Raw genomic sequence first — 114,273 nt, forward strand, 5'->3', positions numbered from 1 at the left:
AGCAAATTAAAAAAGTGGGTTGGTACAACCTGCATATAGGGCAAGAGGATAATCAAGCTGCTTTCTCATTTAGCATTGGTCATTTTCAACAACATAATCACCCTGAGTTAATTCTAGTTGGCTTGCCTGCCGAAGTCGCAAATCAGTTATTAAATATTGCGGTTGTTAAAATTGTCGGTGCAAAAGAAAGGCTTGAGCCTTATAAAAAATATGATGACTTTACTGAAGGTCTTGCTGTTGCTTTTATTCCTGTTGAATTAGATTTCTATCGGAACTATCTAGGCTACGCAAACTGGTATTATGGTGACTTACCAAAACCTTACCCTGTCTTGCAAATGGTGTGGCCTGACCGAGAGGGCAACTTTCCATGGGATACAGAATTTGATACGAGTTTTAAACAAACTCAGCCTCTATTAAGTTTTGGGCCAAACAAACCCTAATTAAGTTAGGATTAGTCTGTATTAAGACTAATCCTATGGCTTCTGATTATCTTTCTACCTAATTATCTAGCGTATTAACCGCATCTTCTAAGTTAGTTTCTAATAGGCCAGTATTTGACCCAATTTCTTGAGCTAACGCTTCTAAGGCCTGATTAAGCTCTGTTATGGCGGTATTAATATCTCTTTCAAATCCTGTCATAGCCGCTTTCGTTTCCTGCTCAAAACTAATCGCAGTGTTCTCAATACTTGTTATAAGTACAAGCTTGTTGCTTAAATCATTTGATAGGCTTTTTAATAAGCTATCAATTGTTGTTGATAAACTATTTACTTGTCCCTCTAGCTGATTACTTAAGTCATGAATAGCATTTTCAGATTGATTTGAAAAATTTGTTGCTTGATATTTAACTTGGTCGATTAGCTCATCGTATTCAGAAATAAAGTCATCTATGTCTGATTCCACCTCTTCAAAGGCATGATTAATATCTTCCTGAATGGCGTCTTTTTCTGCTTCGTAGTCATTGATGACATCTTCTGTATCTATGCCCTCTTCAAGAACTTGAACAAGATCATCTCCTAGTAAGTTTTCGACATTGCGCTCTATGGCAAACTTAAGTTTGTCATCGGCAAATTGACTGATAAGCGAACCCACACATTCGTCCTTAATTAAGCTTTGCAAACTAAAGGAGGTTGCCATTTGTTTGTGGGCTAAATACATTTGACTTAAATTGTTTACTTCAGTGCTGACTGTGTTTGTAAGATAAACCACTTGTTCATCTAATACGCTTTCTAAACTTTTTAATTGGCTACTAAAGGCAGTGGCAAACTGTGTGAGATCATCAGTAATAGGAAGCAAGATAAGGTTTTTAATTTCAGTAAGCTTAGTTTCATAGTCATTAAGCTTAGTTGTCAGGCTCGTTTGATAGGCTAGTAGCTGAGTTTCTGTACTGCTTATGTTTTCCATAAGGTTTTCTTGATACTCATCTAGACTCGCTTTATAGCTTGCTAGACTTAAATCGAGTTCTTCTTCATATTTGGCTGTGCTAACGGCAATGCTGGCTTCATATGCATTCACTTCATCTTGATATTTGTCTAAACGGCTATCTAGATTTTCTAAATATTCATCCTTACTTTTTTCGACTTGCGTTTGGAAATCTTCTAAGCTTTTTACCTGGTTTTCCTGATAGCTAGTTAAACTTTCTTCTACCGTTTTCTCGAACTGAATTAAATCATTCTTAACGGTATCGAGTGTCTTCTCAACATCTTCAATCTCTTTTTCAAGTCGGCTTAACTCGGTTTCCAGTGTTTTAAGGTCAGTTTTCAGTTCATTAACTTCGTTATTAAGGCCATCTTCTAGATGAGTTAGTTCGGCTTCAAGGCTATCTATATTTTGCTCTAAAAAATCTAAGCCTTGTTCGAAATTAATCATAAGATCATAAGTAGCATTTAAGTTTGAATCTGCAACCCCTGCTAAGGTGCCTGCAAGGCTATTAATGTTAGTGCAGGATGTTGGCAGTTCAGTGAGATAAGAGTCGACTTCTTTAATCGCTGCTGCAACTTGCATATCCTCTAAAAAACCACTGATACGAGATTCAATATGCAGTTGTAAACTTAGTACGCCATCTTGATAGCCTAATAAACTTGCTTGGGCTATTAATAAATCGTCGGTATAACTGGCACTCAAATTTGGGGTAAGTTCGTCTGATATTTTCGCTAAAGTAGTTTGTATTTTTGTTTCTACTTGTGCTGCCTTTTCTTTTACTTTGGCACTAATCGCGGTGGTACTGCTTTTAAAATTAGCCCCTTGTTCAAAGGCGTTAAAAATATCCTTATTAAAATTAAGACCCATGTCTTTTTCCTTTTTTATGAATGTGTTGCCAGCTGCAAGGTTACTTATTTAGCCATGCTTTATGCGCTGACAAGGGCATATTACCTATCAAAAAACGTATAAATAACGCTTTTTAGGACAGTGTTTTGTGATACCTGAAAAATCGCAATTTAGTGGATTTTAGTCGCTGGAAGCCAGTCTCTGGCTGGCTTATTCTGCATCTATCGACAAGGCAAGGATGTCTTAAGGGGCCAATAGGATGGCCCAGGGAAGCAAGGATCTTCTCGTCGATCACTCTTAGGAGTAAGAGGGCAAAAGCCCAATCTATAAAGCAGTAAAAGAGAAGCGAGTTTATGGAAAAGCTTGAAGCACTAAAAAGTTACTTGATTGCAAAATCAAACTTATCGGCAGGCGCTATCAGTGCACAAGTGCAAAGTATGGTGCTAAAGCCAAAAGGTGTGGATGAAGGGAATCAAGTCTTGCTGCATAACCTGAGCTACCGCGCAGTCATTAACCTAATTGGCTTCCCTTATCAGGTGCAAGAGATTGCTAGCTTTAATGCTCATCTGATGACCTGGCTGGCAGACAATGATGACAGGGAAGAATTGGAAGACGCTTACCCAAGTATCTCAGTCGATCTGCAAGATGCTCAAACCGCTAATTTAGAAGTGAGTTTAGGGTTTGAAGAGCCAGTTTATATCTCTTCAAGTCTTGGTGGTGAGATTGAGTTTGCTGATCAAACTTGGGTCTTGGGTAGCGCAGAAATAGATTGGGCTTTGAGTGCTGAGGTAACAGGGAATCTAGTGAACTTAGCAAATTAAAGGAATAAGAGGTTAGGTCAGGAAGACCAATATCCAGAATGTTATCTGCTTATTTAAGGATAAATAGACAAAGGCAATGTGGATAGAAGGAGAAATGAAAGGGCCCAAGGATGATGGCCTGACATTTCTAAAACGTCAGCGCTAGGGCTGGAGTAGCCCTAGCGTTATGACTAAAAAGTTAAACAAAACAGGAAGTTAAAATGGCTTTAGGACAAGTTAGCGTAAGTGACGTAGATTCAGGGCAGGGAGACTTTTCCTCTCCAGAGCGTCAGTTCTTATTTATTGGTAAGGCAAGCGCGAATCTAGATAGCATTCTGTATCTAGATCAAAGCTCAGATTTAGATGTGCTTTTGGGCGCATCGGCAAGTGGCTTAAAAACAAGCTTAGCGGCCGCTAAGGCAAATGCCTCAGCAAATTGGACCGCCGTTGTGATGCCAAGAACCAATGAAGGTGAATGGCAAACAGCATTTGATATTGCCATGGGGCAAAACATTGTATGTGAAGCCGTTGTGGTGGCTGATGCGATTACGGCTCAAAGTGAGCTAGATCTTATTGCGACTGCGATTGCAGAAACTGAAAACAACTATGGTCGTTCTCTTTTCTTTGTGGCAGCGACAGCAGCACCAGCGGCTTCAGACAAATGGGATGCTTTCATTAGTGCTTTTGATACTTTGCAAGATGGTGTGGCGTCAACTGGCATTATGCTGATTCCAGAAGTGTTTGCGGGTTGGATGGGGACTGTCTGTGGCCGTCTATGTAATGAGGCTGTGACTATTGCTGATACACCCATGCGTACTCAAACCGGTGCCATTGTTGGCTTATCAACACTTCCTTCTGATGTGGATGGTACGGTTTTTAATATGGCTCATGCCAAAGCGCTGAATGATGCCAGAGGGACAGTGCCGCAAGTTTATCCTGATTATGATGGTATCTATTGCAGTGACGGTATGACACTTGCGCCAGAGGCCAGTGATTATGCTGTGATTGAAAACCTGCGTGTCGTGAATAAGGCCAAGCGTCAGGTGCGTATTCTGGGCATTAAAAAAGTCGGTAACCGTGAGCTAAACAGCACTCCTTTGTCGATTGCCGCCCATGAAACTTACTTCATGCGCCCGATCATAGATATGAGCAAAAGCTTAACCTCCAATGGCATTTATAAGCCAGGTGAAGTGAAACCACCTCTAGATGGGGATATCACAATTAGTTGGGCATCACGAACCAAGGTGCAAATCGCACTTTTAGTTCGCCCTTACAACTGCCCTAAAGCGATTCAAGCTTATATCGCCCTTAATCTAACTAGCGAGGTTTAGCATGCAACATATTTCGGGATCAGATATCAATATTTCCATTGGTACTCAGATTATTAACGTTAAGCAATACACCCTAAATGTGGAAGACGGCATTAAGCCAACTACGACTCGCGGTGTGCCTGATGGCTTTGTTCGTGGTGCTGTCTCTGCCAGTGGTGAAATCACATTGGATACTCAAAGTTATAACAAGCTGGTGGAAGCGGCTAGAACGGCAGGCTCATGGCAGCAACTTGGCGTGTTCGACATTGTCGGTTTGGGTAAAACCCTAGATCAAGAATTTAAAACGGCGGCTTATGGTTGCAAGTTGCGCCTGAGCAAGGTGCTAGATGCCAGTGGTGAAGGTGGTGACAAGCTGGAGCATACCATTGCTTATGATGTGACTGATAGCCGTTTTATCGAAATCAATGGCGTGCCTTATTTGGATAAAAGTTTCATTGAGACCCTAGGCTAATGGAGCAAATAGATTACCTAGTGGTGCACTGCTCAGATACACCTAACGGCCGAGAAACTCACGCTCAAGACATCCATAGATGGCATTTAGAACAGGGTTGGGACGGCATAGGTTATCACGCAGTAATCACCTTAAAAGGCGAGGTGCAATGGGGCCGACCAAGGTATTGGCAAGGTGCTCATGCTGACCCTTTTAATGCTAAGTCTTTAGGTGTCTGTCTTATTGGAAGGGATGAATTTACTAACGCACAGATGAGAGCGCTAGAGGGGCTTTTACTGTCGCTTAAGTTGGATTATCCCAAGGCAAATGTGGTGGGACATAGGGATCTGAACTCTCATAAAACCTGTCCAAATTTTGATGTCAAAACCTGGTGGTCAGGTGTTGAACAAAAAGGGATAGATTAAATGCTGGGATTAATCAGTGGCCTACAAAGTCTTTTGGGTGCCTTAGCGGCACCCATTTCTAAGGCTTATCAGGCAAAGCAGACAAGGAAAGCAGCGGCAGAATCTGCACAAGCCAAACTTAAGCTGGTGGGCCAAGAAAAGCGTTTTGATTTGGACTTAAAGGAAGCCGAATGGGAAGCGTTGGCCAAGCAGCAAGAGTCTGCTTCTTGGAAAGATGAATACGTGACTTTGATTATTACTTCGCCTTTTGTGCTGCTTTTTCTTGCTGCTATGGCCAGTGGTTATAGCGGGGACATGCGCTATCTAGATGCAGTCAATCTGGGTTTAGAAAGCTTGAAGTCCTTAGGGGTTGAGCTAGGTGAGTTATTAAAAATAGTCGTACTGGCGGCTGTCAGTATTAAGGGCATGGGATTGTTAAGGAAATAGGGAGGCACACATGGAGAAATCCACAGTAGCCACCGCATATGGGGCGTCGATAACTACGACGCTTGCAGGTTTTTCAATGAATGAATGGGTTGCCATGGGTGGCTTGATCATTGGTATCGCAACATTTTTAACCAATTTTTGGTTTAAACGAGAGCACTTAAAACTGGCTCAGAAACAAGTACAAGGAGAGTAACAATGGCACAACTCATTGAGATCACCATAGGTGATACAGATTTTGAATTTAAGGTAACAGACAAAGAGTACAACAAGTTTGTTGATGCCATGGCCAAAGGCCAAACAGTCTTACCTGCATACAACCTTTTGTCGTCAACGGTTAAAAGTGAGCAGCATGCAAGCTTGAAAGCCTTGATGGTGAATGAAGATTCACAGCCAAAAGCTAAATTGGTCATGGATGTGATGGGCATTCTAACCGACGAATTCTCCAGTGATCTGCCTACGGTGGTAAAGCTGCGCAGGCGTTCCGGGACAGCATCGACAAAAATGGCTTCGAGCAACTCGTAACCTTGAGAATGCGCTGGCTTCCTCATGAAGATGATGAACCGGAAAGCCTAGGACGGGCGCTTTGGTTAGAAGAAAGAGAAATAAACAGGGAAACGGCAGCCATTGCCAATGGTATTGCCAAGGCCTTTGCAGGGAAGTAGCTAGGGGCAAAAAATGGAAACACTGGAAAAATTACAGCTGAGCCTTGGCAAGCTAAATCAGTTTACGAATGCTTTTGATGGGATGCAAAACAGTGTTCAAAAGCTGGCAAATGTTATGAAGAGTGCTTTTGAAGCGCCATTAAAGGCCGTTTCAAGTTTACAGGCAAGTTTGCCAAAGGTTACCCAAGCTGTCGCAGACATCAATATTGCTTCAGCAGGCAATATGCCTCTAAACCCAACCCAAGGGGTGGGAGCAAATGCGAATCTAGCTGCTGTGGCCAATAGCCCAGCAGAAGAGGTTGTTATGGATGTGGCGGAGCCGGTTTCTAGGTTGCAGCTTTTGCACGACTCATTAGGGAAAGTGAAGGGGCAAGTTGCCAGTTTAAAAACCTTAAGTGGCGACAACATCATGGGGCGTGTGTTTGGGGATGCCAATATCTCTGCCTACACGGATTCTTTTGCCACATTGAAACAAGGTTTGAATGAGCAACTAGCGCTTTGGCCTGAATTGAATACCAAGGTTCAGGCGCTTTCTGGCAACCTAATGTCGCAGCTCTCACCCATGTTAGGTCCTTATATTGATGAGGTAAAAGCCATGGGGAAAAGCCTAGATAACTGGACTGAGAAGTATCCAAATCTTGCAAATGCGGTTAATACGGCAGAACAAGCTTTAGGGTCCATGATGGAAGTGATCAATATGGTGGGTGTCGCTCAGGAAATGCTGAACTTGGCCAAAAGCCATGCCATAACGCTGTCGCAAAATTGGTTAGTAAAGAATTTGGTTATTACGCCTCTGCTCAAATTACAGGCAGCGGCAGTTTGGATATTGAATGGCGCAATGAAAGCCATGGTAGCAACAGGGCCTTTATTGATGGGGATATTTACCTCTTTAAAAGCCGGTGTACTCACAAGCTTGCCGGCGATTTGGAGTTTTACTGCGGCTTTATTGGCAAATCCGATTACTTGGATTGTGGTGGGTATCACGGCCTTGATCGGTGCCCTTGTCGCCATGGTGGTTTACTGGGATGAGGTGAGTGCCGCTATAGGCCGCTTTACGGATTGGGTCTTCTCTTCGTTAAGCCAGGGCTTTAGCTTTATCAAGGGCTTGTTCGCTGACAATGAGTGGCTCAAATTAGCCTTCTTTCCTCTCTATGCTGTGATTGAAACAGTCGATTTATTGATAGGAACATTTGAGCAAATTCCCCAGTGGTGGGGAGAGTTTCAAGTCTGGCTGGGTGAGCTATCCCTTATGCCTAACATGAGCTTTGATTTTGCCTTTATTGAAACCATCAAAGCTGCTTGGAGTGAACTAAAAAACTGGCTTGCGAGTTTGAACCCTTTTGCTTTTGTCGGAGAGTCGGCTGACTGGATTAAAAGTAAATTGAGCTGGCTGCCGGGTATGGGTGCGAGCTCAGATATCAAAGCAAATCAGGGCTTGTCACAAAAAGTTGCTGAGCAGGGTATGGCGCAAGGTGCAAACCTCACCTTACCAGGAGCAGAGGCATCTCAGAATGGTGAGCAGGGCGGCTTATTTCAGACCTTCAGTAATTTATTTGCCAGTACCAGTAAGCAAAGCCATGTGGAAAAAATTGAAGTGAATAATTATGGCCAAGGGGTGCGTGGTGATGAATTGGCCCATGAAATGGAAATGCAGGTGGGCTAATGGACAGCATAGATTTAAGCATCATAGATGATGACTTGGTATTAAACCAATTGGGAGAACCTGAGCTTAGGGCAGAGGCAGATTGTATTGCACAAGACCTAAGACACATGCTTAGAGAAAAAGGTTATGCCTTTAGCATGATAGGTGAGAGGAGTCAGGTAAAACTGGCCACTCTCACCACTCAGGTAGAAATTGAAATGGAAAACGATACACGTATTTACCCAGGGACGGCCAAGGTGGCGCTAATAGGGGAAGCACTTAACTGTAGTGCACGTACGTTAAATAACGAAGCGATAGAGGTAACCCTATGAAGGAATTTGAAAGCCTATTAAAGGATGAAGGTGTACCCATTACCGAAGCTGAGATTAAGGCGGCATTTAAGCAAACCGTGACAGATTCTGGCTCTAAAATCAGTAATGATTCTGCCTATAGCCCGTTTTGGCGCTTGATCTCAGCGATCGCGGTTCAACCTGTGATCTGGCTGGTGAATGCTCTGGTGCAAAGTGTTATGCCACAGTTTTTCTTAAAGACAGTTGGAGAGGGTTTTATTGACCTGTGGGGTAACAACTATGGGGTAGAGCGAAAAAAAGCTCAACGGCTAGAAGGCCGGCTGCAATTTACTCGAGCAGATCAAGAAGGGGATATTGAGATTCCGCTTGGTACACGGATTCGTACCGAGCCCTTGAATGACATTGTCTATGAACTGGAATCAACTTATCCAATCGTGCTGGGTAAAGAGGATAACTCAATTAGTGTGCCGGTTCGTGCTGTGGCAGAGGGCAAGGCCTATAACTTGGAAACGGGTCAATATGTGAACTGTGATATCCAAGGCGTCACTGTGACAAATCCTGATGGTTGGATTCAAGTAGTAGGGGACGATGATGAAGACATTGAAGCTTATCGCCTGCGTATTCGTAATGCTTTTAACTCCTTAAGTCATTATCACACGGATGGGGTATATCGACATTTGATTGCGAAGTTTGCCGGTGTCTCCACTGACATGATTTGGTTTGAACATGGTGTGAAAAGAGGTGGAACTAGCGTGGTGCCAGGCGCGGCTGATGCTTATGTTTTGTTCGAGCTTGATGCCCCAGCTGACAGTTATCTAGAGATTATTAATCGCATGATAAGGGATGAAGGCTACCACGGGCATGGTGATGATTTACTGGTTAAAAAAGTGCCCGATTTACTGGTAGACCTTGGTGTCACTGTTTATTTTCCTGTGGCATTAACAGCGGAAGAAAAGACAGCTAGTTTGACAGGTATTGAGCAGGCGATTGAAGCGGCTTTTAGGTCAAATTCGGCTTATGTGATGACACAAACTCAGCCCTATTCTCGCTTTTCATTTACTCGGTTAGCCAGTGAGGTTTATCAAAACTTTCCTGAGATAGAGAGTATTGATTTTAAGGCCATTACTGATGGGGAAGAGGTGATTGGAAGCCACATAAACGCTGAACTTGAAATCCCACGTTTGGCATCACTCAGTATACAAGAGGGTTAGTGATGGTTGCTAAATTTGAGTTGCCTGTATGGATTCGAGAAGGCAAAGAAATTAACAAGCTAGCGGATGCTTTTGCGACCTTTTGGGATAAAACGGAAGATTGGATAAAAACACCACTTAACCAGCTAGATGCCGAGACCTGCCATGTGTATGTGCTTAAGCTTTTGGCGTATCAAAATGATATTGACCGATTTGCTGATGAGCCAGATGAGCTCTTTCGAAAACGAGTAAAACACGGGGTAAAAAATGCCATAGATGCGGGCAGTAAAGGCGGCTTTAAAGAGGTTCTAGCACGCTTTGATGTGCCCTTGTATGGGCAGATAGAAAGAGACAGTGAAAGTGACTGGGATGTTATTACCCTTTGGCTAGCTGACTCTAGTTTGACCCAAAATCCAGAGCTTGCTCACCATATTATTCGCCAATATGGCCGAACCTGTCGCCGTTATGAATTTTTGATGGTGGATGCTATTGAATCCATCGCCGTAGAGGGATTTAGCTTTGGTATTGATAGAGGGGTAGAGCAAATAAGTGGACGAACGGAATATGTATTTGCTGATACGACAGAGCCTGCTAAGGCAAGTATCGCTCAGCACTTTATTGAACGAAGTGAAGATAGGATAAAAGTAATTTAAGGACGAATTATGACAGACATAATAAGTGGAACAGTAACAGATGCAGGGGCGCGCTACATTGCCCAAAAAGCTGCGAGTTTAGAACCTGTGGTGGTCACCCACTTTATCTTGGCTAATGTACCTGGTGTGGATGAAACCACACCAGCAGACCCGAGCATGGGGATACCAACAGAATATTTGATAGATGATTTTGTTGCAGTTCAAGACCCCCATTATAACGATGACAATGCGGTGACTTACTCACTGGTACTAGACAGTAGTGTGGGTGATTATGACTTCAATTATTACGGCATAGTCACTGACTCGGGCGAGTTATTAGCCTATTCCTATATCCCACTGAATAAAAAGCGAAAAGATATAGGTCAGGTGATTAACCGTAATCTGGTTGTGCCCTTTAGTAATGCTAAACAGCTTACGGGTGCAGATCTGCCATTGGAATCTTGGCAGTTTGATTACGAAGCCGAAATGCTCGCCATGCAGACCTGCATAATGCAAAACAGTGCAGCGACCATATCTGCTTTATCAAGCGCCATTAAAAATCATGAAAGATTATTAACTTTGGAAGGGAAGCTATGAGTGAACTAAGCACAGCGACGGCAGCTTTAACGCTAGCTGCGTCTGAAATGAAGGAAGCGAAAGAGTCGTTTGAGTTAGTCAGGCAAGACGCGGATGCAGCCATTGATCAAGTACAACAAGAGATGCTGCCTACAAAAGCAGAAGTGCAAGTACATTCTGAAGTATTTGCAACCCATGGTCGTAAGAATCTATTAATCAATGGTAAACCGCTTGTTTGGCAAGCTGGCGAGTCATTTACTGAGACAGGTTATTGTGCTGATCAATGGTTCGCCAATTTATCTGGTGCGGTTTGTACAAAAGATGCTGATCCTGCAAAAGGTATTTTAATCAGCATTAATCAAGATCAAGGTTCTGGTCAGCTTCATCAATTGATTGAAGAGGGTGTTGTTCAGCAGCTAAGGAATAAAGAACTGACTTTTTCTGCTGAGTATGAAGTGAATAATCAATTTGATGGTGACTTGGTGCTAGAGGTTTTTTATTCCAATGAGGGGGATGCCGAATCTGAGGTGACAAACTCACTCATTACTAAAAGGTTTACTCCAACGAAAAGTGTAGTCGGTGTTGAATCTCTGACTTTTACTGTTCCAAGTGATGCGCTAGGGCTCAGAGTCGCTATTTTACCTGCGATTGGTCAGCCAGTTAACTCGCAAATGGGGCTTTACAATGCCCAGTTAGAGACTGGTGCTTCAAATACGGTATTTGAAGTCACGCCGTATCAAGAAGAGCTTCTGAAGTGTTGTCGCTTTTTTTATGTATCAAAAAATTATCATTTTACACGTAATTACGCCAACGTGAATTTTAACGCAGATGTTTATCATCTAGTGCCTATGCGTACTTTACCGTCAATTACACCGGTGTTTCCAGCAAGTAGTTTTGATGTGGCCATATGGCCGAATTATCTTGATTCGAACGAAAAATTTCATATGAACTCTAGTAGTGGTGGTAGTTGTATTAGTGGTTATATGGCAGATGCGAGGCTTTAAAAAATGAAGATTGATACGGTTAAAAAAGTGGGTGATAGCTATTTGGTCAATGAAAAAATGGTTGTGCCTAATGTTAGTGAAAATGCTATGTGTCGCAAAGTTAAGGCTTGGCTAGAGGCAGGAAATACCCTTATTCCTGAGTTTACAGACACTGAATTAATGGCGTTAAAGCTTGCTGAAGTGGATGCTGAATGTACTCGTCGTATTGAGCTTTATTGGAATCAAGTCGGGCAACTTAATGCAGCCCTTGGGGTGTACTCTGATGAAAATGCAGCCGCATGCAAACACTGGATTACTGCAAATCTCAATGCTCGAGAAACGCTACTAGAAAGAGCCGATATTATAAATATTGATGTGACAGAAAATGAGTATTGGCCTGAACTGCCATAACGATTTGATACTTCAAATTTCTGTTTTTCTGGCTTGTTCCTAGCGGTTTCTAGCGATTCCTAGTGATTAAGTGATCCATAGAAATAGGGTGAGTCTAGCTAGGTAAATGCAGAGAGTTTTTATCAGTATTAGAGAGATATAGAGAAACACTTTTAGCGTGTTTTGTGTTGAATCAGCGATATAGCGCTGATAATAAAAGGAATTAATAATGAGTGATTTTACAGATTCTTTGGTGGCTATGAAGGATGCAACCGAAGAGCTAGTACAAGCAAAAGAAGTGTTTGAATCCATCTATGAGGGTTATCAAGGTGCCTTGGATGATTCAATTCAAACCTTACGTGATCTAGAGCGTTATGCCCAAGCTACGGGTAAAAATACCTTAGCTGTGGCCTCAGCGGCGATTGTCTCTGATTTAGCTCTTGGGGATGAGCTTTATCTCTTGATTACTGAAACCAATGATACAGCCTTAGTCTCACTTGATGTAAATGGCCAAGGGGCAAAAAGTATTGTCAATGTCACTGCCGCTAATCAGTTGTTTGCTGGTGCACTGGTCAAAGTACGTTATGACGGCACGGCGTTTTATGTGATTGAGCAGGTGAACCCAAAAACAGGAAATGCTATTTCAGATATCGGCAAGTTAGTCATAGATACCACGGATATGCTTAGCATAGGGGAAGTTGCATTAAATGGTGCTGAAATTAGTCGAGAAGAATATTCGATTACCTGGGCCAAAATTAAAAATACCTCAAACTTAATTGATCAAGTCACTAAGGATGCTGATCCGATTAGTTACGGTGGCTTTTGGGGCGAAGGAGATGGTTCAACCACTTTTACTTTGCCTATAGTGGGGGGGGAATTTATCCGTATGTTTGACGATGGGCGCGGTGTTGATGATGAGCGTGGTTTTGCCAGTTATCAAGAGGATGCTATTAGAAATATTATTGGTGACTTTGGAAATGTTTTGTATCAAGTAGAACAAGGTGGGGGGGTTGCTAGTGGTGCTTTTTTAGCTGGAACTGGAGCGTATGGGGCTGCAGTGATACCAACTTCAGGAGTAACAGAAAATAATTTAGATGGTATTGAGTTTGATGCATCAAGAGTGGTTCCTGTTGCAAATGAAAATCGACCTCGCTCTATCGCTTATTACGGTAAAACCCGCTTATAAAACTTTATAAGTTTCTATTACATATACCTAGGTCTTTTGAGCCTAGGTGAATTCAAGGATGAATTATTATGAGTGAAATACTCGATGCCATTAGTGCATTAGGTGATGCAACAGCGGATATGACATTGGCCAAAGAGTCATTTGAAACCGTGCGCCAAGATGCTGAACAGGCCATTTCAGATCATTTATCTGAAGCAGATGCCCACAACCAATATGTTAAAACCGACACCTTTGAGCAAGTTAAAAAACTGCCAATCTACCCTGAAGTTATGTCGGATGATAACAGGTTAGCGATGACGTTAGACAGCTCGGTATTAACTATCGAAGCGAATCAAATCATCAGGCTTTATGGCTGGTTAGAAATCAATACTTCTGATTATGCGGTGCGAACCTTTTCTATCAATGATACGAAAACCTACCATCTGAGATTTAACCTAACGGATGGTTTTTATCTTAAAGATTTGTCGGACATTGGCTACAACCCTGATTCCTTTGACGAATCGGATCGTCTATTTGATACCAACTACGATGATATGAACTTGGCGCTTATCTTTGACGGGTTTTTAATGAGGTGTATTCATACCAATCAATTATCAAAAACGGCGTTGTTCAGCGGCGATGGTAGTATTGTGGTTCCTCTATGTCCAAGATTAAGGAGAGTCTGCTTATTATTTTCTAACCTTGAAGCAAGTGCTGGAGCTCAAAAGGTAAGTATTCCCGCAGAAGTTGATAAAGGTGGGCATGGCTATTTTTATTCAACGAATTCAAATGCAAATAATAATGTTTGGTCAAATAGCGGTGATATTAGGCTTGACACAAACAATGTTGGTAGTGATACCACAATATCAATAAACCATATTATTTTTAGTCCTAGATTGCAGAGGTTTCAAACAAGTCACTATATTACAGAATTGGATGAATCAAATGTTCATGAGTTTCTTCTTAGAGGTGATAAGGGAGAGTGTTTAGCAATTTGGAAAGAAGCAGGAATGACGTTGAATTATGTTGAAATAGCCTCAGCAAATATAACAGTGGAGTATTTAAGATGAAAATATTAAAAGATGTTTTTGTTTCTCATACTGGTGAGCAGTTTTCAAAAGATCTAACCGAGTTTTATGTGGATCTTAGTGGTATTAAGCATGTCTCTCGCCAACATGCTTCCGATCAAGTAATGTCATGTCATTTCAACGATGCTTTAGTTAAGGATAATGGTGTTTGGCGTGTTAGGAATGCTGATGATGACTACCAAGATGCTTATCAGGCTGTTGATGATGCGAGACAAGCGGCTTATACCGCTAGAGTGCGTCCGCTTCTTGAAGAGGCAGAGATTAAAGCGCATCTTGGTGAGAGTGATGAATATGCTCGTTTAATGGATTTAGCCGTCACAGAGCGGATGGATATTCAAGCAGAGCTCCCTTGGCCAGAAGTATTGGTAAATGTGGCTACTGAGGCGTCAGTGGATGAGTCCCCATGATTACCCTCATTCTCAACAACACTAAAATCTCTGGTTATGGGGTGAAGGTGACGTGTGAGTTGGCTTTGCCGGAGGAGGACTTGTCTGGCCAAAGTTCTTCTTCGGCTACGGCTGAGAAGGGCTTTAAACCTAAGCGTCTTCGTGTGGCGATGAAGGTGAAATATGACGATGCATCTGAGCTTGCCAATATCGTTAGTTTGAGTACGGCTTTGGATGAAGATAAAGGTACTCGTTTGGTTTACAACATAGAAAACCAAACGGCGAGAGCCTTTGCTGTTCGACAAGTACGTTTCAGCGACAAAGTGTCGGCGCAAGAGTTGGATGATGATCAAGCCTGGTCTGTGTCTTTTGTCTTAGTCGAACACCTTTCTATCCCTGAAAAAGTGGAAGCCATGAAGCTTAAGCAGAATGAGCCTAAGGTGGCGACAGCGGATACCAGTGTTGCCTCTGAAGCTGAGAGTGGCGAAACCAGTAATTGGCTGGATAATGTGCTTAAGTACTTGGATTCAGCCCTAGCCGATGAGGGGGCAAAGAATGAAATATAACTTTGTACTCAAGGTAAATGGCGAGCGGGTGAATCTGGTTTCTCATGATGTTGCATTGGATGCGATGGCCGCTGGCCGTGCATCCTTTGTGGTGCAGTCTGAGAAAACCTTAACAGGGTCTGTCTATTTCAGTTTTGGGATTAATAACGGACAAGAGCATGGTCATTTTTATGGCTATATAGAGCGTTCGACGCCTGCTTCAAATCAGTCTCAAACCCTATTTTGTCGAGAAAAGTCTAATGTGTTGAGCATGCGTGTGCCCTTGGCATTACGTAATAAAACACTCAAGGATTTACTGACAGAGGTGAAAGCGATAACGGGCTGTGGCTTTAGCTTACCTCAGTCCAGTTATGCATCTACCCCTGTGCCTTATTTTGTTAATACGGGTTCTGGCTTTCATCTGCTAAATAAAATCGCCCAAGTATTTGGCATAGAGGATTTTACTTGGCAGCAAAAGCGAGATGGTCTTATTTATATTGGTGCTTGGCCTGATAGTCATTGGATCGATGCCCCTGTAGAGGTGCCAACAGCTGTGCTGGATAAACAGTTATCAACTCAAAGCGCTGAATTAATGGCGATTCCGGGTTTAAGGCCGGGTTACCTGCTTAATGGGAATCGTCTTTATAGCGTGAGATTGCAGGAAGCAAAAATGGTGGTGTCATGGAAAAAGCCTTAACGCGACTAATGCAAAAGAAATATCCCGAGTTAGCCTCAGGTTGGCATTTGCCTATGTGGGCGAAAGTAACGGATATTTTAACCCCTTTGGCAGGTGAGGTTGTGACAGAAGAAGCTCCTGTTTATTCTGTTTCAGTACAGCTTTTAGATGTAAATGGTGAGGAAGATACTGAGCTGCCGATTCTGGAAGATGTGCTTTTACCTGTGAATGCAGGTGGAGAACAGAGAGGTTTCTGGTCAAAGCCGAGTCTTGGTACCTTGGTTGAAATTGCCTTTATGTATGGCTCCCCCGCTCATCCTTTTGTTCGTTCTGTTTTCCCCCATGGTTTGAAGTTGCCTAACATGGCAGAGACTGATCAAAGGTGGCAGCAGTCTGAGCAGGCTTATATTCAAGTCAATCAAGATAATGAGTGGGAAGCGAAAGGCAAAAGTAGCAAGCTCACCATAGAGGAAGACTTAACTGAGCAAATTGGCAAACTACGTGAAATTATTGCGACTAAGCATCATGTGGGAGATGAGTCGACAAATATCTATAGTCTGCTGCATGATTTAATGAATACAGTGGCTGATCTTGCGAATGTGGCAAGCTCTCATAATCATTCGTATTCATGGAGTGATCCAGGTGGTGCAGGGACTACTTCCCCGCCGATGCAATCCTCAAGTTACAGCCAAGCGAGTAGCCAAGCCAGTGAGCAAGCAGGTAAACTCGCGCCATTGCTAAAGTAGCCTTTTTTAAGTAATAAGCGGCTGGTATTTGATTATGCCAGCCTTTTCTTTTTTACCTTCTTCTCAAGATTAGCCCCCTTTTTGTTTAATTATTCTTAAAGCGTTACAAGCACTGCTATACAGGTGTTGTTGGATTTTTTGATAAATGAATGTCGTTTTAAAAGAGGGAGTTTATTTTAGTCTTAGCAGCTATATTGAAATACAAATCTAGTGTTAGAGTTACAGTGATAAATAAGATAAAATCCGCGCCAATACGTCATTATTTATCTGTATTCAAGTGTTTGAAAGGGGTGATAATAGGGGTAATTCAAACATATTATTTAAATAAAACCTTTAGTTTCAATGGCTTGAAATATTTATGTTACTAATGATCGATAATTACGATTCCTTTACTTATAACCTAGTACAATACTTTAGAGAACTAGGTGCTGAGGTAGGAGTTTATCGTAATGATGAAATTACCTTAGAGAAAATTGAAGCACTAAATCCCTCTCATTTAGTGATTTCCCCCGGACCTTGCACACCGAATGAAGCCGGTGTGTCTTTGGCTGCGATTGAATACTTTGCCGGAAAAATACCTATTTTAGGTATTTGTTTGGGACATCAGAGCATTGGACAAGTGTTTGGTGGTAAAGTAGTTCGTGCCAAACAAGTAATGCATGGAAAAACATCATCGGTACATCATACGGATTCGTCATTGTTCCAATCGTTACCTAATCCTCAACTTGTTACCCGTTATCATTCTTTAGTGGTAGAGCAAGATTCGTTGCCTGCGTGTTTAGAAGTGACCGCATGGACTGAAGGATGTGAGGGTGAGCTAGATGAAATTATGGGACTCAAACATAAAACCCTTCCGATTGAAGGCGTTCAGTTCCATCCAGAATCAATATTAACGGAAGCAGGTCATGATCTGCTTGCTAACTTTTTAAAGCGATAGGAGACATAATGGATATTCAAAGCGCCATTGCCACTGTTATTGAGCAGCAGCATTTAAGTGCAGAAGAAATGCATGAAGTCATGCATTCAATTATGACTGGAGAAGCGACACCATCACAAATTGGTGGCTTTTTGGTAGGCCTTCGCATGAAAGGTGAAACAGTTGCTGAAATTGCCGCTGCTGCAAGTGTAATGCGTGAGCTGTCTTCTAAAGTCGAATTATCAAATATTGATAATATTATCGATACCTGTGGTACAGGTGGCGATGGTGGAAAGCTATTTAATGTTTCTACCGCATCATCTTTTGTTGTTGCCGCAGCAGGCGGCAAGGTTGCTAAGCATGGTAACCGTTCGGTTTCGTCAAAATCGGGTAGTGCTGACTTATTAGAAAAAGCGGGTGTAAACCTAGCATTGTCTGCTGAGCAGGTAAAAACCTGTGTTGAAGAAGTGGGTTTAGGCTTTATGTTCGCCCCCAATCATCACTCTGCAATGAAGCACGCTATAGTACCTCGTAAGGATATGGCTGTTCGTACTATTTTCAACTTGCTTGGGCCACTGACAAACCCTGCTGGTACAAAACGCCAAGTAATGGGGGTGTTTGATAAAAAATGGGTTCGTCCTATGGCGGAAGTGTTGCAGCGTCTAGGTAGCGAACACGTAATGGTTGTTCACTCTCAGGATGGTTTAGATGAAATCAGTTTAGCTGCACCCACTTTTGTCGCTGAACTGAAAGACAATGAGATTCGTGAATATAGTATTCAACCAGAAGATTTTAATATCGAAACTCAATCAATCGCGCCACTTCAGGCAGAAAATGTAGAAGAAAGCTTAGAGCTTGTACATGGTGCGCTAGAAGGCAAAGGTGCGGTGAATCCTGCTCGTGATATTGTTGCTCTAAACGCGGGTGCAGCAATTTATGTCGCTGGCATTGCTGATAACCTTGCTGAAGGTGTTGCTATTGCTGAAGATGTGATTGGCGGTGGCTTAGCGCGAGTGAAATTAACTGAACTAGCAGCATTTACGCAATGCTATCTAGATAACTAAATTTTAGGAATTGTGGTTAATATGCAAATTGAAACGCCAACAATATTAAAGAAGATTGTTGCTAGAAAGCATGAAGAAATTGCTGAACGAAAAAATCATACTCCTTTAGAAAAGTTGAAAGTGGCTGTTATCGCGGCGAACTCACATAACCGTGTTCGTGGTTTTGCTGCTTCTTTAAAGGCGAAAGTTGCTCAAGGTGATTCAGCCGTTATTGCTGAGATAAAAAAGGCATCACCGAGTAAAGGTGTATTGAGAGAGATTTTTGTTCCGGCCGAAATCGCTAAGTCTTATGAGAAAGGCGGGGCAGCTTGTCTTTCTGTTTTGACCGATAGAGATTTCTTTCAAGGCCATGAGGACTATTTGGAAGAAGCTAGAAATGCCTGCTCCTTACCTGTGATTCGCAAAGACTTTATCGTCGATGAGTATCAGGTTTATGAAGCAAGAGCGATTGGTGCAGACTGTATTCTTCTGATTGCGGCTTGCTTGTCTGGAGATAAGTTAAGAGAGCTTGACCAATTAGCTCGTGAACTAGGTATGGATGTATTGGTTGAAGTACATAATAAAGCAGAGCTAGATCTAGCTTTAGAGTTTACTGAAACAGAGTTGTTAGGTATCAATAACCGAGATTTACATACCTTTGAGTTGAGCTTAGAAAATACATTCGAACTCTTATCTTATATACCGGCAGATCGCTTTATCGTGACCGAAAGCGGAATACACACGAGTGATGATGTGGCAGCGATGAGAGACAAAGATATTAATGCCTTTTTAGTAGGGGAAGCCTTTATGAAGGCGAATGAACCTGGGGCAAAATTAGCAGAATTATTTGAAGGGTAGACAATGAAAACGACGGTTGAGTGGAATCAAGATGTACATTTTACAGCTAAAACTGGCTCTGGCTTTACTATTGAAATGGATGGTAGCCAAGAAAAAGGTTCAAGACCAATGGAGCTATTGTTAGCTGGTCTTGGTGGATGTACTTCTTATGATGTAGTCAATATTCTTAAGAAAGCACGTCAAGATGTTGTCTCTTGTGTGGCTGAAATTGATGCAGATAGAGCTGATACAGTGCCATCTGTTTTTACTGAGATTCGCGTTAAATTTATTGTGACAGGCAGTAAACTAAAAGAATCTGCTGTGGCTAAAGCGGTAAAACTATCTGCAGAGCAGTATTGCTCTGCTTCTTTGATGCTAGAAAAAGGTGGCGTTAAGATAGTACATAGCTTTGAGATTAAAGAAGCTTAATTAGCCGTTTTAATCATACTAATAAAAAAAGGCCATTAGGCCTTTTTTTATGTCTTAAATTTATTCAGCAATCTTTCTGCTAAAAGTTTGCTCTTAACATCATGCTGTTTCTGACATCAGACTAATTCTGTCTAAGCTAATAGAGGAAGTTTGAGCATTCTTTTGGCAAGGCGAGCCGTCAATATAGTGAAAGCTGCTGCTAAATTCTTGAATGGACATATGGCTAAAACTGACTGTACAAGCATCTTCTCTATGCATACATACAGACCATTTCGACTTTTCTGGGTAATGGGATGCATGATATGACTTTAGTTGATCAATACAGGCAGTTCTACCTTGAAAATATTGTCTAAAGGTTTCTTGCCTTGCTTGCGACACTTGAGGGAATTCCACACCAGACGAGGTGTAAGGGGATTCAATAATAAGGTCAGTTAATTGAATGCCATCCCAACACACACTAATAGGATGAGCTTGGTCTGGTATAAAGATGACTAAAGTGAAAGGGGCATAATGCTGGCAGTTTAAATGTTTTATATGGTCTAACACCTTATCTGCCTTACTAAGCGCTAAAAGATCTTTAACTAACAAACCACGACTTATTAGTTCTGTCTTAGGTGTAATACCTTGATAGAAGTTTAATAAGCATATTCCAACACCAGAATCTGTTACACCTATCCAGCTACCACCGGAATTACGATCGGTTGGCATAATATACTGGTTACCAGAAGCGGTTTTATAACGCTCAGGTAACGAAGCAATTAATCGTGTTCTTTGTTCATCACGATTAAAAAAGACTTCGTATCCAGTATTGGTTTTAAGCCAGCTAAGTGTGCACATTGAGTTATCCTGAAATTATTGGTCTTGTTGACGTAAAAAGGTTGCTGTTGCAGGTGCTAAACCATAATGTTCAGGCACTTCTATTTCTTGCAAACGCATATTCATACTAATAATGGCAATATGATGAATGCTATGGCTTGCCACAAAAATTAGCTCTCTATGTAAATTAGATTGAGCAAAATCCGATTTCGTTTCAGCTAAGCAAACTTCAGACACTAGACTGAGCTTTTGCTCAATATCCTTCTCATCTAGGTTGATTAGCCAGTTGCTTAGCTCATCTAATTCTGCGAGAGCTGTTTGTCTTGATTGCTCTACTAGAGCACCTCTACGTCGCCAATTATAGTCAATGTGACTATTTTCTAAGCCGTGAATCAAAGTAAAGTAGTTATCAATAATATGTCTTAAGTGCTGACCTATGCTGCTTTGTAAATAGGGTGTATACACTTGGGTATAGGCGCTATCAGATAAGCGTTCAACGATTTCTTTGGCTTGTTTAAGGCCTTCTAGATTACCTTTAATAACTGGAAGCATCTGATCTACTCGCTTTTCTCGTAATGACATAAATAACGTTTTGCTTGTTCATTGCCCATGTATTTGCCCAACATGCGTTCAGGCACGTCCGGTAAATTTACTAGAATTAATCCATCAACCGTTTGATTGAAGTCTGGATCAACATTGAAACTGACGAATCGTCCTTTTAAAGCAAGGTATTGTCTGATTAAAACGGGTAGACCTTTACCTTTTTCCAAGCGAGAGACAAGGTTGGACAGTAATTGCAAATCGCCTAAGCCACTAAGCAAACTTAGGGACCAGAAAGGTTTTTTACTAGGTAATAGAGGGTTCGTTGCTTTGACTAAATTTGCCGATTCAGAATCGTAATAATGCGCTGTTAAACATTGCACAATAAGCTGATGAGTAAGTGTCTGATATTCACCACTAATGCTAACTGGGCCAAATAGAGTCTGATAGCTAGGGTTTCTGGCAACAAAGGTGCCTATACCTTTCCATAAGAGTAATAAGGCCGACAGGCTGCGTTGATAAGGAGCGTCAATGACTGATCGGCCCATCTCAATCGACTTGCCTTGCAAGTTAAGGAAGTTGTCATCAAAGTCGAATAAAGTACGGCTATAAAGCCCTTTAATTCCTTTTTTATCTAGTATTTGATCAACTAAGCCTAAGCGATATGCACCAGCGATGACTTTCTCGTCTGTATCCCAAATGAAGAGGTGCATGTAATCTTGATCGAATTCATCAAGGTCAATCGATTTGCCAGTGCCTTCTCCCACTACCCGGAAATTACGCTCACGCATAATACCAATTTGTTGCAGTATCGGACCCATATGCTCAGAACTACTGATGAAAACACTAAACTGTTTTTGTTCAAGTAGCAGGCTGTCTTCAGGTAGTGCTGTAATGGCCCTTTGTAATACATTAGCACCAATATCTGCTTCGATTTCTAATGGATTCTCAAGTGCGTTTAGTGGGCTGTTTTCACTAAGATTACTTTGCTCAATAACATAAGTGTTAAGGCGAAGGTAGTTGGTGATGTCATCCACATTATTGAGTTTTGAAAACTCAGAGTTAGGGATAAGGTTCCCCCCGTAAATAGGGATCTCTTTGCCTTTTTTATTGAGTAACTCACGTCCTAAAAGTAGGGTACGTAAACGTGGGTGTACTTTTCCTGCTAGGTAAAATGCCTTGGAATTTTGACCGCCAATAAATACAGGAAGACAAGCCGCTTTATGCTTTTGAGCTAGCTTACCGACAAGCCTATTCCACTCTTTATCTTGCAGTTGGTTTGTCTCATTATCATAAGTAGATACCTCACCTGCAGGGAAAATTAACAATGCACCTTGGTTAGCTAGGTGTTTATGGGCCTGCTTAATCGCTTTTAAGTTAGCTTTCATTGCTTCTGGGCCTTCAAATACATCAACGCCAATAAACAAGGAAGAAAGCTCTGGAATGCGTTTTAGGAAGTGATTAGCCATTACCAGTAGATCTGATCGATAAGCGAGTAAGATCTTAGCCAGAATAACACCTTCAACTCCACCAAGAGGGTGGTTCGCGACGATCAATAGAGGGCCAGAAGCTGGGATGTTATCCTGATCAAGCCTGTGGGTCTGATAGCTAATACCTAGTGCATCTAGAGTATGAGTTAAAAAAGACTCTGTACTGGCGTTAGAAGGACGATCCAAATAGTGTTTATGTAAGCTTTTTAGGCCTGTCATGCTTTCTATCGCTGGGGCGAACCATTTTAAGGTTTTCGACCTAGGTAGCAAAAATGGGCTTGTTTCAATCTCAGTACTTATTTCGTTGCTAGTTGCCATACATGTATCTCAAATTAATTGCGCAGCTAAGTATCTTGCTTATGTTACTTTTCATTTGGTTAGTCGGTTGAAGGATAGTCCTTAACCCAACGTTTTTCTTCTTGCCAAGCCTTATAAAGCTGTAAAAGAGAAGGAGGCTTATGTCCTTCTTTTCGTTGTAAATAACCAATTTTAAATAGAATTTGATATTGCTTTAATAAGGTTTTGAAGGCTTCTGCAAGACTTGTTCGACTGTCCCAAATATGAGTTGCTTCACTACTTGCACCATTCATTTCTAAGATCTGGTAGTTCTTACCAGCCATAAGATCATCAATATTTTTAAATTTGAGATCTAAGCGTCCAAAGTGATAGCCAGGAACGCCATCAAAGAAAGTATCTAAAGATTGTGTCAAAGCATCGGTTATATATTCATTACCGTTGCGGAAAATGCTGCCGCGGCTATGGCTACCTGCAAAAGCAAGGCGGAAGGCTTCATCCTTAGCTAATATTGTCTCTAGCTTATCCGCATGACGATCTAGATAGATATGAGATAGCTTTCCTGCTCTTTTATCTGCCATGATTAATTGCTTTAAGGTACTTACGCCATCACCGATTACCCAAGGCGTATATTTCAAGGTGATAGAAATGATCTTGCCTTGTTTTTGACCTGGGTAACGAATATAAAAAATACCCGCTTCAGCTTGGTATTGTGATCTCTCTTGTAAGAGTAGCTTAGCACCCAGTGGAAAAGCCTTAAGATAATCCACTAGTTGTTCTTCTTGGTTAATTAGCCTTACGCCAGCACCACGACACCCTAAGTCTGGTTTGGCAACCAGAGGAAGGAAAAGGCCTTTTTGATAGTATTTATCTAAAGCTTGACTCGCATCAGCTTCAGCTGTCTCCGCCTCACCTCTATGATAGGTGGTGAATTGGCAAATAGACTTTGAAGAGGCGTCCGATGCCAGATCTAAAATATCCGACTTTGATTCACCAACCATACCTGATAGAGGAATACTTGGGTTGGCAATCAGTGGAAGGCTTAAGCTTCTGTATCTCGCGCTTAATAATAGCCATTGGATAATCACGGGGGTGTACATGGCCCATGCGGGCCAAAACTCAAAAAATGAGGTGATGTTATCGCTCACCTCAAGAGGAGGCATACCTTCATTTATACCTTTTGGTAATGGGATGCTGTGTGTTTTCAAACTGAAGGCTCCTTAGTGATGGCCTGGCTAACTTGTCTATTAGCAAAATAAATAATTAAAAGTAGAACTGGGGCAAGCGCCCAACGCCAAGCTGAATCAGTTAGCCATAGGGCATCACCAATGAAGAAGATGGCGCTGTAGATAAAGATACACCATAGCGCAGTGGCACTCATGACAGAAAGGAAAAAGACTTTCAGGTCGACTTTTAATGCACCACAGGCTAAGTAGCTGATACTTCTTAACCCTGGAATGAAACGAATGATGAAGATTGACCAAAAAGCAGTCTTTTGTAATCGTTTACTAATCTCGATACCTGTCTTTGATTCCAGTCGTTTTTTAGCCCACTGAATTCTGTGGCTTGATTTGCCTAAGTAGTAAAGAATTAAGTCACCACTGGCGATACCAATAAAAATAGATATTAGACCTGCTGTGTATGAGAGGCTGCCTTCAACCCCTAAAAGAGCAGCGCTAATAATCGCAGCATCTTCTAGAAGATATGACATCAAAATGATGCCTATAAAGAGCAAAGCTGGGTTTTGAGTCCAGTTAATGAGCATTTCTATCATTAGCTTGTCCAGGGATATTAAATAACTTCAGTTAGGACATTCTGGTATATAAAAAGTTCAGTTGATTGTAAAGAAAGTGAAAGGATTAGATTTACATTAGGAAAAACGAAAGTGGGATGGTGTCCTCACCAGGACTCGAACCTGGAATAGCCGCTTAGGAGGCGGCAGGTATATCCTGTTTACCTATGAGGACTTAATATGTGTGCGATTTTATACCTTAATTTTGTGCTTATTTCAATTATTAGTCATTGATTATAAACAGTTAATTAGGCACTTCCGATAATGTGTTTACTGCTGATAGGTCGACTATCTCCCGTAGCAGTGTAAACCCTATGTTTCTTGTTTTGGCCTTTAAGGATTTCTAGCATAGCTTGATTGCGGCGACGAACAGAACTTAATACTCTTTCGTTAGCAAAATTTTTGCCTTTGCATTGAACCAGTAACTCTTCACACTCTTCAACTAGTAGTCGGGTTTCATCATCGGGCGACTGTTGAGATAGCCAGTTTTTAAATGCACCTGGCTCAGGCTTTCTAGGGTTGATAACCCCAAATTTGCAGAGGATCTTGTGTTGCTTCTCTCCAAGCGAGTCTAATTCGTCAATGGCAGACTGTTTAGCATCAGATATTTCTTGGATACGAGCAGTGTTTAAAGAGCCAAAAGCAACTCTTTCTTGCGTCAGAAGATCAAGAAGAATATTTAATAATTCTATATTTCGCTTAAGGACAGGGATGAGAGGCAGCATGGTAATAAGTGTGTCTTAGGCCTAAAACATTGAGTCCATAGCAACCATATTGCTCGCCAATTTCTCTGAGTCAACTTTATATTGACCAGATGAGATAGCTAGCTTAATTTGCTCGACCTTAGCCATATCCATATCTGGCATGCTATTGATCTTGCTTTGATGGCTTTGCATCGATTGAGCTGCACCACTTAGCTTTACTGTGTCGTCAGCAAGTGTGCCACTTTTTTCTGCTTGAACAGATTTACTTGACTCTTGTTCTTCGTTAGATTTTTGTAATCTATCGTTCTTTGTTACGCTGGGTTGATTGCCATACCCATTGATATTAAATGCCATTTTGTTTCGCCTCTAAGTTTTTGCCTAAAACTTTTTACCTGCCTAACATTTTAATCGGCATATTGACCTATAACTTTAGGTATTTAATGAATAAATACAAAGTTATTTTAATCTCTTCACTGATTTCCTAATAGTTTACTCGAATCTCGGCTTCAGAAACAACTTTACCGTACACAAAACGACCAGAACTTACATTTTTAACTTTAATTTGTTGTCCGAGTGTACCGTCTTCGGCCGCAACTCCATTCATTTTGACGTTAATTAAGCCGCTTTGAGCTGAAATGAGTACGTTTTGACCTCGTTTAACAATAATTGGGAGTTCAGTTAATTCTTTGGTTATAAAGGTATTTATATTTATGTTACGTTTTGCAATGAGGCCGTAAGGCGGTGAAGAGGGCGAGTAAACTTGCCCTCTAACTTGCGTTAAATCAACCTTATCTAACACAGTATTGCTTGCGTCAATTGTTTGCTTTCTTCTGATTGGAGCGATTGCTTTTACTGCTTCAACAAGAATTTTTTGGGATACGGGAATAAAAGATTTCCACTCAGGTTGTTGGCAAGATATTGCGTAAGTTGTTCTTTTCTTTGAGTTTACTCTTTGGTTTTCGACTGATATCGCCTGATCACATGCCGGAAGGTAATTTAACCCACCTCTATTTTCTAAGCTGATAATAATTTCTGCATTGGGGTAACTAGAAGCGAGTCTAGGTAGTTCAATGTTTTTAATAAAATAGTTAATTTGTTCTTCTGTTGTTGCTGCAAAAACATTGTTGCACAACAACGCAAATATGATTGAAATTAACTTGTATTGCTTCATAGAGCAGTTATTTCCATAAAAAATTAAAAGTGGGCGTTAAAGGGATTAGTAAAATAACAGAATTCACTCTATCATTGGACGATATATTCTATTTAAGAGTTTAATCTCAAATCGTGTCATCACAAGTAGGAGGCATTTATGGCCGGAGTTCTCGAAAGCGTTAATCAGCGTACCCAATTAGTTGGGGAGAACCGCCTTGAGTTATTGCTATTTCGCTTGAATGGAAAGCAAGTGTATGGAATCAATGTTTTTAAAGTTAAGGAAGTTTTACAGTGTCCTAAGTTAACAAGCATGCCTCACAGTAGCCCTGTTGTTCGTGGTGTAGCGCATATTCGAGGTGGAACTATTCCCATTCTTGATCTCGGCTTGGCGACTGGAGACAGTCCAATTGAAAATATTGATCAATGCTTTGTCATTATTACTGAATATAATCGCAGAATTCAGGGCTTTTTGGTTAAAGGTGTTGAGCGTATTGTTAATATGAACTGGAGCGATATTCAGCCACCACCAAAAGGACTTTCAAACGATAACTACCTAACAGCTGTGTGTCAGGTAGAAAAAGAAATGGTCGAAATTATTGATGTTGAACAAATTCTTTCTGAAGTTGCCCCAACTAAACAAAATATTTCGACTGGTATTGTCAGTGAAGAGTTCCAAACAGAAGCGGTTAAACACCACATCTTAATTGTTGACGATTCCAGCGTGGCCCGTAAACAGATTAAGCGTTGTATGGAAGATGTTGGCTTTGCCACAACCGTTTTATGTGACGGTCGTGAGGCAATCGACTTCTTGAGAAATATGGCGGATGACGGTGGTGATGTTACTAAAGAATTCTCCATGATTATTTCTGGTATTGAGATGCCTGAAATGGATGGCTATACCCTCACAACTGAAATCAGGAACGATAGTCGACTACAAGAACTTTTCATCCTATTACATACTTCATTAAGTGGTGTATTTAATGAGGCCATGGTTAAGAAAGTAGGCGCAGATGGATTCTTAGCAAAATTCCAACCGGATGAATTAGCTAAAATTGCGATCGAGGCAATTGAAAAGCAAGTTGAAGCAAGTTAATGCTCAAAGAGTTAATCTTTAGTGCTATTAACTGCATTGGAAAGACATGGTGTCGGGGGCTAGATGCTGAGTAGTACAAATGCCATAACTCCTCAGGGGTATGAACATTTTCGCAATTACCTAGAACAAGCCTGTGGCATTTTGCTTAGTGATAATAAGCAATATCTTGTTGCGAGCCGTTTGGGGAAATTGTTGGAGCGAGAGGGCTTTACTAAGCTCGAACAATTAGTTGAGGCATTAAAGAAGTTCGGAAGTGCTAAATTAAAAGAAGAAGTAATAAATGCGATGACAACAAATGAAACCTTATGGTTTCGTGATGCTCATCCATTTAATATTTTGAAAGATAGAATACTTCCTGAAAAGGGTAAGTCTGCCTTGAGGATCTGGTCAGCAGCAGCATCAACAGGCCAAGAAGCATACTCTATTAGTATGGTTATTGATGAGTTTAAAGCCTCAAATCCTGGTGTTTTAAGAGCTGGCGAGAAAATTATAGCGACAGATATTTGTACTAATATATTAGCTCACGCAAAGCAGGCTGAATATGACCATCTTGCTATTGCTCGTGGGCTCGCTGTAGATAGGCAAAAAAAGTATTTTGATAAACAAGAGAATGGATCTTGGAAAATCAAATCAGCAATAAGTAGTCGAGTTGACTTTAGATACTTAAATTTAATCGAAAGCTATACAGCGTTAGGTAAGTTTGATGTGATCTTTTGTCGAAATGTATTGATCTATTTTTCTGCGGATTTGAAATTGGATATCTTAACGAGAATGCATAAGGCGCTTAACCCTGGAGGTTATTTATTTTTAGGGGGCTCTGAAGCGTTAAGTGGTTTGTCGGATATGTTTGAAATAGTCCAATGTCATCCAGGTATTGTTTATCGTGCTAAATAGTTTCACCTGAATTAGGTGATGCTAAAAAATTAAAAAGCCAGCTACCTAGATAGCTGGCTTTTTTATTGCCTGTTTTTTGTCAATGGCAGTAGGCTTGTCTCCTATTTTTGTTTGCCGCATGCCTTCCTTCACTTTGTTGCCGCTTTTTGCCGTTCAAGTTCAAAACTAATTTGAGTTAATGCGTTTCTATTAGCTTTGCGGGCTTATTTAAACTGGCATCATAATTGCTTTATCAAGAGACCCAATGAATTGAATGAAGAAAAGAGGCTTAATAAATGGCAATTTCGTTTGATAGTGCTTTTGCAGGTCATGATAAGTTTTTAAAATTTCGAAGTGATCGTGCGGCTGTTCTTGCGAATAATATTGCTAATGCAGACACCCCAAACTTTAAAGCGCGTGATATTAGCTTTTCATCTGCTATGTCTAGGGCTCAGGGTGATGCTTTAAAAATGCGTTCAACCAATTCTAAGCATTTTGATTTAGCTTCTAGTGCAATTCGTGAAGATGAAGATTTATCGTACCGTGTGGCCTCCCAGCCTTCTTTGGATGGGAATACCGTAGATTTGCAAAGAGAGCAAGCTGAATTTGCTCAGAACTCTTTGCAGTTTGATACTAGCTTTATGTTTCTTGATCGAAAAATTAGTTCGATGAAGAAAGCTCTTAATGGAGGCTCATAAGAATGTCGCTTAATAATATCTTTGCTATTTCCGGTTCAGCGATGAGTGCTCAAACAGTACGTTTGAATACGGTTGCAAGTAACATTGCTAATGCTGAAACGGTTGCAAGTTCTGAAGATCAAACCTACCGAGCTCGTAAGCCTGTCTTTTCGACCATGATGCAAGAGTCTATGCGTGGTTATGGGTGGAATGAGGTTTCAAATGATGAGTTTGGAGCAGGTGTTGGTGTTGAGGTAAAAGGTATTGTTGAATCTGATGCACCTTTGCAGCCAAGGTATGAACCTGATCATCCAATGGCAAATGAGACTGGCTATGTCTACTATTCTAATGTGAACCCAGTAGAAGAAATGGCCGATATGATGTCCGCGTCAAGGTCATTTCAAACCAACGTTGAAGTGATGAATTCTGCTAAGAGTATGATGCAGAAAATGCTAACTCTTGGGCAGGCGTAGAGGTAGTTTATGGCAGATTTTGATGCTAGCTTAAGTGGACTAATTTCTCAGTATGGTACGGATAATGCCAAGGTTAAGGCTGGAGTTGATGTTGAAGCAACTGAAGACTCTAAAGCGTTAACGGATACTGATGTTTTTATGACGCTTTATATTGAGCAGCTAAAAGCGCAAGACCCCACAGCACCCCAAGATACTAATAAGATGGTTTCTCAAATTGCTGAGATGAGTTCTCTTGAAGAGCTGTCAACCATTTCGACTCAACTGGAGTCTATGACGAGTGCATTAACCTCTAGTCAGGCTATTTCTGCATCGACACTCGTTGGTCAAAAAATCATGGCGAATACTAATGTTGCTACCTTAGATGAGGGTGGTGATGTGCCGGTTAAGATGAATATTCCTGAAGTGTCTTTGTCGACAACATTAGAAATACGTAATGCAGATGGGCAGCTTGTGCGTGATATGAATGTGCATGAAGAGTCATTTGTATGGGATGGCAAAGATAATGAAGGTAATGCATTAGCAGCCGGAGAATATAATTTTAAGGCTCTTTCTATTGATGGAGAGGGTGTAAAGACATCTTTAATGACTAGGCTTCCTGCCAAGATTGAAGGTGTAACGATTAGTGGCCCGAATGGTACAGAGTTGAATGTATCAGGGGTGGGCAAAATTGGATTAACTGAAGAGCTTGATATAGTTGGCTAAGTGAGAGGGTTATGGGTTTCAATACAGCATTATCTGGTATTAAAGCGTCTGCCGATGCATTAAGTGTAACGGGTGACAATATTGCTAACTCGGATACAACGGGTTTTAAGCAGTCTAGAATAGAGTTCGGTGATTTATATAATACCAGTGTTGTTGGTGCTGGTAGTAATAATACTATTGGTTCGGGTGTGAGTGTAAATAACATCGCGCAGGCTTTCTCTGCAGGTAATATTGCTTACACAGATAACAACCTTGATTTGGCTGTTGATGGCACAGGTTTCTTTGTTTTAAATCTAGGTGGAACACAAGCCTATACTCGTGCTGGTGATTTCAAATTAGATGCTGAGGGTTATCTTGTAACCAATGATGGTGCTAACGTAGAAGGTTATAATGCAGTTGATGGTATAGTGGGTGGTAACTTGGAAAACCTTCAAGTACCTACCGATAGAATTGCGCCACAAGCCACTGAAAACGTTAAAATACAAGTTAACTTAGATTCTGAATCAAAAGATGTTCCGCCTTATATTGAGGCTGACTTTGATCCTAATGATCCTGAGACTTATGACTTTACCCAAACTCAGACGATAACTGATGCTGCGGGCTCTAATCACATCATTACTTACTATTATGCTAAGTCTGAGTTGCCAAATACCTATCAGGTGCATGCCAGTGTTGATGGTGCTGCAACGGATGATACAGGTGCTGCTTGGATGGTTGATCAATATGCCACCTTTAATGGTCCAGAGGAAGGTAAAGATCTTAATGGTGATGGTGTTAATGAAGAGCCGTTCCAGCTTCTATATATGGGAGCGGGTCAGCCAGATACAGCCAGTGTAACTAGCTTGGCGCAAACGCCTTTTGCTATTACGGGTACGTTAAATGGTGTGGCTATTGCTGATACCATGCTGGCTGCTAATGTTGTTCCGCCAATTAGTGTTGCGCGAGAAGCCTTTGATCCATCTGATCCAACCACTTATACCTATGGTAATACTAAGACACTGTACGATGGCTTAGGTGAAGAGCATACCCTTGGTTATTACTTTATTAAGCAAGGTGAAAATAATACCTATGAAATGGTAGTAACGGTTGATGGTAAAACTCAGTATGAAGATCCAGTGACAGGTGAGCTGACTTCTTATATTCCTGATGATGTGGTTGTAACCTTTGATACGGCAGGTAATATCTCTGGTGTGGCACAAGGTTTTCCGCCTTTTGCCGTGACTCAACCTATTACGCTGGAAATTTCTGGTTTTGATCCAACCAATAGGTCAGCGAAAATTCCTTTAGATTTGAATGGCTCGACTCAATTTGCTTTAAATAGTAGTGATGTTTTCGTGCAAGATGGTTTCACCGCGGGTGAGCTGCAAGGTGTTTCGTTTGATGAAGAAGGTTACTTGATTGCAACTTATACTAACCAGCAAACGTCTGTGTTAGGTCAAATTGCCTTGGCTACTTTTGATAATACAGATGGTTTAACGCCTTCTGGTGATACCTCTTGGGTGGCTAGCTCTGACTCAGGTCAAGCGAACGTAGGTAAGCCAAATACGGGGACTTTAGGTAGTATTCAAGGTGGAGCGTTAGAAGAGTCAAACGTGGATTTGACCTCTGAGTTGGTTGCCTTAATTGAAGCGCAGCGAAACTATCAGGCGAACTCGAAAACCTTAGAAACAGAAAATACGGTGACTCAGACTATTATTAATCTGAGATAATTATCTGATTAAAATTATCTGACACCCTCTGGCAGATAATCTCTAAATAAAGGGGCTGACTATACTTGGCATGATGTTTGAATGCTAAGTGTAGTCTTTTTATTTGGAGTGCATAGAATGGATAGAGCCCTGTATCTAGCAATGAGTGGTGGTAAGCAAATCATGCAAGCCCAAACCATTCGCGCCAACAACCTTGCAAACGTTAATACAACAGGTTTTAGAGCTGATTTCGAGCAAGCTCGTGCTATGCCTGTGTATGGTGATCACTATGCAAGCCGTGTCTATTCTATGACAGAAAACCCAGCTACCCGTTATGAGTCTGGTGCCTTAATTCAAACAGACAGATCCCTTGATATTGCTATGAAAGATAGCGGCTTTATTGCTGTGCTTGATGCGCAGGGAAGCGAAGCTTATACACGTTCTGGTGATTTGCAGATTACTGCTAATGGGCAGTTAGTGAATGGCAGTGGTTTGCCTATTATGGGAGCGAGAGGGCCAATCTTTTTGCCGCCTATTGATAAAATATCCATTGGGGAAGACGGCACTATATCAATTATCCCAGAAGGTGGAACCGCCTCAGAAGTGGCGACTATTGGCCAGATCAAATTAGTTAACCCAGACACTCAATTAATTGAAAAAGGGCCTGATGGCTTGTTAAGAGCGAGAAACGGTGCGCTGTTGGAACAAGATTTTAATACAGAGCTTAAGTCTGGTTTTCTTGAAAGTAGTAATGTCAGTGCGGTGGAAGAGTTGACCAAGATTATGGGGCTTTCTCGCCAATTTGAAATGAATATTAAAGTAATGGATACGGTGCGAAACAATGGTAATGCATCGGCGCGTATTTTGCAGAGAAACGCATAATAGTATTTTTATAATAAGTATCGAATTTTTTAAGAGAGTTTAATATGCATCCAGCATTATGGGTAAGTAAGACAGGTCTTTCTGCAATGGATAAGCAGTTGTCTGTTATTTCAAACAACTTAGCAAACGTCTCTACTACAGGTTTTAAGAAAGATAGAGCAGTATTTGAAGATTTGCTTTATCACACAGTACAGCAGCCAGGTGGCTTGCAATCTCAAAATACCCAGCTGCCTTCGGGTCTTCAAATGGGGGCTGGTGTAAGGGTGTCAGCAACGCAAAAGAACTTTGCTGAAGGTGACTATAATGTCACAGACAGAGACTTGGATGTTGCTATTCAAGGGCAAGGCTTTTTTCAAATCTTAATGCCAGATGGCAATATGGGTTATACCCGAGATGGTCAATTTCAGTTGAATTCAGAAGGTAGCTTAGTGACTTCCTCTGGTTTCTTGGTTGAGCCGCAGATAACTATTCCTCAAGATGCTTCCTCAGTGACTATTGGTGATGATGGTACTGTTTCTATCGTAAGACAGGGTTCTGCAGATAGTGAAGGTGTGGGGCAGCTAACCCTAGCTGGTTTTATTAACCCTGAAGGTTTGTCTTCAATCGGTCAAAACCTTTTTGTTGAAACAGCAGCCAGCGGTGCACCTATTGTTGATGTGCCTGGGACATCTGCTTTGGGTAATGTTAGACAAAATATGGTGGAAACATCGAACGTTAACTCAGTTGAGGAATTGGTTAATCTGATTACCGCTCAACGTGGTTACGAAATGAACTCAAAAGTTGTCTCAGCAGCAGATGGCATGATGAGTTTCGTTATTCAGCAGCTTTAGGTTTATTGATATGGCTATGGTCCGGTTTACGCTTTTATTGGCTCTGTTTCTTACTGGTTGTGCTTCATGGGAGCCGGAAGAAACAGCAGAAGAGGTTGTTGAAGAGCCTGCTGTTGAAGAAGTGGTAGAAGAGGAAGCACCTGTAGAAGAGGTGATTGAAGGGGAACCTGAGAAAGTCTTCGAACCTGCGCCTGAGCATGCTTATGTGCCTGAAGAAAGTGACCCTTTTAATGCGCCAGATATGAACTATGGACCAAGATCTGATGATCCCTATTATGCGCCTGTTATTAAATATGAAGCTCAGCCTTCACAGAATGTGAATGGTGGTATCTATAAAGTAGGGATGGGTGATGTCTTCTTTGGTAGTCAAACTGCCTCTCGTGTTGGTGATATTTTAACGATTAACTTGAGTGAAACAACCAGCTCTAGTAAATCTAATGATGCCTCTTTGACTAAGTCGTCATCTGCTCAAGTTCAAAACCCTAGGGTTGTTGGTACTGAGGTGAATATTGATTCAGTCTTGCCGGATGGTGGGACCAACTTTGCCGGTAGTGCCGGTGCTAATCAGAGTAATAGTTTAAATGGCACTATCACTGTGACCGTGTATGATGTTTATCCAAATGGTGTGTTGGCGGTTCGAGGTGAGAAGTGGGTGACCTTGAATCGAGGTGATGAATATATACGATTAACAGGTATTATTCGTAAACAAGATATTAAGCCAAATAATACAATCGACTCTGCTCGTGTTGCTGATGCTCGTATTACTTATTCAGGTTCTGGTGAAATTGCCTCTGGTAGTGAGCAAGGTTGGGTAACTCGTCTATTGAATCGTGGTGTTGTACCGAATTAATTTGAAACCTGTTGGATTGATGACAATGAAATATTGCTTATTAATATGTGCTTTTTTTATCTCGATGATGGCGAATGCCGATCGACTAAAAGATATTTCATCTGTTGAGGGCGTGCGAGATAACCAATTGTTTGGTTATGGTTTGGTTATTGGGTTAAATGGAACAGGCGATAATAGTAACTTTACGGATCAAAGTTTCACAGGTATGTTGGCTCAGTTTGGTATTGTTATGCCGGAAGGGATTAACGCTAATTCTCAGAATGTTGCTGCCGTGTCTTTAACGGCAACCCTGCCTCCTTTCTCTAAGCCTGGTCAAAAAATTGATATCACTGCTTCCTCTATTGGCAGTGCCAGTAGTCTTCAAGGTGGAACTTTATTGTTATCTACTCTGAAAGGTGCTGATGGCCAAGTTTATGCGATAGCACAAGGTAATTTGGTTGTTGGTGGTCTGGGGAGTCAAGGTAATGATGGCTCAAGAACTTCTTTAAATATTCCAACCGTCGGGCGTATTCCCAATGGTGCCAGTGTTGAAAGGACTGTGCCTAATAGTTTTAATCGTGGTGATACGCTGACATTTAATTTGAATCGACCTGATTTCACAACAGCGAAACAAGTTTCGGATAGTATTAATGCCTTGCTAGGTCCAGGCGTTGCAAAAACACTAGATGCAACATCGATTCGTGTGTCAGCGCCAAGAGATCCAAGCCAAAGAGTTACCTTTCTATCTATTTTAGAGAATTTAGAAGTTGAGCTAGGTGAGGAGAGAGCTAAAATTGTTATTAACTCTCGAACGGGTACGATTATTATCGGTCAGCATGTGAAGGTTTCTCCTGCTGCTGTTACTCATGGCAGCCTAACAGTAACGATAAAAGCTCAAGCGGCTCCTGCTGTTCAAGGCGAGCCACTTACGGGTGGTGAAACTATTTATGCACCACGACAAGAGATTGCGGTGAATGAAGATAGTGGGCATATGTTTTTATTTGGCCCTGGTGCCTCATTGAATGATATTGTGCGTGCGGTTAATCAGGTTGGGGCGGCGCCTGGTGATGTGATGGCTATTCTTGAAGGCTTAAAGCAAGCTGGCGCAATTAATGCTGATTTGGTGGTTATCTAAGGCTAAAAAATTATTTATGATAGGATCATAATTATGCTGTTTGCTTGGATCTTGATATGAATAACGTTAGTTCAAATGAGTTTTACGCCGATTTTAATGCTTTGGCAAAATTGAAAACGAGTGCGAAACAAGATCCGGAAGCCGCATTAAAGAAAGTTGCTCAAGAATTTGAGTCTATTTTTATTAATATGATGCTTAAGAATATGCGTCAAGCCAATGAAACCATTGGTTCTGATTTATTCTCTAGTAATGAGTCAAAGCAATATCAAGAAATGCTTGATTCTCAGATGGCTCAGTCTTTGTCTAAAGCTGGCGGTATGGGGATAGCAGATGCTCTTATTCGACAGTTTCAAGGACAAGGCGCTGCAACAGGCGCTAAACCTGGCTCCGAAACTGCTTTTTTAAATCAAGTCGCCACTCAAGACCTTGCACGTATTCAAGTGCTTGCTAAAAACGCTTCTCAAGATCTTATTTCTCAAGCTCAATCGGCTGCTGCGGATGAGGATATCGACCTCGCAAAAATAGTTGAGACTCTACAGTTAGATTTAAATGCGAAGCAAACAGGTCAAACTGCTGAACAAGTGGCTTTCAAATCACCTGAAGAATTTATTCAAACGCTTTGGCCTCATGCTAAAGCCGCTGCTGAAAAGTTGGGGGTGAACCCTAAGGCAATTTTAGCGCAAGCTGCTTTAGAGACTGGTTGGGGTAAATATCCAATTGCTAAGCAAGATGGAAGTGCAAGCTATAACCTTTTTGGTATTAAAGCAGATGCAAGATGGCAAGGAGAAAGGGCTGTCGTGACTACGCTAGAATATGAGAATGGTGTTGCTAAAAAGCAAGTCGCTCCTTTTAGAGCTTATCAGTCATTTGCTCATAGCTTTGATGATTACGCTGATTTTTTAACGTCAAGTGATAGGTACAAAGGTGCCCTTTCTGCCGGAGATGATGTGGCAAGCTTTGCCGCAAATTTACAGCAAGGGGGTTATGCGACAGATCCTAAGTACAGTGAGAAAATACAGGGTATCGCTAAAAGCGAGTGGTTAGAGTCCCTCTAGCGCTTTTTTTCTCATATCTTCAAATTTGGTCAAGTTTTTGCATCCTAAGTCGATATATTAAATAAATGAAGGCTTTTTAGCTTTCGTATTGTTCTGACTTAGGGGTATTAAAATGGCTGGCGACCTTTATTCGATTGGCTTATCTGGTGTGTTGGCAAGCTCTGCCCAGATTGTGACAACCGGTCAAAACACTGCCAACGTCAATACAGAAGGTTATAACCGACAAACCACGAGTTTATCGACTCAGCAAAATGGTGGTGTTGAAGTTGGTTCGACTAAGCGAGTTGTTGACGAATTTGTTAATACCCAGTTAAGAAGCGATACCTCAAACTACAATTATTTCGATAGCTATTATCAGCAAGGTGCAATTGCTGATGAGATCTTTTCTGATAAAGCGACCTCTCTTAATACCTATTTAAACAATGCATTTGACTCTTTGCAGTCAGTTAATAGTGACCCTACCAATACGGGTACTCGAAAAATTGCTTATACAGATTTGAAGAACCTTGTTAGCCACTTCAATGAGCTGGCAAGCTTTTCTCAAGATCAAACGTCATTGGTGAACGAGCAGCTTACCTCTAATATCGATATTATTAATGAATATGCTAATCAGATTGCTGACCTTAATGGCAAGATCCTTGTACAAGAAACGGTTGGTGGATCTAAAGCAAATGAACTTAGGGATACCCAAGAAGATATCGCTCGTCAGATTAGTGAATATCTCGATATTAAAATTAGTTTTGATGAAAATGATTTAATGGAGTTGCAGCTTGGAGGCGGGCAGCCTTTGGTGCTGCAAACCAGCGTCAATAAACTTAGCCTCTCTCCAAGTGAGTACGATTCTACTACTTATGAATTAGTTTTGGACTTTGAGGATTATGAGTTAGGGATAGATACAACCGATTTAGGTGGCTCAATTGGTGGCTTGATGAATTACCGCGCTGACTTTCTCGAAGAGTTAGATAGGCAGCTAGGTCAGCAGGCGATTGTTATTTCTGACAGTGTTAATCAGCAAAACCGTTTAGGTCTAGATGCTAATGGTGATTATGGTAAGCGCATATTTGATCTTGCTGATATTACTGTTAGTCAAAGTGGAAAGAATTCAAGTTTGATTCATGAAGTTGATGTTAGGGTTGAAGAAGGTAAAGCATCAGAGCTTTCAACAGATACTTATGAACTTATCATGACATCAAATAATGCTTTTGAATTAAGAAGCTTTGGAGTCTCTGGTGAATCGACTGCGCCAGCAAGGTTTTTCGATTTAGATCAAATGGAAAAGACACCTGACGGGTATTTTTCGATTCCTGGAATAGGAATAGAGTTAAAATTAGAAGAAGATGTCAAAGTAGGTTTCAGGCCTGGTGATACCTTTCAGTTTGCACCAACAAGCTTAGCTGCCGCTAATATCTCTTTGGCATCAACTAGTGGTGATGATTTGGCAATGAATGCGCCGATACAGGTAGAGAGAAGTGCTGATAACTTATCTGATGCCAAAATTTCTATATCGTCTGTATCTAATACAGATGCCGATACCTCTGCTTTTAGTGCTGATGGTGATTTGTATCGGTTTGCACCACAAGGCATTCGATTTACCAGTGAAAACAGCTTTGATGTCTTGGATCAGGATGGTCTGATTCTAGCTCAGGTTGCGGATGCTAAAAACTATACAGACTTGTTAGCTCAGGCCGGATTAGATGAGTCAGGCTATGATGTCTCCTTATCTAGTAAGCCTACCGCAGGAGATGTCTTTAATATCTCTTTCAACCAATCTGGTCGACATGATAACTATAATGGGCGCGCCATAGCTGACTTACAAAATAAAGCCTTGGTTGGTGGTAGTCAAAGTTTTGCCGATGCCTACACTTCAACCGTGGCAAGGGTAGGTAATTTAACCAATACAGCTAAGACAAATATGGAATCAAGTGAAGTCATGATGGAGCAAAGTATTGCACGTCGTGACGAAGTGTCTGCCGTTAGTTTAGATGAGGAGGCAGTGAACTTGATTCGTTATCAAAACTCATATGCAGCTTCTTCTCAGGTGATATCGGCGGCTGAAAAAAGTTTCCAAACCCTTTTAAATTCGATTAGGTAAATGATATGCGAGTTTCAAATAATTTTATCTATAACCAATCGTTAACTGACTTAACTAAGTCGAATGAAAGGTATTTGCAGACCCAGAGACGTATTTCTGAAAATACCGACATTATGACGGCCAGTGATGACCCTGTGGGTGCTGCTCAAGTCATGCGCTATGAAGCAGTGAACTTATTGTTGGATCAGTACTCTGAAAATGCCGTAATGGCAAAAAACAGCCTTGAATATGAAGAGGTTGTACTGGACGGTCTGACTGACCTCTTTAACCGTGCCAATATACTTTTGATTCAAGCAGAGAATGGCGCATACGGGGATCAAGATTTAGGTGCGATTTCTGAAGAGTTACAAATGCTGACTTTAGCCGCAGCTGATTTAATGAACTCAACAGATTCAGATGGCAATCATATCTTTTCTGGGCATGAATCAACACGTTCTGCCTTTGAGTTAAAGCCAGATGGTCGTTATGAGTTTGAAGGTGATGAAGGCCGTAAAAAATTACAGATCTCAGATAATGTGACAGTGACTGGGGCTGATTCAGGCAAAACCGTTTTCGAAGATGTTTGGACGCGAAATAATTTTACTTATACCCAATTAGCGGGTGAAACGAGTGTAAGAACAGAGATAAAAGATCAAAGTGTTTACGATGATTTTTTGCAAAAAAACTACAGTGCGATTGACCCAACGCAAAATGTTTTTGTCTTCGCTACTGTGCCAGGCGCTGGAGCAGGTATTGGGGATACATTCACTCTAACTAACTCTGTTGGTGAGGTTGTTGCCAGTGGTGCATTTGAGTCTGGGCGTCCGATTAATGTATTTGGTATGGAGCTAACTCTAGAGGGTGCTGCTGGTACAACGGGGGTGGTGACTTTTGATAAGCCTGAGCGTGACAATATCCTTAATGAGATGAATAAAACACTTAAGGTTTTATTGGACCCAGATACAGATTTTTATCAAAGAAAAAGTGCTTTGCGTGATGCAACAGTAAGTTTGCGAAATACTATGAACTCTGTAGATACTGCTCGCTCTGAGGTTGGTGCTAACCTGAACACCATTGCCCAAGTCGGTTCCTACGGGGAAATGAAGTCAATTTCTAATCGTGTTGCCCAAGATGAGATTGCTGGTTTAGATATTGCGGAAGCTGCATCTGAGCTAGCACAAGAAGAGGCTGCTATAAGTTCTTCTCAGAAGCTCTTTAACCGATTATCTAACTTATCTTTGTTTGACACCATGTAAGAAAGAAATAGTGCCTTATGAAAAAATTTGATGTTGAACGCTTATTTGGCGTAGATATTAGCTTTAGCTATTTTGATATCGATAAAATTATCGAGGTGTTAGGGCTTAAAACGGAAGTAAGTTATTCATCAAAAGTTAAAAAAATTGCTAAACAACAAGGGAGTAAGCATAGAATCGTTGCCATAGTAAAAAGGCAAATGGTTCTCGATTTTGTTAAGCCGGCTCTTGCTTCCGGACTGCTTCCTTATGATCCCTACTTTTACGATAAGAATATTATCGCTAATCCAAAAGATCGACTCTATGACGCACAGGAAAGGTTGTTGGAAGTCTGCCTGTCTGTTGCTGTTGGTAAGTCTGTAAAAAGTTTACGTAAGCTTGATGGTCGCTATGACTCCCGTGATGTCAGAACCCGCTATGAAAAAGGTCAAAGCGCCTTTAAATACTTTCGCAATATTCTTAATGACTATACCCGAGACTATATTCTAGATTTTAAAGAAGGGCGTTTGGGGGAGAGTGGTGAAGAGTCTGATGCAGGTAAGCCAATCAAAGAAACAGAAAGTGATATGCCTGCTTACAATGAAGAGGCTGTCGTTTCTGAAAAGAAACCAGAAGCTACCTTGTCGTTAAGGCAAAGATCGCTCATGGCAAGGGCTGTTAAAAAGACTAAAACTGTGAGTGTGGCGGATGAGATTAAAGATGCCTTGCCTTTATATGAAGAGGCTATGGCTATCCTATTATCTCAAGAGGCGCCATTCAAACAAGGAAAAGCCTTTGATGAGAAGGTTTTAGTTGAGCTAATCGATAAGCTAATTGCTTCTTACGATAGAAATCCGAGTGCACTTTTGTGTGTGAGGTTTGTGCGTTCACCTGATACTTACCTTGTGAAACACCTAATAGGGTGCTGTATTCTGGCAATACACTTTGCTAAAAGTTTAAAGATGTCTGATGCCTATGTTAAAGCCATTGCGCTTGGTGGTTTGTTATTTGATTATGGTCGCTTTAAATTACCAGAGCCTATGGTGAATAAGGCGGGTAAGCTTTCTGAGTCAGAGTTTGAGATGTTTAAAAAGCATATCAGTTTTGGTTTACGGGCAGTTAAGGCATCAGATTGGTTAGTAAAAATAGTGTATCAAATGCTTGAAGATCATCATGAAAAAATTGATGGTACTGGTTACCCTGAGGGGAAAATTGGTGAGGAAATCTCTGTCTATGGAAAAATGGCAGCCATTATCGATGCCTATGATGCTATGACATCGACCCAGTCCCATAAAAGCCCTATGAGTCCAGCGCAAGCTTGTAAAAGAATCACGGATGAAGCTGGTCTAGCCTTTGATGCCGATTTAACTAAACGCTTTGTTCAATGCGTTGGTCGTATTCCAATTGGTACCTGTGTTGAATTGTCGAACGGACGAATTGGTTTTGTTTTGACGTTGAATAAGGCGTTAACACCAAAATTGGTTAGACAAATCTATTTGGCTAAACAAAAAACAAGCATGGCACCTCAAGATATTGATTTAGAAGTCACGGCAGGTGATGTATCTATTAAAAGAATTGTTGATGCACAATTAATTAATATAAAAATGGAAGATTATCTATTTGTATAATCTTCTCTAATTCTCTAATTCTCTAATTCTCTAATTCTCTAATTCTCTAATTCTCTAATTCTCTAATTCTCTAATTCTCTAATTCTCTAATTCTCTAATTCTCTAATTCTCTAATTCTCTAATTCTCTAACTCTCTAATTCTCTAATTCTTTTCTTTTTTATTTAAATAAGTGGTTGTTAATATAATATTTAATTCTTGCTTTTTATAAGTTGGGGTCGTGCTGATAAAAAATAAATCAATTATAAGTTATTGATTTTATTTGATTTAATTATTTTGTTTGAAAATATTTAATAAAAAGTTAAAGGTTTTCTATATTCGATCGATAAGTTATATCCTCAAAATAAATTAAAAGATCAAAATAAAAAAAGTTATAAAAAAAATTAAAGTAAGTTTTCATGTCGTCGATAACTATTGTATCAAGCAAACAACCAAATAATTAAATAACACTAATGGTTGTTGAGTGAAAATCTTGTTTTAGGAGAGAAAACAATGGCACTTTATGTAAATACTAATACAACGTCATTATACGCTCAGCGTCAATTAGGTAATTCTGGTGACGTGTTAGATAAATCTTTCGAGCGTTTGGCTTCTGGTCAACGAATTAACAGCGCAGCAGATGATGCGGCGGGTCTTCAAATCTCGAACCGTTTAACATCTCAGACAAATGGTCTAAACCAGGCGATGCGAAATGCAAACGATGGTATTTCCCTAGCACAAACTGCTGAAGGTGCGATGGACGAAACAACTAACATGTTGCAACGTATGCGTACTCTAGCTATCCAGTCTGCCAACGGTTCCAATACAGATGATGACCGTTTGGCTATTCAGCAAGAGATTGCTCAGCTAGCAACAGAGATTGACCGTGTTGCTGATACAACAACCTTTGGTGGACAAAACTTACTTGATGGTAGTTATGCTTCTGGTAGTTTCCAAGTAGGTGCTGACGCAAGCCAAACAATTAGTTTCTCACTTGCAAGTGGCGGTACTAACAATAGTGTTGATATTTCTGCTGTAGGTGGTTTTAACGTTCAGGGTTTATCGACTGCTGCTGGTACAACCATTATTACTTCATTAACAGCATCTGTTTCTTCTGTTGCGAATGCGCAAAGTATGATTGAAATGCTGGGTAGCATGATTGCTGCGGTTGATACTAAGCGTGCGGAGCTTGGTGCGGTACAAAACCGATTCTCTTCTACCATTAGTAACTTGGGTAACATCAAAGAGAATGTTGAAGGCGCACGTTCACGAATTCGTGATGCGGACTTCGCGGAAGAAACTGCGACCATGACAAGTAATCAAATTCTGCAACAAGCTAGTACAACTATCTTGTCGCAAGCAAACCAAAGACCACAATCAGCGATGTCCCTACTAGGGGGTTAATAAATCGCGGTCACAAGATCACGTTTAAAATTTAGTTAGGCTGCTCTGCGAAGGGCTTATCAACTAGAGGTTAATTGGTGAAGGTTGATAAGTAAGCGAAATTGCTTTTAGCTTTTTGGCGAAAGTTAAAGGGATTTACTAAAGGCTTCTTTTGAAGAAGTGATTGGCAAGCCATTAGTTTTCTAATGGCATAAAAAAGCGGCTGATCAGGCCGCTCTACGAAGGACTTTCAAATGCCGGAGGCAAGAGGTTTGGCGATGGCACTTGAAAATTTCGCTTCTCTCTCCTAGAAGTGATTTCAGCCAAACATTCGAAGTGTTTGGCTTTTTTTTGTGAGATTGGCAGTCCCACAACATATCTATAGCAATACCTGTGCCAACCTTTCTGTTCGATTAATAAAGTATAAAAAAGCACCAGATTTGAAAAAAATGGACAAATCCTCCTATATAAAAAATATTTTCTTTATTTTTTATCATTAAAAATCTATCTAACTTGTTGAAATAACAAGTGAATAAGGATTTTTATTGCCGCTTTCTATGCCTTTTTTTTCCGCCTTAAGGAAAAAAGTATCTTTTTTATCTAAAGCTTTTGTTTTTTGGGCCGAAAACAAATTTAAGAGGTTTTACGATTATTGGAATCGTGTTTGGCGACACGCATTCAATATCGGAAAAAAGCGTTTACCTGGCAGGTAAACAATTAGGCGAAACTAGGAGGCTATAATGTCTGTATATGTAAATACAAATACGACTTCTTTGTATGCTCAGCGTCAGTTATCCACTTCAGGTAATAACTTGGATACAACTTTTGAACGTTTAGCATCTGGTAAGCGTATCAATAGTGCGGCAGACGATGCTGCTGGCTTGCAAATCTCTAACCGTTTGACTTCTCAGACAAATGGTTTGAACCAATCTATTCGAAATGCTAACGATGGTATTTCTTTGGCGCAAACTGCTGAAGGGGCGATGGACGAAACAACAAACATGTTGCAACGTATGCGTACCTTGGCAATTCAGTCAGCAAACGGTTCTAACACCGATGATGACCGATTAGCGCTACAACAAGAGATCTCTGCACTAACAACTGAGATTGACCGTGTTGCTTCTGATACTACCTTCGGTGGTCAGAACCTACTTGACGGTTCTTATTCATCAGGTGTTTTCCAGGTTGGTGCTGATTCACAGCAAACAATCAGTTTCTCCCTAGCTACTGCTGGTGTAAGCAACAGTGTTGATGTTTCTGGTCTTGGTGGATTTAGTGTACAAGGTCTTTCATCTGCAGCGGGTACAACCGTTGTTACTTCTGCTACTGCATCTATTTCATCTGTTGCCAATGCGCAAAGTATGATTGAAATGCTAGGTAGTATGATTGCTGCTGTCGATACTAAGCGTGCGGAGCTTGGTGCGGTTCAAAACCGTTTCAGTTCTACTATTAGTAACTTGGGTAACATCAAAGAGAATGTTGAAGGCGCGAAATCACGTATTGCTGATGCCGACTTCGCTAAAGAAACTGCTGAATTGACAAGTAATCAAATTTTGCAACAAGCAAGTACGACTATTCTGTCTCAAGCAAACCAAAGACCGCAAACTGCATTATCGCTTTTAGGCTAATTCAGTGCGTGATAAAAGCTGGGGGCTACCTCAGCTTTTTGGGTTTTGGAGGGTGCTATCATGGCAATAGGTTCGAGTGATTTATTAAAAAGCTCAATGGATCTTGGTGTTGGCCAACAGCTTCAACACTCGAGGGCAGAGAGTTTTGCGCAAGAAAAAACGCGAGAAACGAAAACTGTAACATCTCTTCGTGAAGGCCAGAACGTTCAAGCTGATGCTAGATACATGCAAAGGGACGTAAACGAAAAAAAGGAAAAAGTAGACTTTCAGCAGCTAATGGACTCAACTAAGAGTATGGCGCAGTTAAATATTAAGCTTTCTTTTGATGTTTCAAGTGCAAACAAAGATAATGTTGTTAAAGTGCTTGATCAAGAAACGGGAGAGGTCGTCAGACAAATACCGACAGAAGAGTTTGTTGAAATGTCTGAACGTATTCAAGCGTTATTAAGTGAATTGGGTGATATCAAAGGCGCGTTAGTGAATCGAGAGGTTTAGCAACTTTGACTTAAATTTAGGGGCAGTATATGAGTGTGGGAGCCTTAGGAACAGGTTCTGGTATGGATTTGGAATCTCTTGTGAGTGGCTTAGTTAGTTCTCAAAGAGATTCTAAAATTGCAGCTTATGAGCAAAAAATATCAGATTTGTCGGTTGAGCTTTCTGCTGTTGGTTCAGCGGAGTCAGTGGCGTTTTCCTTTCATGAAGCCGTTAAAAAAGTTAATGACCCTCGTTTATTTAATAGCCGTATTGCCGATATTGAGCAACCAAGTACGGGCGATGCTGTTGCAATAGAAGCAAGTGGTCGAGCTCGAAATGGTCAATACAATGTTGGTGTAAATCAGGTCGCATCCGGAAGTCGGATGGAGTTGTTACCTAATGTGTTTGAATCTCCCGATGAAGTTTTAACTGCATTGGGTGGTACTATGACATTTGCTGCAGGTAATGAGTCTTTTACCATCAACCTAGAAGGTGGTACGACACTGGCAGAATTGTCAGGCATCATTGCTCAAGCTGAAAAGAATTTTGGTGTTTCCGCTAGTATTATTGATACTGGTGAGGGTGATGTTCGCCTTATTATCGAATCTGATAAGACGGGTGATGGTAACGACCTTACTATTTCAAGTTACGAAAAAACTTTAGTCGATATCATGGGGACAGATACCCGCTATGATTTCGCGACACTTCCGCAAAAATACACAGACTTGCTTAAATCAACTAAGAATAATTTAAGCATGGTTCCTGATAACCTTATTTCAACTCAGTTCTCTCAAAACGGCATCATTAATGTTGATGGTGTTGAAATACAGGGTGAAAACAATACTTTTGATAAAGCCGTTCAAGGCCTAGAAATTGAAGCCTTGAATAAAACAGAGGGGCAGGTCGCAGCATCTATCTCGACCGACTCTGAAACCATCAAAGAATCGATTAGAACCTTAACCGATTCCTATAATAAGATGGTATCCACCTTTAATGATCTTACGCAAATGGGCGGAACATTACAGGGAAATAGTCTACTCCGAAATCTTGAGTCTTCTTTAGTTACTACCTTAGGTAGAACTTTTGAAGGTGATGGTGAATTTAGAACTATGTTCGATTTAGGCCTAGAAGTTGAAAGAAATGGCTTAATTAAAGTCGACAGTTATAAATTAGATAACGCAATTAGTTCAGGTTTTAGAAATTTTGCCGATATGTTTACTGGAGAGCGTGGAATTGCAAAAGCTTTTGATGAGCTGATGCAACCTTATATGGGTGCAAGTGGACTATTTCGCAGTACTGAAGACTCTATCCAGTCTCAAATTACCTCTAATGATGAATCTAGAGAGGCATTTGATCTTAGGATGGAGCAATATGAAAAAACATTGCGTAAACAATATTCTTCACTTGATAGCTCGATCGCTGAAATGAATGCCAGTGGCGCCTACTTACGTAGTCAACTGGCGGGATTAGAATAGAAGACTAGAAGAATTGGAGTTAATGTATGTACGTAAACAAGGGTATTCAGGCTTATAAAAAAGATTCTTTAAAGTCTGACCTTGCCGGAGCCGACCCGCACCGTATTATACAGCTGTTGATGCAGGGGGCGCTTGAAAGGCTTGCCCTTGCTAAAGGTTGTATTGAAAGACGCGACTTGGAAGGAAAGGCAAACGTATTAACTCGAGCGATTGAAATTATTAACGCCCTCAAAGACTCTCTTGATCGCTCATATAACCCTGAGCTTGCAGATAACCTTGATTCCCTCTATGACTACATGACATTCAGAATTACTGAAGCAAGCTCTAAACTTGATAACAGTATTATTGATGAAGTTATGGGTTTGATGCTGCAAATTAAAGGTGCTTGGGATCAAATCTCAGAATTAGATAAGCAAGAAGCTTATATGGAAAAAGAGAATGAGCGATTAGGTAACGGTTAAACTATGGAATACCATCAAGCATTAGAGGATATTACCCTACAAATCAATGCTGCTATCGAGCAGTCTGATATTCCTTTAGTGCTTTCTCTATGCCAACAAGGCGTAAAGCTAGTTAAAGATAATGAACCTGCGAAACCAGAAGATCTGGATGTATTAAACGCATTTCAACAAAGTCATACCAAGGCTCAATTACTTGTTACTAAAGCACGTGACAAGCTAAAAGGCGCACTGAGCAAATCCAAACACGCTCGAAAAAGTATCAAACAATACAAAGGAATCTCCTCAAATGTCTAATGATATCAATGACTCTATAGCCTCTGTTGAAGCAAGACTTAAACAGAAACAAGAGAGATTGGAATCACTTAGACAAAAGGATGCTATTTTTACCGAGAAGTTTCAGAAAAACATGCAGGCTTTAGAAGAAATGATGCCTCATATTTTTGAAAGTTTTCAGTCATTTAGACCGCAAAACCAAGAAATATTCTTGGATGAGTTTGGTGATCTAAATATCGATCTGGCGCAAGATAATCCTTTGTATCAAGGTCCCGTAAAAAGTAAAGCAGCAGCAAAAATTGACAAGGTGATAAACGAGCCAAATAAAACGGTGTTAGATATCACTCGTACTAAAGATCATCCATCTCGACATGTTTATTTTAATAACCTTATCCAAGATGTGATAGATCAAGGTGCAGAGGGACTAACGCCTCTGACAGAAATACCCGATTTTGCTGGATCAGTATTTTTTTTCGGCATAGAACTTGGTTATCAGCTAGAGGCATTTCTAGCCCGTAAAGAAGTTAAACACCTTTACCTTTATGAAGCTAACCCAGATTTATTTTATTACTCTCTGTTTGCCATAGATTGGCGTCCAATTCTTGAAAAATTCAATCAAGATGGCAAAACCATTCATATTATTATTGGTTTGAGTCCTAAAGAGCTAAGTCAAAAATATGCTTTACAGCTAACCGAAAATGGCTTTTTTATGGCAGGCATGACGTATTTGCATGTGGCCTATCTTAGCCCTGAAATACAAGCTGCACTGGATTATTTTGTAAAGCATTATAGTACTCAAATAATGGGGTGGGGCTTTTTTGATGATGCTTTAATGGGTGTTGCACATGGATTGAAGTCTCTACCTAAATCTAAGCTAGCGAGAGTGACGCGAAATGACGCCGGCGAGCCAAACTCTCTACCTAATTGGATGAAAGATATTCCTGTCTTTATTTTAGGTAACGGACCTTCCTTAGATAATTCGATTGAGCTAATCAAAGAAGTTAAAGATAAAGCCCTATTTATTTGTTGTGGTACTACGATCAACACTTTAAGCCGACTAGGTATTAAGCCTGATATGCATGTTGATGTTGAGCGTATGATTCATACCGCCCAAAAGTTTGAATTCTTAGAGGCTGACTATCTTGAAGATATTTTGGCTTTAAGTGTTGATGTTATGCACCCTGACTTCTTCAAGTATTTTAAACGTAGCGGCATGGGGATGAAGCCGGGCGAAGCAATTACGTCCCTTATTCTGTCTAAAGCAAGAGCGGCGGGTGATAGTACTGAATATGTACAAATGAATCACTCAGGCCCTATCGTTGCTAACTTAGCTTTATCCTTTGTGCATTTATTTGGCTTTAAAAACGTCTACTTTGCTGGCGTTGATAACGGCTTTAAAGATATGACTGTGCACCACTCCAAGCATAGTGGTTATTATGGTAAAGACGGTAAAGAAACAGGTTTTCAGACTTTTGTTGAAGAAAAACTGGTTGTTAGGCCAGGTAACTTTGGTGGTGAAGTTCATACCACAAGTATTATGGACTCATCTCGTGTGCAACTTGAGTTAATGCTTAAACAACTACATAAAGAAAGAAGCTTTTCATGTTTTAATTTGTCTGATGGCGCCAAAATAGAGGGCAGTATTCCTGTTCAGCCTGAAGATGCCATGATATTTGATCCAGATATTAATAAACAAAAAGTGATTGAGGTTTTATACGAAACTTTCTTTGATGATGCGCCTGAGCAAGTGATGTCCATGGATACCAAGGAGCTTATCTCTCAAACAGCATTTGATGAAGTGGTTGAATTCTTGCAACAAGGCTGGGATGACAAAATTCAAACCCGAGAAGATGTCACTAACTTGTTATGGCATCAATATAGAACCTTATTCTTATTAAAAACCACAATACATACTCATCTATATGATATTTTTGCTGGCTCTTTTACCTATTCTGCTTTCGCCATTATTAAATCGGTTTATGCTTACCGTGAAGAGCATGAAGCCGTATTACACGCTAAAAAAATCTTTAATATATGGTGTGATTTTCTACAAGAAATGCCAATTATGGCAGACGATGTGAGCCAGTTTGTTGATGGTGGCTCGGATAAAATGCGTTTGTTATACAATGGCTAATTAACTTATTTAAGGTTGATTCAATGCCGCAATCCCCTTTTATTATTGCTGAGTTATCAGGCAATCATAATCAAGATTTTTCTTTGGCTAAAGCCATGATAGAAGCCGCTGCTAAAACCGGTGTCGATGCAATAAAGCTACAAACCTACACTGCAGACTCCATGACGTTAGATGTAAGAAATGAGGAGTTTATGGTATCTGCTCAGGGGAGTTTGTGGGAAGGCGACAATTTATATGACCTTTATGCAAAAGCCTCCACTCCTTATGAGTGGCATAAACCTTTATTTGATTATGCTAAATCACTCGGTCTTATCGCTTTTAGTTCACCCTTTGATATTGCAGCAGTCAACTTCTTAGAAGAGCTTGATGTGCCATTATATAAAATTGCTTCGTTTGAATTAACTGATTTGCCACTAATATCAGCTGTCGCAAAAACGGGTAAGCCTATGATTATGTCTACCGGTATGGCGACCAAGGCTGAAATTGAAGAAGCGGTGAGCCTTGTTAGATCAATCGGTGATAATGACATCACCTTGCTCAAATGCACCAGTACTTATCCTGCGAAAATTGAAGATTCTAATTTAGCAACACTTGCAGATTTAGCCAGAACATTTGATTGTCAGGTCGGTTTATCTGATCACACTCAAGGTTTTGCTGCAGCAGTTGCTGCTACGGCGTTAGGTGCCAGTGTTATAGAAAAACACTTTGTCTTGGATCGAAGTGCAGGTGGGGTTGATGCTGCTTTCTCCATGGAGCCGGATGAATTGGCTCAATTAGTCTCTGCCTGTCGACAGGCGAAAGCTGCGCTTGGTGAAGTGACTTATGGTGGTACCAAAGCAGAACAAGATTATAGACAATATCGTCGCTCAATTTATATCTCAAAAGATAGTAAGAAAGGCGATAAATTGTCTGACTCTAATATGCAAATTATCAGGCCTTCACTAGGACTTGCGCCAAAGCATTGGCCTGATGTCTTGGGTAAAACCTTGAACGTTGATGTGAAAAAAGGGGAAGCACTGGATTTTTCCATGTTAGAAGAGCAAATTCTTTAGTGCTAAATGTGGCCAATAAACAAGTACTTATCCGAGCGGATGCTTCTCAAGAAATCGGTATGGGGCACAGAGTAAGGTGTCAAATTTTGGCAGACTTATTTTGCGAGAAAGGTTGGCAAGTATCTTTTGTTTGTCATGTTAGTTGTTGTCAAATGAGTACTGATGAGGATATTTTTATTAGTCATGAGGACGCTTTTTTAGAGATGGCTGCACAGGCAGACCTCGTCATACTGGATCACTATCAATATGATTCAAAGATGATTGAGGCTTTGTATAAAGCCCAGCCTAAGCTCTTTTTGATCGATGATATGAATGATAGGGGGACTTTACATTGTCGTTGGCTGCTAAACCCTATCTCTTTGGATTACCAAGTTAATCTTGCTGACTTAAAACGAAGCTATCAGGAAGCACCAGACCTGTTTCTTGGTTTAGATTATGCTTTGTTAAGACCCCAATTTAGGCACAAACCACATGGTTCCTCTGATAAATTATTTATCACTTTAGGAGGAACAGACTCTCTTTCTTTAACTCTGCCTATCCTTACATGTTTAAACTCATTAGGTTTTCGTTCTGAAAATATGATGGTTATGCTTGGTCAGAATGCAAAGGGAGCAGATCAAGTCATTGCTTTATGTCAGCAGCATAATATTGAGTATCAACAGAGTGTAAGAGATGTTGCTGGGTTAATGAGTCAAGCTAAAATGGCTATTTCAGCAGGTGGAAGCACCTTGTTTGAGCTAGCTGCCATGGGTGTACCAAGTAGTTTTTTACAGGTAGCGGATAATCAAACCGAGCTGCTAAAAGAGCATGAAAGCTATGGGTGGTGCAGAGTGTATCGAATACATGATAAAGGAAAAGATGTTAGGGCACTGATGGTGGCCAAGATATGCGAGCAAATCATGGTGGATTGGGATGACACTGATTATCTCAGTCAGTGTCAATCTCGTATTCCTCACTCACAGCACTCAGGGTTAGATCAGATACTCGAAAAAATAGAATCGACATTTTAGATAGTTAATCGGAATGCAATTCTAATAATTGCTTTAGCACTTCAAAGTCTTCTGCTGTATCTAAATCTTGTACTAAACATCGAGGGAGCATAACTGGCTTTGACTCAGGGCCAAAAAACTCTGGGCCTTCTACTAAATCTTTCGCTCTAGCCCAATAGAATTGTCCTGCATCATGAATAGCTTCAATAAGATCTTGAGACCTATGCTGTATAAACTCAGGGTACATAGGAGCAACATGTCCTGAACTGGTTTGCTTTAGCGCCCTTTGTACCGGAAAAGCAAAACTGGTGGCAGCAAAGCTAAATTTAGCTTGAGTTAACTTCTCATAGCCTTGAATTAAGTACTCAGGCTTTAGCAGAGGGCAGGTAGCATAAATCATGCAGGCTTTATCAACCTTTTCTCCTGAAGATACTAACCAGCTGACGGCATGCTGAAAGACAGCTGTCGTTGTACTGTAATGATCAGAGAGCTCTGCCGGTCTAGTAAAGGGGGTTTCTGCGCCAAATAACCTAGCCACTGAAGCAATTTCCTCGCAATCCGTCGAGACAATAATGCGATCAAACAGCTTTGTTTTCATTGCCGCTTCAATGGAATAGGCAATGAGTGGCTTGCCATATAGTTTAATAATATTTTTTTTGGGTAGTCTCTGAGAGCCGCTTCTTGCAGGAATGATTGCAACATTGATCATAAATTATTCTCTAACTCTTCAAAACTACTTAAGACACTTCTTAATGCTTCTCTTACTCTCTTTTGTTGCTCAAAAGCAAGGTCTGAGTATAAAGGTAAGGATATACAAGAATGGTAGTAGTTTTCTGCATGCGGGAAATCTCCCCAAGAAAAACCTAAATTCTGATAGTAAGGCTGAGTATGAATCGGAATGTAATGAATCTGAACACCTATCCCCTTTGATCTTAACTCTTGAAAAATCTGTTTGCGAAAAGGAGTGAGCTTTTTACTTAAACATATTGGATATAGATGAAGCGAAGAGTGACTACCTTTCTGAAGTAGGGGTAAAGTGATATCAAGATCAGATAATAAACTAGAGTAGTTTTGAAATAGTGCATGCCTTAGTTGAATAAAAACATCTAGTTTAGATAACTGAGAGAGCCCTAAAGCGGCTTGCATTTCAGTCATTCTATAATTGAAGCCTAGTGTTTGTTGTTCGTAGTACCAGCTACCTTGCTCTTTATCTAATAATTCATTTTGCTCTCGTGTTGTACCATGGCATGCGTACTTACGCATTTTGTTTGCAAGTACTGGGTTATTCGTGGATGCTAATCCACCTTCGGCCGTAGTAATGATCTTGACGGGGTGGAAGCTAAAAACACAAATATCAGAATACTCACAAGAGCCAACTTTTTGGCCTTGGTATGATGCCCCAACTGCATGTGAGGCGTCTTCAATAATAGAAAAATTATATTTTAGAGATAGGGTGTGAATGGCTTGCATTTCACAGGGCTGGCCTGCGAAATGTACCGGAATGACTACTTTGGGAAGCTTACCCTCTTGTTCAGCTATGGCCAATTTCTCTGCTAGTTTCTTTTCACATAAATTATATGTACTTGAGTCAATATCGACGAAGTCTATTTTTGCATTGCAAAAGAGTGCACAATTTGCAGAGGATAAAAATGAATTAGGGGAAGTCCAAACAATGTCATTTTCCTCTACTTCAAGCGCTAAACAAGCAATATGTAGAGCGGCAGTTGCATTAGCAACTGCGACCGCATTGTGAACTCCTGTGTATTCACAAAATGCTTTTTCAAAAGCAGGTATGACAGGGCCTTGAGTTAAAAAATCTGACTTTAAAACGTCGATTACAGCATTAATATCCTCATTATCAATACTCTGCTTTCCATAAGGGATAAATGACGGTTCTATCGCTTTTTTTAATGTCATATATTACCCGTTATTGAAGTGTTTGATTTCATCAATGCTTAAAAAGTGAGGGTTTGTACCAGAGTGATATTCAAAGCCTGCTTCTACTAACTCACCTTTTTCTTCAAGCTTATTTTTATTAAAGCCGATGTCATCATGATAAAATTTAATGCTAGGTGCGATGACATAATGATCATGGTATTCAAAGGTATGATAAGAGTCGTCAGTAGGGCACATTATTTCATGCAATTTTTCACCTGGCCGGATGCCTACTTCTTTAATTGGAGTGTTTGGTGCATAGGCTTTTGCCAAGTCTAAAATACGGACAGAGGGTATTTTGGGAATAAAAATTTCACCTCCATGCATACGCTGGAAGTTCTTTAGAACGAAATCGACTCCCATTTGTAATGTAATCCAAAAGCGTGTCATTTCTACATGAGTCACAGGGATATGTTCTGCTTTATCTGCAACCAACTTTTCGAAAAAAGGTACGACAGAACCGCGAGAACCCACGACATTACCATAACGAACAACCGCGAATCGAGTTTGCCCCTTACCTACCATATTATTAGCTGCTACAAAAAGCTTGTCAGATGCTAGCTTGGTTGCACCATATAAATTAATTGGTGCTGCAGCTTTATCTGTCGAAAGTGCTATGACTTTTTCTACATCATTAGCAATTGCTGCCGCGATTACATTCTCTGCCCCATGTATATTGGTTTTAATACACTCCATAGGGTTGTATTCGGCTGCTGGGACTTGTTTTAAAGCAGCTGCATGTATGACGAAGTCAACATCCTGCATTGCTTGCATCAGCCTGTCTTTATCTCTTACATCCCCAATAAAATAGCGCATGCAGTCAGTATTAAATTCAAGCTGCATCTCATATTGCTTGAGCTCATCACGAGAGAAAATGATTAACCTTTTTGGTTGGTAGTTTGTTAATAAGGTTTTTACATACTGCTTGCCGAATGAACCAGTACCACCAGTGATTAAGATGCTTTTATTATCAAACATATATATATATACCAAAGTTAAAATCAATTTTTATTTGAAGGCGCTATACTTCATCACATATTATCGGCCATTTTTTGTAAAACATTAATAGAATCAAAGCCTTATTTGATTCGAGTAAAACACTCTAAAATATGGTCGTTCACCATGCCGGTTGCTTGCATAAAAGCATAGCAGGTTGTTGGGCCAAAGAACTTAAAGCCTCTTTTTTTCAAGTCCTTAGCTATGGTGTGTGAGAGCTCAGTACTGGCTGGTACTTGGCTAATATCTTCCGGTTTATTATCTATGACTTTATGATCACTAAAGGCCCAGAAATAAGTGCTGAAGCTGCCATGCTCTTTGATAATCTCTTGAAACTGCTTTGCATTATTTATGGTGGCTTGTATCTTTCCTTTATGGCGAACAATTTCTGGATTAAGTAATAAGGCCTCTTGTTCGGTGTCAGTTATATTTGCCACTTTATCGATATCAAATTGATGGAAGGCTTTACGGTAGCCTTCACGCTTATTAAGTATAGTGATCCAGCTTAATCCAGCTTGCGCACTTTCCAATACTAGGTACTCAAAAAGTGTTTGGTCATCATAAATAGGTTTGCCCCAATCTTTATCGTGATAATCCATATAGGAATCAGAAGCAAGGCACCAAGAGCAGCGTAAAAGTGACATAATAAAAGGCCTGATAACGTATAAAAAAGTCTAGTTTGCCTGACTTTTAAGGTGAGTTACATTTAATTGCGGCAGTCGTTGTAAATTTTACTAAGGTCACAAGAAGCCTAACATGAATATTTCCAGTAATTTACTTGCTTTAGGGCAGGTATGGTTTTTTAACTTATTATTAATTCCACTCTTATTTTTGATGATTAAGCGGCTTGATTGGAAGACCTTGATTAATGATAAGGTGCTACAGCATAGGTTTTTTGCGGCAACCTTAGTCCTGCTTATTATCTGGCAGGTGAATATCAGTATTAGTTTAGATGTTGCGATTCACTTTTTGGGTATTACTACTTTATGTCTAATGTTCGGTTGGAGCTTAGCTTTACTCGGATCACTAATTGCACAAGCGGGGTTTTTAATACTTGGCCAAGGGCAATGGGAGAGTTTTGCCCTTAACTACTTTATCAATGCCGTCATCCCTGTTGCTTTTACTTGGCAACTCCATCTCTGGATTGAATCAAAGAAGCCTCAAAACCCTTTTGTTTTCATCATGGGCGCTGGCTTTTTAAGTTGTTTGCTCTCCTCTATTTTAGTCGCCACGTTAGCTGGTGTTATGCTGTTTCTAGGTGGGCAATTTAAGTTTAACCTTGGCGTTTTAGATTACATCAGCTATTTGCCACTATTTATTTTCCCAGAAGCGGTTGTGAATGGCATGTTCATCTCTGGGTTTAGTATATTGCACCCACATTGGATGCAGGCATTTAATGATGAGCGCTATTTCCAAAAGCCAGCACCGAGCCAGAAGGTTGAGCAAGATAAGGTGCCAGATGCATTAAATTTAGATGCACAAGAAATGCAAATGGATAGAGAAGATAAGGAAGAGCCTGAATCGTTAGATACAGAAAATTTTGATAAATATCGACCACCAGAAGGCTGGCGTAACAAAGCTTTAGATAACAAAGATAATGATAACTCACTGAATGAAAAGGATAATAAAAAGCATGACTAAGTTTACCCAGAAGGATGTTGAGGTTCAAAAAGAAGAAATTCTTTATGAAGGCTTCTTTACCATGAAAAAAGTCACGCTTAAACACAGATTGTTTGATGGTGGGTGGAGTAAAGAAATAAGCCGAGAAATGTTGGTGCGTGATGATGCTGTCTGTGTCCTTTTATACGACCCAGTCGCTGATAAAGTGCTTCTTATTGAGCAATTTAGACCTTGTGCCGTGAAACATGAAAGCCCTTGGTTGCTGGAGTTAGTTGCGGGTATGGTTGAAGAAGGCGAACAGGATGAGGAGGTTGCTAGACGTGAATCACTTGAAGAAGCGGGAGTCGAAGTAAAGCGTTTAGAATACATGTTTAAATTTGTGCCTTCTCCCGGTGGACTGGTGGAATATTTGCGAATGTATGCGGGTGAGTTTGATGCCAGCAAGGTTGATGTTAAGCGCAGCTTTGGCTTACCAGAAGAAGGAGAAGACATACGTTTGCACTTAATGTTGGCGGAAAATGCCATTGATTTATTGAAAACGGATATAGACAATGCAAGTACTATAATGGGACTGCAATGGTTAGCGTTAAATCGAGCTGAATTAAGGCAAAAATGGACTCAAAATTAAGTCTTTCATGACGACCTTGTACCCATAGAATCAAGTTATGAAATAGTGGGTGAACAAGTTTAATGTTAAAAGCTTTAATGCAAGTCATCGCGCCCTTTAGACCTTTATTGGGCGTTTTATCTTTCTTATATATTTGTCTCGTTACTTTAGGGTTAGCCTCGCTATTACACATAGCGGCACTTTATTATTTTTTATGGCGACCTCAAGACGAACAAAGGTCTCAAAATATTTATCATCAGTTATATGAAACTTGGTTTGCCGCTATAAACTTTTGGTTACGCAAAGTATTAGGTGTCAATTGGGCATTAGATAAAGAGCAAAAAAAGCAGGCTGATACTTGGCAATTTGTTATTGCAAACCATCAATCTTGGGTCGATATCTTTGTTGTTTTCGCTCAAATACAAGGGCGAATGCCTCTCCCAAAAGTTTTTATGAAACATAACCTTATCTGGATTCCTCTGGTAGGTACTGCGACATATTTAATGGGTTTTCCATTTATGCGTCGCTACAGTAAAGCTTTTCTTGCTAAACACCCTCATTTGAAAGGAAAGGATATAGAGACCACACGTCGATCATGCCGACGTTTTATGCAAGCTCCCAATACAGTGCTAAGCTTTGTGGAAGGAACGCGCTGGAGTCAGATGAAACATGACCAGCAAGACTCTACTTATCAATATCTATTAAAACCCAAAACGGGTGGTGTTGCGTTTGTATTGCAAGCCATGCCTGACAAGTTTCAAGCCATTGTGGATATGAGTGTTATTTATCCACAAGAAAATATTTCATTTTGGGATTTGCTCTGTGGGCGTTTAAAATCTGCTAAGGTAGTTGTACGAAATATTCCGTTTCCAGATAAAGTGCTAAGCTCGACAGATTTTCAACCTGCTGGAATACATAGGTTGGAGTTTAATGATTGTTTTAATCAATTTTGGGCTGAAAAAGATAAGCGTATAGGGCACTATAAAGCGGCTTTAGAGCAAGAGGCAAATATGCCAAAACAAGGTGCAATCAAAAGTAGTTAGAATATGATTAAAGATGCTTATATCCCCGACTTAAACAGCTTACAAATGCTTGGCGAACTTAATTATCGTCGCATTGCGCGTATTATGCGCAGTAAAGAAGCTGAAGCCGAGTGGCATTTTTTGATTCACAGTATAGGTGGACAAGAAAGCCGCCTCAGCCTTGTTTTAACCCAAGAAAGCCAATATACCAGCCAGTTTAAGTTGACCTTTGGCCAGCAAAAGCGAACAGATTTGTTGTTTGACCATGGTGTAAATATGACTGTTCGCTTATATCATGATGTTAAAATTGCTGAAATTACCGATGGCCATAGGCAGTACCAAGGGGCTTACCCTTATCCGAATGATGCCATGTTGCATAAAGACGAAAAAATGCGATTGAATCAACAGCTCGCAGACCTTCTAGAACTGTGTTTAAAACATGGCTATCGACTTAACCAAGATGATCTCGTGGCATTTGCCTGATAGGTTAAAAAGCTTACCCATTATTTTATTCCCTTCTATTTATTCGAGTAATTCTAGATGCCTTGTTTGATATACCTTCATGGTTTTAATAGTTCTGAGAATGCCAAAAAAGCGAGTTTATTAAAGCAGCACTGCGCAGAGATAGGTTTGTCCGACTCACTTATTGTGCCTAGGTTAGACTGGGAACCCACTAAAGCCATTGACGCTTTAGAGGCTTTGATAGAGGCAAATTTAGATCGAGGAGTGTGTTTATTTGGCAGTTCACTCGGTGGCTTTTATGGTACTTATCTCGCGCATAAATACGGTGTTAAATGTGTCGTGTTAAACCCTGCTGTGGGTGCACCTTTATTACTTCAACGCCACTTAGGCCCGCAAAAGAATTATCACACTGAGGAAGAGTATGTCCTCACACAAGAGCATATAAAACAGTTGCAGAAGTTTGATGTGCCTTTAACCAAACCTAATTTGTTTTGGTTAATGTTACAGAAAGGAGATGAAACCTTAGATTATCGCCATGCTTTGAATTATTACCAAGGGGTTGATACTAGCTTGGAAGAGGGTGGTGATCATGGCTTTGTAGGCTTTGAACGTTATCTGGACCAGGTACTTCGTTTTGCTAATCTCGTTTAGAGAAGCAAAGAATAAGCCCTCTACTTCATCATGTTGATAAAAGTATTTAGACTAATTCTATTTCAATTCTAGTTTTTTATCGACTGTAAACTCATGCAGGGCAGTGTTAGACTGATGCCCAATAATGTTTAGTAATCCACTTACCTTCTTGTCTTACCAGCACAAAAAGCGGATGAAGAATACAATCTAATACAGAAGTTGGAAAAAGAATGTCTGCCAATCAATATAATGCGGATTCTATTGAAGTCCTAAGTGGCTTAGAGCCAGTACAAAAACGTCCTGGTATGTATACGGATACCGCCCGACCTAACCATCTTGCCCAAGAAGTTATTGATAACTCAGTCGATGAGGCATTAGCAAAGCATGCTGATAGGGTTGAAGTGACTCTACATAAAGATGGTACATTAAGTGTTGAAGATAATGGCCGTGGTATGCCTGTCGATATTCACCCTGAAGAAGGTGTATCAGGCGTAGAGCTTATCTTAACTAAGCTACATGCGGGTGGTAAGTTCTCCGGTGATAACTATCAGTTCTCTGGTGGCTTGCACGGTGTTGGTGTGTCTGTCGTAAATGCCTTGTCTACACAGCTTGATGTTTGGGTAAAACGAAATGGCATCCAATACCATATTGCCTTTGCTGATGGTTTAAAAACACAAGATCTGACCGAAATCGGTACCTGTGGTAAAAAGAATACGGGTACAAAAGTTAGCTTTAAAGCTGACCCTAAGTACTTTGACTCTGCAAAATTCTCTGTCTCTAGGCTTAAGCACCTCTTAAAAGCGAAAGCTGTTCTATGCTCTGGCTTGCATATGATCTTTATTAACGAGTCAGGCTCAGAAGTCGAAAAGGAAGAGTGGTTCTTCCAAGATGGTTTAAAAGATTACCTTGCTCAAGCAAATGCTGGCTTTGAATTACTGCCTGAAACTCCGTTCGTTGGTGGTGTCACCGAAATAACTCAAGGGGTTGATTGGGCCGTTCAGTGGTTGCCAGAAGGCGGTGAGTTAGTCACAGAAAGTTATGTGAACTTGATTCCTACAGCTCAAGGCGGTACCCATGTAAACGGGCTAAGAACAGGCCTTCTTGAAGCTATAAAAGAGTTTTGTGACTTCAGAAACCTGTTACCAAGAGGGGTTAAACTAACGGCTGAAGATGTTTGGGAAAGATGCAGCTATGTACTGTCTGCTAAGCTGCAAGAACCGCAATTCTCGGGGCAAACCAAAGAGCGTTTATCTTCTCGTCAAATTGTGGCCTTTATCTCTGCTACAGTAAAAGATGCATTTAGCTTATGGCTAAATAAGCATGTTGAAGATGGGCAAAAAATTGCTGATATCGTTATTTCTAGTGCGCAAAAACGTATGCGAGCTAGTAAGAAAGTCGTGCGTAAAAAGATTACGCAAGGACCTGCTTTACCCGGAAAACTGGCAGATTGTGCTGGACAAGATACCGCACGAAGTGAGCTTTTCTTGGTGGAGGGTGATTCGGCTGGTGGATCAGCTAAGCAAGCCAGAGATAAAGAGTTCCAAGCGATCATGCCCTTAAGAGGTAAGATCTTGAACTCATGGGAAGTGGATTCGTCTGAGGTACTTGCTTCACAAGAAATTCATGACATTTCTGTCGCGCTAGGGGTTGACCCAGCTGATGATAACTTGTCTCAGCTTAGATATGGCAAAGTCTGCATTCTCGCGGATGCTGACTCGGATGGACTCCATATTGCGACCTTATTGTGTGCCTTGTTTGTGCGTCATTTCCCTGCATTGGTTAAAGCTGGCCATATATTTGTTGCTATGCCTCCTCTGTATCGTATTGATGTGGCAAAAGAAGTGCATTACGCCCTAGATGATGAAGAAAAAGACATCATCTTGCATAAGCTTGCAGCAGAGCATAAGCGTTCTACGCCAAACGTTCAGCGATTCAAAGGACTTGGTGAGATGAACCCATCTCAATTAAGAGAAACTACCATGGCGCCAGATACTAGACGTTTGATTCAGTTGACCATGGAAGATGTGGAAACAACGGGTGAAGCTTTAGATCGTCTTTTATCTAAAAAACGTTCAGGGGACCGTAAAATTTGGCTAGAAACCTATGGTAACCTTGCTACCATTGACTAGCGTGTTAATTTCATTCTTAGGTTTAGTTAAGGAACCTACGATTAAGCTACCTCTTCTCAGTCTTATCAGAAAAAGTGACAAACAAGGCGTCACTTGATGCAATGTAGGTACCTTTCGAGAAGGGACAACACAGAGTGTCATTTTTTCTGAAAGACCCGAAGGGCGTGGTCTAAAAGACCTATATTTAAGCTGAGAGCCTTATCAATAGAGCAACTATTAAGTTGTGGCCCTCGCCATAAACCTAGGTGCTTTTATCTACACGCTGAGGCGGGAGGGCTTATTCGCAGGTTCCTTAATACTGTCCATTTGTGAAGTATTGACTGAACCTAGTGATATTCCTTTTGTCCTAATCTATATATTCATTTCAATGGCATAAAGTGCCGCTAAGACTTACATATCATAGGTGTTTTTATGAGTTTACTGAGGAAGGTAAATCAATGGGTCTCTGGTTCTGCAGATAATTCGATTGATAATATAAGCGACTCTCATTTCACCAGCTTATTATCCAGTTTAATGACCATGGCTTGGTTTGTAGAGGCAAGAGACCCTTATACGGGTGGGCATTTGTGGCGTGTGTCTAAATTCTCTGAGTTGGTTGCTCTCAAAGCTGGCTTATCAAAAGATGATGCTGCGCGCATTAGTCTAGGTGGCTTTTTACATGACTTAGGTAAAGTGGGTATTCCTGATGCTATTTTGCGTAAGACAGATAAATTAACGGATGCTGAGTACGAGATTATCAAAACCCACCCTAATATCGGCTTTCGTATGTTATCTGGACACCCGTTAGCTGATTTAGTTAAAGATGCAGTCTTATTACATCATGAAAGGCCCGACGGCCGTGGTTATCCACAAGGTCTAAGCGCAGAAGACATTAGTGATATGGCCAAGGTTGTAGGTTTATGTGATGCTTTTGATGCAATGACAAGCTCTCGCCCTTATCGTGCTGGTATGCCACAAGAAAAAGCACTTTCCATTATTGCTGCTAATAAAGGAACACAGTTTGATGCAGGTTTTGCTGATGCCATCATAGCTTTAGGTGAGGCTGGTGAACTGGCTCATATAATAGGTCATAGTGATGAAGGCATACCGCTTCAATCTTGTCCTGCTTGTGGTCCAACCATAGTGGTCCAAAGAGAAAGTCAAACGGGGGATCATTTACATTGCCCAAGTTGTACAGGCAGTTTTGCACTTGAGAAAGAGGCTAATGAATTCCATATAACACGGCTTAATCAGGCTGCGAGTGCAAAAGACTTGGAACCTAAATTGGATACAGGGCTAATTAATCGTCAGCTTGATCATGCCATTACAGGCTTGAGTCAACAAACGATTGTTAAGCATCTTACTTAGTTGGCTAGGGTTTGGAAAAGCTTGGTATCTTGGTATCAGGCTTAGGTCGTGCGCGTTTATCAAGATATAAGCAGAGAAGCGCCGCAGGAATACCGCTTAACACACCGATTAAATGAACATTCTTAGCGATAATTATGCCTTGGTCAGCAACGAAGTGAGTAGTCTCAAACCAAGGTTGTAGTTGTAGCATTAAAACTAAAATCACCAGATTACAGATCAGTCTATTTGAGCGCCAATAACGAATTGAGCCAAATGCAAAAAGACCATAAAGAATGCCAGAGAAGCCCGCATAAGTATTTAGTTTATAACAAGTAATTAAATAGCTATCTATCACAGCAAGTATAAAAATGAGACTAAATACTTGCTCGTAAAATGACCTACGCGATTTCATATCATCCATGAATAACCAAGAGTAAATGATTAAACCAGACATATTCATGATCAGATGGTTAATGTTCCAATGGGTGAAGTGAGCAGTGACATAACGCCAAACATCTTGTTGCCAATCACAGGTAGTCAGCCATAAATTAGTCCAAGACTCGCTGTAAGGGGCAAAGAAAATCATCAAGATGAATATACTGAGAAAAAAACCTTTTAAGGGTCGGCTCAATACATTAGGTGTATCTGTCTTAATTAATTGAAGTATTTGCATAATGGTGCCACTGGCTACTCAATGGTCCATGAGATATATCATGGACACTTACACAATATTACATTAAAACAGCTGTTTTATGGCTATTTTTTGTAAAAAAAATGTCTATATCTTAATAAAATTGTCTAAAAAGTATTTTAAATGCTTTTCTATCTCATCGATTTAACAAGATATTTTTCAAATATACTGATTTATGTAATTAATTTTCAAACAGTGGTTAGTTTAATTGATGCTTACATCTCTTTGTCTTTTTAGAGGCATAAACCTAATTCGTTTGCTTTGTCCTGATATTGTTATAAAGACGTTAAATAAGACTAAATTTTCGTTAGAAAATGAAATGCTAAAGCAAGATGAGAGTTTTCACGTTAAAATAAAGGTATAGCTTTGTTTTAAATGTAGGTTTTTATGTTGTGTGCCTACTAAGGAATCATTATGACAGAAGAGCAAAATCAAGAAACAATTGATGAAGACGCTCTTTATAATCGTCTTGATCATTATCTTTCCAGTTACGGTTGTGAACGCTCGCTAATGTGTGTCTCAGAACTCGATGGCTACTTTACTGCCCTTGGATGTACTAAAGATAGTCTTGAGCCTGATGCTTGGATCTCAGGTATTTGGGGAGTGGATGAAGACCAGCCTGTATGGGCTTCTCCTGAGGAAGAAGAAGAGTTTTTAAGTCTCGTATTGCTAATGTATGTTAATACCATGGACTGCCTTGTAAAAGGAGAGTTACACCCTGTATACCTTCAGGTTGAAGTGGACGGGGATCAAGAAATCGTGATTGATGAATGGTGTGTTGGCTTCATGCGCGGAGCCCGTTTAACCGGCCTAACACGAAAAGGTGATAAGAGCTTTTTAGATGAAGTGCTGGCTTCGGTACGCTTGTTTGGCACAGAGGCCGGCTGGAGTAAACTGGATAATATGAGCCGAGAAGAGATTATTTTTTGGCAAGAGTTGATTGAGCCTTCTATTATGCGTTTAGCTCAGTTTAACCATCCAGAGATAAACTTGGCCGAATCCAAGAATCCACCTGTCTTGCATTAAAATCTCTTAAACCCAGTGCATAAAAAAGGGAGGCTATCATGCTTCCCTTTTTAGTGTCTTTAATTATTGTAAAACAATTAACCAACAACAGTCGCGATAGACTCAGCTAGGTACTCAAGGTTATCGTCTGTAATACCTGCTACATTCATACGGCCAGTATCAGCAATATAGATGGAGAACTCATTACGCAATCTAAGTACTTGCTCAAGCGTAAGGCCAGAATAAGAGAACATACCTCTTTGATCTTTAATAAAGCTAAAGTCTTTAGTGCAGGATGTTTTTTCTAGGCTTTCAACCAACTTGTGACGCAAGTCGTTAATACGATCACGCATAGTCGCAACTTCAGCTTCCCATTCAGCATGCAATGCTTTGTCTTGCATTATGGTGTAAACCACAGAGGCACCATGAGCAGGAGGCATAGAATAGTTTGCACGAATTGCCATTCCAACAATAGAAAATGCATTGCTTGCTTCTTCAGTCGTTTCAGCAATGATGCTCATTCCACCGCAACGTTCGCGATAAATACCAAAGTTCTTAGAGAATGAGTTAGCAATTAGCATGCTAGGCACACGCTCAGCCATATATCTTAGGCCAGCCATATCTTCATCAAGACCATCGCCGAAGCCTTGGTAAGCAGCGTCAACTAACGGAAGCAAACCTTTCTCAAGCACGAGATCTGTAAGAGCATGCCAGTGTTCGATTTTCAGATCGATACCCGTTGGGTTATGGCAGCAAGCGTGAAGTAAAATAGCATCACCTGCTTTTACTTCTGCTTTAAGCGTTGCCATCATGTCATCAAAACGAAGACCGTTCGTTTCGGCGTCATAATAAGGGTATGCTGCGATCTCAATGCCAGAGCTTTTGAAAATAGGTAGGTGGTTACCCCAAGTCGGATCACTGACCCAAATTTTTGGGTTAGCTAGGTTTGCACCAATAAAATCAGCTGCGACTTTTAGTGCGCCAGTACCGCCTGGTGTTTGTGCAGAGAAAATACGCTTGTCAGCAATGACTTTGCTGTTTTCACCTAAAAGTAATGTTTGTACCACAGGTGCAAACTCAGGAGCGCCATTAATGCCAATATAGCTTTTAGAGTCTTCTTGTTCCAATAAAATTGCTTCGGCTTTTTTAACACTATTTAAAATCGGCGTATGGCCAGAATTATCTTTATAAACACCGACACCCAAATCAATCTTTTTAGGATTTGGATCGTTACGGTGAGCTATGATGAGCGCTAATAAAGGATCGCCTGGAACCGCTTTTAAATGCTTAAACATGGTGCTTGAGTCCTATTTTTCAGAGGGGTCGTAAAGCTTGCTATTAATTAGTATTAATCTAGTAGAGCAAGTTAAAAAATCGTCTTTTATTCTGCCGTATTTGCATTTAATTACAATCATTAAATGGGGAATTTTATCGACAATAATTTCTTTGCCTGTAAAGAAATCGATACAGAATATAAATAGGGAAATAGGCTTTAAGTCGAGGAATAGACTCTTAAAAAAAATTGGTAGAAAGTGACTTAGTTTTAAAGGAAGGAGCAAGCAGGCCTCGCTCCTTCTTCTATGGATTACTCTAGACCTTTAATAATGCCATTCTCTAAAAGCTCAATATTGTTTGCTGCAGGTTTCTTAGGTAAGCCTGGCATACGCATAATATTGCCTGTCAGCACCACTAAAAAGCCGGCTCCAGCATTGATCTGTATTGCTCTTACTGTCACTTCAAAATCTCTGGGCCTGCCATGAAGTGTCGGATCATCAGATAAAGAGCTAGGTGCTTTGGCAATGCAAACAGGTAAATGTGTGAGTTCGAGTTGCTCAACATGCTTTAAGTCTTTCTCTGCTTCTTTAGAGAAAGCCACATCAAATGCCCCATACATGGCTTTACAAACAGCTTTCACCTTTTCAATGACAGGTAGGTCTAATTGATACAAGGGTTGAAAAGGACGATTCTTGCTGACAGATTCCATCACCACCTTAGCTAATTCAATGGCTCCTTTACCTCCATCAGCATGATGGCTTGTTTCTGCAAAAGACACGTTATGTTGAGCACATCTAGCCCGTATCAAAGCTATTTCTTCGTCTGTGTCTGTTGCAAAGCGATTTAGTGCAACCACAGGGTGTTTATTAAATAGCTCAACACTTTCAATGTGTTTATCAAGGTTCTCTAAGCCTTTTTTAACGGCTTCTAGATCTTGTTTTACCAAGTCGTCCTTGGCTTTACCCCCATGCATTTTGAGAGCTCTGACCGTCGTTACCAGCACCACAGCATCAGGGTCAAGTTCAGCAATACGGCATTTGATATCAAAGAATTTTTCTGCGCCAAGGTCAAATCCAAAGCCTGCTTCAGTAATGGCCCAATCCGCGTGATGCATTGCCATGCGAGTAGCAATAATGCTATTACAACCATGGGCAATGTTGGCAAAAGGGCCCCCATGAACAAAGGCAGGAGTACCTTCAAAGCTCTGCACTAGGTTAGGTTGGAGCGCATCTTTAAGTAAGGCCATCATAGCACCTGTTATTTCAAGCTGTTTTGCTTGTACTGGCAGGCCGTCAAAAGTGTAACCAATTAAGGTGCGATCAAGGCGTTTTTTTAAGTCACTGGCATCCGTGGCTAAGCAGAGCATGGCCATAACTTCGGATGCGGCGGTAATATCAAACCCTCCTTCACGAGGTATACCCTGCATCTTTCCACCTAAGCCGAGAACAATATTTCTAAGGCTTCGGTCGTTCATATCCATGACTCGACGCCAGACAATTTGTCTAGGGTCTATCTTTAGTTGGTTGCCTTGATATATATGGTTATCAATGGCTGCCGATAATAAGTTGTTGGCACTGGTGATAGCGTGAAAGTCCCCAGTGAAATGCAGGTTAATTCTATCCCCTGGCATAATTTGACTATAACCACCGCCTGTCGCACCACCCTTCATGCCAAGACATGGCCCTAAAGAAGGCTCTCTTAAGGCTAAACACACCGATTCGCCTAATTGCGTAAAAGCTTGTCCTAAGCCTATGGTTGTGGTGGTTTTACCTTCACCAGAAGGTGTCGGCGTTGTCGCTGAGACTAGAATGAGTCGGCCTCGTTTGTTACTTGAAGTTTTTAGTGCGGCTAGGTCTACTTTGGCAATATCTTTGCCGTAGGGTAAAAGGTGGGCGGGATCAATACCTAAACTGTCGCTGATTTGTGTAATCGGCTTGGGGCTAAATTGCTGTGCGATTTCAACGTCTGTTGCCATGATTGGCTCCTTGGTGATAATTAACACGCTTTCAAAGTTTGGGATTCTTTCATCGAAGAAGGCAAATAATGACTTCCTCTCATATCTATAATTTAACCTGTTATTAATCTTGAAAATTTGACCTAAAAGGCCTTGAGGAACATTGTGCTTGTGAGAAACGCATAGTGCGACAAGCCGTTAGGTAATACCCAAATATGAAAGTTTGCTTACGCACCTTATTAAGCTACAACTCAAGACTGAGCTTGTCAAAAACATAAAGATTGGAAGTGCAATAAGGCAGAACTTACTTTTTCTGCCTTATTGTGAATAAGTTACGAGAGGAATTAACCAACTTGCTCTGATAAAACAGGCCAACTGGCGGTGATCTTACCAGCCTCATAAAGAGAAATATTACCGAACTGTAAAAAGACAAACTCACTTTGCGTCGGCCTTAAAAATATCCAATCATCTACTTTTAGTTGAATATTATCAGAGCCATTTAACATTTCTTGATTGGTCGAGTGTCCCCACACAGGGTTAATACTGAGGCCCTTAGGTGAGATAGGGTTAGCTTTCCAGTTACCGCCATAGGTATAAAAAGTTTTACTACGGTTAGGGTTCCAAAATGACATCAGTCGACCTAAGCCATCAACCCCAGGAATTTGAGTCTCTTGCATTACTTTTAGTACTGGCGTGGCGATAAAAGCGGCTGCGACATGGTCAGACAGGGTATCTAAATCAAAATCACTTGGTTTAACCAAACAAGAGCCCGCTGCCACTTCATTGTGAGGATAATCACCTTCGTCATAATACTGATAAGTAGGGCTACCAGCTGAATTTAGAGTGAGTTCATCAGCACTTTTTCCGGAAACTCTAAGTGCGATTGCCAGCTTATCTCGATAGCTTTGCATAGCCGCGTCTCTCAAAGCTATTTTCCGCCCCGGTACTTTTGCTACATGGGGCTCATAGCCCATGAGTCCTGCAAAACTTAATGCGGGGTCAGAATCGATTTGTTTAAGCATTTTTTCGAAGATAAGATCATCGGCAACACCGCCACGATGAAACCCCACATCGAGCTCGATATTGATCCTCATTTTAACCTTAAGACTATGGGCCAAGGCTTGATATTGGTTGAGTCGTTCTGGGGAATCGATCAACCATTGTAGTTGGGTTTCATGATCAAATTTTGGCGTTTGATTAGCTGCATAAAGACGATAAAAATTGGCCGCTGCAGTAACTGGCATAGGCTTTCCTAGCAGCACATCCGAATCAGGCAAAGCTTGAGCAACCTGATTCAAAAAAGGCTGGTGGAATAGCATAAGTTTGTTGGTTTGTGACTGCTCCATAATTAAACGCAGTAGCGGAATCGAAGGTAAAGATTTTGCGACAATACGATAATCAAAACGTCCAGCTAAATGCGTTTTAAGTACCTTAATATTGTCAATTAATAGGCTTTTATCTATTACCAAGTTAGGTTTGGAAAGGGCTTTATTATCTAAGGCCAAGCTTAGCTGATTAAAATAGTGATTATGGTTCTCACCAATATCATTGGGTTTGGCAATACCAAGACCTGCAAAGGCAGCTAGGCCAATCCCTCCAAGGATAAAGCGACGACGAGAAGGTGTGACTTGATCAGACATGTTGCGCTCCTATGCAATATCAAACAGGCTTTTTAAGTAAGGGTTTAAAAACTTACCTTCTGGGTCCAATGACTGCCTGATGTCTTTAAAATTTTGCCAATTAGAATAATGCGCAGCAAACTCCTGGCTTTGCATACTATTGAGTTTGCCCCAGTGTGGGCGGCCATGATATTTCTTGAAAATAGGCTCAACCGCTTTGAACATGGCTTGATAGTCTTCGTTATAGAATCTATGGACAGCAATAGAGCAGGTTTCGCGGCCGTTAAAAGGGCTTAACCAGATATCATCGCTTTTAACGAAACGGAATTCGAACGGGAAGAAAACCTCATCAAAATGCTTCTCGACAGTGTCTCTAATTTCTCTAAAAGCTTGAACGGCATATTCCCTAGGTAAGTGATATTCCATCTCATTAAATCTAACATTGCGCTCTTGCGCATAGTTTTGCCATGAGTTGGCTATGGTCACCTCTTTTTCAATTTTTTGCATTTCATGACTTAAAATATATTCCCTAATTCTAGGGGACCAAGCTAGCCAATCCCTTAATTGTTTGAGGGTTTCAGTACCATCATTTTGGTCTATCTTATCTGTGACAGAGGGGGCTTCATCTGTGATGTTGTGGGTATCCATCAAGCCATAGCCAGAAAAGGGGATATAGTAGAATTCGAAATTACGATTTGCCTTAGCAATCTTTTCGGCATTATCGAGAATATCATCAATAGCGACACAGCTTGTTTCGCGTCTAAGGCGATACTTAGGCATATTTTGTAGACGAATTTGAGTGACAATTCCTAATGCGCCAAGGTTAACTCTGGCTGCTTGGAAAATATCTGAGTTTGTCTGTCTATCACAGGACAAAACCTCTCCATTGGCCGTAACTAATTCTAAGCCTTCAACAAAGTCCGATAAGCAACCTAAGCTAGCCCCTGTGCCGTGAGTGGCTGTACCAAGGGCACCTGCCAATGTTTGCTCGTCAATATCAGGCATATTTATCATAGCTTGGCCTCGTTCAGCTAAAGGCTTACCTATGTCTCCCAAACGAGTACCCGCCATAATGACGGCTTGATTCGTGGTTTCATCATGGGAGATAACCCCAGTCATACGACTAAGCGACAATATTGTGTCTTGAGTAGGCACAAGGGGGCTAAAGGAATGGCCAGCGCCAACCGGACGAATATGGCCTTTTGCCTGAGTAATAACTTGCTGAAGCTCTGTAAGGCTTTTTGGCGCAATACGTGACTGAGGGAAGCACTCTTGAGAGCCTGACCAGTTTCGCCAAGGAAGGCTTTTTCGAGTGACTTTCTCCAAGGTCTTTTCAGACGACATAGTGCCTGTTTCTTGTGCCAAGCTGATGGTTGGGCTTAAGCTTGCACCGACTGCTGTACCAATTAATGAACCCAATAAGTTGCGTCGACTAATCATATTCTGTGTCCTTATTCCTGTTCTTAGAAAGCAATTGAAAAGTAAGTAAAAACTTGCCTGACAGTGGTTTAGTGACTATTTGCTTTGCGCCATAAATTGAATGAGTTGCTCAAATTCTTCTTCACTGCAATCCATGCACATGCCAAATGGCGGCATGCCACCAAAACCATTCACCACATGAGTGAGTAAGGTTTCCATGCCTTTGTCTATTCTTGGCTGCCAAGCAACGAGATCTCCTGTAAGAGGGGCTTGTGTGTCAGGGTTAGCATGACAAGCGACGCAACTACGTTGGTAAATGCCATTTAAATCTTGGTTAGAAGGTGTAAGTGACCTTGCTTGTTCAAGTCTTATTGCATCATCTTGTACCTGTTCACAGCCTGTAAGGAAAAGGGAGATAAAGCCGCTCGCTAGCAGTAAAAAGTAGGGTTTAAGCATGGTTTTTTTACCTTTCAAATACGGATATTAAGGAAAATAAAACTCGCTTATTGCCTGAGCAAAAGAGTGTCTAGCTAGGTTAGTAATATGCGTCTGAGTAATTATTTTCTATTTTTGTTGTCAATTACTGAATATCGGATTTAAATGGTAGGTAGTTTTTACAGCAAGAAAAACCACATATGAGGCCAGACCCTGACAATCTCGGCCAATCATAAAAAATAAAAATAATGAAAAAATCTTATGAATCACACATTGCGTTCACCTTTGGCGCCCTTTGCTCGACAAGATTGCGCTATCCCAACTTATTTGTTTCACCTGCTAACGAGCCTTTTTTATCAAAGAGGCTTAAATACGGCCGCTTTGACTCAAGATGCTGGTATTAAAGAAGGGGAGTTGACCCAAGAAGGTACCTTGATCTCTTTCGACCAAAGTATGGTGATTATTGATAATGCGCTAACACTCAGTGGTGATTCTGCACTTGGCTTGGCAGTAGGTAGCCAAGAGAGTTTGAGTGATTTAGGCATGTTGGGTTATGCGATTGCTAGTTGTAAAAATGGTTGGGATGCACTTCGCATTTCAGAAAGTTACTTTCAAACCACAACTAACCTTACCCATGTTGAGATGAGTTTTGGTGAAAATGAATGCCGTCGATTCTCTCGTCCTACCCATCAAGTTTCTGATCACTTATTTAGGTTTTTGGTAGATGAGGATTTATCAGGTCATGTGAAGTTAACCCGTGATTTTCTAGACGATACTTATACGCCACTTGCTGTGCATTTCGCCTATCCAGAGCCTGATAATTTGAGCTTATACCAAACCTTTTTTCGTTGTCCTTTAGTTTTTGATGCACCTGTAAGTCAGGTCGTGATTCAACAAGAAGATTTAGAGCGCACGAATCAGTCTTATAACCCTGTGACTGAAAGCCTAGCGATTAAGCTGTGTGATGACATGCTACTGCAGCAAGACTCTAATCGTAGCCTTGTTGGTAAGGTGCATTTAGCGCTATTAAGAACCCCCGAAAAATATCCTTCTATTCAAGAAGTGGCCGAACAACTTGCTATGAGTGAACGTAGTTTGAGACGACGACTTACAGAACTAAATACCTCCTATAAAGAAATTTTTAATGCGGTTCGCCAAGAGCTCGCCTTACGCTATTTAAAGGACTCAAACCTTGCGATGGAGGATATTGCACAACTTGTCGGCTTTAGCGATAGCACCAGTTTTTATCGTTCGTTTAAGAAATGGACAGGCAAAGCTCCCTCCAGTTATCGCAGTAAAGCTTACTCTGATTCTAAGCCCAAAATGAATTAGTCCGATTTTGTCAGGATATGGCCGAGCTGGTTATTCTTGCCTCCAAAAAAATCATGATAGTCTGAAAATCAATGCTTTTAACCACATTTAGCCTAAATTTCGATGCTTAAAGTGACTTTCTAAGACGCTTGTTTTAGCGCTCTAACTCTAGGAAAGTTCCTCGAAAAGCGGTGATTTCTCTAATAACGCTTAGGAGCATGCAAAACAATAATAAAAAATATTAGGGACTATCCATGAATAAATTCAACATGCCGTTTGTGTGCTTAGCACTCTTGGCTCCTTTCTCAGCAAGTGCTGCTGTCTATGAATTCACACCTTATGATTTAAGCTTGGTTTACAGTGATAAAGAAAAAGTTAACCTTGCTTATTCTAGTTATCGTTATAATTTTAACGGAGATTACTCGACAAGCTTAGGCGGAGGGAAAACCGGAGAATCTTTTGATGATACTAAGGTATATACCTTAGGCTTGCATAAGCAACTCACAGATAAGATCGATGTCAGCGCACAATTGTATGATCCCTATAATCTAAATGTTTCCCATCAAGAAGGCTTTTATGCGGGTACCAAAGCCTTAATAGAAACTCAAAGCTTAGCGCTTACCTTTAAATATCAATTTAACGAAAGTTATTCCCTAATAGCTGGGCCTACCATTAATAAAACATCAGGCAATATGACGATAAATAGTAATATTGCCTCAGTATCCGCTAACCAAGCACCGGGAAGTGTCCCCAGTATTGAAGCGGATTTTGGCTCGGATACAGCACTTGGTTATATTGCGGGTGCTTCTTTTGAGGTCCCAGACATCGCATTGCGAGCCAGCCTCGTCTTTCAAAGTAAAGTCGACCATAGTTTTGATGTAACAGAGACAAGCGACATCATTTTATCGAATACTGGCGATGCAACTGATACAGCTAAAAGTGGCAGTGATTTTAGCTTACCTCAAGCCATCATCTTTGATTTTCAAACCGGTATAGCAGAAGGAACATTGCTAACCTTTAGTGCCCAGTGGCGTGAGTGGAGTGATCAAGTGATTAGCTCATCTGTCGCGGGAGAGCTGGCAACCTATGAAAAGGATGCCATGACTTATAAGTTAGGGTTAGCCAAACAGTTTAATGATGAGGCTGGTGTTTATATTCAATATATTCACGAAGAGCCATTAGAAGAAAAAGTAAACCCGTTAGCCCCAAATGACGGTTACCGAGGTATCTTTTTAGCGGGTTCATATCTTGTAGATGATATTAATTTAATTGCCGCTTATGAATATGCTGTCGCTAAAGATGTGGAAGATGATATGGGGACAAAGTTTGAAGATAATGTCACCCAAGGTATTACTTTTATGGCGGAATATTATTTTTAATTACTTGGCTCCAGCGTTTTATTTCTATTCCTTTTAACTAAGGCTCTCTTTATTAATCCCCTTTTTAAAGAGAGCGACATCTCCAAAGTTCTGAGTCTCAGTCATTAAACTGATAGAATGCTGTTTTTTGTTTGATTGGGGAGTGGCTTTGCAGCCTTTAGCAAGAGACAAACAGGTTTTTAATTCAAGCCTTCAAAACTTACTGTCTGACAATCTAGACCAAGAGGTTATTCGCCATTGGTTAAAACAAGGCTTTCAATTAGAAAAAGTAAGCCTTGGGCAAAGGGTTCAAAGTTTGTGGTCTGGTTATGGTGAAATCGTTAAGTTCGAACTCACCCCATCTTTATCTCAAGCTTCATCTTCACCTAATGCAAAGCTACCCACCTCAGTGGTCGTGAAATGGGTTAATCCGCCAGAGAGGGTTGTTCACCCAAGAGGCTGGCAAAGTGATATTGCTCATCAAAGAAAACTATCTTCTTATCAGGTCGAAATGAATGCCTATCGGCTTTTTAACCAAACAAGAAAGCTGGAAAATTGGCCTACTAACTTAAATATCCCTTATTGCCATCAAGCTTATTATGATCAAAAAAGTTGCCAGCAAGTTCTTCTCCTTGAAGACTTAGATGCTTCAGGCTTTCCATTAAGGTATGACAGCTTAACTGAGGCTCAAATCTTGCATTGTATTGACTGGCTGGCAAGCTTTCACGCCTTCTTTCTTCAGGACTTTGCTAAACCAGATAATAGGGGGATGTCGAGCCACTTGCCGCAAGGTTTTGAAAATAAAGTGGATAACTTTGCTACTTGTTCACAAGGTTTGCCTAAGCCTTTTGGATTATGGCCAATAGGTAGCTATTGGCATTTGGCCACAAGGCCAGATGAATGGCAGAAAATGCCAGAATCAAAACTAAAGCAAAAAGCCGCCGCCTTAGATAAAAAGCTCAATAACTTAAGGTTTAAAACCCTGATCCACGGGGATGCCAAGGTCGCTAATTTTTGTTTTTCAAAAAAGAGTCAAACCGATGGAATGAAAGTCGCCGCTCTAGACTTTCAATACACAGGTATTGGCTGTGGCATGAAAGATTTCATTTATCTGCTTGGTAGTTGTTTGTCTGAATCAGAGTGCCAAACCCACTGGGGTAAGTTACTGGATGCCTATTTCGTTAAGCTAAAAATGTGTTTAGCTGAATTAAATTCTGAGTTAGACATCAAAGCCTTAGAGCAAGAGTGGCGCTTTGCTTTTGAGTTGGCTTGGGCTGACTTTCAGCGCTTTTTAGAAGGCTGGTCTCCTACTCATAAGAAAAACACGAGCTTTAGTCGCGCATTAACCGCCAGTGCTTTGAGCAAGCTTTAAAGCTTGCTCTTTCTTTAATGAGCTTGTTCTTTTTTGAGTAAGTTTGCTAGGAATCTCGGCTTAGCGCTTTTTTGGTTTTGGCTGAGGCAATGGCTTCTAAAGGATTGTCAGGCCAAGGGTGCTTTGGATACCGGCCTCGCATCTCTTTTTTCACTTCATGGTAGGCGTTTTGCCAAAAGTGCTCTAGGTCCTGAGTGATGGCCAGAGGTTTTTGAGCCGGTGATAAAAGCTCAATTTTTACCTTGGTGCCTGCAATTTCAGGTGTTTTCAATGTGCCAAACATCTCCTGTAATTTGACTTTTAAGCTAGGGGGAAAGGCTTGATAATCTAATCGAATCTGGTTTCCCGAAGCGACTTTTAAACTCTCTGGCGCAAGCTTTGCCAAGGCTTGTTGCTGGCTCCATTCCAATTGGTTTAGCAAAATATCAGCAAGGGATAGCTGGCTTAATTTAGCATGAGTGCTGACATTCGCTAGGTAGGGAGCCAACCATGTCTCTAGGCTGTCCAGTAGACTAGCATCATCCACTTTGGGCCATTGGAACTGTGTCATCTGAGCAGGTAAGTTTGGCTGATCTGATTCAGTAATCTGGTAAATAAAGGCAAGTCTATGTCTTACTCGTAGGGCGGCTTTATCCCAGTTTAAAAGGTGTAACCCTAAGCTTCTTATATGTTGGCAAACCGCCTGTGTTTGAGCCTCTTCAGAAACTTGAGAAAGCTTTTTAGAGGCAATACACAATCCACCAACCATAGTATCTTGACTAGAAAGTAATCGCTCACTATTTTTAGGCCAACTCACCTTTTCAACGACGCTGGTGAGTTCATGAAGCGCATCTTCAAAGAGGTGAGGATTTAAAGGGCTTGCTAGGAAAATCTGATCCTTATTAAACTTGCTGTTACCGCCGGTTTCTAAGGCAATGATAAAACCTGCTTTCGCAACGGCTTGGCTTTTATGTAGTTGTGCTAAACGGCCATTGGCTAACTTATAATCTTGCCACTGGCTGCTGTTATCTAGCGTTTGTTGTTTGGCAATACGATCTGGATAAGCGCAGGCAAGTAGGTAGCTTATTTTGTCCTCTTGTGTGAATGCCGCTAGATCAGATGCCGTAAGATGGCTTGAGGTTAGCTCAATTTTCTTCACTAATCCCTGTGCTAGTTTATTCATTTGTTGTAACAACTGTTGCTGAGTTTTAGTGACTTTTTGGTTTGCCTTAGTGTGAAAACCTAGTGCTTTTTCACTCAAATCCATTTGCTGAGTATGGCCGCTATTGCCTTCCATAATAAGCGCACCTAAAAGTGTGCTTAATTTGCTTTCTTTAATCGCGATTCCTGCAAGAATTAATTGACCAATACGGGCTGAGGCAGAGAATTGAGACATGGCTTCACCTAACGCGGTTAGCTTTAAATTGTCTTGTTTCTCTAAAGCACCTAGGTGTTGTAGGAGCCCAACAGCTTGTTGCCAATGACCTTCTGGAACAGGGGTTAACCAGGTCAAGTCTTGGTGGTGGCTAGCTCCCCATTTGGCAAGCTCTAAAGCAAGGTTGCTAAGGTCTGCTGTGATGATTTGAGGTGGAGCTTGTTCCATGAGGCGGCTTTGCGCGTCTTCGCTCCACCACCGATAACAGACACCTTCTGAGGTACGACCGGCACGGCCAGTTCGTTGAATGCTTTCAGCTTGGCTTACCTTTCTGGTATGAAGACGAGTCAGACCTGTATTCGCATCAAATCTGGCTTCTCGGCTTAAGCCAGAATCAATCACGACCTTAACGCTGGGAATGGTTAAGCTGGTCTGTGCGATCGCAGTGGCAAGTATGACTCGTCTCTTATTCGCTTTATTTGAGGCATCATCTGAGTGCTTGTTAAGTGCCAATACCGCTTGCTGAGCTTTAAAGTCTAATTTGCCGTAGAGAGGAAGTACCTGGCAATGATCCGTCAGCTGATCTTGCAGGCTTGATTCTAGTCGGTTGATTTCACTTTGACCGGGTAAGAAAACAAGAATATCACCTTCATCATTGCTTAGTGCATGACACACAGTACGACTAAGGTGAGGCAGTATCTCATCTTGTTTTAGGTTTAAGTTTTGATAATTGACGCTGACAGGAAAGCTACGGCCCGGACAAAATAAACGACGACAACCTAAGGCTTTTTCTAAAGAAGCTTGCTCCAAGGTCGCCGACATGATGAGCAACTTAAGTGGTTCTTCTTCACGGAGAAAATCACGGCTTTCAAGACACAGGGCTAAAGCCAAGTCTGAATCTAGATTACGTTCATGAAACTCATCAAAAATGATTAAACCTATGCCCTCAAGGCTAGGGTCATCTTGTAATAATCGAACTAAGATTCCTTCGGTAATAACTTCAATACGGGTATCTTGGCTGACTTTTTGTTCGTGGCGAATGCGATAACCCACAGTTTTACCTAAGGGTTCTTTGAGTAGCTCTGCCATTCTAGCTGCGGCATGTTTAGCTGCTAGTCTTCTTGGTTCAAGTACGAGTATTTTCTGTTGCTTTAACCAAGGTTGATCTAACAAAGCTAAAGGCACTAGCGTAGTTTTACCTGCTCCAGGTTCCGCTTCTAAAATAGCTTCATCATGCTGGTTAAGCTGTTGACGAAGAGGCTCAATAATTTGAGTAATGGGTAGGTCTAGTGCAGTAAAATCAAGTTTAGCGGCATTCATATTGAGTCAGACAAGCAAACAAAAAAGTAATACTAACTGATTCGTAAAATACCTAAAAGAAAGTCAGGATGAGGCCAAAGCGGTTTTCTAGGTGCTTTTGGATAAGAAAAGGCAGACTAGGAGCTTATCTAGGGGTGAATAAACTCTCAGTCTGCAAAATCGTTATCTTGTTTGTAGTTAGTGTTTAATCTTGAGTTACTTTCGCAAAGACCTGATCAAGTATTGCTAATATCTGCATGACCTGATCCCTTGATATACATAGGGCAGGGCTGAAATTCAGAATATTGTTATGTGTTTCAAAGCTACGGTTGGTGCGGCCAATTAATAACCCTGCTTTTTTACATTCAGCAAACACACTGATTGCAACCGACTCATCAACGGGCTCTTTTGTTATCGGGTCTGTGACTAGCTCTATACCGCATAAAAGCCCCTTTCCTCTGACATCGCCAATCATCTCGTATTTGGCTTTAAGGTTTTCTAAACCTGTTAATAAAAGATCTCCTAACATGGCGCTATTTTCGATTAAGTTTTCATCTTCAATAATTTTCATGTTGGCAATGGCAGCGGCAGGGCCTGCTAAGCAACCGCCATAGGTTGAAATATCTCTGAAATAACCGAGCTTGTCTTGGCTGCTTCCTTCTTGCAGGCTTTGATAAAGAGCCTCAGTCGTGACAGTGCAAGAAATCGCAGCATAGCCAGACGCAACACCTTTTGCCATGGTGACGATATCTGGTTGGATATCATAATGCTGGTAACCAAACCATTTGCCTGTTCTGCCTAGACCACAAACAACTTCGTCTAAGATCAGCAAGACATTGTACTTTTTACAAATTTGTTCAACGGCTTTTAGGTATCCTTCTGGTGGTGTGATAATACCGCCACCTGCTGTGATGGGCTCTATGATAACAGCACCAACAGTATCAGGGCCTTCACGTAGGATAACCTCTTCCATCAGTCCTGCTGCTTTTATACCGTAGTCTTGGGTGTTCTCGAATTGACTGCGATATTCAAAACAATGGGGGAATTCAATAAAACCCGGAACAAATGGGCCGTATTGATCACGGCGTTGTGACTGGCCTGTGGCACTGAGTGCTGCGAGTGTTGTGCCATGATAATCACGTTCTCTATAGAGAATTTTATACTTTTTGCCGTCGTACTTTTTGGCAGAAAGTTGGCGTACCATTTTAAAGGCTTTTTCGTTTGCTTCAGAGCCTGAGCTTGAATAGAAAACCCTTTGCATTCCCGGCATCTTGTCTAATAAGTGGTTAGCAAAAATAGCCGCTGGTTTGTTTGCCATAGCGCTCGCGAAGAAATTGAGATTAAGTAATTGCTCACTCATTGCGGTAACAATTTCTTGACGCCCATAACCTGTATTAGTAACCCAAACACCCCCTGCTGAAGCATCAAGATACTGGTTACCGTCAATATCCCAAAGATCTAAACCTTGGCCTTTTACAAACATAGGAAGACCATTTTGTACCATGGCATCTGGTGCTAAATGGTGCCAAACCTGTTGCTTGTCAAAGGTTTGAATTTCTTCATTAGTATATTCATTAAACTGTGACATGGATGATCTCCTATCTTATTGGGTTAATTTCTTTGCGGCTAATAGCAAAAGGTGACCAGCTTTGACTGACAGGCATCAACTCAAGGCTATTGATATTTAAATGGGCGGGTTGCTGCGCAATCCATAACAAAGTCTCAGCTATGTCTTCAGGTTGAATGGCTTGAGAGCCCTGATACAGAGAGTCGTAAGCGTCTTTATTTCCACCTGTTCTTACTAGGGTGAACTCACTTTCGGACAAGCCGGGAGCTAAGCAAGTCACTCGCACGCCTGTTCCTGCTAGATCACAACGTAAATTAAGAGAAAACTGCTCTACAAAGGCTTTAGTGCCGCAGTAAACGTTACCTCCTGGGTAAGGCCACCTGCCTGCAATAGAGCCAAGGTTAATAATGGATGCACCTTCTCCTGTTTCGATGAGCTTAGGTAATAGCGCGTGAGTGATACTGGTGAGCCCTTTAATGTTGGTATCTATCATTGTGTGCCATTGTTGCAAGTCAGAGTGCTGAGCCGCTTCTGTACCTAATGCAAGGCCAGCATTATTAATCAACAAATCGATTTTATGAAAAGGCTGCTCAAGCTCATTCATGGCTTTTATGACGGCATCTGTCTCATTCAAATCTAAAGTGATTGTGAGTAAATGACAGAGACTGGATAGTTCTTCACTGAGTGTTTGTAGTCGCTCTTTACGTCGTCCGATTAGAATAAGGTTCCAACCTGCAGCAGCAAAAACACGTGCTGATGCGAGTCCAAACCCTGATGTTGCGCCTGTAATAACTGCGGTTTTTTTCATATGAATTCCTTATTTAAAAATATGCATGCTGCTGAAGTAGAGGCTAATGCTTGAGAGGGTGATTAATATGGGTAACGCTATGGGGCGAAAGGATTGAGGTGGCTTGCGTGTGAAGAACCACTGTCCCACTTGTACGCCAATGAGAGACGGGACTAATAACCACAAAATAGGGGAGATGAGTGAAACCGTTAAAATGTCATTAAATGCCATGAGTCCCACAGAAATAACATCGGAAGCGGTTAAAAATATAACCAAGGTCGCTCTTTGAATGGATGCCGAAAAACCTGTCATTAATAGATAGCAAACCACGGGTAAACCACCAATAGAGGCCGCAGCGCTAAAGCCACCTGAGATACAGCCAACACCAGATGTTAATCTGCTTGATAAAGGTAAGGTGATACTGGATGAGTAAATCAAACTGGCAATCATGCAAAGAATTGTCAGGCTCAAAGCAAACTTTAATACAGGGTCAGGTACCTTTATTAAAATCATTAATCCAATAGGAATACCGACCACAGCACCAAGGCTAAGATGTTTGAGTAGGGGTTTATGGGCATGATGCCAAGCGGTAGAAATTAAGCCAACAGAGCTGATCAAATCTAAAGTAAGAATAACTGGAACACTCACCTGAATGGGCCAAATAAGACTCAAGCCTGAAATCGCAATCGCGGCAAAACCAAAACCTGTATAGCCTCTAATAAAAGCGGCAATAAAAATCAGGCCGATGGCGAATTCTATATGAGGCATCAAATCTATCTCCGTATTAGGTGTCAGAAAAGTAAGACGATCTGACGTGCTAATACGGTATAGGGGAAAGAGAGTTTGCTGATAGGGCCAACTTAGAGGGAATGTAGTACCAAGGATTAAAAGTGTTCAAATACTGTTTTTAAAGCATGGATACCCGGCTCTATTTTATGATTTTCTATTGCTGAAAAACCTAATCGGAAGAAATTCTTAGGTGGCTCCTCATTAATAAAGTGCACTGCACCAGGTTCGATTAAAATGCTGTTGCGAGCAGCAAGCCATGCCACTTCTTCCGTGTTTACCTCTGGCGATGCTTCTAACCAAAGAGAGGTGGCGCCTTCACTGACATTTTTGACCGTATACATATGTGGTAAATACTGGCTAACCGCGTCGCGCATTCGATTTAGTTTAGAGGAGTTAATAACACGTAATTTACGCAAGTAAGTATCGTAATAACCTAAAGAAAGGAATAAGGAGAGTTGGCGTTGAATATTAACTGGTGGATGACGATACATTAAGCGTCTTAATGCTCTTACTTCTGATATGAGTTCTTCGTCTGCCACCATATAACCAATTCTGAGCCCTGGGGAAATAGACTTGGACATGCTGCCTATATAGATCACTCGATTATTTTGATCTAGGGCTTTCAAGGCGGGTTGTGGGTTTTCTTTCATGTTTATTTCAGCATCATAGTCATCTTCAATGATGACAAAATCATGTTTTACAGATTTCTCCAGCAGTGCTTTACGTCTGTCTTCACTCAACTCAACCCCAGTTGGTACTTGAGTGCTTGGGGTAACATAGAGGTAATCACTTGAGTTCAGTTTGTCGTCGACGATGATGCCGTTATGGTCAACATTCTGTTTTTGTATCTTGCTATCAAACAATGAAAATATATTTAGAGCGTCACGAAACCCAGGGTTCTCCATGGTAACTTGTGTTTTGTCGCTACATAAAAGGTTGGCAAGAAGATATAAAGAATTCTGTGTGCCAATCGTAATGATAATTTCGCTAGGCTCCACATATATCCCCCGTCTTGGAAGTAAGCGGGTGCGGATTTGTTCTATTAAAAGGGGATCATCAGTATCTACCATGTCATTTATCCAATACTTATTCCATTGGCCTGACATGCTTTTCCTAACTGAATCGCGCCATTGCTCTAAAGGGAAAAACTCCCGCTGAATCTGCCCATAGATAAATGGGTACTCAAATCCTTGCCAATCATTAGGCTTCACTATGTTGCGTTCGTTACTGGGTTGTTTTTGAAATCTATGTGTCCAGTTAGGGCAAACCTTCTTTTGGTGTTGCACAATGTTGGTGCCAATTGTCTCAGGACTATCGTAATTCGCGGTGATAAAAAAGCCTTTACGGGACTTAGCTTCAATATAACCACTATCTACAAGGCTTTCGTAAATGAGGACGATAGTGTTACGTGAAACCCCCAGCATATGGGCTAAATTACGTGATGATGGCAGCGGCTTATCAAGTGGAAAGCTCCCTGTTAAGACAAGATCAACTAGGTATTCACGGATCTGGTCTTGTAGGGTTCGCTCTGGATCAAACTCGATATGAAAGTAGTGTTTAAGCAAAGCCAATCCCCCGTTTTAGGTCTCTATTGCTCCAATCTAATGCAAGTTTTAGTCCACTGAACCTAACTGGACTAATTCTTTTAACTAACTGGATCTATCACTTTATGTGTTCGTGCTTTTACTGTTGAAACCTACACATCGATTTCATATTCAAGGGGATTCACAATGAAAGTACAAAGTATTAAGCGAATGATTAAGAAAACCTTAGGCTTATCAATTCTTGCTGGCGGACTTGTTGCTTCTCAATATGCAAGCGCTGAGACAGTTACCATTGGCTACCAAGGGATGATGAATCCTTGGAAGTCTGTTATTGCAGAGAAGCAATTTGAGGAAGTGACAGGCTTTGACGTTAAATGGCGTCGTTTTGATTCGGGCGCCAAAGTGATTACGGCAATGGCATCAGGTGATATCGATATAGCGACAGCAGGCTCAAGCCCGATTGCGGCAGCGGTCAATAAAGGTTTAGACATAGAGCTTGTTTGGATTTTAGAAAATATTAATGATGCTGAAGCCTTAGTTGTTAGAAATGGTTCTGGTATTTCATCACCACAGGATCTTAAAGGTAAAAAGATTGGCGTCCCTTTTGTTTCAACAACTCACTTTCATATGTTATTTGCATTGGAGCAATTTGGTTTAACGGATAAAGATGTGAAACTGATTAATATGCAGCCTAACGCGATTGCCGCAGCCTGGGAGCGTGCTGATATTGATGCTGCTTTTATCTGGGACCCAGCATTAGGTCGTATTAAGCAATCAGGGCAAGTCATGATTAGTTCTGGGGAACTGAGTCGTTGGGGCAAAGCGACCTTTGATGGCATGGTGATTAACAAGTCTTTTGGTGATGAGCAGCCTAAAGCGGTAGCACAATTGATCAAGCTTATTGCGGATGCGGACAGTGAGTATCGTCAAAATAAAGCCGTACTTTCTGAAAATTCTGTAATGATCAAGAATATTGCAAAAATGACAGGTGGATCAGCCGCCTCTGTTCCAGGCGTATTGGCGCTTTATCAATTCCCGAATTTATCAGAACAAACCAGTTGCTCTTGGTTAGGTTGTGGTGCTGATGGTGGTGCGGCGAAAGCACTTAAATTCACTTCAGAATTTCTTAAAAAAGAAGGAAAGGTGTCTACTTTAGCGAATGACTACAGTGTGTTTGTGAATCCAAACTTTGCGTTAGAGGCATCCAAACTTTGATAAGAACTTAAGTTCTTTCTCAATAGAGAACTTCTTTTCGATACAAGAGATAGTATTCAAGCTGGGCACAAGAGCCAGCTTGAATTCTTCACCTTAAATCTCATTTAATTTTTTGGAGTATGGTATGAGCCGATTACAAATTCATGATGTATCCGTTCAGTTTCCTGGTATGAATGGTGGCGAAACTGTGACAGCTCTTTCAGGAATCAATTTTCAAATAGAACCAGGAGAATTTGTTGTTGCTCTTGGAGCATCTGGTTGTGGCAAAACCACCTTATTAAATCTCATGGCTGGTTTTATCCAACCAAGTAATGGATACCTCACCTTAGGGGAAAGTGATATCTCAGGGTTGCCTCGAGTTGCCTGCGGATTAGATTTACAGGACCAGATAACAGGACCTGGTAAAGATAGGGGCGTGGTGTTTCAAAAACATGCACTATTGCCTTGGTTAAATGTGCTGGAAAATGCTGCATTTGGTTTAAAGCTACAAGGTGTTGGCAAGAAAGAGAGAATAGAGCGAGCAAGCTATTTTTTAAAACTGGTTGGCTTAGAAGATTTTCATAAACACCCTGTTTATCAATTGTCTGGCGGTATGCAGCAACGTGTTGGTATCGCGAGAGGGCTAACGAATGACCCTCAAATGTTGCTGTTAGATGAACCTTTAGGTGCGCTCGATGCGTTAACGCGTGAGGTTTTACAAGAGCTCTTGTTAGACGTTTGGAAGCAAACTCAAAAAATGATGTTTTTCATTACACATAGTGTTGAAGAAGCGCTTTTTATGGCGTCTCGATTAATCATTATGTCTCCAAGACCTGGTCGTATTACCCACGACTTTGCCTTAGATTTTAATAAGATCTTCCTTGAAACAAGGGATGCTCGACAAGTTAAATCTATGCCTGAATTTATTGCAATGAGAGAAAAGGTGTTAGGCATAATACATGGTGATGAAGTCTTAAACGGAGGGGCTCATTAATGAAAAATCAAGAATCCATTCATGCTTTAGACTTAACGTCAGCACCAAAAATTGAATCAAACTTAATGCAAAAGTTCTTATCTTTATTTGCCGCAGGGCCAGTGAAACCGGGTGAGTCTTACGGAGCGCCAGGGCAAGGTAAAAGCTTGATGATTAGCTTGTTCACGACCGTCTTTTTAATTCTCATTTGGTACATAGCTACTCATTTTCAATGGGTGAAGCCGCTATTCTTACCTTCCCCCCTTGCTGTTGTTCAGCGATTTTGGGAAGTGGCAACTGAAGGTTTTGCTAATGCAACCTTATTGGAACATACGGGTTGGAGCATGATGAGGGTTTTTTCAGCCTTTACTCTCGCGTTTTTGACCGCAGTTCCTATTGGTATCTTGATGGGGGTTAATCGAATTGCCAGAGGTCTATTTGATCCTATTATTGAGTTTTATCGTCCTTTACCTCCGTTAGCTTATCTACCTTTAGTAATTATTTGGTTGGGGATAGGTGAAGTCTCTAAAGTTGTTCTTATTTATTTAGCGATTTTTGCCCCTATGGCATTAAGTGCTAGGGCGGGTGTGAAGTCAGTCGCAATTGAGCAAATACATGCGGCTTATTCAATGGGAGCGACCCGTTGGCAGGTGATTCGTCATATTATTTTAATTAATGCTTTACCTGAAATCCTAACAGGAATGCGTATAGGTATTGGTTTTGGTTGGACGACTTTGGTTGCTGCTGAAATGGTTGCTGCTCAAGCCGGGCTTGGTTTTATGGTGCTAAATGCGGCTGAATTTTTGGTAACCGATGTTGTTATCATGGGGATATTTGTTATTGGGATTATTGCTTATCTATTTGATCTCTTCATGAGATATCTAGAAAGGAAATTAGTCCCTTGGAAAGGAAAATAAAGAGGGTTTATATCTCACTAGAATATTCAGATACTGCAGGCTTAATACCCTCAGTATCTGAACTTGTTTTAAGGCCTAGTTCGCTTTTGTCTTGGTGCTGGTGGCTCGTCAATTTCGATATCAGTTTTACAGTGTGCAATACAGGGCAGAATATAACCTTGTTCTAGCTCTTTCTGGTTTAAGCCAAAAGGTTCTCGTAAACCATAGTCTATCTCACCTTCATAGAGCTTGGTTAAACACACGCCACAAACTCCGTTATCACAGGCTTTTCTTAATTCTCTACCTTGTCTCTCTAAGCTTTCAATAATGTTTTCTTCTGGGGCTGCCTGGTAGCTCATCCTTTGGTCGGATTGACTCAGGGTGATCTTAAGGGTTTTATCTTTCATTATCTTTTCTTGCATATGCTGTAATTAGCCCTTGATCAAAACGTGTCTGGCTTGCGGTTATTTCACATTAACTTTAGCATGCGCATCTGCAAAACCCATGCTTTTAATAAAGAGACGTTATCAGCATGGGAAAACGCTTCACTTCTACACTTTAAGGAATGGCAATGGAACAGTCCGAATTATTATCACGTACTTTTGATACGGTATTTCCTTTGGTATTTGTGGTGCTAGTTGGCTTTGTATACGCTCGCTGGCGATCGACAGATATGACGATTGCTAACCGCATCAATATGGATGTATTTGTACCTGCTTTGATTTTTTCTGTCATGGCTTCAGGTAGCTTCCATGTGATGCAGTATAAAGGCTTGATTCTCGGGGCTGCTGTGATTGTGGTTGGTTCTGGATTATTAGCCTGGCCTGTTGCCAAGTTTATGGGTGTTTCTACTAAAACTCTGTTGCCACCTATGATGTTTAATAACAGTGGTAACCTAGGTATTCCCTTGATGGTACTGGCGTTTGGTGAATCTGTTTTACCTATTGCAGTGGTACTTTTTCTGACAGAGAATCTGCTTCACTTCACCTTAGGCATGTATCTCATCAACCCTAAAACCAAGCTGAAAAGCATACTTACTATGCCTATGGTGCTGGCCACTATATTTGGATTACTGTTTAGTTTTTCTGGTTGGAGCATGCCCACCTCCTTATCTGTCCCGATTGATATGTTAGGGCAAATTTCTATCCCATTAATGCTATTTGCTTTGGGAGTGAGAATGAATGATGTGGACTTAACCAACTGGCGTTTAGGTTTATTGGCAGGTATTTTATGTCCGTTAACAGGCTTGATAGCAGCCTTTGTCTGGCAGCAGGTCTGGCCCGTAAAAGAAGAGTATTTTGCTTACCTTTTAGTGTTTGCCTGTCTGCCACCTGCGGTATTGAATTATATTGTGTCTGAGTTATTTCAGCAGGAACCAAACAAGGTGGCTTCAATGGTGCTAATAGGCAACCTGATTAGTCTGGTCACCATACCTAGCATCTTGTTATATGTGCTTTAAGCTTAGAAACCTAAGTTTGATTAAGCACATTGTGGACAGCTTTATGGTCTTCGAAAACAAGCTTTTCAAAGGCCTTGGCATTTAAGGGTTTGGAGAAGTAAAAACCTTGGTAAAATTCACAGCCTAGTTCAAGTAAGGCGGCCATCTCTTCTTGATTTTCTACCCCTTCTGCGACGACCTTCATTTTTAACCTTTGTGCTAAGGATAAGATACTGTCGGTAATATCTTTATCCACCTCATTTTTATGAAGGTCACGAATCAAAGACTGATCAATCTTGATCACATTTAGGGTCAGCTCTCGTAAGTGGCGTAAAGATGAATAACCAGTACCAAAGTCATCTAGGGAAAGCGTCATGCCCATTTCTTTAATTTGCGCTAGCTTTTGCTTAGCCAGATGCTCATCTTTAAACAAACAGCTCTCAGTTATCTCTAGCTCAATCAGCTGTGGTGGACATTTACATTCAACTAAGAGTTCTTGTACGCGTTCTACAAAGTTTGGATCTTGGAATTGAATTGGGCTGATATTAATCGCAAGGCGACTAAAATTATGCGGCAAGCCTTGATGTAGCCATTGAGTAATCTGTAGAAACGCTGTTTTTAATACCCAATCACCTAGTTGATAAATTTGACGTGTTTCTTCACTAATAGGAATGAAGTCAGCAGGGGAAATCTCGCCTAAAATTGGATGGTTCCAGCGGGCTAAACATTCAGCCCCAATGATGTCGCCATCTTTATTGCACTGAGGCTGAAAAGCCAAATAAAACTCATTGTTTTCGATGGCGCTGTGAAGCCCTTGTTCTATGCTCAGGCGTTGTTCCGCTTGGATATGCAGTTGGTTTTCATAGAAATGATAAGTATTGCCACCTTCTGCTTTAGCCTTATACAAGGCGATATCTGCATGGCGAAGAATATCTTGGCCTGTGTTGGAGTCTTGTCGAATAATAGAAATACCGATACTGGCTGAGGTATGTAATAAATGGCCAATCAAGGTATGTGGTTCTGCAATAGAAGTCAGGATTCTATTGGCAAGTCGAGTCGCTTCTTTATGCGCTTCTTCTTCGGTTTTCGCAATATTAGGGATTAAGATGACAAATTCATCGCCACCTAGTCTGGCCACACTGGTTTCGTCGTTTTTAAATTCGCTTAAACGCTTACCTATAGTAACCAGTAACGCATCACCCACCGCGTGCCCTAGTGAATCATTGATATGCTTAAACCTATCAAGGTCCATATAAAAGAGTGCCCCAATACTGGGTTGGTGCTGAATCTTGATGATGGCGTTATGCAGAATGTCAGAAAGGTGTCGACGGTTTGATAAGCCAGTTAGTAGATCGAAATAAGCATATTCTCTTAATTGCGCTTCGGCGCTTTCTCTTTCTTTCCACAGGGCAACAAACTGTTTAATCAGTAGGCCAAACTCATCTTTTTTTATCTTCAACGGCGGGTTATCTACCGCTTTATTGTCATACTTAATCGAGCTGATCCAAAGGGTTAGCTTGGTCAAAGGGTGAGTGAGCACCATATAGAAGAAGGCTAAAAGAATCAGAGATAGAATTAAGTTTTTGATTAAGCTTAATAAAAATACGTTGGTCGCCCTTGCGATAAAGCTTTTTGCAACAGCTTGAGAATCTAAACTAATACTCAGCGAGCCAACATTAATGTCTTTGGGAGAGAAGGTAAGTGGAATTTCTAGATGTTCTTGCTCACTAAAGAGATAGGTGGCAATGATTTTTGTGAGCTGGTTTTCATCACTAGGTTGAGCCGTATCACTGGCGAGCTGACTATTAAAGTCATCCATGATTTCGGCTTTAATAATATCAGGGTGAGAGAGCAGACCTTTAATTACCTGCTTTGCCAGTGGCGAGTTTAACTGGTAGGCGGCTTGAGCGGCTGGGTCATGTGATAGCAAAAGAATGCTACTGAAGCGCTGCTGGATTTGCTTCTTCTCACTTTCGAGGTCTAAAAAGGCCTGCAAAATCCCAAACATCAAACTCAAAATTAATGAGGCAGCAATGATTGTTTGCGCATGTTTTACCGATGCTCTGTCTTTTATACGAATAGCCACTATAAAGTCTTTCCTTTGACGCTACATATCTAAATACTAAATATTTACCAACAGATTAATAAGATGCGATCCATGAGAACAGATATTCCAACTATTTAGACGTCCGTTAGGCGTCTTATTAAAGCATGTTATGTTAGCGTTTTCGAATGTTCGTTTTGAGTGAAAACTTAGCCTTTATTAAGGGCGCTAGTTCAAGGATAAAAATTTATCAATCTAGTTAATATAGTTTATGTGGCATACTAATGCCTCTGCTTAACTCACAAGGAGACAAGACGTGCAATCTGATCCTAAGGACTTATTAAAAAAGAACAAAGAATTGATTCACTCTAATGACCTAAAAGTAACATCTCATGTTCAAAGACCACAAGAAAATTGGGTTTTACATACAGTTATGATTGAAGGTTACCAAGTCCCGTTTCGTTTTAAACGCCAAGGCAAATATCAAAGCTTGAAAGGCGCGAGAGTTAATCTTACCTATTACCCGACCACTGAAAGTGTTGCAGGTATCCCCTTGGAAGTGATGAAAGTCGTGAGAATAAAGAGAAGTTAGTACTTACAAACTTTAATTTCATGAAGATTTAAAACTTTCTCGTCACTTGATTGTCTATCAGTAAAGCATTGCTATTTCTTGCGAATATCTTTTTGTTTGATTGTGTAAACAAAGTGAATTAAAAGTAAGTCCTTATAAATCTTGCTGGTCTCTTGAAGTGCTTTGTGTCAGCATTCGCAACAATTTTTTATTAGGTAATAAATATGAACTCAGTGAAACAAGGAATAGTATTCAGCATTTTTGCTGCTTTATTCTTGCTGCAGTCCATCTCTCAATTATTGCCTATGCATGAGTCTTCGACTTCTCATTCTATGTCGACATTTGCAGCTCAGTCTATGCAAGCAAGTGGCCTTAATGGTGTGCAACTCGCCTCTGTTAGCCCTATGCTTGAGCATAATACGATGACGAGCATGTCTGCATCATCTCATTCTGACATGTCAGAAAACTGTGAAATCCATTGTCAGATAATGGGGCAAGATTGCGCTGAAAGCATGTGCGCCACTTTAGCTTATGATGCCCTTATCAAACCTTCTTTGCTGGTTCCTTCCATGCAAAGTGTCAACTTCTATTCTCTTTCAGAACGTTTTAGCTTTAGGGCTAGTTCCCTCTATCGACCTCCGATTAGCACTCTTTCTTAATCATTATTTGTGATGCATTAGGGTAATTGATTTGGCTACAGCCTTGTCTTAGATGGATGACGCTTGTCGAAAATCTCATTGCTCTAATTGATCACATTGTTTTTGGCCTTATTTCGACGAAATAAGCCGAGTTCTACAATGTTTAGAAAGGAGCCTGGTTAATGTATTTAGCTAAGCGTCTGAGTATTCAATTACTCGTTTTAATATCTGTTGTTACTCAGCAAACAACAGCACAGTCCCTATCGAATAAGAGCTTGGAGGTGAGTGAAAAGCATCTTCTAACGGATTTAATTACAGAGGCGATTAGTCGTGATGAATGGATGGATGCTAATCAATTATTTGTCTCTTCTATACAGGCTGAGTCTATAAAAAGTGGTGAGCTAGCTAGCCCTAAGTTGAGTTTAGGTTTAGCCAACATGCCTATAGATAGTTTGGACTTTAATCAAGAAGCCATGACTCAGTTAAAGTTCTCTGTCAGCCAGATGTTACCAAGGGGTGATAGCTTATCTCTCAAAAAAGAAACTTGGCAGCAAAAGGGTCAAGTGGCATTAGTCCAGCAATACCAAAGGGCTGCCCAAATTGAGCGGGATGTATCTTTAACATGGTTGGCCATATTTGAAGCTAAGCAAAGTATCGCCTTGATTGAAGCGAATCGGGGTTTGTTTGAACAACTGTTGGAGGTGTCTCAAGCGAGTTACTCATCTGCGTTAGGGCGAACTAGTCAAGGGGATATCATCAAGGCTGAATTAGAATTAATACGCCTTGAAGATAGATTGGCGAGCTTAGCGCTTATTAAGCAAGCCAAGTATGCGCAATTAAGTTATTGGCTAGGTGATCTTGAATCATGGCCAGAACCGAGCAGTCTGCCGCAAGTAAACCTCAAGCAAGCGCGTTTTTATCCTGCTGATCCTGTTCACTTTGATGACAAAAGCTACTTAGATGAGAAAGACCAAACGCCTAATCCTGCTATTACGGATCAAACTTTGTCTAAGCAGTTTGTTCAGCATCCAAACTTAATTGAATTAGATGAAAAAGCTCAGCTTGCTCAAGTGAGTATGTCATTGGCTAAACAGGCTTATCAGCCACAATGGGGACTCAACGCAAGTTACGGCTATCGAGATGATGCCGAAAATGGCATGTCACGCAGTGACTTTCTCTCTCTTGGTGTCACCTTAGATATGCCTATCTTTTCGAAAACGGCACAAGATGCGGGAGTAAAGTCCAAGCAACTGGCGCTTAATGCTATCGCCTTTGAACAAACGTTAGCCCTTAAGCAAATGCTGGCAAAATATCGCGTCATTCAGTCTAAGGTCGCCAAGTTAAATCAGCGTCACCACTTGTATCAGTCCTCCTTGATACCTCAACTAAAACAGCAAGAAGACATTTTATTAGCAGCCTACAAGAGTAATGAAGGGCCATTTTCTGATGTGATTAAAGCGCGTATTGAAAGCCTAAACGCCAAGATCCAAGCCCTTGTTATCTCTGTCGCTCTGCAAAAACAAAAAGTCGAATTCAATTATTTATTTGCCACAAGCAATGACTTTGCACTGGGTGCTGATTTAGTCGCCCCTATGTCTTCTTACTAGGAATTAGCATGAAACCTTTTTTAAAAAACAGCTTAATTATAAGTGTGAGTTTATCCATTGGCGCTGTGTCTGCATTAACCGCTTACGCTTACTTTCAACCCCTTAACGCTATTGATAGTTCTGTAGCAGAAATGGCAGTAGACAAGCCCTTGTATTGGGTTGCGCCAATGGACCCGAATTATCGTCGTGATAAACCTGGGCAATCGCCTATGGGAATGGATCTGATACCTGTTTATGCCAATGAGGCCAATCAAGGCTCAGGTGCTGGGACAGTGCAGATCTCTCCCGAAGTGGTGAATAGCTTGGGTGTCCGCACTGGTGTGGCGAGTTTTAATCAACTCAATTTAAATGTGAGTACGGTTGGTTATGTGCAGTATGACCAGGATAAAATTCAGCACCTTCATCCTAGAGTCGAAGGCTGGATAGAAGAAGCTTATATCAAGGCAAGTGGTGAAAGGATTACTCAGGGTCAACCTTTATATCGCCTTTACTCCCCAGCTTTGGTGAATGCCCAAGAAGAGTATCTTTTTGCGTTAGGACGAAAAGATAAGGGTCTGATTAAAGGGGCTAAAGAAAGGCTGTTAGCGCTGAATTTCCCGCCAACAGAAATTAGACGCTTAACGCGAACGTTAAAAGTGCTGCAAAGTGTCACCTTCTACGCACCCAGTGATGGCGTTGCTGACTACTTAAACATGGTTGATGGCATGTTTGTTAAACCCGGAATGGAGCTGTTATCAATTGCTTCACTCGATGAGGCTTGGGTTGAAGCCGAGGTGTTTGAAAAGCAAACCAGCTTAATTAAAGAAGGCCTTGCGGTGCAAATGTCACTGGACTATCTGCCCAGTAAAAATTGGCTAGGTGTAGTGGATTATGTTTATCCAACACTGGATCTTGCTAGTCGAACATTAAGAGTACGCATGCGTTTTGAGAATCAAGACCAAGCGTTAAAACCTAACATGTTTGCCAAAATCAACATTCTTAACGATGAAGCTGCACCAAGCTTATTGGTACCTAAAGAAGCCGTTATCAGAGTAGAGCAGTCTAACCGTGTTGTGCTAGCGCTTGGTGAAGGTCGCTTTAAATCTATTAATGTGGAAATAGGTCGTACAGATAAGGATTCTATCGAAATCGTTTCAGGTTTGTTTGAAGGGGATGAAGTTGTCACCTCAGCGCTCTTCTTACTGGATTCTGAATCGAGTAAAAGCTCAGACTTTAAACGCTTTAATTACCCTTCATCGTCTGTCATTGACATGAGTGAAATGGATCATAGCCAGATGGACCATAGCTCAATGGATCATAGCCAAATGGATATGTCTGACATGAATATGCCAATGATGGATATGAGTGAGATGGATCACAGTGGCATGGATCATAGTCAGATGGGTCATGGCTCAATGGATCATAGTCAAATGCAAATGACCTCACCTATGAGTATGTCAGAGGAGGGGAATAAACCATGATCAAGTCCATTATCTATTGGTCGATCAGTAATCGATTTATGGTGCTGCTAGCCACCTTATTGTTATTGGTGTTGGGTCTTATCTCCTTAAAAAATACGCCTGTGGATGCGATTCCTGATACCTCAGATGTACAGGTGATTATTAAAACCAGCTTTGCAGGGCAAGCGCCACAAGTGGTGGAAGACCAGGTCACTTATCCGCTGACAACCGCCATGCTCTCTGTACCCGGTGCGCAAACTGTCAGGGGTTATTCCTTTTTTGGTGATTCCTATGTGTACGTGATCTTTGATGATGATACGGACATGTACTGGGCTAGAAGCCGGGTTTTAGAGTATTTGAGTCAGGTTGCCCCCTCTTTACCTGCTAATGCAAGATCCCAATTAGGTCCAGATGCTACGGGTGTTGGCTGGATTTATCTTTATGCCTTGGTGGATAAAACAGGTCAGCATGATCTTAGCCAATTAAGAAGCCTGCAAGATTGGTTCTTAAAGTATGAACTGCAAACCGTCCCTGGTGTGTCAGAAGTGGCGACGGTAGGCGGCATGGTGAAGCAGTATCAGGTCAAGGTAGATCCAGATAAGTTAAGGGCCTTTGATATGCCCTTAGCTCATATTCAGCAAGCGATTAAACGAGGCAATCAAGAGGTTGGTGCCTCTGTGATTGAAATGGCTGAAGCTGAATATATGGTTCGCACCTCAGGCTATATTCAAGGAGTTAAGGATTTAGAGCTTTTGCCGCTAGGCGTAAACAAGCAAGGAACACCACTTTTATTACGTGACGTGGCGGATATTCAGGTTGGGCCGCAAATGCGACGCGGTGTAGCCGAGCTGGATGGTGAAGGTGAAACCGTTGGCGGTGTCATCGTCATGCGCTTTGGAGAGAATGCACAAACCACAATCCAAGGGGTTAAGAACAAACTTGAGAGTCTCAAGGCAAGCCTCCCTGATGGGGTCGAAGTCGTGACTGTCTATGATAGATCTGGCCTGATCGAAAGTGCGGTGCAAAACCTTTGGGAAAAACTTGCCGAAGAGCTGGCTGTGGTTGCTATTGTTTGCGTCATTTTCTTATTTCATGTGCGCTCTTCTTTAGTGGCTGTGTTTAGTTTGCCCGTGGGTATTTTAGCGGCTTTTATCATCATGAACCTGCAAGGCATTAATGCCAATATCATGTCTCTTGGCGGTATCGCCATTGCCATTGGCGCCATGATAGATGGGGCCATCGTCATGATAGAAAACATGCACAAACACATGGAGAAAACCCCGTTAACGAAAGAGAATCGTTGGCAAATAGTGGCACAATCTGCCAGTGAAGTGGGCCCCGCTCTATTCTTTAGTTTGCTCATTATTACTGTGAGTTTTGTACCGGTTTTCACCCTAGAAGCGCAAGAAGGTAAGATGTTTGCGCCTTTGGCTTATACCAAAACCTATGCCATGGCGGCATCGGCCTTATTAGCTGTGACCCTAGTGCCTGTGCTCATGGGCTACTTTATTCGCGGCAAGATATTACCTGAGCATAAGAACCCGGTTAATCGACTACTTACCTTTTTGTATTTGCCCGTGCTTAAGACAGTGTTGGCTTACCCTAAATCGACCTTGGCCTTAAGTCTTGTGGTGTTTGCTGTGGGGATCTGGCCCCTAGATAAGTTAGGCAGTGAATTTATTCCTCCTTTGGATGAAGGGGATCTCATGTATATGCCGACCACTTACCCTAGTGTGTCTATTGCTCAAGCGAGACAAATCTTACAGCAGTCAAATAAGTTAATTCGCACAGTGCCAGAGGTTGAAAGAGTGTTTGGTAAGGTAGGCCGCGCGGATACGGCAACAGATCCAGCGCCGCTGACCATGATAGAAACCTTTATTAAGCTCAAGCCTAAGTCTGAGTGGCGTGAAGACATGACTACGCAAAAACTCAAAAAGGAGCTGGATGGACTCATTCAATTTCCGGGTTTAACTAACGCTTGGGTCATGCCTATTAAGACACGTACTGACATGCTAGCAACCGGCATTAAAACCCCTGTAGGGATAAAGATAGCCGGGCCTGAGCTGGCGGTTATCCAAGAGATAGGTCAGAAAATAGAGCGCATCATAAAAGATGTCCCCGGGACAGCATCCGTTTATTCCGAAAGGGTCGCAGGTGGACGTTACATCAAGGTGGATATACGTCGGGAAGACGCTGCGAGATATGGCATGAATGTGGCTGATATACAGGCAGTGGTTGCGACCGCTGTGGGTGGTATGAATGTGTCTCAAACAGTGGAAGGGCTAGAGCGTTATCCGATTAATGTACGCTACCCGCAAGACTATCGTGATTCGCCAGAGCAGCTATCTTTGTTGCCTGTGATTACCCCATCAGGTCAGCGTATTGCCTTAGGAGAGCTAGCCCATGTCTATGTACAAGATGGGCCTCCTGGTATTAAGAGTGAAAATGCGCGCTTAAATGGCTGGGCTTTTATTGATATTGAAGGCATGGATATTGGCCGTTACGTGGAGCAGGCCAAAGGCATTTTGGCTGATGAGCTTAGCTTGCCAGCAGGTTATTCCATTAGCTGGTCAGGTCAGTATGAATATATGCAAAGGGCAAAAGCCAAGCTGACTTATGTGGTGCCTTTAACCTTGTTGATCATAGTCGTGCTGCTCTATTTGAATTTTAAAAACATGGTGGAGGTTGCCATCATAGTGGGCACCTTACCCATGGCGATTATTGGTAGCCTTTGGTTGATGTACCTAGAAGGTTATAACTTTTCAGTTGCTGTGGGAGTCGGCTTTATTGCCTTAGCTGGGGTTGCGGTGGAGATTGGCGTCATCATGCTGGTTTATCTCAATCAAGCCTATCAAGCCATGTTAAGCAAACATGCTGAGCAAAAGCAGAACCCGAGTGTCCTTGCCTTACGTCAAGCCGTGCTTGATGGCGCGGGTCTCAGAGTCCGTCCTGTGATAATGACGGCAGCTACCATCATTGTTGGCCTGCTACCCATCATGTATGGCACAGGTACAGGTTCAGAGGTTATGAGCCGCATCGCAGCCCCCATGGTTGGTGGCATGATCAGCGCGGTTATTCTCACCTTATTAGTCTTGCCTGTTGTTTACTTTTTATGGCGTAAACGTAGCATTCAAAAACTCGAAAAAGCCTAACTCAATCATTTATAAACCTTGGAGAAATATATGAAAAATATCTTATTAGCCCTAGTGATCAATATCTTTATGACAAGCCCATTATGGGCCAATGTTAGCTTGGAGCAGAGCTTTCCTAAAAACGGGGCCATGTTTATGCAATCACCTGACAAGGTGCAGCTTAAGTTTGCCAAAATGGTTAATCTTAAATCAATTCGTCTGTTTGATGCGGCTGGCAATGTGAGTGTATTAGCTGTGGGCGATGGTCGTCATAACACCTTTTTTAGCGCCCCTATGATGCCCTTAAATAAAGGTAATTACCGTGTGGCTTGGAGTGTTGAAAGTCATGATGGCGAAGCAAAAGCAGGCACTTTTGATTTTATGGTGCATTAGGTTCAACTTGCTTGAATCCGTTGCAGGCTCCTTAGAATGGCAAATGCACAAAGCCATAAAATCTTATTAAGAAAGGGACAAGAAAAACAAACAAGGGCACCAATAGGTGTCCTTGTTTGTTTAGTTAAGATTATTTGTTTTCACTCTAATATGGAGGAAATGGTATTTATTAAATTCAAAGTTTGACTTAGGACTTAGTCCAAGCTTTATAGTGATATTAGTTTTTGCTTAATCATGGAGAGCAATGGTGGACAAACTAAGTCAAGATCCAGAAATCATTCAAGAATTTATTATTGAAGGTGCAGGGTGTGCAAGCTGTGTGGGTAAGATAGAAACGGCCATTGCCAAGGTCGCCGATGTGGACTTTGTTGCCATGAACTTTGTCGATAGGAGCGTGTTGGTAAAAGGCAATGCCAAAGGTGATCTTATTGTAAAAGCCGTGCAGGATGCGGGTTATCACGCCAAGGTTTCTAACGCGCAAACAGCACAGGCCAGCCAAGAAGAGAAAGAGCAAGCAGAGGCACTTTATTATAAAAAGTTGATGAAGCATTGCTACCTCGCTTTGGCTTTAGGCGTGCCATTAATGTTTTATGGTTTGTTTATCGGTGAAATGACAGTGACATCAGGCACAGAGCAAATCGCTTGGTTGCTTGTGGGGTTACTGACATTAGCTGTGATGCTTACTTCAGGTCGACACTTTTACCTTGGCGCTTATCGCTCTTTTAAAAATCATAATGCCAATATGGATACCTTGATTGCTTTGGGCACAGGGACGGCTTGGCTTTATTCTATGGTGGTTGTATTAGCGCCTGATATTTTGCCTTTAATGGCACGTCATGTGTACTTTGAAGCCAGTATGATGATTATCGGTCTAATTAACCTTGGCTTAGCATTAGAGCTTAAAGCCAGAGGAAAAACCTCAGAAGCCGTGAAGCGTCTAATAGGTTTGCAGGCTAAATCGGCCAGCGTAATTCGTGATAACCAAGAGGTAAAAATAAGCCTAGAAGAAGTCAGGCTAGGTGATAAAGTTAAAATCAGGCCCGGTGAAAAAATCCCAGTGGACGGTATTATCCTTGAAGGCCATTCAAGTCTAGATGAAGCCATGTTAACGGGTGAACCTATGCCTGTGGCAAAAGGTCCGGATGATGAGGTTGCGGCAGGTACCATCAATACCAAGGGCAGTTTTATTTTTAAAGCCACGCGTATTGGTAAAGACACGGCCCTAGCGCAAATCATTCAAATGGTTAAACAGGCTCAAAATGCTAAACCGGCAATTGGTCGATTAGCGGATACGATCTCGGCTTACTTTGTACCAAGTGTGATGATATTAGCGGTAATTACTGGACTTATCTGGCTTAACTTTGGGCCTGATCCAGTAGTGGCCTTCGCCATCGCCAGCGCCTCTACCTTACTTATCATTGCCTGCCCTTGTGCCTTAGGTTTAGCAACGCCCATGTCTGTTATGGTGGGTGTTGGAAAGGCTGCAGAAGCAGGTGTCTTGATACGAAATGGTGAAGCCTTGCAAACCGCGTCTGATTTATCTGTTGTGGTATTGGATAAAACTGGCACCATTACCCAAGGTAAGCCTTCAGTCACTGACATTGAATGTTTTGGCGGCTTCACCCAAACAGAAATTTTAAAATTTGCAGCAAGTTTGGAGTTAAATTCTGAGCACCCTTTAGGCATGGCGATTGTTAATTCAGCTCAAGAGAAGTCCATTTCACTTGCTAGTGTGGAGAGCTTTAATGCCATTAGCGGTAAAGGGATAACAGGTTATGTAGAGCAGCATTCGTTAGCATTAGGTAATCAAGGCTTTATGCTAGAGCAAGGTGTCGATATTCGCTCACAGCAAGACTTAGCTAAGGCTTATGCAAGCTCAGCAAAAACGCCTTTGTATTTTGCGATAGATGGCAAGTTAGAGGCCATGATTGCGATTTCTGACCCCATTAAATCTGATTCGATTTCGGCGATAGAAGCGCTACTAGGGCAGGGTCTTAGAGTTATCATGCTAACGGGAGATAATACTCATACGGCCGCCGCAGTCGCTAAACATGTGGGTATTGAAGAATACTTTGCCGACGTTTTACCAGCGGATAAAGCGGATATTATTAAAAAGCTACAGGCCCAAGGAGAAACGGTCGCCATGGTTGGGGATGGTATTAATGATGCCCCAGCACTGGCCTTAGCCAATGTTGGTTTTGCCATAGGTACTGGGACAGATGTAGCAATAGAAAGTGCTGATATAACCCTGATGCGTGGTGCGCTAACTAGCGTGGTGGATGCTATTGAGATCAGCAAAGCCACATTGAAAAATATTAAGCAAAATCTATTTGGCGCTTTTATTTATAACCTCATAGGCATTCCATTGGCCGCAGGTGTGCTTTATCCCTTCTTTGGTATTTTACTCAGCCCAGTGATTGCAGGTGCTGCCATGGCCTTATCCTCAGTGACTGTGGTGACTAACGCCAATCGATTACGCTTGCTGAATTCCTCAATAAAAAAACCACTAAAAACCTCGCAGCAAACCTTACAAAGAGGAGAAATAGCATGATTCTGGTGAATTTACTTGGACTTTTACTCATTGCATTTATCGTTTGGTGGTTCTGGTTATATCAGCAAAAACCACAAGTGTTTGATGCTGAGCATCAGGTAATTAAAGTCAGCTCTGGTGTTTATCTCCCTGCTAAATTGATGCTCAAGGCGAATCAGGCTGTACAACTTAGGTTCTTAAGAGAAGATGAGGCTGCTTGCTCCCAAACCCTAGTAATACCGGATCTAGGTATCAGTGTTGATTTGTCTTTGGGTAAGGAAACCTTGGTCGACTTACCGGCGTTAGCGAAAGGAGAGTATGCATTTCATTGTCAGATGCAGATGTATCGTGGGCAATTGCTGGTGGCTTAATCTTACTTTTATTCAGCCTTATTTCTAATTAACCTAGCTTCTGCTTATCTTAGCTATTAGGAGGGAGAGTAAAGCGATGACCTCACTCTCCCTCTATTTATTCGTGACTATCAATTTAGGGGCTAACTAAGGTACTCAGAAAAGCGCTTAAACTTAAAATCCCGAAACCAAGGTAAATCTCAGCTTTTAAAGATGAGGCCATTTTTTCTGAACCATTCTTTGTTTGAAAATTAGGTACTAGTTTAAATTTATGCCATGCCGCGAGCGCTAAGATAGCCAAGACTAAAACTAGTTTGATAGCCAATGCTGCTCCCCAATTAGATATTAATAACTCTAATTGAAAACCCGTAATGACATACACCAGAGCGACACCTGCTAACAGCAAGAAGGGCATGATAAAACTGGCGTAATAGCCAAATTTTTCTAGTAGCTCTTCGACGGTTTGTGCTCTTTCTAAGTTAACCAAACACCATAAAGGGTAGAGGCTGCCTAACCAGAGAAAAGCAATGAGGATATGCAAACTCAAGATACCTTTTTCAATCACACCCAGCTCAGCAAGATGGCCTGTAAAAGCAAAAGATAAGATGATGCTGACTAGCATACATATTAATAAAACTCGGTTTATGAAAAGGTAATATAAAGCCGCAAAAGCACAGGTTAATAACCCAAAATTTAACGCCATACCTAAGCCAGAGTCATACAAAATACTTATCATCAGAGGGTCAAATAACCCTGCAAGACCTTCTTCTGCAAAAGCGCCAACCCTCACCCAAAAGAAGCCCAGACTAGTAAAGAATAAAGTGAGTAGGCTAATTAAAAAATAAGACTTTAAGCTTTTGATAAAGTGAGTAGATAAGGTCTTTTTGAGCGAACTTGTTTGGCTCAAAAAGAGGCCAAAAGCGGATCCAACAAGACCTGATAACGCGAGATAGAGAGCGAGCCTAAAAACTAAGCTGATGCTTTCCCACATAATCGTCTCCTTTAATATTTTGTGAAGTTCAAGGTGTCACAGATACTGATAAGCTTTCTATCAGTGTTTCAACCATGCAACCTTGAACGTTAGTAAAGACTATTATTTTTGGTTAAAGCTAATCTTGCTTTTCATTTTATGGCCATCGCTGCCTAGGGTAATCCACTCTAGGCTATATTGGCCTTTCTCTAACGTGGGAAGCGGGATCAAGAAATGAGTATTGGCTTTTGCACTGGGTTTAAAGTTAAGGGGGATTTTTTTGCCTTGGTTCTTAAGGGACAACTTAATTAAGCGAGAAGAGTTTTTAAAATTTAACTCAATAGCCGCGAGAGGTGTGTCATAGCTAGCATTATTAGCTGGAATGGAAGTGAGTATTTTTGCATGAGCAAATAGGTTGCTGCTAAATAAGATGCTAAAGCCAAGGATTAAAGAAATCAGCGTTTTCATAGAGTTTGTCTCGTTTGAATAAAATAAAAAATTTAGGGTTTAAACTTAATAATGAGCTAAACAAGTGAGACTTTTGGTGGACGTATAAGGCGAGATAAAGGGGTATCAGGCCAATGAATAAAAAGGGCATGACGGTCACCCAAAAAAGGTAAAGCCAAGCTTTTATCTAGATCTAAAATCAGGGCTGAACAGGTGTCTATATGACAGCATTCAAGCTTAGCCGTATTGGTTTGGCTTCTTCTACATTCAGTGTCTAAAAATGCTTGCGAGTGCAAATGATTAAATGTGCGCTCAGTAGAAAGCTGAGAACTTTCTGGGTTAAGGGCGTTAGCATGACCAAAAGGTGAGGCTTGGGCACTCAAGGATAATAAGCATAATATCATTAAGCTCAATACCTTAAACCACATAGACATACCCTCGTTTCATAAGAGGTTAAATATAACATTTCGACTATTAGATCACTAGCTTTCAGGCACTTTGATAGTGACTGAGTTTGGTTCAGAATATTCAATATAATCTCTTTTCTTTCTGCCTTGAGACTTTTATGATGGCGCAACTTAAAGTCACATGCCTAGCATCTTTTTGATCTAGATGGTTTGAGTAAAATCACATGTGGCCTTTAAATTAGACCTTTATTCTAGACATTAAGAGAGACAAGACAATGCAAAAAACTGACTCAAAAAGTTGGTTTAGCCTCATAAAGTTAGTGGAGTCCAGCGCTTGGTTCCAAGGCTTTATCATTAGTATCATCATTATTGCGGCGTTAACCGTGGGTGCGAAAACCTACTCCTTGCCGCCAGCGGTTGAAATAGCCATTAACTACCTTGATAGCTTTATTACTATCTTTTTCTTAGTTGAAATTATTTTACGCTTTGTAGCTTGTGATAATAAACGGGCATTCTTCAAAGACCCTTGGAATATTTTTGACTCTATTATCGTGATTGGTAGCCTTTTACCCATCTCAGAAAGTGACATGGTATTAGTGGGGCGCTTGTTAAGAGTGTTTCGTGTACTGCGTCTGGTTTCCATCATTCCAGATCTACGTTACTTGATAAATGCCTTATTAAAGGCCATCCCAAAAATGGGCTATATCGCCCTTTTGATGTTTATTATCTTTTACCTATTTGCCGCTGTAGGTGCCATCTTCTTCGAAAATGTGAACCCGGTTTTGTGGGGTGATATTGCCACTGCCATGCTGACACTCTTTAGGGTGGCGACCTTCGAAGACTGGACGGATGTCATGTATGAAACCATGGCCGTTTATCCTTTTAGTTGGATCTACTACATCATCTTTATCTTCTTAACTGCCTTTGTTTTCTTAAACATGATGGTGGGTGTGGTACTTGATGTCATGACACAAGAAACCAATAAACAGGAGCATGATGCACAAGAACAGAACCATGCTGAGCTCATGAATCAGATGCAGCAAATGCAACAGCAGATCATCGCTTTAAATGAAAAGCTTGATGACAAAATGAATGAGAAAAACGATAAAAACTAGTATTTAACGTGTTTTAATCTGCTAGATAAGAAGAGGGCGAAAGCCCTCTTTTTTATGAGTTAAGCCTATATAAGCTTTAGTGAATACTATTTTATATTTCTCTAACATGTTAATTTATATAAAGAATACTATTGAAAATAATCAGCAAACATCGTGAAAAGGATTTTATAACGATATGTTCAAATCTAGTCTATTTACTTTCTTCGGCACTCTTTTATTGCTTTTAACTGGTTGTGCTTCCCCAACTAAAATGGCCTTCAACAATGATTCAGCTAAAGCGCTTGAATCAGGCAATCCCATCTATTTAATGACAGCTAACCTAAAGAATGTTTATAAAACAGATTATCAGCCTGAACTAAGTGTTGTTCATGTTGTAAGGGGTGAAGCAAATACTTCTTCAGATAGGTTAAATTTCGTCATAGATGATAATGCAAAATTTGAAACTGATGACCCTATAGTCGGAAATAGTTACTACCTAAGCATGGAATTGCCAGAAGGAAATTACACCATAAACGGATTAACAAGCCGAAGTTCGTCCTTCCCAATTCATGGTTATTTTTATACTCCTATCAATCATGACTTGAAAGCAGAAGGTAATAGTATTTATTACTTAGGACATGTTGAGGCGATAGTGAGAGAAAGAGTGGGTGATGAATTTAGGGCTGGTTCTGTTATCCCTTTATTAGATCAGTCAGTTTCAGGTGCCTCAGGAGGAACCTTTGACATTGAGATTACAGATAACTGGATACAAGATAGAAAACAGTTTTTAAGTAAGTTTCCTATGTTAGAAGGTCAGACTATCACTAAAGCAATATTGCCTGAATTTGATAGAGAAAAAGCTCAGAAAATGTGGGAAGGTGAATAAAACAGAATCAAACAAGCAGTCTAAATGGCTGCTTACTTGTTTTTGATAACTCGACCTCAGTTACTCTTTAGGCCATCTAGGCTGAAAAGAAAATATAATCCTGAAACGAGTAAATATTCCCCAGATTACTTTGCTGCAATTTACCGAAGAGTTCGGTTTAGCGTTTGAATTTGGGGAATAACCATTCTTATTTCACGTTTGAGTTTATTCACAACCATTTAAATTTTTGTTCATCTAATTAAGTTGTTCTGCCAAATAATCCACAAGTAGGCATGTTTTAGGCAATAGTGTCTGCCTATGGATAAAGCATGTAGATAATCGAGTTATGGAAACTTATAAAAAAGAGCTGATACTAAGCTTTAACTCTGGCTATTTTTACTCGGAATTTCATAAGGGTATCTAGCATCCGTAAGCGGATAATGTGTCAGTATCTAATTGACAAGTAATTCTCATTTTCATTTACTTCATAGGGTTAGACATTATTTTTAGCTAGAGACACCCTATGATTGTTCGCAATAAACCCAATGCATTCAGACTTTTCTTTATTATACGAGGCTCAGTGGTTTTACGTGTTTTCCCGCAAATCGCTTTTATAACGCTTCTTGGGGCAGCGGTTGCTCTCTTTCAATATTATTATCCCTTATTGTTCCCTTCTTTTACTTTGGCGCCTCTAGCGCTTCTTGGAGTAGTGTTATCCCTCTTTTTGGGCTTTAGGAATAATGCGAGTTATGACAGGTGGTGGGAGGCAAGAAAGCAGTGGGGGCAACTTATCGTTCATTCTAGAAGTTTAGCGAGACAGTCTGTGTCCTATATTCATTGCAATGAAAAAGCAGGTAAAAAGGCGCACCAACGTCTTATCTATCTGACGATTGCCTTTAATCATGCCCTTAGACACCAATTGCGAAAGTCAGACCCATGGGAAGATATCGAAAAGTATTTAAAACAAGATGATCTTTTACCATTACGAAAGTCCCATAATATTCCTGATGCCCTATTAAGGCTAATGGGGAAGCAGCTTGCTATTTGTCGAGATAAAAAACTTGTGTCTGAATTTTTAATTCCAAGTTTAGATCAACACGTGACTAAAATGGCGGAGGTTCAAGCAGCTTGTGAGCGCATACAAGGTACGCCAATTCCTTTTGCTTATATGTTGTTAGTGCAACGGACAGCTTATCTTTATTGTTTCATTCTTCCTTTTGGGATTGTTGCTTCGCAGGGGCTGGTTACCCCTCTCTTTTGTGCCATTGTGGCTTATACCTTTTTTGGGTTTGACGCCCTAAGTGAAGAACTACAAGAGCCTTTTGGTCTGTCTGCTAATGATTTAGCTTTAAATGCCATGACGCGCACAACGGAAATTAACCTACTCGAAACCTTGGGAGAAACACACTTTCCAGAGCCTATCGAGGCTAAAAACCATCGCATTGAATAACAGAAAACACTGAATTTAAATTAGTGATTTAAGCTAGGGCTAGAAGAAATAGCTTGTAGAAAGAGACTTGCTATTGATTCACTTTAGGATGCCAAATGCCTTGTTTTTGGACAAAGTCATTTGGTTTTAATAGCTGGCACTTTTTCATACTCAAACAACCGCAACCAACACAGCCTGCTAGGTTGTCTTTTAAAAACTGCATGCGTTTCATTTTATCTTCAAGATCTGCTTGCCATTTATTGGCAACTCTCTCCCAATCACGCTTGGTAGGTGTCTTATTCATAGGGAGGCTTTCTAATTCAAGAATAATTTCTTCCAAGGTAAAACCGACGGATTGTGCAACCTGAATTAAAGCAATTCTTCTTAGCATAGAGGAATGATAGCGGCGTTGATTACCACTGGTTCTAGTGGAGTGAATTAATCCTTTTTTCTCATAAAAACGCAACGCAGACCCAGCCACACCACTGAATTCAGAGACTTCACTTATTGTTAAATTTTTATTAATTTTCATCATCTTAAGTGACCATAATAAATGATATTTAGAACGTATCTAAATAACTTGACTTAAAGTTAACTTTAACAATTATACTGGCCGAAATTTTGAAAACAATATGAAATAGGTGTGTATTAATGAGCCAACCGAACGACCCTCTTGAGAGCGATTTTTCTAGGTCAGATACTCATATGGAAAAAGAAATATCATCATCGATTTTAGGGGGAGATTTGGTATTTGTATCGGGTCACAATCAGCAGCAAAAAGAGGATACGCAAGGGGCTTTCGTGATCAGGTAAAGCGTGCAATTGATCACTTACAAGCCTCCTTAAAGAGCCATCACCTCGCTTTGGACAATATTATTAATATTTCAATTCTGATTGAAAACTGGGACGCAATTAAGCTATGTGTCTGTCATGAGGAAATCAGCAAATACTATGGTCAAAATGGCTTACCAGATATTACTCATATACCACTGACTCAGGCTAATTTGATAACTGGACCAATTAGTTTAAATGCTATCGCACTAAGGTGACTTTCCCTAAGCCTTGGCTCTAAAGTTCCAATGTTCGTTAGGGCCTTGATTGTTGATCATCTCTTGAATGGCGTCGTCTATATCTTGGTCATGGGGGTCGTAAAATCGGCACATGGCTAATGCTTTGCGTAAATTAATATCCGTGCCTAAATATTCCATCAATACTCGAGAGCTTGAAGGCATACGTTCATCACTGGCCGATACGCCTAAGCGCAAACCATGTAACCAGCTGATACGGTTTTTAAAGGTCGGGAACATGATGGTTTGGGTAATTTCATTAAATGTGAGTGATTCATAATCCATCATAAAAATACGGTCGGAGAGGTAATACGCTATGCCGAGATATTTACAATGGCACATCTCTTTATCCCATTGCTCTTTGCCTTCTATTAGCCTTTCTGTGCGCTGAAAAACCACCTTCTCTCCTTGTTTCTCAAGACACACGAGAGATCTTAGAATTTTGCCCGGATTGCCCATAGAGTAGTAATACTCAAAGTAATAGCCTAAATACTTATCTAGCTCAGGGCTCGACTTTTGTTGTAGCTGATTGAAGTGCGCTGACTCAATACTGTCAGCGTTATTGCTTGTTTGCCTTGGACTGACTTGTACCAACCTTTCGAACTGGCTATGGGGTAAATGCAGCTCATGTTCTGCCACATCAAAAAACTCACAAATACGCCGTAAAGTGTTGGCGGCGGGTTTGTGTTTGCCACTTAAGTAACGATTGAACTGAGGTCGGCTTATCCCTAACCGTTGGGTTACTTCGCTTATGGATTTGTAATAACTACAGAGCAGTCTCAAGTTTTGAGCAAAATCTTCATTCATGATTTATCGGCCTAAGCGAATTCAAACATCAAGGTGTAAAAATAAGCATAGCAGGGCAAGGAGCGACTAATAAAGACGCACTTTGGTGTACTAGTTGCGCCAAAGTGCGCCAACTAAGGTCAAGGTGTCAAATACCTCAGGTGAAATCCATTTGTTTTACTAAACCTCAGCAGCTGATTTACCTGTCTTTCTAAGACAAAGATAAATGAGCGCCAACTTCCTAAATAAGAAAAAGATCGAGGAAAAGAGTATGACAAATCAACCAAAACTGAGCTTTTATGGTGGCCCTTGGGCGTCATTTTTACCCATATTAAGCTTTGTCATTGTCGCGATTTATGTCGCAACTGCGTTGGATGAGGCCACGATACAAGGCATGTGGGTGGGCATTTTAGCTGGGCTTTTAGGCACCTTCTTATTAGCAAAAGATAAATCCTTGTATAGCGAAACCATTATGAAAGGCATGGCGAGTAAGGTGGCAATTGCTCCTGTCGCAGCTTGGATTTTCGCAGGCATCTTTGCCACTGTTTTAAGGTCCTCAGGTCTAGTGGATGGCATTTTGTGGGCGGCTTATCACACTGGCGCAACAGGCACTGTTTTTGTGGCAGTGAGCTTTATGGCCAGTGCGCTTTTTGCCACCGCAGCCGGAACTGGTTTCGGCACCATTGCCGCAGGCATGGGCGTCTTGTATCCAGCGGGTGTTTTGTTAGGTGCTGACCCTTTCTTGATGGCTGGTGCTATCGTCGGTGGTGGCGCTTTTGGTGATAACCTTGCACCTATTTCAGATACCACAATTTCTTCTGCAGCCAGTCAAAATACGGATATCGGCGGCGTTGTTCGTTCTCGTCTTAGATACTCATTAACCGCTGGTGCGATAACTCTAGTCTTGCTTGTTGTCTTTAGTCTATTAAGTACAGGCTCGTCTGTTGGTGTACCTTATGAGCAACTGGCGGATCATATGGATCCTAAAGGCTTGATCATGTTAATTCCAGCGCTAGCGGCTATCTATGTGGCAATGAAAAAGGGTGATGTGATCTTTGCCACGACCATAGGTATTTTGCTTGGCATGCTGGTGGCTGTGGTGTCTGGTCTTAATACCTTAGAAGCCTTTGTTTCCGTAAAAGACGGTGCCTTAATTAATGGTGTTGCAGGCTGGATGGCAGACTTATCTATCTTAGTCTTACTGCTCGCGGGTGGTATTCGCCTGATGTTGGATGGCGGTGGTAGCGATCGATTAATCAACTTACTAAAAGGCATGGTAAATAGCCCACGTGGAGCCGAGGCATCATCGGCGGGTTTGTCCCTTTTCCTTTCTTCTATGATGAGTATTAATGCCCCTGCTATTCTAGCGGTTGGCCTTTCTTATGCTAAACCTGTGGGTGAGAAATTTGGTCTGCATCCTTATCGTCGTGCCAATATTATCGATAGTATGGCGTGTACTTTGGTTTACTCATTACCTTGGTCAGCAGCCTTATTATTTGCGTCAGGTTTATCTTTTAAAGCGGCGGAATCTTTTGATGGTGTCCCTGCATTAACACCGATCGAAATGACACCCTGGATCATATATGCCTGGGTGCTATTAGCTGTGATGACTTTCTCCATTATCACAGGTTGGGGGCGTCGTTTTGCGGATGAGAAATCAGACACTGAGCTTGCACTTGAGAAGCAAGCGAATGAAGAGAAAGCGGCTTTAGCTAAGCAATCCTTTGAACAGAATGCCAAGGCTTAAGCATGATGAAAAATAGCAAGAGAGCCAGCTTAGGCATTATCACAGGGTCAGGGCCAGAAGCTGGTTTGGACATGTGGAATAAGGTATTAAAAGCCAATAAAAACTTGATGGGAGAGGCATTTAAAGGGGATTTAGATGCGCCCATGGTGAATATTATCTCAGAGCCGCTATTAGGGCTTTCTATGGAGCTCGAGCTACATGATGACAAGGTATGGAATACCTTGTCTCAAGTGGCAAATGAAGTGGCACAACAGGTGGATTACTATGCCATTGCTTGTAATACCCTGAACTATTATCAGCCGCAGTTAGAAGCCTTGGCCTTAAAATCTAAGCTAGTGTCATTTGGGGATGTGGTAAAGCAAAAGCTAGAACAAGAAGGCATCAAAAAGGTTGCGCTATTGGGATCAGACCCTGTGACAGACCTTGGTGATTGGTCTCCTTATCGACAGCTTAAAGAGGTTGCTGAGGTGGAAGTGCCAGACCCTGAGCTAGGTTTACATCAACTGATTTATGATGTGAAAACCTATGGTGGTGACATGCCTTTTATCTGTGAATCTTTTACTAAATTGGTAGATTCGTTAGAGGCAGATTTAGTGCTACTTGCTTGTACCGAGTTGCCTTTGATTCCCATTAAAACGCACAAACAACTTATCGATGTGACAGACCTCGTTGCACAAGAGTTGGCTAAGTTATCACAAGCACTATAGCTATGTGGCTTTGATGTTAACAGGCTGTCACCCACATGCCTGTTAACCTGTTTTGGGGCCTTATTAGGCCTCTTTTTTTAATGTTTAAAACTTTCTACCCAGTCTATTTAGATTAAATACTATTTCTAGAATAGTGTTTAATCTAAGAGTATTATCCTTCAATTAAAATAAAAATTAAGGGAGTAATAATGCAAGCTCAAAACTGGGCCCCAAAACTTTGGATCGCTATTCTATTAGGAGTCATTTTTCCTCCTTTTACTTATCTTTATTTAAATCGTGTAAAGCTTTTTTTTCTTTTCTTTTTACTAGTTGCTGGAATCACATTAGTAGATCTGTATCTAGGTAGTTTTTATGTAAATGTGTTTAGTTTAATTTGCCCAATTTATGCATTCTTCATTATAAAAAAAGGAAAGAGCTTCAATCCACGTATTTGGTATTCAAAACTGAGTAGTATTTTTGGAATAATAGTTTGCTTTTTGAGTGTGTTATTTCTTACTCGCTCATTTTTGTATGAGCCTTTTTCTATCCCTTCTTCTTCTTCTATGTCTCCGACTATAAATAAAGGAGATTTAATTCTTGTTAAAAAATTAGGGTTTGGAAATTATGGTACTTACGGAATACCACTTCTTTCACCAAAAAGTGTTGATCCAAAGAATATGGAGGTAGGAAAAAATTATGCTTTTTATCACCCAAATAAGAAAATTTCTTATGTTAAACGTCTAATAGGAGTCCCTGGAGACTCAATAGAATACAAAAATGGGCGATTAACAGTGAATGGTGAAACTTTAAGAAGAGAGTTCAAATATTACACTGGAAATGCCAATGTCTTTCAAGAAGACATGAAGGGATTTAAGTATGATATTCAAACTATGAGCGAAGCTAAAAACTTACTTGATGGTACTTTTAATGTTCCTTTAGATAGTTATTTTTTCATGGGTGATAACCGTGATAACTCTGCTGACAGCCGGTTGTGGGGAGTTGTAAAAAGTGATCGTATTATAGGAGAGTTGGTATTTGTATTAGGAAGAAAGTAAGAATAGAAAGATTACTTTCTTGAGTTTATCGTCTACAAATTTAGAATTATTCTTTAGTTAACCAATTCAAATATTTTGGATTGGTTTCCTTCATATCCCGATACAACCATACCATGCGATCCACAAACCAAGCTTTGAAAACCATAATCCAGAGGTTGCCTAGCATGAGTGCCCAAATATTTAAGCTGTATAATCCATAGAAGAAGAAAGGCAAACCAAGGCCTGATAAAATTTGTAATAAGAGGGTTGGGGTGAGATGATAACGAGGAATCGCCACCTTATTTCGTTCTAGATAGATACGTTCACCAAAGGTGCCCATAGAAGCCCAGTTGTTGGTGTTAGTCGGCGCGCTAAATAGCCTTGGATTTAACCAAACCCAAATAAAAGAAAGGAGTATGGGGATAATACTGTAATAGCCAATCCACTCCCTTGACCAAAATGCGATAGACATAAGGGGAAGAATTGAAAACCTTGTATAAACACTCCAAGGGTTTGAATGACGCTTCCAAGTTTCGTCGTCCATACTCATCATGCGTTCGGTTAAGCGGGTTAAATCCATTTTTCTCTCTCAACAAGTTTTGTTAACAGTGTTTTATCAATGTTTCTTTTTTTAAGCACAATGCTCTGTCTTAAAGGCTTTCACCATTTCTGGGAAACTCTTAAAATGTGGGTTATTAATTTCAAATCCTGACTCTGGTTCAAGTGTTAAGCCTTTTTCATAGTTAACAAGACTTTTATCATAAAGCTCGCAGCCCTGTGTGATTTTGTTAGTGGTGATATAAAAATTAGCTAATACAAATTCGGCTTTAGCCACCTGGGTTAAATGCTCAAGCTGAGAAAATAGTTTGATGGAGTGTTCAGCGTGAAAAATGGCTTTACCCTTATTAGGGTCAAAATCTGGGGCTACAGAGTGGAAGTTTGGATTAGTAGGGTTCGCATGTTTTTTATATAAGCTAGACAGAAAAATGTGAGATTCAGCCATGCCAAATTTATCATGAAGCGCGGTGAAGTCTTCTAATGCTTCTTCACCCAAATGCTGGGCTGAATAGACTCTATCTTGGTTCATTAAATAGTAAGCATAAGAGAGTTTTTGATCTGGGTTATCAGTATAGGGTGTTAATGCACTAGAGCAGCCCACTAAAAAGCTAAAGGCGCTGACTAACAGACAGACTCGAACTAACATGCTTTGACCTACCTTATTTTTAATTATGCTAAGTAAAAGGCGACATTAGGGGGTTGAGGTTAGACAATCAAGTTTTCGCTTGAGTATCTGTTTAAACTCAATAGGCATGTTGTACTCAGTGAGATATGAGTAAAATGTTGAATAAGGTTAAATTAGCGGTTTAAGAAAGGTTAGCGGGTTGATGGCAAAGGTTCTGTGTTTTGGCGATTCAAATACCTGGGGTACAAAACCTGAGGGCGGGCGTTATGCTGATCATGAACGCTGGAGTTTTCTGCTCGGTGTATATTTGAATATGTCATCTGCAGATTCTATTAACCAAGAAACTGAGAGTAAATATCTCGTCATGGAGGCAGGCCAACCGAATCGCACCTTGATTAAAAATGCCCCTTTTGATGGAGATAAATCAGGGCTTACTTACCTCAAACCTCTGTTAGCCATCCATGAGCCTGAACTTGTGATAATCATATTGGGCACCAATGATTTAAAAGCTAAGTTTAACTTGTCTCCAGCAGACATTGGCGCAGGCGCGGGTACGCTTATTAAGCAGATTCAAGCCTTTAGCCAAGAGGCTATTGCTAGCGTTTCTTCTAGACCTTCTAATATAAAGATCTTATTAGTTTCGCCGCCAGAGATTAAAGAGCGCCCGCCTTATGTTTCTGTTTATGCTGGTGGTGCGCAAAAGTCCCAATTATTAGCCCAAGAGTTTGCCGCTCAAGCAGAGTTGTATCAGTGTGACTTTCTTGATGCTAACCAAGTGATTAAAAGCTCTGATCTGGATGGTATTCATTGGGATGCAGAGCAGCATGAAGTATTGGCTAGCTTTTTAGCAGCTGAGGTTAAAAGCTTGTTATCTTAAGCTAGGGAACCTGCGAATAAGTCCTCCCGCCTCAGCGTGTGGATAAAAGCAACTAGATTTATGGCGAGGGACGCAACTTAATAGTTGCTCTATTGATAAGGCCCTCAACTTAAAGATAGGGCTTTTAAACCACGCCCTTCGGGTCTTACAGAAAAAGTGACACCCTGTGTTGTCTCTTCTCGAAAGGTACCTACATTACGTCAAAGTGACGCCTTGTTTGTCACTTTTACTGATAAGACTGAGAAGAGGTGACTTAATCGTAGGTTCCCTAGACTCGTTATAGAACATATTAAGGAAAAATATGATAGCAAGAGAATGGGCTGCAAGATGTCCGAAAAAACATGAAGAAGGGTTTATTGCCTATTTATACGAAACTGGCGTCAAGGAAACCTCTGCAACACCTGGCTTTTTAGGCACTCAAATCTTTAATCGAGACCTAGGTGATAAAGTTGAAATTAAACTGATTTCTTATTGGGAAAACCTCAATGTTATTAAGGCCTTTGCTGGAGATGATATCAACGTCGCTAGGCTCTATCCTGAAGATGCTATATACGAATTAGAACCAGATGATTTTGTAAGCCATTATAAGGTCAGAGAGAATACTTGGATGAACTTATCTGAACTGTCGAAAAGTGAGAAACCTAAACTGTAAATAAAGCTTCACAGCTTAGGTTTAAATATAAAGTTACTCGCTTTTAGCGGCAATAACAGAGATTTCCACTAATAACTCTGGGCTCGCCATTCTTGCTTCAACGCAGGCGCGAGCAGGAGCATAACCTTCTTCAACCCAGTTGTCCCATACCGCATTCATTTCAACAAAGTGACTCATATCTTTTAAATAAATGGTGACAGATAAAATTTGATTTTTTGATGAGCCTACTGATTCCAACAAGGTTACTACTTTAGCCAGCATGGTCTGTGTTTGCTCGGTAATGCCAGCGGTTCTATCCGCTGCCACTTGGCCACATAAATAAACAGTCTGGTTATGCTCTACTATGCGGCTCATACGTGTGCTTGTTTCATGTCTTTCTATCAAGATTTTTCCCCTATTTCTTATTGTTTATTTTGCTAAATCTATTAACTCGCTAAGATTAACAGGTTTTATCGGATTTCGGATTTGGTAATAACCGACCTCATCAGGAGTAAGCCGGCTTTCCTCTGCAATAATATTGCTCACGGTTAAACCACATAAACGTCCTTGGCAAGGACCCATACCTACTCGACTAAAGGCCTTGGTTTGATTCGGTCCAGTGCAACCTTGTTTGACCATATGGCGAATGTCTTTGGCACTGACTTCCTCACAGCGACACACTAGAGTGTCATCTTCGGGTGTTAAGAAGGTTTGAGCAGGGTAATAAAGTTTATCTAAAAAAGGTCGAATACAGGTTTCTTTAGCAAGCTTTTTTGTAGGAACTTGTGCCAATTTTGCTAACTGATAAGAGCTGATCTTAGCCAGTGATTGGGTGATTTTTAAAGCGGCAATTCTGCCTGTATGAGCTGCCCCTTTTGCCCCTGTGATACCACTTGCATCACCTGCAATATAAATGTCTGGATGACTTGATTGCCCCCATTCATCTTTAACCGGATGCCAGCAGGTTTGATTCTGGTGCCATACATGATCCAATTTTAAGGCTCGGGTTAGTTGCACATTAGGCACCACTCCTTGATGTGTTAACAAGGTTCTGCAAGTTATCTCTTGGTGTTGATTACCTGTTTTGAATGACACCTGTTCTAAGTGCTCGGATGGATTCGCTAACGCGGTTAACTCCGTCACGTTTTTATAAATAGGGATATTTGCCTTTTTAATTTCAGCCATTAAGGCCAAACCTTTGGCGAGTAAAGGCAGATTGTTCAAGGCAGCTGCTAAATGCGGTAGAGCTTCGACATAGCGGCCTTTAGGGCGAGTATCAAGCAGGCCACTAATATTGACGCCAGCGCGATGAAGTTGGGCGGCTATAAGTAATAGCAGCGGGCCACTACCTGCGATAACTAAAGGTGATGCAGGGGTCATGGCGCTGGTTTTTAATAAAATTTGAGCTGCACCACAGGTCATCACACCGGGTAAGGTCCAACCTGGGAATGGGGTTGGCCTTTCTTGGGCACCCGCAGCAATAAGTAGTTTTCTGGCTTTTAGTTGCTGACCTTGCTGTTTGATACTTAGATTGATTTCTAGGGTTGAATCGCTCTTTTCTGGATAAGTCACTTGCCAAACGCTAGCTTCAAAAAAACAATCTATTTTGCTTTTTTGTACCTGATGAATAAGTACTCTGCCTTG

Annotated in this window: 116 protein-coding genes and 1 tRNA gene (2 of these 117 running past the window's edge); 81 read left to right on the forward strand and 36 right to left on the reverse strand. The window is 41.0% G+C overall.

What is annotated here, in order from left to right; translation table 11 throughout:
* On the forward strand, nt 1-440 hold the 3' portion of the coding sequence (locus OA91_RS13465) for a DUF4262 domain-containing protein (RefSeq protein ID WP_231870372.1). It extends 133 nt beyond the left edge of the window; 440 of the gene's 573 nt are visible here — the last part of the coding sequence; the start codon falls outside the window, past its left edge; its stop codon occupies nt 438-440.
* A gap of 58 nt (nt 441-498) precedes the next feature.
* On the opposite strand, the gene OA91_RS13470 is transcribed toward OA91_RS13465, so the two are convergent.
* The gene (locus OA91_RS13470) at nt 499-2,286 is read right to left on the reverse strand and encodes a DUF7217 family protein (RefSeq protein ID WP_063338847.1); all 1,788 of its coding nucleotides are present in this window, start codon (nt 2,284-2,286) and stop codon (nt 499-501) included.
* A gap of 332 nt (nt 2,287-2,618) precedes the next feature.
* On the opposite strand from OA91_RS13470, the gene OA91_RS13475 reads away from it, so the two are divergent.
* The 25 genes from OA91_RS13475 (at nt 2,619) to OA91_RS13590 (ending at nt 19,894) form a co-directional block, all read left to right on the forward strand.
* The gene (locus OA91_RS13475; RefSeq protein ID WP_063338848.1) at nt 2,619-3,086 is read left to right on the forward strand and encodes a phage tail protein; all 468 of its coding nucleotides are present in this window, start codon (nt 2,619-2,621) and stop codon (nt 3,084-3,086) included.
* A gap of 200 nt (nt 3,087-3,286) precedes the next feature.
* Complete coding sequence (locus OA91_RS13480; protein WP_063338849.1) at nt 3,287-4,396, forward strand: DUF2586 domain-containing protein; 1,110 nt, start codon at nt 3,287-3,289, stop codon at nt 4,394-4,396.
* A 1-nt stretch (nt 4,397) separates the two neighbouring features.
* A complete protein-coding gene (locus OA91_RS13485; protein WP_046016626.1) occupies nt 4,398-4,847 on the forward strand; it encodes a phage protein in 450 nt (149 codons plus the stop codon).
* Nucleotides 4,847-5,251 (forward strand): N-acetylmuramoyl-L-alanine amidase, encoded by a 405-nt coding sequence (locus OA91_RS13490; RefSeq protein ID WP_063338850.1) that lies wholly within the window; start codon nt 4,847-4,849, stop codon nt 5,249-5,251. The genes OA91_RS13485 and OA91_RS13490 overlap by 1 nt, the downstream gene beginning before the upstream one ends.
* On the forward strand, nt 5,252-5,677 hold the full coding sequence (locus tag OA91_RS13495; protein WP_063338851.1) for a hypothetical protein: 426 nt from the start codon (nt 5,252-5,254) through the stop codon (nt 5,675-5,677).
* A gap of 10 nt (nt 5,678-5,687) precedes the next feature.
* On the forward strand, nt 5,688-5,870 hold the full coding sequence (locus OA91_RS13500) for a phage holin (RefSeq protein WP_009835684.1): 183 nt from the start codon (nt 5,688-5,690) through the stop codon (nt 5,868-5,870).
* A 2-nt stretch (nt 5,871-5,872) separates the two neighbouring features.
* Nucleotides 5,873-6,199, forward strand: a complete 327-nt coding sequence (locus OA91_RS13505) for a putative phage tail assembly chaperone (RefSeq protein ID WP_063338852.1) — start codon at nt 5,873-5,875, stop codon at nt 6,197-6,199.
* Between the two features lie 8 nt (nt 6,200-6,207).
* Complete coding sequence (locus OA91_RS24725) at nt 6,208-6,339, forward strand: DUF6890 family protein (protein WP_269447910.1); 132 nt, start codon at nt 6,208-6,210, stop codon at nt 6,337-6,339.
* Nucleotides 6,340-6,352: 13 nt separating this feature from the next.
* Nucleotides 6,353-8,002: a hypothetical protein gene (locus OA91_RS13510; protein WP_063338853.1), complete on the forward strand. Its 1,650-nt coding sequence runs from the start codon at nt 6,353-6,355 to the stop codon at nt 8,000-8,002.
* Nucleotides 8,002-8,313, forward strand: coding sequence for a DUF2590 family protein (locus OA91_RS13515; protein WP_063338854.1), 312 nt, complete (start codon nt 8,002-8,004; stop codon nt 8,311-8,313). The genes OA91_RS13510 and OA91_RS13515 overlap by 1 nt, the downstream gene beginning before the upstream one ends.
* A complete protein-coding gene (locus OA91_RS13520) occupies nt 8,310-9,503 on the forward strand; it encodes a baseplate J/gp47 family protein (protein ID WP_063338855.1) in 1,194 nt (397 codons plus the stop codon). The genes OA91_RS13515 and OA91_RS13520 overlap by 4 nt, the downstream gene beginning before the upstream one ends.
* Nucleotides 9,504-9,505: 2 nt before the next feature.
* Nucleotides 9,506-10,135 carry a phage tail protein gene (locus OA91_RS13525; protein WP_063338856.1) on the forward strand — a complete coding sequence of 210 codons (630 nt, stop codon included), beginning with the start codon at nt 9,506-9,508 and terminating at the stop codon, nt 10,133-10,135.
* 9 nt (nt 10,136-10,144) lie between these two features.
* Nucleotides 10,145-10,711 (forward strand): phage tail-collar fiber domain-containing protein, encoded by a 567-nt coding sequence (locus OA91_RS13530; RefSeq protein ID WP_063338857.1) that lies wholly within the window; start codon nt 10,145-10,147, stop codon nt 10,709-10,711.
* The gene (locus OA91_RS13535) at nt 10,708-11,694 is read left to right on the forward strand and encodes a hypothetical protein (RefSeq protein ID WP_063338858.1); all 987 of its coding nucleotides are present in this window, start codon (nt 10,708-10,710) and stop codon (nt 11,692-11,694) included. Before OA91_RS13530 ends, OA91_RS13535 begins: the two co-directional genes overlap by 4 nt.
* Before the next feature lie 3 nt (nt 11,695-11,697).
* Complete coding sequence (locus OA91_RS13540; RefSeq protein WP_063338859.1) at nt 11,698-12,084, forward strand: hypothetical protein; 387 nt, start codon at nt 11,698-11,700, stop codon at nt 12,082-12,084.
* 208 nt (nt 12,085-12,292) lie between these two features.
* Nucleotides 12,293-13,249 carry a hypothetical protein gene (locus OA91_RS13545; protein WP_063338860.1) on the forward strand — a complete coding sequence of 319 codons (957 nt, stop codon included), beginning with the start codon at nt 12,293-12,295 and terminating at the stop codon, nt 13,247-13,249.
* Nucleotides 13,250-13,317: 68 nt separating this feature from the next.
* On the forward strand, nt 13,318-14,298 hold the full coding sequence (locus OA91_RS13550; RefSeq protein WP_063338861.1) for a hypothetical protein: 981 nt from the start codon (nt 13,318-13,320) through the stop codon (nt 14,296-14,298).
* Nucleotides 14,295-14,723: a hypothetical protein gene (locus tag OA91_RS13555; protein ID WP_063338862.1), complete on the forward strand. Its 429-nt coding sequence runs from the start codon at nt 14,295-14,297 to the stop codon at nt 14,721-14,723. Before OA91_RS13550 ends, OA91_RS13555 begins: the two co-directional genes overlap by 4 nt.
* Nucleotides 14,720-15,268 (forward strand): baseplate complex protein, encoded by a 549-nt coding sequence (locus OA91_RS13560; protein WP_082827941.1) that lies wholly within the window; start codon nt 14,720-14,722, stop codon nt 15,266-15,268. Before OA91_RS13555 ends, OA91_RS13560 begins: the two co-directional genes overlap by 4 nt.
* A complete protein-coding gene (locus OA91_RS13565) occupies nt 15,258-15,944 on the forward strand; it encodes a hypothetical protein (protein ID WP_063338863.1) in 687 nt (228 codons plus the stop codon). The genes OA91_RS13560 and OA91_RS13565 overlap by 11 nt, the downstream gene beginning before the upstream one ends.
* Nucleotides 15,929-16,669 (forward strand): hypothetical protein, encoded by a 741-nt coding sequence (locus OA91_RS13570; RefSeq protein WP_063338864.1) that lies wholly within the window; start codon nt 15,929-15,931, stop codon nt 16,667-16,669. Before OA91_RS13565 ends, OA91_RS13570 begins: the two co-directional genes overlap by 16 nt.
* Before the next feature lie 358 nt (nt 16,670-17,027).
* Nucleotides 17,028-17,606 carry an aminodeoxychorismate/anthranilate synthase component II gene (locus tag OA91_RS13575; RefSeq protein WP_063338865.1) on the forward strand — a complete coding sequence of 193 codons (579 nt, stop codon included), beginning with the start codon at nt 17,028-17,030 and terminating at the stop codon, nt 17,604-17,606.
* A gap of 8 nt (nt 17,607-17,614) precedes the next feature.
* Nucleotides 17,615-18,649: an anthranilate phosphoribosyltransferase gene (trpD, locus tag OA91_RS13580; RefSeq protein ID WP_063338866.1), complete on the forward strand. Its 1,035-nt coding sequence runs from the start codon at nt 17,615-17,617 to the stop codon at nt 18,647-18,649.
* A gap of 21 nt (nt 18,650-18,670) precedes the next feature.
* Nucleotides 18,671-19,486, forward strand: coding sequence for an indole-3-glycerol phosphate synthase TrpC (gene trpC, locus OA91_RS13585; protein ID WP_063338867.1), 816 nt, complete (start codon nt 18,671-18,673; stop codon nt 19,484-19,486).
* Between the two features lie 3 nt (nt 19,487-19,489).
* Nucleotides 19,490-19,894 carry an OsmC family protein gene (locus OA91_RS13590; RefSeq protein ID WP_046016601.1) on the forward strand — a complete coding sequence of 135 codons (405 nt, stop codon included), beginning with the start codon at nt 19,490-19,492 and terminating at the stop codon, nt 19,892-19,894.
* Between the two features lie 99 nt (nt 19,895-19,993).
* Here OA91_RS13590 and OA91_RS13595 read toward each other — a convergent pair whose 3' ends face one another.
* From OA91_RS13595 to flgA, 9 genes are all read right to left on the reverse strand, one after another.
* Entirely contained in the window at nt 19,994-20,731 is a 738-nt protein-coding gene (locus OA91_RS13595) for an NRDE family protein (protein ID WP_063338868.1), read from the reverse strand.
* A 15-nt stretch (nt 20,732-20,746) separates the two neighbouring features.
* On the reverse strand, nt 20,747-21,292 hold the full coding sequence (locus tag OA91_RS13600) for a DinB family protein (protein ID WP_063338869.1): 546 nt from the start codon (nt 21,290-21,292) through the stop codon (nt 20,747-20,749).
* Nucleotides 21,268-23,058: a lysophospholipid acyltransferase family protein gene (locus OA91_RS13605; RefSeq protein ID WP_063338870.1), complete on the reverse strand. Its 1,791-nt coding sequence runs from the start codon at nt 23,056-23,058 to the stop codon at nt 21,268-21,270. Before OA91_RS13605 ends, OA91_RS13600 begins: the two co-directional genes overlap by 25 nt.
* Nucleotides 23,059-23,117: 59 nt before the next feature.
* The gene (locus OA91_RS13610) at nt 23,118-24,242 is read right to left on the reverse strand and encodes a D-alanine--D-alanine ligase (RefSeq protein WP_082827943.1); all 1,125 of its coding nucleotides are present in this window, start codon (nt 24,240-24,242) and stop codon (nt 23,118-23,120) included.
* Entirely contained in the window at nt 24,239-24,808 is a 570-nt protein-coding gene (locus OA91_RS13615) for a DedA family protein (RefSeq protein ID WP_046016598.1), read from the reverse strand. The genes OA91_RS13610 and OA91_RS13615 overlap by 4 nt, the downstream gene beginning before the upstream one ends.
* A 117-nt stretch (nt 24,809-24,925) precedes the next feature.
* Nucleotides 24,926-25,001: transfer RNA gene (locus OA91_RS13620), tRNA-Arg, on the reverse strand.
* A 73-nt stretch (nt 25,002-25,074) separates the two neighbouring features.
* Nucleotides 25,075-25,551, reverse strand: coding sequence for a flagellar export chaperone FlgN (flgN, locus tag OA91_RS13625; protein ID WP_063338871.1), 477 nt, complete (start codon nt 25,549-25,551; stop codon nt 25,075-25,077).
* A 21-nt stretch (nt 25,552-25,572) separates the two neighbouring features.
* A complete protein-coding gene (gene flgM, locus OA91_RS13630; protein WP_063338872.1) occupies nt 25,573-25,884 on the reverse strand; it encodes a flagellar biosynthesis anti-sigma factor FlgM in 312 nt (103 codons plus the stop codon).
* 127 nt (nt 25,885-26,011) lie between these two features.
* Complete coding sequence (flgA, locus tag OA91_RS13635) at nt 26,012-26,701, reverse strand: flagellar basal body P-ring formation chaperone FlgA (protein ID WP_063338873.1); 690 nt, start codon at nt 26,699-26,701, stop codon at nt 26,012-26,014.
* A 138-nt stretch (nt 26,702-26,839) separates the two neighbouring features.
* Here flgA and OA91_RS13640 point away from each other — a divergent pair, with 138 nt between their 5' ends.
* The 23 genes from OA91_RS13640 (at nt 26,840) to pseG (ending at nt 51,717) form a co-directional block, all read left to right on the forward strand.
* The gene (locus tag OA91_RS13640) at nt 26,840-27,775 is read left to right on the forward strand and encodes a chemotaxis protein CheV (RefSeq protein WP_063340099.1); all 936 of its coding nucleotides are present in this window, start codon (nt 26,840-26,842) and stop codon (nt 27,773-27,775) included.
* Nucleotides 27,776-27,838: 63 nt separating this feature from the next.
* The gene (locus OA91_RS13645) at nt 27,839-28,669 is read left to right on the forward strand and encodes a CheR family methyltransferase (RefSeq protein ID WP_046016593.1); all 831 of its coding nucleotides are present in this window, start codon (nt 27,839-27,841) and stop codon (nt 28,667-28,669) included.
* 275 nt (nt 28,670-28,944) lie between these two features.
* Entirely contained in the window at nt 28,945-29,346 is a 402-nt protein-coding gene (flgB, locus tag OA91_RS13650) for a flagellar basal body rod protein FlgB (protein WP_063338874.1), read from the forward strand.
* A gap of 2 nt (nt 29,347-29,348) precedes the next feature.
* Entirely contained in the window at nt 29,349-29,798 is a 450-nt protein-coding gene (flgC, locus tag OA91_RS13655) for a flagellar basal body rod protein FlgC (RefSeq protein WP_046016591.1), read from the forward strand.
* A 9-nt stretch (nt 29,799-29,807) separates the two neighbouring features.
* Nucleotides 29,808-30,500 (forward strand): flagellar hook assembly protein FlgD, encoded by a 693-nt coding sequence (locus OA91_RS13660; RefSeq protein ID WP_046016590.1) that lies wholly within the window; start codon nt 29,808-29,810, stop codon nt 30,498-30,500.
* Nucleotides 30,501-30,511: 11 nt separating this feature from the next.
* Nucleotides 30,512-32,209: a flagellar hook-basal body complex protein gene (locus OA91_RS13665; RefSeq protein WP_063338875.1), complete on the forward strand. Its 1,698-nt coding sequence runs from the start codon at nt 30,512-30,514 to the stop codon at nt 32,207-32,209.
* Nucleotides 32,210-32,326: 117 nt separating this feature from the next.
* Complete coding sequence (locus OA91_RS13670) at nt 32,327-33,070, forward strand: flagellar basal body rod protein FlgF (protein ID WP_063338876.1); 744 nt, start codon at nt 32,327-32,329, stop codon at nt 33,068-33,070.
* Between the two features lie 44 nt (nt 33,071-33,114).
* Nucleotides 33,115-33,900, forward strand: coding sequence for a flagellar basal-body rod protein FlgG (gene flgG / locus OA91_RS13675; RefSeq protein WP_046016587.1), 786 nt, complete (start codon nt 33,115-33,117; stop codon nt 33,898-33,900).
* A 10-nt stretch (nt 33,901-33,910) separates the two neighbouring features.
* Nucleotides 33,911-34,750, forward strand: coding sequence for a flagellar basal body L-ring protein FlgH (locus OA91_RS13680; RefSeq protein ID WP_052702007.1), 840 nt, complete (start codon nt 33,911-33,913; stop codon nt 34,748-34,750).
* A 25-nt stretch (nt 34,751-34,775) separates the two neighbouring features.
* Nucleotides 34,776-35,864, forward strand: coding sequence for a flagellar basal body P-ring protein FlgI (locus tag OA91_RS13685; RefSeq protein WP_046016586.1), 1,089 nt, complete (start codon nt 34,776-34,778; stop codon nt 35,862-35,864).
* 56 nt (nt 35,865-35,920) lie between these two features.
* Nucleotides 35,921-36,919 (forward strand): flagellar assembly peptidoglycan hydrolase FlgJ, encoded by a 999-nt coding sequence (gene flgJ / locus OA91_RS13690; protein ID WP_063338877.1) that lies wholly within the window; start codon nt 35,921-35,923, stop codon nt 36,917-36,919.
* Nucleotides 36,920-37,031: 112 nt separating this feature from the next.
* Complete coding sequence (gene flgK / locus OA91_RS13695) at nt 37,032-39,011, forward strand: flagellar hook-associated protein FlgK (RefSeq protein ID WP_063338878.1); 1,980 nt, start codon at nt 37,032-37,034, stop codon at nt 39,009-39,011.
* A 5-nt stretch (nt 39,012-39,016) separates the two neighbouring features.
* Complete coding sequence (flgL, locus tag OA91_RS13700; RefSeq protein WP_063338879.1) at nt 39,017-40,246, forward strand: flagellar hook-associated protein FlgL; 1,230 nt, start codon at nt 39,017-39,019, stop codon at nt 40,244-40,246.
* Between the two features lie 17 nt (nt 40,247-40,263).
* Nucleotides 40,264-41,850, forward strand: coding sequence for an HD-GYP domain-containing protein (locus OA91_RS13705; protein ID WP_063338880.1), 1,587 nt, complete (start codon nt 40,264-40,266; stop codon nt 41,848-41,850).
* A 490-nt stretch (nt 41,851-42,340) separates the two neighbouring features.
* Nucleotides 42,341-43,231 (forward strand): flagellin N-terminal helical domain-containing protein, encoded by an 891-nt coding sequence (locus tag OA91_RS13710; protein WP_063338881.1) that lies wholly within the window; start codon nt 42,341-42,343, stop codon nt 43,229-43,231.
* Between the two features lie 719 nt (nt 43,232-43,950).
* Nucleotides 43,951-44,838, forward strand: a complete 888-nt coding sequence (locus tag OA91_RS13715) for a flagellin N-terminal helical domain-containing protein (protein ID WP_046016580.1) — start codon at nt 43,951-43,953, stop codon at nt 44,836-44,838.
* Between the two features lie 60 nt (nt 44,839-44,898).
* The gene (locus OA91_RS13720; RefSeq protein WP_063338882.1) at nt 44,899-45,333 is read left to right on the forward strand and encodes a flagellar protein FlaG; all 435 of its coding nucleotides are present in this window, start codon (nt 44,899-44,901) and stop codon (nt 45,331-45,333) included.
* A 29-nt stretch (nt 45,334-45,362) separates the two neighbouring features.
* Nucleotides 45,363-46,787 (forward strand): flagellar filament capping protein FliD, encoded by a 1,425-nt coding sequence (gene fliD / locus OA91_RS13725; RefSeq protein ID WP_046016578.1) that lies wholly within the window; start codon nt 45,363-45,365, stop codon nt 46,785-46,787.
* A 26-nt stretch (nt 46,788-46,813) separates the two neighbouring features.
* Nucleotides 46,814-47,248: a flagellar export chaperone FliS gene (gene fliS, locus OA91_RS13730; protein ID WP_046016577.1), complete on the forward strand. Its 435-nt coding sequence runs from the start codon at nt 46,814-46,816 to the stop codon at nt 47,246-47,248.
* 3 nt (nt 47,249-47,251) lie between these two features.
* The gene (locus OA91_RS13735) at nt 47,252-47,542 is read left to right on the forward strand and encodes a hypothetical protein (RefSeq protein WP_046016576.1); all 291 of its coding nucleotides are present in this window, start codon (nt 47,252-47,254) and stop codon (nt 47,540-47,542) included.
* Entirely contained in the window at nt 47,535-49,655 is a 2,121-nt protein-coding gene (locus tag OA91_RS13740) for a motility associated factor glycosyltransferase family protein (protein ID WP_063338883.1), read from the forward strand. Before OA91_RS13735 ends, OA91_RS13740 begins: the two co-directional genes overlap by 8 nt.
* A 23-nt stretch (nt 49,656-49,678) precedes the next feature.
* Nucleotides 49,679-50,707 carry a pseudaminic acid synthase gene (gene pseI, locus OA91_RS13745; protein ID WP_063338884.1) on the forward strand — a complete coding sequence of 343 codons (1,029 nt, stop codon included), beginning with the start codon at nt 49,679-49,681 and terminating at the stop codon, nt 50,705-50,707.
* An 8-nt stretch (nt 50,708-50,715) separates the two neighbouring features.
* Entirely contained in the window at nt 50,716-51,717 is a 1,002-nt protein-coding gene (gene pseG / locus OA91_RS13750) for a UDP-2,4-diacetamido-2,4,6-trideoxy-beta-L-altropyranose hydrolase (RefSeq protein ID WP_157203843.1), read from the forward strand.
* Nucleotides 51,718-51,721: 4 nt separating this feature from the next.
* On the opposite strand, the gene pseF is transcribed toward pseG, so the two are convergent.
* The 4 genes from pseF to OA91_RS13770 form a co-directional block, all read right to left on the reverse strand.
* Nucleotides 51,722-52,405, reverse strand: a complete 684-nt coding sequence (pseF, locus tag OA91_RS13755) for a pseudaminic acid cytidylyltransferase (RefSeq protein WP_197477810.1) — start codon at nt 52,403-52,405, stop codon at nt 51,722-51,724.
* The gene (gene pseC / locus OA91_RS13760; protein WP_063338886.1) at nt 52,402-53,613 is read right to left on the reverse strand and encodes a UDP-4-amino-4,6-dideoxy-N-acetyl-beta-L-altrosamine transaminase; all 1,212 of its coding nucleotides are present in this window, start codon (nt 53,611-53,613) and stop codon (nt 52,402-52,404) included. The genes pseF and pseC overlap by 4 nt, the downstream gene beginning before the upstream one ends.
* 3 nt (nt 53,614-53,616) lie before the next feature.
* Nucleotides 53,617-54,609, reverse strand: a complete 993-nt coding sequence (pseB, locus tag OA91_RS13765) for a UDP-N-acetylglucosamine 4,6-dehydratase (inverting) (RefSeq protein ID WP_063338887.1) — start codon at nt 54,607-54,609, stop codon at nt 53,617-53,619.
* Nucleotides 54,610-54,710: 101 nt separating this feature from the next.
* A complete protein-coding gene (locus OA91_RS13770) occupies nt 54,711-55,271 on the reverse strand; it encodes a DNA-3-methyladenine glycosylase I (protein ID WP_063338888.1) in 561 nt (186 codons plus the stop codon).
* Between the two features lie 112 nt (nt 55,272-55,383).
* Between OA91_RS13770 and OA91_RS13775 the strand changes: the two genes are divergently transcribed.
* The 7 genes from OA91_RS13775 to OA91_RS13805 all read left to right on the forward strand — a co-directional run bounded on the left by OA91_RS13775 (nt 55,384) and on the right by OA91_RS13805 (nt 62,444).
* A complete protein-coding gene (locus tag OA91_RS13775) occupies nt 55,384-56,268 on the forward strand; it encodes an energy-coupling factor ABC transporter permease (protein ID WP_063338889.1) in 885 nt (294 codons plus the stop codon).
* Nucleotides 56,261-56,875 (forward strand): NUDIX domain-containing protein, encoded by a 615-nt coding sequence (locus tag OA91_RS13780; protein WP_052702003.1) that lies wholly within the window; start codon nt 56,261-56,263, stop codon nt 56,873-56,875. The genes OA91_RS13775 and OA91_RS13780 overlap by 8 nt, the downstream gene beginning before the upstream one ends.
* Before the next feature lie 62 nt (nt 56,876-56,937).
* Nucleotides 56,938-57,897, forward strand: coding sequence for an acetyltransferase (locus OA91_RS13785; RefSeq protein ID WP_063338890.1), 960 nt, complete (start codon nt 56,938-56,940; stop codon nt 57,895-57,897).
* 3 nt (nt 57,898-57,900) lie between these two features.
* Entirely contained in the window at nt 57,901-58,359 is a 459-nt protein-coding gene (locus OA91_RS13790; RefSeq protein ID WP_063338891.1) for a DUF1249 domain-containing protein, read from the forward strand.
* A 57-nt stretch (nt 58,360-58,416) separates the two neighbouring features.
* Nucleotides 58,417-58,989, forward strand: coding sequence for a YqiA/YcfP family alpha/beta fold hydrolase (locus OA91_RS13795; RefSeq protein ID WP_063338892.1), 573 nt, complete (start codon nt 58,417-58,419; stop codon nt 58,987-58,989).
* Between the two features lie 209 nt (nt 58,990-59,198).
* The gene (gene parE / locus OA91_RS13800; RefSeq protein WP_063338893.1) at nt 59,199-61,097 is read left to right on the forward strand and encodes a DNA topoisomerase IV subunit B; all 1,899 of its coding nucleotides are present in this window, start codon (nt 59,199-59,201) and stop codon (nt 61,095-61,097) included.
* A 411-nt stretch (nt 61,098-61,508) separates the two neighbouring features.
* Nucleotides 61,509-62,444, forward strand: coding sequence for an HD-GYP domain-containing protein (locus OA91_RS13805; RefSeq protein ID WP_063338894.1), 936 nt, complete (start codon nt 61,509-61,511; stop codon nt 62,442-62,444).
* A 4-nt stretch (nt 62,445-62,448) separates the two neighbouring features.
* Here the strand turns inward: OA91_RS13805 and rrtA are convergent, their stop codons facing one another.
* Complete coding sequence (gene rrtA, locus OA91_RS13810) at nt 62,449-63,096, reverse strand: rhombosortase (protein ID WP_063338895.1); 648 nt, start codon at nt 63,094-63,096, stop codon at nt 62,449-62,451.
* A 432-nt stretch (nt 63,097-63,528) separates the two neighbouring features.
* On the opposite strand from rrtA, the gene OA91_RS13815 reads away from it, so the two are divergent.
* On the forward strand, nt 63,529-64,140 hold the full coding sequence (locus tag OA91_RS13815; RefSeq protein ID WP_046016562.1) for a UPF0149 family protein: 612 nt from the start codon (nt 63,529-63,531) through the stop codon (nt 64,138-64,140).
* Nucleotides 64,141-64,217: 77 nt separating this feature from the next.
* Here the strand turns inward: OA91_RS13815 and OA91_RS13820 are convergent, their stop codons facing one another.
* The 5 genes from OA91_RS13820 to OA91_RS13840 all read right to left on the reverse strand — a co-directional run bounded on the left by OA91_RS13820 (nt 64,218) and on the right by OA91_RS13840 (nt 70,842).
* The gene (locus OA91_RS13820; RefSeq protein WP_063338896.1) at nt 64,218-65,414 is read right to left on the reverse strand and encodes an amino acid aminotransferase; all 1,197 of its coding nucleotides are present in this window, start codon (nt 65,412-65,414) and stop codon (nt 64,218-64,220) included.
* Between the two features lie 290 nt (nt 65,415-65,704).
* Complete coding sequence (locus OA91_RS13825; protein ID WP_063338897.1) at nt 65,705-67,369, reverse strand: formate--tetrahydrofolate ligase; 1,665 nt, start codon at nt 67,367-67,369, stop codon at nt 65,705-65,707.
* Nucleotides 67,370-67,692: 323 nt separating this feature from the next.
* Nucleotides 67,693-68,988, reverse strand: coding sequence for a DSD1 family PLP-dependent enzyme (locus OA91_RS13830; RefSeq protein WP_063338898.1), 1,296 nt, complete (start codon nt 68,986-68,988; stop codon nt 67,693-67,695).
* 9 nt (nt 68,989-68,997) lie between these two features.
* Entirely contained in the window at nt 68,998-70,407 is a 1,410-nt protein-coding gene (locus tag OA91_RS13835; protein WP_063338899.1) for a D-arabinono-1,4-lactone oxidase, read from the reverse strand.
* Between the two features lie 75 nt (nt 70,408-70,482).
* A complete protein-coding gene (locus tag OA91_RS13840) occupies nt 70,483-70,842 on the reverse strand; it encodes a c-type cytochrome (protein ID WP_063338900.1) in 360 nt (119 codons plus the stop codon).
* A gap of 240 nt (nt 70,843-71,082) precedes the next feature.
* On the opposite strand from OA91_RS13840, the gene OA91_RS13845 reads away from it, so the two are divergent.
* The 3 genes from OA91_RS13845 (at nt 71,083) to OA91_RS13855 (ending at nt 74,862) form a co-directional block, all read left to right on the forward strand.
* Nucleotides 71,083-72,153, forward strand: a complete 1,071-nt coding sequence (locus OA91_RS13845; protein WP_046016556.1) for an AraC family transcriptional regulator — start codon at nt 71,083-71,085, stop codon at nt 72,151-72,153.
* 233 nt (nt 72,154-72,386) lie between these two features.
* Nucleotides 72,387-73,511, forward strand: coding sequence for an OmpP1/FadL family transporter (locus tag OA91_RS13850; RefSeq protein WP_063338901.1), 1,125 nt, complete (start codon nt 72,387-72,389; stop codon nt 73,509-73,511).
* A gap of 148 nt (nt 73,512-73,659) precedes the next feature.
* A complete protein-coding gene (locus OA91_RS13855) occupies nt 73,660-74,862 on the forward strand; it encodes an oxidoreductase family protein (protein ID WP_197477811.1) in 1,203 nt (400 codons plus the stop codon).
* A 46-nt stretch (nt 74,863-74,908) separates the two neighbouring features.
* Here OA91_RS13855 and hrpB read toward each other — a convergent pair whose 3' ends face one another.
* The 5 genes from hrpB to pdxR all read right to left on the reverse strand — a co-directional run bounded on the left by hrpB (nt 74,909) and on the right by pdxR (nt 82,223).
* On the reverse strand, nt 74,909-77,536 hold the full coding sequence (gene hrpB / locus OA91_RS13860) for an ATP-dependent helicase HrpB (RefSeq protein ID WP_063338902.1): 2,628 nt from the start codon (nt 77,534-77,536) through the stop codon (nt 74,909-74,911).
* Nucleotides 77,537-77,720: 184 nt separating this feature from the next.
* Nucleotides 77,721-79,103 (reverse strand): aminotransferase family protein, encoded by a 1,383-nt coding sequence (locus tag OA91_RS13865; protein ID WP_063338903.1) that lies wholly within the window; start codon nt 79,101-79,103, stop codon nt 77,721-77,723.
* 10 nt (nt 79,104-79,113) lie between these two features.
* Nucleotides 79,114-79,890 carry an SDR family NAD(P)-dependent oxidoreductase gene (locus OA91_RS13870; protein ID WP_063338904.1) on the reverse strand — a complete coding sequence of 259 codons (777 nt, stop codon included), beginning with the start codon at nt 79,888-79,890 and terminating at the stop codon, nt 79,114-79,116.
* Nucleotides 79,891-79,899: 9 nt separating this feature from the next.
* Nucleotides 79,900-80,637, reverse strand: coding sequence for a sulfite exporter TauE/SafE family protein (locus OA91_RS13875; protein WP_063338905.1), 738 nt, complete (start codon nt 80,635-80,637; stop codon nt 79,900-79,902).
* A gap of 116 nt (nt 80,638-80,753) precedes the next feature.
* Entirely contained in the window at nt 80,754-82,223 is a 1,470-nt protein-coding gene (gene pdxR, locus OA91_RS13880; protein WP_063338962.1) for a MocR-like pyridoxine biosynthesis transcription factor PdxR, read from the reverse strand.
* Nucleotides 82,224-82,388: 165 nt separating this feature from the next.
* Between pdxR and tauA the strand changes: the two genes are divergently transcribed.
* The 3 genes from tauA to OA91_RS13895 all read left to right on the forward strand — a co-directional run bounded on the left by tauA (nt 82,389) and on the right by OA91_RS13895 (nt 85,286).
* Nucleotides 82,389-83,417 (forward strand): taurine ABC transporter substrate-binding protein, encoded by a 1,029-nt coding sequence (tauA, locus tag OA91_RS13885; RefSeq protein WP_063338906.1) that lies wholly within the window; start codon nt 82,389-82,391, stop codon nt 83,415-83,417.
* 124 nt (nt 83,418-83,541) lie between these two features.
* Entirely contained in the window at nt 83,542-84,390 is an 849-nt protein-coding gene (locus OA91_RS13890) for a taurine ABC transporter ATP-binding protein (protein ID WP_063338907.1), read from the forward strand.
* Nucleotides 84,390-85,286: an ABC transporter permease subunit gene (locus OA91_RS13895; RefSeq protein ID WP_063338908.1), complete on the forward strand. Its 897-nt coding sequence runs from the start codon at nt 84,390-84,392 to the stop codon at nt 85,284-85,286. The genes OA91_RS13890 and OA91_RS13895 overlap by 1 nt, the downstream gene beginning before the upstream one ends.
* A 68-nt stretch (nt 85,287-85,354) precedes the next feature.
* Here OA91_RS13895 and OA91_RS13900 read toward each other — a convergent pair whose 3' ends face one another.
* Entirely contained in the window at nt 85,355-85,672 is a 318-nt protein-coding gene (locus OA91_RS13900; RefSeq protein ID WP_063338909.1) for a 2Fe-2S iron-sulfur cluster-binding protein, read from the reverse strand.
* Nucleotides 85,673-85,836: 164 nt separating this feature from the next.
* Here OA91_RS13900 and OA91_RS13905 point away from each other — a divergent pair, with 164 nt between their 5' ends.
* Nucleotides 85,837-86,724: an AEC family transporter gene (locus OA91_RS13905; RefSeq protein WP_063338910.1), complete on the forward strand. Its 888-nt coding sequence runs from the start codon at nt 85,837-85,839 to the stop codon at nt 86,722-86,724.
* A 10-nt stretch (nt 86,725-86,734) separates the two neighbouring features.
* Here the strand turns inward: OA91_RS13905 and OA91_RS13910 are convergent, their stop codons facing one another.
* The gene (locus OA91_RS13910) at nt 86,735-88,789 is read right to left on the reverse strand and encodes a putative bifunctional diguanylate cyclase/phosphodiesterase (RefSeq protein WP_082827945.1); all 2,055 of its coding nucleotides are present in this window, start codon (nt 88,787-88,789) and stop codon (nt 86,735-86,737) included.
* 274 nt (nt 88,790-89,063) lie between these two features.
* Here OA91_RS13910 and OA91_RS13915 point away from each other — a divergent pair, with 274 nt between their 5' ends.
* From OA91_RS13915 to OA91_RS13950, 8 genes are all read left to right on the forward strand, one after another.
* Nucleotides 89,064-89,339, forward strand: a complete 276-nt coding sequence (locus OA91_RS13915) for a hypothetical protein (RefSeq protein WP_046016550.1) — start codon at nt 89,064-89,066, stop codon at nt 89,337-89,339.
* Nucleotides 89,340-89,542: 203 nt separating this feature from the next.
* The gene (locus tag OA91_RS13920; RefSeq protein ID WP_063338912.1) at nt 89,543-89,977 is read left to right on the forward strand and encodes a hypothetical protein; all 435 of its coding nucleotides are present in this window, start codon (nt 89,543-89,545) and stop codon (nt 89,975-89,977) included.
* Nucleotides 89,978-90,138: 161 nt separating this feature from the next.
* Nucleotides 90,139-91,563 (forward strand): TolC family protein, encoded by a 1,425-nt coding sequence (locus OA91_RS13925; protein WP_063338913.1) that lies wholly within the window; start codon nt 90,139-90,141, stop codon nt 91,561-91,563.
* Nucleotides 91,564-91,571: 8 nt separating this feature from the next.
* Complete coding sequence (locus tag OA91_RS13930; protein ID WP_063338914.1) at nt 91,572-93,023, forward strand: efflux RND transporter periplasmic adaptor subunit; 1,452 nt, start codon at nt 91,572-91,574, stop codon at nt 93,021-93,023.
* Nucleotides 93,020-96,154, forward strand: coding sequence for an efflux RND transporter permease subunit (locus tag OA91_RS13935; protein ID WP_063338915.1), 3,135 nt, complete (start codon nt 93,020-93,022; stop codon nt 96,152-96,154). The genes OA91_RS13930 and OA91_RS13935 overlap by 4 nt, the downstream gene beginning before the upstream one ends.
* 30 nt (nt 96,155-96,184) lie before the next feature.
* Complete coding sequence (locus tag OA91_RS13940) at nt 96,185-96,526, forward strand: copper resistance CopC family protein (RefSeq protein ID WP_063338916.1); 342 nt, start codon at nt 96,185-96,187, stop codon at nt 96,524-96,526.
* A 244-nt stretch (nt 96,527-96,770) separates the two neighbouring features.
* Nucleotides 96,771-99,077, forward strand: coding sequence for a heavy metal translocating P-type ATPase (locus OA91_RS13945; RefSeq protein ID WP_197477812.1), 2,307 nt, complete (start codon nt 96,771-96,773; stop codon nt 99,075-99,077).
* Complete coding sequence (locus tag OA91_RS13950) at nt 99,074-99,427, forward strand: cupredoxin domain-containing protein (protein ID WP_063338917.1); 354 nt, start codon at nt 99,074-99,076, stop codon at nt 99,425-99,427. Before OA91_RS13945 ends, OA91_RS13950 begins: the two co-directional genes overlap by 4 nt.
* Nucleotides 99,428-99,542: 115 nt before the next feature.
* Here the strand turns inward: OA91_RS13950 and OA91_RS13955 are convergent, their stop codons facing one another.
* The 3 genes from OA91_RS13955 to OA91_RS13965 all read right to left on the reverse strand — a co-directional run bounded on the left by OA91_RS13955 (nt 99,543) and on the right by OA91_RS13965 (nt 101,257).
* The gene (locus OA91_RS13955; RefSeq protein WP_063338918.1) at nt 99,543-100,397 is read right to left on the reverse strand and encodes a CopD family protein; all 855 of its coding nucleotides are present in this window, start codon (nt 100,395-100,397) and stop codon (nt 99,543-99,545) included.
* Nucleotides 100,398-100,499: 102 nt separating this feature from the next.
* Nucleotides 100,500-100,844, reverse strand: coding sequence for a copper resistance CopC family protein (locus OA91_RS13960; protein ID WP_063338919.1), 345 nt, complete (start codon nt 100,842-100,844; stop codon nt 100,500-100,502).
* 56 nt (nt 100,845-100,900) lie between these two features.
* The gene (locus tag OA91_RS13965; protein ID WP_157203895.1) at nt 100,901-101,257 is read right to left on the reverse strand and encodes a hypothetical protein; all 357 of its coding nucleotides are present in this window, start codon (nt 101,255-101,257) and stop codon (nt 100,901-100,903) included.
* Nucleotides 101,258-101,505: 248 nt separating this feature from the next.
* Here OA91_RS13965 and OA91_RS13970 point away from each other — a divergent pair, with 248 nt between their 5' ends.
* The 3 genes from OA91_RS13970 (at nt 101,506) to OA91_RS13980 (ending at nt 104,639) form a co-directional block, all read left to right on the forward strand.
* Nucleotides 101,506-102,345 carry an ion transporter gene (locus OA91_RS13970; RefSeq protein ID WP_063338921.1) on the forward strand — a complete coding sequence of 280 codons (840 nt, stop codon included), beginning with the start codon at nt 101,506-101,508 and terminating at the stop codon, nt 102,343-102,345.
* 175 nt (nt 102,346-102,520) lie between these two features.
* Nucleotides 102,521-103,210, forward strand: a complete 690-nt coding sequence (locus tag OA91_RS13975; RefSeq protein WP_063338922.1) for a hypothetical protein — start codon at nt 102,521-102,523, stop codon at nt 103,208-103,210.
* A 502-nt stretch (nt 103,211-103,712) separates the two neighbouring features.
* Nucleotides 103,713-104,639 carry a bestrophin family protein gene (locus OA91_RS13980; RefSeq protein ID WP_063338923.1) on the forward strand — a complete coding sequence of 309 codons (927 nt, stop codon included), beginning with the start codon at nt 103,713-103,715 and terminating at the stop codon, nt 104,637-104,639.
* Nucleotides 104,640-104,709: 70 nt separating this feature from the next.
* Here OA91_RS13980 and soxR read toward each other — a convergent pair whose 3' ends face one another.
* On the reverse strand, nt 104,710-105,153 hold the full coding sequence (gene soxR, locus OA91_RS13985; RefSeq protein ID WP_197477813.1) for a redox-sensitive transcriptional activator SoxR: 444 nt from the start codon (nt 105,151-105,153) through the stop codon (nt 104,710-104,712).
* Between the two features lie 116 nt (nt 105,154-105,269).
* Between soxR and OA91_RS24310 the strand changes: the two genes are divergently transcribed.
* Nucleotides 105,270-105,431 carry a hypothetical protein gene (locus OA91_RS24310; protein WP_157203844.1) on the forward strand — a complete coding sequence of 54 codons (162 nt, stop codon included), beginning with the start codon at nt 105,270-105,272 and terminating at the stop codon, nt 105,429-105,431.
* Nucleotides 105,432-105,673: 242 nt separating this feature from the next.
* On the opposite strand, the gene OA91_RS13990 is transcribed toward OA91_RS24310, so the two are convergent.
* Nucleotides 105,674-106,492 (reverse strand): helix-turn-helix domain-containing protein, encoded by an 819-nt coding sequence (locus OA91_RS13990; RefSeq protein ID WP_063338924.1) that lies wholly within the window; start codon nt 106,490-106,492, stop codon nt 105,674-105,676.
* A gap of 250 nt (nt 106,493-106,742) precedes the next feature.
* On the opposite strand from OA91_RS13990, the gene OA91_RS13995 reads away from it, so the two are divergent.
* The 3 genes from OA91_RS13995 (at nt 106,743) to lepB (ending at nt 109,959) form a co-directional block, all read left to right on the forward strand.
* Nucleotides 106,743-108,218 carry a Na+/H+ antiporter NhaC family protein gene (locus tag OA91_RS13995; RefSeq protein ID WP_231870373.1) on the forward strand — a complete coding sequence of 492 codons (1,476 nt, stop codon included), beginning with the start codon at nt 106,743-106,745 and terminating at the stop codon, nt 108,216-108,218.
* 5 nt (nt 108,219-108,223) lie between these two features.
* Nucleotides 108,224-108,925, forward strand: coding sequence for an aspartate/glutamate racemase family protein (locus OA91_RS14000; RefSeq protein WP_197477814.1), 702 nt, complete (start codon nt 108,224-108,226; stop codon nt 108,923-108,925).
* A 188-nt stretch (nt 108,926-109,113) separates the two neighbouring features.
* A complete protein-coding gene (gene lepB / locus OA91_RS14005; RefSeq protein ID WP_063338927.1) occupies nt 109,114-109,959 on the forward strand; it encodes a signal peptidase I in 846 nt (281 codons plus the stop codon).
* Between the two features lie 46 nt (nt 109,960-110,005).
* On the opposite strand, the gene OA91_RS14010 is transcribed toward lepB, so the two are convergent.
* Together OA91_RS14010 and OA91_RS14015 are read right to left on the reverse strand one after the other, a co-directional pair.
* A complete protein-coding gene (locus OA91_RS14010; RefSeq protein ID WP_063338928.1) occupies nt 110,006-110,518 on the reverse strand; it encodes a DUF6653 family protein in 513 nt (170 codons plus the stop codon).
* Between the two features lie 51 nt (nt 110,519-110,569).
* Nucleotides 110,570-111,142 carry a hypothetical protein gene (locus OA91_RS14015; protein ID WP_063338929.1) on the reverse strand — a complete coding sequence of 191 codons (573 nt, stop codon included), beginning with the start codon at nt 111,140-111,142 and terminating at the stop codon, nt 110,570-110,572.
* A 181-nt stretch (nt 111,143-111,323) separates the two neighbouring features.
* Between OA91_RS14015 and OA91_RS14020 the strand changes: the two genes are divergently transcribed.
* Both OA91_RS14020 and OA91_RS14025 read left to right on the forward strand, forming a co-directional pair.
* Nucleotides 111,324-111,998, forward strand: a complete 675-nt coding sequence (locus tag OA91_RS14020; RefSeq protein ID WP_063338930.1) for an SGNH/GDSL hydrolase family protein — start codon at nt 111,324-111,326, stop codon at nt 111,996-111,998.
* Between the two features lie 301 nt (nt 111,999-112,299).
* The gene (locus OA91_RS14025) at nt 112,300-112,650 is read left to right on the forward strand and encodes an antibiotic biosynthesis monooxygenase family protein (protein WP_063338931.1); all 351 of its coding nucleotides are present in this window, start codon (nt 112,300-112,302) and stop codon (nt 112,648-112,650) included.
* Between the two features lie 33 nt (nt 112,651-112,683).
* Here OA91_RS14025 and OA91_RS14030 read toward each other — a convergent pair whose 3' ends face one another.
* Nucleotides 112,684-113,037 (reverse strand): RidA family protein, encoded by a 354-nt coding sequence (locus OA91_RS14030; RefSeq protein ID WP_157203845.1) that lies wholly within the window; start codon nt 113,035-113,037, stop codon nt 112,684-112,686.
* A gap of 21 nt (nt 113,038-113,058) precedes the next feature.
* A protein-coding gene (locus OA91_RS14035) for an FAD-dependent oxidoreductase (protein ID WP_063338933.1) crosses the window boundary here: on the reverse strand, nt 113,059-114,273 show its 3' portion. It continues 195 nt past the right edge of the window; the window shows 1,215 of its 1,410 coding nt (coding positions 196-1,410); its start codon lies beyond the right edge, outside the window; it ends in the stop codon at nt 113,059-113,061.

The organism is Marinomonas sp. SBI8L (assembly GCF_001624705.1).
Taxonomy (GTDB): domain Bacteria; phylum Pseudomonadota; class Gammaproteobacteria; order Pseudomonadales; family Marinomonadaceae; genus Marinomonas.

What these genes read in the sequence shown, in the direction of transcription:
- OA91_RS13470 (WP_063338847.1), bottom strand. Translation starts at nt 2,286, where the DNA reads ATGGGTCTTAATTTTAATAAGGATATTTTTAACGCCTTTGAACAAGGG.
- OA91_RS13475 (WP_063338848.1), top strand. Translation starts at nt 2,619, where the DNA reads ATGGAAAAGCTTGAAGCACTAAAAAGTTACTTGATTGCAAAATCAAAC.
- OA91_RS13480 (WP_063338849.1), top strand. Translation starts at nt 3,287, where the DNA reads ATGGCTTTAGGACAAGTTAGCGTAAGTGACGTAGATTCAGGGCAGGGA.
- OA91_RS13485 (WP_046016626.1), top strand. Translation starts at nt 4,398, where the DNA reads ATGCAACATATTTCGGGATCAGATATCAATATTTCCATTGGTACTCAG.
- OA91_RS13490 (WP_063338850.1), top strand. Translation starts at nt 4,847, where the DNA reads ATGGAGCAAATAGATTACCTAGTGGTGCACTGCTCAGATACACCTAAC.
- OA91_RS13495 (WP_063338851.1), top strand. Translation starts at nt 5,252, where the DNA reads ATGCTGGGATTAATCAGTGGCCTACAAAGTCTTTTGGGTGCCTTAGCG.
- OA91_RS13500 (WP_009835684.1), top strand. Translation starts at nt 5,688, where the DNA reads ATGGAGAAATCCACAGTAGCCACCGCATATGGGGCGTCGATAACTACG.
- OA91_RS13505 (WP_063338852.1), top strand. Translation starts at nt 5,873, where the DNA reads ATGGCACAACTCATTGAGATCACCATAGGTGATACAGATTTTGAATTT.
- OA91_RS24725 (WP_269447910.1), top strand. Translation starts at nt 6,208, where the DNA reads ATGCGCTGGCTTCCTCATGAAGATGATGAACCGGAAAGCCTAGGACGG.
- OA91_RS13510 (WP_063338853.1), top strand. Translation starts at nt 6,353, where the DNA reads ATGGAAACACTGGAAAAATTACAGCTGAGCCTTGGCAAGCTAAATCAG.
- OA91_RS13515 (WP_063338854.1), top strand. Translation starts at nt 8,002, where the DNA reads ATGGACAGCATAGATTTAAGCATCATAGATGATGACTTGGTATTAAAC.
- OA91_RS13520 (WP_063338855.1), top strand. Translation starts at nt 8,310, where the DNA reads ATGAAGGAATTTGAAAGCCTATTAAAGGATGAAGGTGTACCCATTACC.
- OA91_RS13525 (WP_063338856.1), top strand. Translation starts at nt 9,506, where the DNA reads ATGGTTGCTAAATTTGAGTTGCCTGTATGGATTCGAGAAGGCAAAGAA.
- OA91_RS13530 (WP_063338857.1), top strand. Translation starts at nt 10,145, where the DNA reads ATGACAGACATAATAAGTGGAACAGTAACAGATGCAGGGGCGCGCTAC.
- OA91_RS13535 (WP_063338858.1), top strand. Translation starts at nt 10,708, where the DNA reads ATGAGTGAACTAAGCACAGCGACGGCAGCTTTAACGCTAGCTGCGTCT.
- OA91_RS13540 (WP_063338859.1), top strand. Translation starts at nt 11,698, where the DNA reads ATGAAGATTGATACGGTTAAAAAAGTGGGTGATAGCTATTTGGTCAAT.
- OA91_RS13545 (WP_063338860.1), top strand. Translation starts at nt 12,293, where the DNA reads ATGAGTGATTTTACAGATTCTTTGGTGGCTATGAAGGATGCAACCGAA.
- OA91_RS13550 (WP_063338861.1), top strand. Translation starts at nt 13,318, where the DNA reads ATGAGTGAAATACTCGATGCCATTAGTGCATTAGGTGATGCAACAGCG.
- OA91_RS13555 (WP_063338862.1), top strand. Translation starts at nt 14,295, where the DNA reads ATGAAAATATTAAAAGATGTTTTTGTTTCTCATACTGGTGAGCAGTTT.
- OA91_RS13560 (WP_082827941.1), top strand. Translation starts at nt 14,720, where the DNA reads ATGATTACCCTCATTCTCAACAACACTAAAATCTCTGGTTATGGGGTG.
- OA91_RS13565 (WP_063338863.1), top strand. Translation starts at nt 15,258, where the DNA reads ATGAAATATAACTTTGTACTCAAGGTAAATGGCGAGCGGGTGAATCTG.
- OA91_RS13570 (WP_063338864.1), top strand. Translation starts at nt 15,929, where the DNA reads ATGGAAAAAGCCTTAACGCGACTAATGCAAAAGAAATATCCCGAGTTA.
- OA91_RS13575 (WP_063338865.1), top strand. Translation starts at nt 17,028, where the DNA reads ATGTTACTAATGATCGATAATTACGATTCCTTTACTTATAACCTAGTA.
- trpD (WP_063338866.1), top strand. Translation starts at nt 17,615, where the DNA reads ATGGATATTCAAAGCGCCATTGCCACTGTTATTGAGCAGCAGCATTTA.
- trpC (WP_063338867.1), top strand. Translation starts at nt 18,671, where the DNA reads ATGCAAATTGAAACGCCAACAATATTAAAGAAGATTGTTGCTAGAAAG.
- OA91_RS13590 (WP_046016601.1), top strand. Translation starts at nt 19,490, where the DNA reads ATGAAAACGACGGTTGAGTGGAATCAAGATGTACATTTTACAGCTAAA.
- OA91_RS13595 (WP_063338868.1), bottom strand. Translation starts at nt 20,731, where the DNA reads ATGTGCACACTTAGCTGGCTTAAAACCAATACTGGATACGAAGTCTTT.
- OA91_RS13600 (WP_063338869.1), bottom strand. Translation starts at nt 21,292, where the DNA reads ATGTCATTACGAGAAAAGCGAGTAGATCAGATGCTTCCAGTTATTAAA.
- OA91_RS13605 (WP_063338870.1), bottom strand. Translation starts at nt 23,058, where the DNA reads ATGGCAACTAGCAACGAAATAAGTACTGAGATTGAAACAAGCCCATTT.
- OA91_RS13615 (WP_046016598.1), bottom strand. Translation starts at nt 24,808, where the DNA reads ATGATAGAAATGCTCATTAACTGGACTCAAAACCCAGCTTTGCTCTTT.
- flgN (WP_063338871.1), bottom strand. Translation starts at nt 25,551, where the DNA reads ATGCTGCCTCTCATCCCTGTCCTTAAGCGAAATATAGAATTATTAAAT.
- flgM (WP_063338872.1), bottom strand. Translation starts at nt 25,884, where the DNA reads ATGGCATTTAATATCAATGGGTATGGCAATCAACCCAGCGTAACAAAG.
- flgA (WP_063338873.1), bottom strand. Translation starts at nt 26,701, where the DNA reads ATGAAGCAATACAAGTTAATTTCAATCATATTTGCGTTGTTGTGCAAC.
- OA91_RS13640 (WP_063340099.1), top strand. Translation starts at nt 26,840, where the DNA reads ATGGCCGGAGTTCTCGAAAGCGTTAATCAGCGTACCCAATTAGTTGGG.
- OA91_RS13645 (WP_046016593.1), top strand. Translation starts at nt 27,839, where the DNA reads ATGCTGAGTAGTACAAATGCCATAACTCCTCAGGGGTATGAACATTTT.
- flgB (WP_063338874.1), top strand. Translation starts at nt 28,945, where the DNA reads ATGGCAATTTCGTTTGATAGTGCTTTTGCAGGTCATGATAAGTTTTTA.
- flgC (WP_046016591.1), top strand. Translation starts at nt 29,349, where the DNA reads ATGTCGCTTAATAATATCTTTGCTATTTCCGGTTCAGCGATGAGTGCT.
- OA91_RS13660 (WP_046016590.1), top strand. Translation starts at nt 29,808, where the DNA reads ATGGCAGATTTTGATGCTAGCTTAAGTGGACTAATTTCTCAGTATGGT.
- OA91_RS13665 (WP_063338875.1), top strand. Translation starts at nt 30,512, where the DNA reads ATGGGTTTCAATACAGCATTATCTGGTATTAAAGCGTCTGCCGATGCA.
- OA91_RS13670 (WP_063338876.1), top strand. Translation starts at nt 32,327, where the DNA reads ATGGATAGAGCCCTGTATCTAGCAATGAGTGGTGGTAAGCAAATCATG.
- flgG (WP_046016587.1), top strand. Translation starts at nt 33,115, where the DNA reads ATGCATCCAGCATTATGGGTAAGTAAGACAGGTCTTTCTGCAATGGAT.
- OA91_RS13680 (WP_052702007.1), top strand. Translation starts at nt 33,911, where the DNA reads ATGGCTATGGTCCGGTTTACGCTTTTATTGGCTCTGTTTCTTACTGGT.
- OA91_RS13685 (WP_046016586.1), top strand. Translation starts at nt 34,776, where the DNA reads ATGAAATATTGCTTATTAATATGTGCTTTTTTTATCTCGATGATGGCG.
- flgJ (WP_063338877.1), top strand. Translation starts at nt 35,921, where the DNA reads ATGAATAACGTTAGTTCAAATGAGTTTTACGCCGATTTTAATGCTTTG.
- flgK (WP_063338878.1), top strand. Translation starts at nt 37,032, where the DNA reads ATGGCTGGCGACCTTTATTCGATTGGCTTATCTGGTGTGTTGGCAAGC.
- flgL (WP_063338879.1), top strand. Translation starts at nt 39,017, where the DNA reads ATGCGAGTTTCAAATAATTTTATCTATAACCAATCGTTAACTGACTTA.
- OA91_RS13705 (WP_063338880.1), top strand. Translation starts at nt 40,264, where the DNA reads ATGAAAAAATTTGATGTTGAACGCTTATTTGGCGTAGATATTAGCTTT.
- OA91_RS13710 (WP_063338881.1), top strand. Translation starts at nt 42,341, where the DNA reads ATGGCACTTTATGTAAATACTAATACAACGTCATTATACGCTCAGCGT.
- OA91_RS13715 (WP_046016580.1), top strand. Translation starts at nt 43,951, where the DNA reads ATGTCTGTATATGTAAATACAAATACGACTTCTTTGTATGCTCAGCGT.
- OA91_RS13720 (WP_063338882.1), top strand. Translation starts at nt 44,899, where the DNA reads ATGGCAATAGGTTCGAGTGATTTATTAAAAAGCTCAATGGATCTTGGT.
- fliD (WP_046016578.1), top strand. Translation starts at nt 45,363, where the DNA reads ATGAGTGTGGGAGCCTTAGGAACAGGTTCTGGTATGGATTTGGAATCT.
- fliS (WP_046016577.1), top strand. Translation starts at nt 46,814, where the DNA reads ATGTACGTAAACAAGGGTATTCAGGCTTATAAAAAAGATTCTTTAAAG.
- OA91_RS13735 (WP_046016576.1), top strand. Translation starts at nt 47,252, where the DNA reads ATGGAATACCATCAAGCATTAGAGGATATTACCCTACAAATCAATGCT.
- OA91_RS13740 (WP_063338883.1), top strand. Translation starts at nt 47,535, where the DNA reads ATGTCTAATGATATCAATGACTCTATAGCCTCTGTTGAAGCAAGACTT.
- pseI (WP_063338884.1), top strand. Translation starts at nt 49,679, where the DNA reads ATGCCGCAATCCCCTTTTATTATTGCTGAGTTATCAGGCAATCATAAT.
- pseF (WP_197477810.1), bottom strand. Translation starts at nt 52,405, where the DNA reads ATGATCAATGTTGCAATCATTCCTGCAAGAAGCGGCTCTCAGAGACTA.
- pseC (WP_063338886.1), bottom strand. Translation starts at nt 53,613, where the DNA reads ATGACATTAAAAAAAGCGATAGAACCGTCATTTATCCCTTATGGAAAG.
- pseB (WP_063338887.1), bottom strand. Translation starts at nt 54,609, where the DNA reads ATGTTTGATAATAAAAGCATCTTAATCACTGGTGGTACTGGTTCATTC.
- OA91_RS13770 (WP_063338888.1), bottom strand. Translation starts at nt 55,271, where the DNA reads ATGTCACTTTTACGCTGCTCTTGGTGCCTTGCTTCTGATTCCTATATG.
- OA91_RS13775 (WP_063338889.1), top strand. Translation starts at nt 55,384, where the DNA reads ATGAATATTTCCAGTAATTTACTTGCTTTAGGGCAGGTATGGTTTTTT.
- OA91_RS13780 (WP_052702003.1), top strand. Translation starts at nt 56,261, where the DNA reads ATGACTAAGTTTACCCAGAAGGATGTTGAGGTTCAAAAAGAAGAAATT.
- OA91_RS13785 (WP_063338890.1), top strand. Translation starts at nt 56,938, where the DNA reads ATGTTAAAAGCTTTAATGCAAGTCATCGCGCCCTTTAGACCTTTATTG.
- OA91_RS13790 (WP_063338891.1), top strand. Translation starts at nt 57,901, where the DNA reads ATGATTAAAGATGCTTATATCCCCGACTTAAACAGCTTACAAATGCTT.
- OA91_RS13795 (WP_063338892.1), top strand. Translation starts at nt 58,417, where the DNA reads ATGCCTTGTTTGATATACCTTCATGGTTTTAATAGTTCTGAGAATGCC.
- parE (WP_063338893.1), top strand. Translation starts at nt 59,199, where the DNA reads ATGTCTGCCAATCAATATAATGCGGATTCTATTGAAGTCCTAAGTGGC.
- OA91_RS13805 (WP_063338894.1), top strand. Translation starts at nt 61,509, where the DNA reads ATGAGTTTACTGAGGAAGGTAAATCAATGGGTCTCTGGTTCTGCAGAT.
- rrtA (WP_063338895.1), bottom strand. Translation starts at nt 63,096, where the DNA reads ATGCAAATACTTCAATTAATTAAGACAGATACACCTAATGTATTGAGC.
- OA91_RS13815 (WP_046016562.1), top strand. Translation starts at nt 63,529, where the DNA reads ATGACAGAAGAGCAAAATCAAGAAACAATTGATGAAGACGCTCTTTAT.
- OA91_RS13820 (WP_063338896.1), bottom strand. Translation starts at nt 65,414, where the DNA reads ATGTTTAAGCATTTAAAAGCGGTTCCAGGCGATCCTTTATTAGCGCTC.
- OA91_RS13825 (WP_063338897.1), bottom strand. Translation starts at nt 67,369, where the DNA reads ATGGCAACAGACGTTGAAATCGCACAGCAATTTAGCCCCAAGCCGATT.
- OA91_RS13830 (WP_063338898.1), bottom strand. Translation starts at nt 68,988, where the DNA reads ATGTCTGATCAAGTCACACCTTCTCGTCGTCGCTTTATCCTTGGAGGG.
- OA91_RS13835 (WP_063338899.1), bottom strand. Translation starts at nt 70,407, where the DNA reads ATGATTAGTCGACGCAACTTATTGGGTTCATTAATTGGTACAGCAGTC.
- OA91_RS13840 (WP_063338900.1), bottom strand. Translation starts at nt 70,842, where the DNA reads ATGCTTAAACCCTACTTTTTACTGCTAGCGAGCGGCTTTATCTCCCTT.
- OA91_RS13845 (WP_046016556.1), top strand. Translation starts at nt 71,083, where the DNA reads ATGAATCACACATTGCGTTCACCTTTGGCGCCCTTTGCTCGACAAGAT.
- OA91_RS13850 (WP_063338901.1), top strand. Translation starts at nt 72,387, where the DNA reads ATGAATAAATTCAACATGCCGTTTGTGTGCTTAGCACTCTTGGCTCCT.
- hrpB (WP_063338902.1), bottom strand. Translation starts at nt 77,536, where the DNA reads ATGAATGCCGCTAAACTTGATTTTACTGCACTAGACCTACCCATTACT.
- OA91_RS13865 (WP_063338903.1), bottom strand. Translation starts at nt 79,103, where the DNA reads ATGTCACAGTTTAATGAATATACTAATGAAGAAATTCAAACCTTTGAC.
- OA91_RS13870 (WP_063338904.1), bottom strand. Translation starts at nt 79,890, where the DNA reads ATGAAAAAAACCGCAGTTATTACAGGCGCAACATCAGGGTTTGGACTC.
- OA91_RS13875 (WP_063338905.1), bottom strand. Translation starts at nt 80,637, where the DNA reads ATGCCTCATATAGAATTCGCCATCGGCCTGATTTTTATTGCCGCTTTT.
- tauA (WP_063338906.1), top strand. Translation starts at nt 82,389, where the DNA reads ATGAAAGTACAAAGTATTAAGCGAATGATTAAGAAAACCTTAGGCTTA.
- OA91_RS13890 (WP_063338907.1), top strand. Translation starts at nt 83,542, where the DNA reads ATGAGCCGATTACAAATTCATGATGTATCCGTTCAGTTTCCTGGTATG.
- OA91_RS13895 (WP_063338908.1), top strand. Translation starts at nt 84,390, where the DNA reads ATGAAAAATCAAGAATCCATTCATGCTTTAGACTTAACGTCAGCACCA.
- OA91_RS13900 (WP_063338909.1), bottom strand. Translation starts at nt 85,672, where the DNA reads ATGAAAGATAAAACCCTTAAGATCACCCTGAGTCAATCCGACCAAAGG.
- OA91_RS13905 (WP_063338910.1), top strand. Translation starts at nt 85,837, where the DNA reads ATGGAACAGTCCGAATTATTATCACGTACTTTTGATACGGTATTTCCT.
- OA91_RS13920 (WP_063338912.1), top strand. Translation starts at nt 89,543, where the DNA reads ATGAACTCAGTGAAACAAGGAATAGTATTCAGCATTTTTGCTGCTTTA.
- OA91_RS13925 (WP_063338913.1), top strand. Translation starts at nt 90,139, where the DNA reads ATGTATTTAGCTAAGCGTCTGAGTATTCAATTACTCGTTTTAATATCT.
- OA91_RS13930 (WP_063338914.1), top strand. Translation starts at nt 91,572, where the DNA reads ATGAAACCTTTTTTAAAAAACAGCTTAATTATAAGTGTGAGTTTATCC.
- OA91_RS13935 (WP_063338915.1), top strand. Translation starts at nt 93,020, where the DNA reads ATGATCAAGTCCATTATCTATTGGTCGATCAGTAATCGATTTATGGTG.
- OA91_RS13940 (WP_063338916.1), top strand. Translation starts at nt 96,185, where the DNA reads ATGAAAAATATCTTATTAGCCCTAGTGATCAATATCTTTATGACAAGC.
- OA91_RS13945 (WP_197477812.1), top strand. Translation starts at nt 96,771, where the DNA reads ATGGTGGACAAACTAAGTCAAGATCCAGAAATCATTCAAGAATTTATT.
- OA91_RS13950 (WP_063338917.1), top strand. Translation starts at nt 99,074, where the DNA reads ATGATTCTGGTGAATTTACTTGGACTTTTACTCATTGCATTTATCGTT.
- OA91_RS13955 (WP_063338918.1), bottom strand. Translation starts at nt 100,397, where the DNA reads ATGTGGGAAAGCATCAGCTTAGTTTTTAGGCTCGCTCTCTATCTCGCG.
- OA91_RS13960 (WP_063338919.1), bottom strand. Translation starts at nt 100,844, where the DNA reads ATGAAAACGCTGATTTCTTTAATCCTTGGCTTTAGCATCTTATTTAGC.
- OA91_RS13965 (WP_157203895.1), bottom strand. Translation starts at nt 101,257, where the DNA reads ATGTCTATGTGGTTTAAGGTATTGAGCTTAATGATATTATGCTTATTA.
- OA91_RS13970 (WP_063338921.1), top strand. Translation starts at nt 101,506, where the DNA reads ATGCAAAAAACTGACTCAAAAAGTTGGTTTAGCCTCATAAAGTTAGTG.
- OA91_RS13975 (WP_063338922.1), top strand. Translation starts at nt 102,521, where the DNA reads ATGTTCAAATCTAGTCTATTTACTTTCTTCGGCACTCTTTTATTGCTT.
- OA91_RS13980 (WP_063338923.1), top strand. Translation starts at nt 103,713, where the DNA reads ATGATTGTTCGCAATAAACCCAATGCATTCAGACTTTTCTTTATTATA.
- soxR (WP_197477813.1), bottom strand. Translation starts at nt 105,153, where the DNA reads ATGATGAAAATTAATAAAAATTTAACAATAAGTGAAGTCTCTGAATTC.
- OA91_RS24310 (WP_157203844.1), top strand. Translation starts at nt 105,270, where the DNA reads ATGAGCCAACCGAACGACCCTCTTGAGAGCGATTTTTCTAGGTCAGAT.
- OA91_RS13990 (WP_063338924.1), bottom strand. Translation starts at nt 106,492, where the DNA reads ATGAATGAAGATTTTGCTCAAAACTTGAGACTGCTCTGTAGTTATTAC.
- OA91_RS13995 (WP_231870373.1), top strand. Translation starts at nt 106,743, where the DNA reads ATGACAAATCAACCAAAACTGAGCTTTTATGGTGGCCCTTGGGCGTCA.
- OA91_RS14000 (WP_197477814.1), top strand. Translation starts at nt 108,224, where the DNA reads ATGAAAAATAGCAAGAGAGCCAGCTTAGGCATTATCACAGGGTCAGGG.
- lepB (WP_063338927.1), top strand. Translation starts at nt 109,114, where the DNA reads ATGCAAGCTCAAAACTGGGCCCCAAAACTTTGGATCGCTATTCTATTA.
- OA91_RS14010 (WP_063338928.1), bottom strand. Translation starts at nt 110,518, where the DNA reads ATGGATTTAACCCGCTTAACCGAACGCATGATGAGTATGGACGACGAA.
- OA91_RS14015 (WP_063338929.1), bottom strand. Translation starts at nt 111,142, where the DNA reads ATGTTAGTTCGAGTCTGTCTGTTAGTCAGCGCCTTTAGCTTTTTAGTG.
- OA91_RS14020 (WP_063338930.1), top strand. Translation starts at nt 111,324, where the DNA reads ATGGCAAAGGTTCTGTGTTTTGGCGATTCAAATACCTGGGGTACAAAA.
- OA91_RS14025 (WP_063338931.1), top strand. Translation starts at nt 112,300, where the DNA reads ATGATAGCAAGAGAATGGGCTGCAAGATGTCCGAAAAAACATGAAGAA.